Genomic DNA, 114596 nt, shown 5'->3' with positions numbered 1-114596 from the left:
AAGCGCTGCACGGACAAAGCAGAGGGAGAGAAAAGAGATGAACACTTCTTCCGGCGACCGGGATTACGCGTCACCGCCCTGCTTCATGCATGAGCTGGCAAGCGGCGCACAGGCGGCTGATGCAGACCACTGGCCGGATGTCCGGCGCTGGCGCAAGGCGGCCCGCGAGCGCCTCATCGCCGAGCGTCTTGCCGTCCCGGCGAAATCCCGAAGCGAACTTGCAGAAGACATTGCCAATCAGCTCGACCGTCTCATCGGCGATCCCGCCGGCCGGGTGATCGGCCTCTACTGGCCGTTCCGGGGCGAGCCGGATCTACGCCCATGGCTTGCCCGATGCGCAGCGCGGGGAGCAGAGACCGCGCTCCCCGTCGTCATCGAAAAGGGCGCACCGCTCGTCTTCCGGCCCTACCGGCCCGGCGACACACTTGAACGCGGCGTGTGGAACATTCCCGTTCCCGCAACGCAGGCGGAAATCGCGCCTGATATCGTGGTTTCACCGCTGGTCGGCTTCGACGCCGCGCGCTACCGGCTGGGCTATGGCGGCGGTTTCTACGACCGCACCCTCGCCGCACTGGCGAAGAAACCGCTGGTCGTGGGCATCGGCTATGCCTTCTCGCAATTGCCGACCATCTACCCGCAGCCCCATGACATTGCGATGGATCACATAGTGACTGCCGGCTGACTGCGGGCGAGAAGATTTTGCCGTCAGGCGTCCCCGCCTGACCCCGGATCAGGACATTTCAGGCTTCAGCCCCAGCGCTGTGCGGTCCACCACTTCGCGAAGCGCAAAGGCCGAGTTGATCTTGATGACATGCGGCATGCCCGTCAGCCATTCCTTGTGAACGCGCTCATAGTCCTGCAGATCCCGCGCAGCGACCCGCAGAATGTAGTCATATTCGCCCGCCATCAGATGGCATGACACCACATTCGGGCAGCGCTGCACCGCCGCCTCGAACTCGCTCAACGTGCGTTCGAACTGGCCCGACAAGGAGATATGGACTATCACCGTTACACCATGTCCAAGGGCTGCATTCGAAAGCCGGGCATGGTATCCCTTGACCACGCCGCTCTTCTCCAGATTGTCGAGACGGCGCGAGCAGGCCGATTGCGACAGTCCGACCTTCTCGGCAAGCGCGGAATTGGAGATCCGCCCGTCCTGCTGCAATGCATCCAGAATGGCGATATCAATCCTATCCAGGGCCATTTTTCGAATTTCCTTCTACGAACGCGATATTTCGCGCAAGGAATAGCGAAAATCGCCAGATACTGCAAACGAGTTCGCAAAGACGTTCGGTCTTTTTTGTGGTCTCATCGATTGAGCCAGAAAATTCGCACACATGTTGGAGGAGACAAGGATGCGTGTCGGCTGTCCGAAAGAAATAAAGAATCACGAATATCGCGTCGGCCTTACGCCGGGGTCCGTACGCGAATATGTGGCGCATGGGCACGATGTGCTCGTGGAAACCGGCGCAGGCGCAGGCATCGGCGCCGATGACAACGCCTATCGCGCCGCTGGCGCAACCATCGCCAAAACCGCTGAAGACGTCTTCGCCAAATCCGACATGATCGTGAAGGTCAAGGAACCGCAGCCCCCGGAATGGGTCCAGCTGCGCGAAGACCAGATCCTCTACACCTATCTCCACCTTGCGCCCGATCCGGAGCAGACACGCGGCCTGATCGCATCCGGCGTCACCGCCATCGCCTATGAAACCGTGACCGACGCGCGCGGCGGCCTGCCCCTGCTTGCCCCCATGTCCGAGGTTGCCGGGCGTCTCGCCATTCAGGCCGGCGCAACCGCGCTTCAGAAGGCCAATGGCGGCCGCGGCGTGCTGCTTGGCGGTGTGCCCGGCGTGCTGCCCGGAAAGGTCGCCATCATCGGCGGCGGCGTGGTCGGCCTCAACGCCGCCAAGATGGCCGTCGGCCTCGGCGCGGATGTCACCATCATCGACCGCTCGCTCCCGCGTCTGCGCGAGCTGGACGACATCTTCAATGGCCGCGTCCATACGCGCTACTCCACCGTCGAGGCGCTCGAGGAAGAATGCTTCTCGTCCGACGTCGTGGTCGGCGCAGTGCTCATCCCCGGCGCAGCCGCGCCCAAGCTCGTCAGCCGTGAAATGCTGTCGGGCATGAAACAGGGCGCCGTGCTTGTCGACGTTGCCATCGATCAGGGCGGCTGTTTCGAGACCTCGCACGCCACCACCCATTCCGACCCCACCTATGAGGTGGACGGCATCATTCATTACTGCGTGGCGAACATGCCGGGCGCGGTTCCCGTCACCTCCGCCCATGCACTGAACAATGCCACGCTGCATTACGGGCTCCAGCTTGCCGACAAGGGCCTCAAGGCGCTCGTCGACGATCAGAACCTGCGCAACGGTCTCAACGTCCACAAGGGGCGGATCACCAATCAGGCTGTCGCCGACGCACTGGGCTACGAGATGGCCGAAGCCCGCTCCGTGCTCGCGGCCTGAGCCCGGCAAGACTTTAGCTCGGCAAGACTTTCCTCCTAAACTTGCCCGCCGGAAACGGCGGGCATTTTTTCGTCTGATCCCCAGAACCACACTTCAGGCGCGTTCAATGCGCGCCTGATAACAATTGTACTTTGCCGAGCGCACATGCAGATAAGCGATGTCATCGCGCTGCAGAAGTTCATGCGCCCGGGTGCAGATATGCTGCTGCGGAACAACGTCACCCGTCCCGTAGACGATGCGGTCATCATCTCCGTAGCCGCGCAGAAGCCATTGCGTTCCAGCGCGCAGAAGGTCGGGCATCACATCGCATTCCTGCGCCCGCTCACAGGCTTCCGCACACAGAAAGACCGGTCCCGTCTCGGCATAGGGTTGCAGATCGGGAAACGGCCTGTAGGCGAGGATAAGATAGGGTTTCCCTTCAGGAACGGTGCGCAGGCAATGGCGGCAGGGAACCCCGCGGCCCGTGGAGATTCGCCGTTCCGGCCTCCGCCCATAGGCATCGGGCACACCATTGCGATACGCCCGCGCAACATCGCTGTCCATGGCGACAAATCTGATCAAGCCCATCATTGCTCTCCTTCAAAGGTGTTGGAGAGCAATGTGCCGGGCGAGACCGGGGCTTCCCACCCGATTCCCGCCCAATGCGCCTGTCAGCGCAGGAAATCGTCGATGCGCCGCAGGGTCACACGCCGGTTGCGCCAGTTCTCCTGGCGTGTCGGCACCAGCAGGAACTCCTCGCCATAGCCCACCGTTTCCAGCATGCGCGAGGGCACGCGGAACTCACGCACCAGAACCCGCCTCAGCGAATTGGCCCGGCGCTCCGAAAGCTGCTGATTGTAGGCGAATGACCCGACCGCATCCGTGTGGCCTTCAAGCAGCACAACCGTTCCCGGCCTGCGACGACGCAGGCGATGCAGGGCGTCTGCAATCTCTTCCACCTTCCGGAACTGCGAATAGGGTATCTCGGCTGAATCGAAGCCGAAATTGATGGCCTGAATGTCGATGGATGGCGCGCGCCGGCGCAGCTCCGGTCGCCGCTTCAGCTCCCGCACCGTCACACGGTCCTGCGGGCGCACGCGCTGCGCGGGCGCGGCTTCCAGACTGCGCTGGATGCGAGAGGCCGAAGGCATCTGGGATTGCGCCATGGCAGCGCCCGGCATCAATGCGGCGGCAATGGCCGCTCCCAGCATCTGGCGACGGTTCAGCATGGAGGATTCCTTTCAAAGACATGCGTCATCATTGCGCACATCTTCATCGAACCCCGCTGAATTTGCGATGAACGCCCCGTTGCGAAACGTTCAGCCGCTTCACATCCCGGATCGTCAGGCCTCTCCGGTCTCCACAGGCGTGTCTGCGCGTCCGCCCCACTCGCTCCACGAACCATCATAGAGCCGGTGGTCGGAATGGCCGACCGTTTCGAGCGCCAGCGAGATAACAGCCGCCGTCACACCCGATCCGCAGGAAGTCACCACGGGCCGCGAAAGATCGACGCCCGCCCCTTCGAAAAGCGCGCGCAGCTCGTCCGGCGGCAACAGGCGTCCATCCCGCGAAAGTGCGGAGGCGGGCACATTGCGCGCGCCGGGCATGTGGCCCGAACGCATGCCTGCACGCGGTTCCGGCTCGGCACCGGTAAAGCGGCCTGCCGGACGCGCATCGGCGATCTGCGCCGTCGCATCCTCCACCAGTTGAAGCATCGCCTCAAGGCTCGCCACCCGCTCTTCGTCCAGCTTGGCGTTGAACACCGCCGGAGCCGTCTGGACCGGTTTGTCCGTCAGGGGCCGTCCCTCGGCGCGCCAGCCATCGAGCCCGCCATCCAGCAAAAGCACATTCTTTGCGCCCATCACGCGGAACATCCACCAGACGCGCGGCGCGGAGAAAAGACCAGGCCCGTCATACACGACAATGGTGTCGTCTTCGGAAATCCCCATCGCGCTCACATGGCGCTGGAAGGTCGCGGCATCCGGCAGCGCATGCGGCAGGTCCGTTTCGGGATGCACCACAGCGTCCTGATCGAAGAACACAGCGCCGGGAATGCGCCCCGCCTCATGCTCGACGCGCCCATCCCTGCCATGCGCCGGCAAATACCAGGACGCATCGACGATTGAGAGGCCCGGCGTCTCCAGTCGTTCTTCCAGCCATGACGGCGATACCGTGAAGCGGCTTTTCTCGCTCATTTTCTTCTCTCAGTCTCAGTTTGCTGGAAGTGGTCCGAAGCGCAGGCGGAAACGACGGTTTTCGCGCCCTTTCTTCTCGATCTTGCCGATATGGATTTCGCCCACTTCCGACGTGCGGGCCACATGCGTGCCGCCACAGGGCTGGCTGTCGACCGACGCCTCGTCGCCAATGCACACGAGCCGGATGCGCCCTGCCCCCTGCGGCGGACGCACATTCTTCGACTTCACCAGCTCCGGATTGGCTGCAAGCTCCTCCTCGCTGATCCAGCGGGTGAAAACCGGATGATCTCCGTTCACCAGCTCCATCAGGCGGGCGGTCACGTCTTCCTTGGTGACGCTCGCATCGGGTAAATCGAAATCGACGCGCGAATCCGTCTCGCTCACCGATGCCCCGGTGATCGGGAAAGGGCAGACCACACTCAGAAGATGACAGGCCGTGTGCATGCGCATCAGCCGGAACCGCCGGTCCCAGTCAATGGCGAGCTGCAGCGTCTCGCCCACTTCCGGCAGGGCCTGTTCGGCGGCCGGCACGTGAATGATCTCGTCCTTGGTCTCGCCCGTCACCGTCGCCGCCACATGAATCAGCGATCCATCCTCGCGCGTGAACCTGCCGGTGTCGCCCGGCTGCCCGCCGGACGTGGCGTAAAACATCGTCCGGTCGAGCAGAATGCCCCCACGGTCATTGATGCCCACCACCCGCGCTGCGCCATCGCGCAGATAGGCGTCTTCGCGGAAAAGCGTCTCGGTCGGCGCCATCACGCGACCTCCTCGAAAGGAATGTCGATTTCCGGCGCGCCTTCCATCCAGCCGGGCGCAGGCAGTCCCTTTTCACGCAGGAACGCGGGATTGAAGAGCTTCGACTGGTAGCGCGTGCCATGGTCGCAGAGCACCGTCACGATGCGGTGTCCCGGCCCCAGTTCGCGCGCCAGACGCATTGCGCCCGCAATGTTGATGCCGGTCGAGCCGCCAAGGCAAAGCCCCTCCTCCTGCACCAGATCGAAGACGATGGGCAGCGCCTCTTCATCGGGAACCTGAAACGAGAAATCGGGCGTGAACCCTTCAAGATTGGCGGTGATGCGTCCCTGCCCGATGCCCTCCGTGATGGAGGTGCCTTCGGACTTCAGCTCACCCTGCGTGTAATAGCTGTAGAGCGCGGCCCCCATCGGGTCGGCAAGCGCCACTTTCACGTCCCGGTTCCGGCCGCGCAGGCCATCGGCCACGCCGGCCAGCGTCCCGCCGGTTCCAACGGCAGAGACAAAGCCATCCACCTTGCCGCCGGTCTGCTCCCAGATCTCGGCAGCCGTCGTGTGGATGTGGCCATCGCGGTTCGCCACATTGTCGAACTGGTTCGCCCAGATCGCGCCGTTCGGCTCGGTCCTGGCAAGCTGCGCTGCAAGCCGGCCCGAAACCTTCACATAGTTGTTCGGGTTCTTGTAGGGCACCGCCGGAACCTCGATCAGTTCCGCGCCAAGCACCCGCAGCGCATCCTTCTTTTCCTGGCTCTGCGTGTCGGGGATCACGATCACGGTGCGATAGCCAAGCGCCTTGGCAACCAGCGTCAGCCCGATGCCGGTGTTGCCGGCCGTGCCCTCCACGATCACGCCGCCCGGCTTCAGAAGCCCGCGCTTTTCCGCGTCGCGAATGATGAACAGTCCGGCCCGGTCCTTCACCGACTGGCCCGGGTTCATGAACTCGGCCTTGCCGTAAATCTCGCAGCCCGTCTCCTCCGAGGCCCGCTTAAGGCGGATCAGCGGCGTGTTTCCGATGGCGTCCACAACCGAGTGCTTCATGTCGTCCTCTTTGAATTTTTGCGGAGGTTAAGAAGCCCGTTCCTGCCTTGCAAGGAGGGATTTTTTACAAGACGCCGAAAGCACGCAAAGCTATCGCGTTTTGTAATTGCTTCACGAACGAACAAATTCCGACAATAAGTTGAGGTTTTTCAGCGATTTCTAGCCCTGATACGCTTTTCAATCCATCACCCGCCCGTTAAGTCTTGCCTGCGAGAAAGAGGGGATGGGATGGCGCTTTATCGGGCCAGTCCAAATGATGGCATTGCGTGGGTCACCGGTGCGAGCACCGGGATCGGCCGTGCGCTTGCGATTCATCTTGCCCGCAATGGCTACACGGTCGCCGCCACGGCGCGCGCCGAAGACGGCCTCGCTTCCATCACCGACGAGGTGGAAAACCTGAAAGGCCGCATCTTCGTCTTTCCGTGCGATGTGATGGACGAAGCCGGCATGGAGCGCACCGTCGCCAATATCGAGAAGTCTCTCGGCCCCATCGTGCTCGCCGTCTTCAACGCCGGCACCTATCTGCCGGTTCGCGGCGACCGGCTGGAGACGACCAATTTCGTCCGCAGCTACCAGATCAATGTTTTTGGCACGCTGAACGGGCTCGTTCCCCTGTCGGACCGCATGCGCGACCGTGGTTTCGGGCAGATCGTGGTGATGGGATCGGTCACGTCCTTCTTCGGCATGCCGTCTGCCTCGGCCTATGGCTCCACCAAGGCCGCCCTCAACAATCTCATTGAGGGGCTGCGCTTCGATTTCGAGAAGCTGAACATCCGCACGCAGATCATCAATCCGGGCTTTGTCGCCACGCCACTCACCGACAAGACCAGCTTTTCGATGCCGGCGCTTCTCACCGCGCCGGATGCCGCGCGCCGCATCGCCAATGGCATCAGCCGGGGCGGCTACGAAATCACCTTCCCCAAGCGGCTTGTCTGGCCGCTGAAATTTCTGCGCATGTTCCCCAAGCCCGTGGTCTTCTTCGTCATGTACCGCCTGACAGGCTGGAACAAGCGCCCGCTCGGCCCCCGCAAAAAGCGCAGCAGGGCCGCCGGCTGATCCGGGTCAGGTCCGCGCCCGCTCCACTTCCGGCGGCGCATCCCTGCATGCCAGATAGATCGCCAGCGAAAGCGCAATCAGCACCGCATAAAAGATGAACAGCGTCTGGTAGGCCGCCACCGGGTCACCCGGCACGACCGATGCCGCCACAACGCCACCGGTCAAAAACTGCATCACGCCCGCGCCGCCGACGGAGAAGAAGTTGAGCAGCGTCACGCCGCGCCCCGTCAGATGGGCCGGCACAAAGGCCCGCCCATGCGCCATCAGAAGGCCATAGCTCGCGCCACACACGCCGATCACCACGAACACGACCGTCGTGATGAAGATCGTCGAAACCGGCATGAAGGCAAGCAGCACGATTGCCATGAGCCCGATCAGATTACCCCCGACCGCAACCCATTTCCGGGTTTTGAAGAACACATCCAGCGGCCCGTAGACGAAACTGCCCGCCGACATGGCAAGCGCCATGAACAGCGTCACCTGACCGATCAAGAGCGCATCGGCGTTGTAGACATCGGCCAGATAGGGCCCGGCCCAGAGCCCGCGTATGCCGGCCGCCGGCGCATAGTTGAGCGCAGTCAGCGGCAGGATCGGCCACAGGACGCGCAGCTTCAAAAGCTCCGCATAACCACGAAATCCAAAGCCCGCTTCACGCGCAGCCTGTGTGTCGGTCTCCGGATCGCGCACCAGAAACTGGATGGCGATGCCGGTCAGAATGGTGAAGCCCCCCAGCCCCGCCATCACACCGCGCCAGCCAAAGGCTTCAGCGGCAGCGGCCATCGGCGCAGACCCCACCACATTGCCCATCGTGCCAAATGCGATCAGCCAGGAGATCAGAATGGTCAGGCGCGCCGGCGAGAAGGTTTTTGCGAAAATGAAAACGGAGGCCATCAGCACGGCGGAGCAGCCAGCGCCGTTGAGCACCATGGCGAAAATGATTGCCCACGGCCCCGGCGCCATTGCGAAGAGCAGCGCGCCACCGCCGCCGCAAACCGCCAGCAAAAACGCCGCCGTGCGGCGCGGGCCGTAACGGTCGAGCGAAACGCCGACCACGAATTGCATGAGCGCGAAAGACACAAACCATGCGCCCGACGCCATGGAAAGCTGGGCTTTGGTGGCGCCCAGCTCGCTGGTCAGTGCAGGTGTGAGAACGGCCAGAAACGACCGGTAGAATTGCGACAGGACGTATCCTATCGCCAATGCCGCAAGACCGGCCATGCTTTCGCTGCTCCCTCCTCCGTCTGGCTAAACCGCCAGATGTTTCTGGCCTAGCCGAACGATGCCGGAGGGACAATTGGGCCAGACCGGCCTATCGGCCGATCAGCCCTTTTGAAGAAGCCCGAATGCCGGGCTTATGCCGCGTGCGCGCCGGGGCGTTTGCCGCGGGTGCGGCGACGGCGACGGACCGGCTTGTCGCCTTCGGACTGACGCTGCTCGCCCTGCTGCGCCTGCGGCTTCGCACCGTGACGCGGCTTTGGCTTCCGGTTGTCGCCGGCCTTGGCAGGCTTCTGCGCATTGCGGCGCTCACCGCCATTGTTGGCAGGCGCGGGGCGCGGTGCGGGGTCGGGCTCCGACGTGTGGTCCGCCACCAGCGGAAGGCGCATGCGGATGATCTTCTCCACGGCCTTCAGCTTGTCAGCCTCAGCCGGATCACACAGCGTGACCGCCTCGCCGGATGCGCCGTTGCGGCCGGTGCGGCCAATGCGGTGCACATAGCTTTCCGGCTGGTCGGGAAGGTCGAAATTCACCACATGGCTGATGCCCGGAACGTCGATGCCGCGCGCGGCAATGTCGGTCGCCACGAGAATGCGCACCGATCCGTCACGGAAACCGTTCAGCGCACGCTGGCGCGCATTCTGCGACTTGTTGCCGTGGATCACCGCCGCCTCGAAGCCGTCACGGCCGAGATCGCGGGTCACGCGGTCCGCGCCATGCTTGGTGCGGGCGAAGATGATCACCGAGCGCATGGCTTCGTCGGCCAGCATGTCGGAGAGGATTTTGCGCTTTTGCTTGGTGCGCGCCATCACCAGCCGCTGGGTGATCTCGCCTGCCGTGGTGGATTCCTTGGCGATCTCCACCCGCAGCGGATTGTTGAGCAGGCTTTCGGAGAGCTTTTCCACTTCCTTGGGCATGGTGGCGGAGAAAAGCGCCGTCTGCCGTTCGGAATGCGTGGCGCGCGCAATGCGGCGCACATCGTTGATGAAGCCCATATCCAGCATGCGGTCGGCTTCGTCCAGAACCAGCCAGCGCGTTTCCGACAGCGAAAGCTCGCCCGAACGCACGATGTCGGTCAGACGGCCCGGCGTCGCCACCAGAACGTCGACACCCTGTGCGAGACGACGAACCTGGCTGTTGCGCGAAACACCGCCCAGCACCAGCGCCGTGGAGAGATGGGCGTGGCGGGAGAGTTCACGCACCACATCATCGATCTGAACGGCCAGTTCGCGCGTCGGGCACAGGATCAGCGCCCGCGCCGTCTTCGGCTTGCGCTTGGTGCCAAGCGCGATGATCTGCGAGAGGATCGGCAGCGAAAAGGCTGCCGTCTTGCCCGAGCCCGTCTGGGCAATGCCCAAAACGTCGCGTTTCTCGAGCATGGCCGGAATGGCCTTTTCCTGAATTGGCTTGGGCGTTACGAACCCCACCCCTTCGGCCGCCTTCAACAGGTTGCCGGAAATTCCAAGATCAGCGAAACCGATCTGTTTCGCATTGTTGTCATTGGTCACTATGCAATCTTTCCTATGCCGGCGTCCGATGACGCCGCAATGATACGTGGCAGGGCGCAACCTGCCGAATAAATGTTTGAATGAACGACGTGACGAGGGGTGTCTCACCCACACGGCTGCGCTGTCGCGCCGGCTTTGCCGGCTTGAGCCTCACCCTTGGGTAAAGGCTTCAGACGCAACCAGTCTTTGAAGAAAGCCAGCATAACCAGCCCATGCGTCTGCGCGTCATATGGGGCATTGGCGGCAAAAGTGCAAACGCTATTTTGTGCACCGCAGTATCTCACTCGTCTCTGGCAAGTTTCGCCAGCGCCAGCATACTCCGCCAGTTGCGCCCCGTCATCGACAGTTTCAGCGTCGGCTCCATTTTCGGCACGAAGCGCGACTGCCCCATGCCGTCGGGCGTGTGGAGATAGAGCGTGCGCCCGCTGACGCGAACCTCTTCCGTGCCGGTGATCTTCGCCTGAAGCGTTGCCACATCCGCTGCCGCCGGCTCCCGCTCCAATGCATAGACATGCACCCTGGTCGGCTCGTCAGCAGCCTGCGGAAACGGATTTCCGGCAATCATCGCATCCCAGTCGTTTAGACTGCGCACCATGATCGCCTTGTCGAATCCCATCTTCGCACGCACCAGATCGGCCACCTTTGCCCGCACCGCCTCTTCCCCGGACGGGGCGGTCAAAACCGCATTGCCGCTATTGATGTAGGTCGCCACATCCTGAAAGCCGCCCTCGCCCAGCACCGCGCGCAGCTCCTTCACGGGAAGCTGCGTCGCGCCGCCAACGCCGCGAAAGAGAACGATGTATCGGGTTGCGGCCATGTTGCGTCCTCAGATGATCAGCCCGGCAATCGTGTCATTGTTGGTGATGTCCTGATAGGCCCAGCCTGCCCCGTCGAAACGTTCGGTCAGAACGTCGAAATTATCCCGGTTCTTGGTCTCGATCCCGATCAGGACAGAGCCGAAATTGCGCGCCGACTTCTTCAGATACTCAAAGCGCGTGATGTCATCCTCCGGCCCCAGAAGGTCGAGGAAGTCACGCAGCGCGCCCGGGCGCTGCGGAAAGCGGAAGATGAAATACTTCTTCAGTTCCTCGTAACGCAGCGCCCGCTCCTTCACATCCGGAAGGCGCTCGAAATCGAAGTTGCCACCCGACACAACGGCGATCACCGTGCGCCCTTTGAGAACCTCCGGCGAGAAGTCCTTCAGCGTGTCAATCGCCAGCGCGCCCGCCGGCTCCAGCACCACACCCTCGATGTTCAGCATCTCGATCATGGTCGCGCAGAGCCGGTTCTCCGGCACCAGATGCACGGCCTCCGCATCGAATGTCTTCAGATGCGAGAACGGGGTTGCGCCGATCTCGGCCACCGCCGCGCCATCGACGAAATTGTCCACCCGGTCGAGCCGCACCGGCCGGTCCTGAACCAGCGCCTGCTGCAGGCTGGCCGCCCCTTCGGGCTCCGCAAAGGCGAAAGCGCCCGCCTGTCCCGCAGTCCTCAGATAACGCGTCACACCGGACGCAAGTCCGCCACCGCCCACGGGCAGAATGACGAGGCTGTCATCCATCCGCACGCCGTCAAACGCCTTGATCTGCTCGGCGATCTCGCGGCCAACCGTCGCCTGCCCCTCGATGATGTCGGGATGATCGAAAGGCGGCACCATCGCGCCGCCGCTCTCCTCGGCAAAATCCAGCGCCGCGCGAAGGCAGTCGTCAAAGAAATCGCCGATCAGGCGGATTTCCACGAACTCGCCGCCGAAGATGCGGGTCTTGTCGATCTTCTGCTGCGGCGTCGTCACCGGCATGAAGACCACGCCCTTGCAGCCAAAATGCCGGCAGACATAGGCAAAGCCCTGCGCGTGATTGCCTGCCGATGCGCAAACGAAGGTGCGCTCCGGCCCGCCCTCGGCCATCGCCTTGCGGAAGAAGTTGAAAGCACCGCGGATCTTGTAGGAACGGACCGGCGTCAGATCCTCGCGCTTCAAGAAAACCCGCGCCCCGGTCTTCTTCGACAGATAGTCGTTCTCCTGAAGCGGCGTTGCAGCAAACAGTGACCGCAGGGCCTCTTCAGCCTCCGCGACAGCCTCAACGAAGTCGGTCTCGTTCGTTCCTGCACTCATGCGTCTCTTGCCTATCCAGTCCGTGTGTCCTACGGGCTATTGCATATCAGGGCGCGTGACGCCACTCTCGCGCCAGGGAGGGGACCGTTTCCCGGATACAGACGCTTATACCGAGCAGCCTGAGGTTCACCACTTGCAGTATCTCGCCGTCCGCGCCGCGCTCCACATTGCGGCGGTTTTTGCCATCTATCTCGCGGCTGCCATGCTCATACCGGCGGCGGTCGATCTTTATTACGGCAATGACGACTGGCGTGTCTTCGCCTTCTCCGCGCTGTTCACCGGCGGGCTCGCCATCGGCGTTTCGCTCGCCACCCAGGGCCGCCCGCCCGTCATTTCCTCCCGTTTCGGCTTTCTGGTCGTCAACCTTCTGTGGATGACCGCCTGCATCGTGGGCGCCGTACCCCTGCTCGCCTCTTCGGTGGAATTCAGCGTCACCGACGCCTTCTTCGAATCCGTCTCGGGCGTCACCGCAACCGGCGCAACCGTCATTGTCGGCCTGGATGGCATGCCGCCGGGCCTTCTCCTGTGGCGCTCCATCCTGCAGTGGATCGGCGGCCTCGGCGTGATCGCGCTCGGCCTGTTCGTCCTGCCCTTCCTGAATGTCGGTGGCGTTTCCTATTTCCGCATCGAATCCTCGGACATCGCAGACCGCCCCTTCGACCGGTTCTCCACTTTCGGGCTCGGCCTGGTCAGCATCTATGCGCTTTTGACGCTCGCCTGCACCATCGCCTATGCGGCAGCCGGCATGCGCGCCTTCGACGCCGTCAATCACGCGCTCACCACCATCGCCACTGCCGGCTTCTCCACCCATGACTCCTCCATGGGCTTCTATGCCGACAACCCAGCCATCCTGTGGATCAGCACCTTCTTCATGTTCGTGGCGGCGCTGCCCTTCTCCATCCTCATTCTGTTTGCCCTGCGCGGCAGGCTCGATGCGCTTCGTGATCCGCAGATCCGTGTCTTTGCCGGATATGTGGTCGTGTTCGTGCTGGCGGTGGCCATCTATCTGCGCATCGTCCACGACCACACTTTCTTCGCCGCACTCACCCATTCGGCGTTCAACTTCGTGTCGATCATCACGACCACCGGCTATGCCAGCTCGGATTATTCACAGTGGGGCGCGTTCGCAGTCGCGGCCGCCTTCGTCGCCATGTTTCTCGGCGGCTGTTCCGGCTCCACGACAGGCGGCATCAAGGCCTATCGCTTCCTGATCCTGTTCAAGCTGATGGCCAATGGTCTGCGCCGCTTCGTCTATCCAAACACCGTCGTCACCGTGCGCTATGGCGACCGCACAGTGGATGACGACCTGCAGCGCGCGGTTGTTCTCTATATTTCGGCCTTCTTCGTCATCTGGGCCGTCATCATTCTCATTCTCGCGGCCACCGGGCTCGATTTCGTCACCGCCATCTCCGCCGCCCTCACCGGCCTCACCAATGTCGGCCCCGGTCTCGGCCAGGTGGTCGGCCCCGCCGGAAGCTTTGCGCCCCTGCCGGATCTGGCCAAATGGGTCGTCGCTTTCGCAATGCTCATGGGACGGCTCGAGATTCTCGCCGTGCTCGTCATCTTTGCACCGGTTTTCTGGGAAAAGTGACCTCCACAAGACGTCGCTTTCCCGCTAAGGATGAGCGACGTCGAACCTTCCGATCCTCAGGGCAAGCAAAGACTGTATCCAATGCCGTTTCGAAAGCTTCAACGCCCGTTCGCGTTTTTGTTCATCCTGATGGTGGTCATGGGCTGCGCCAACCAGAAGCCCTCCCGACTGATCGCGCAGACCATGGCGCCAGCACGCACCGATCAGATCGAAGCCACGCACGAGATTTTCATCGCCACCAACCGCGCTGCCGCCGAGGAACCGGGTGAACTCTTCTCCGGTCGCCGCCTTGCGCACCAGGGCGCGCCCAAGGCAGCCTTCGCGCATGTCGACGTGTCCATCCCCAAGGTGCACGAAACCGGCAAGCTGGAGCTTTCGCCCAATCCCGATGTGGCCGATCCGGCGCGTTATTTCACGGCGCAAAAGGCGGTCCTCTATCCGGATGCCAGCGATTTCGAGGCGGCCCTGAAGAAAAGTATCGCCACCCATGACGGTCGCGCTCTCGTCTTCATCCACGGCTACAACACCGGCTTCGACGACGCGGTCTATCGCGCAGCCCAGATCTTCAACGATGCCGATTACAGCGGCACGCCGATCATGTTTTCCTGGCCATCCGCAGGCCGCATGCTCGATTATGTCTACGATCAGAACAGCGCCACCACCGCCCGCGATGCGCTGGAAGAAACGCTCCGCCTGGTGGTTCGCGCCGGCGCAAAACGCATCGATATCGTTGCCCATTCCATGGGTAGCTGGGTCACGATGGAAGCCCTGCGCCAGCTCGCCATTTCCGGTGACCGGGATCTGGGCGGACGTCTCGCCGACGTGGTTCTCGCCTCTCCCGATCTCGACATCGATGTCTTCAAATCTCAGATGCGTCGCTATGGCGTGCCGAAAAAGACCTTCCTCATCCTGACATCGCAGAACGACCGCGCTCTTACACTGTCCGGTTTCATCGCCGGCAATCAGCCCCGGCTAGGCGACTACAGCGACGCCAAGGAGCTGACCAATCTCGGCGTAGTCGTGGTCGATGTGACCAAAGTGTCTTCAGGCGACTGGCTCAACCACACCAAATTTGCCGAAAACCCGATCCTTGTCCGCCTTCTGGGCGAGCGCCTTTCCAGCGAAGGCAATCTGAACGCCAGAGATCACGACGCCGTTGCCGGCAAACTGGAAACGCTGGTGCGCGGTCTCGGCCAGACGGTCGGCACTGCCGCCGATATCGTCATCACCACACCGCTCACGGTCATCGATCTGGCCACAGGTCCGGCCCGGCGTTAAGAACGAACACGGAAGCGCGTAAAATCAAGAGATTAGACGCGCTTCCAGACTCAAGACGAGAAGCATTTGAAGGGCATTCATCGAGAAATGACGCGCCCTTTAAAGGAACAGATCGACCTTCTGGAAGCTCGTCACGTCGATGATGCCGGTATCGGAGATCCTGAGTTCCGGGATCACCACCAGCGCCAGAAGCGAGTGCTGCATATAGGCGTTGTTCAACGTGCAGCCCATGTCGCGCATGGCGTCGGTCAGCTTCGCCGCCTTCTGCGCCACCACTTCCGCCCGCTCATCCGACATCAGCCCGGCAATCGGCATCTCCACCAGCGCCAGCTCGCGCCCCTTCGAGAACAGCACGACGCCGCCGCCCACTTCGCCAAGACGGTTGGCCGCTTTGGCCATGTCATCCTTGTTGGTGCCGACCACGATCATGTGGTGTGAATCATGCGCCACCGTCGAGGCCATGGCGCAGTCCTGCATGTAGCCGAAGCCCGAAACGAAACCGTTCGTCACATTGCCCGTGCCGCGATGCCGCTCAACCAGCGCGATCTGACAGACATCATTGCGCCGGTCCATGGCGACGATGCCATCCTCGACGCCAAGCTCTGCCTCCAGCGCCCGCGTCGGCGCCTGGTTCTCGATCACGCCGATCACCCGCGCCCGCACATGGTTTGCGCCCTCGGGCGCAGCAATGTCGAAATCCTGCGCCGCAAGGCTTTTGCCAAGCCGCACCGTGTTCTTGGCCTTTGCCGGATAATCATAGGCCGGAATGTCCGCTTCCAGCCGCCCTCCCCGCGCCAGCCTCACGCCCCGCGCGAAGACGTCATCGATCACGAGTTCCGCCAGATCCGAAACGATCAGGAAATCCGCCCGCCGTCCGGGCGCGATGGAACCCAGCTCCCGCTCCAGCCGGAAATGCTCTGCCGTGTTGATCGTCGCCATCTGGATCGCCGTCACCGGCTTCAGCCCCTGCGCGATGGCGTGGCGCACCACGCGGTCCATATGGCCGTCATTCACCAGCGTTCCCGAATGGCTGTCATCGGTGCACAGAATGAAATTGCGCGGATCGAGCCCCTGCTCCGTCACCGCCTTGATCTGGCTTGCCACGTCATACCAGGCAGAGCCCAGCCGCAGCATGGCCTTCATGCCCTGACGCACCCGCGCAATCGCGTCCTCGGCGCGCGTGCCCTCATGGTCGTCTTCCGGCCCGCCGGCCACATAGCCATGGAACGGCAGTCCCAGATCGGGCGAGGCATAATGTCCGCCCACGGTCTTGCCCGCCGCCACGGTGGCCGCAATCGCGCCCGTCATGGTGGCGTCATTGGCCGCAACGCCCGGAAAATTCATCACCTCGCCAAGCCCGATAATGTTCGGCCAGCCCATCGCCTCGGCCACGTCTTCGGCGGAAAGTTCGGCCCCGGCATTCTCCAGACCCGGCGCGGAAGGCACGCAGGAGGGCATCTGCACGAACACGTTGATCGCCTGCGCCATCGCCTCGTCATGCATCAGCCGCACGCCATCAAGGCCCAGCACATTGGCGATCTCATGGGGATCGATGAACATGGAAGTGGTGCCATGCGGGATCACGGCGCGGCAGAATTCAGTCACAGTCACCATGCCGCTTTCCACATGCATGTGCGCGTCGCACAGGCCCGGCACCAGATAGCGCCCCATCGCGTCGACCACCTTGGTCTTCTCACCGATGGCGTGGCTCGCGTCCGGCCCGCAATAGGCAAAGCGGCCTGCAACAATGGCAATGTCGGTCGCGGGGATCACCTCGCCCGAATGCACATTCACCCAGCGGCCATTGCGCACCACAAGATCCGCCTTCTGGCGCCCCATGGCCACATCCACCAGCTGCGGCGCGACCGCCTGCCAGGGTTTGAGATCGGTGGAAGGCACAGGCTTGGTGTCGGGCATGGATATCCTCCTGATGGAGAGCGCACTTTCGCAAACCCGCGCCGCGCGCGCCAGCCCTCACGTCAAACAGTCAGCGGAAAGAATGGGAATTGCGTCACCGGGACCGTCATATGCCCATGGGGACGGTCTCGCACTCGCCGAGCCCCTAACGCGCAATGGCGTCCCAGGCGGCAATGGCGCTGTCCACCACCCGCTCCAGCGCGGCGCATGAGGCCCCGTCGCGCGCCTGGATCGAAAGCCCGTGCAGGACCGTCACATAGAAAGCCGCAACCCGCGCCGGATCGGCGCTCTCGGGCACGTCGCCATCGCTGATCCCGCGCTCCACACGGCGGCGAAAACAGGCCTCGTTTTCACGGCGGTTTTCGGTCAGAAAGCGGCACACGGGGCTGTTTTCCGGTGCGCCGGCCAGCGCCGCCGTCACCACCATGCAGCCGCGGGGATTGTCAGGGGCGGTGTAGCAGCGGGCATTCACACGCAGCGCCCGTTCGATCGATCCGCGCGCCGTATCGCCTTTCTCCAGCGCCTCGCTCACCGGTGCGCTCTGTTCGCGCCCATACAGCTCGATCGCTTCACGAAACAGCGTTTCCTTGCAACCGAACGCCGCATAAAGGCTGGGCTTGTTGATGCCCATGGCCTGCGACAGCTCGTTCATCGAAGCGCCCTCATAGCCGCACGACCAGAACACCCGCATCGCCTGATGCAGTGCTTCGTTCCTGTCAAATGCTCTGGGCCTGCCGCGTCCCGCCATCTCGAATACCTTTTGTACCAAGCCGTAAATAATTACGTCCGCTCGATATCTCAAGGCATGAGTCTGTTTCGACAGCCCGGCGCCTTGCATCTCGTCGGCGCACGGGGCCGGATCATGACGCAGAAAACAGGCGCATTGCATGCAATCCCAGCGCTGAAGCGCAGGTGGTCATCTGCGCTTTCGAACAAGGCTCACAATTGCCTTTGCCAGCAGCATTGAAGAGAAAAACAGCACGAGCTGAGACGCGTTCATCCCGAGGACGTAATCATTTCCCGTAATCGTTGCTACAGCTGAAGTTATCACAATAAGCGCAACCAAAATGATGTCGTGCACAGATCGGACTCCGGGTTTTCATGAAGCGCACATGCCCCGACCGAAGCCTTTCCATCTACGTTCACGAAAGTGATTTCGTATAATTTATTAAATAAAAACAACACCATAAATGGATTTTGACCTCTGCTCCGCAGGATTGTCAATGATCCATCCGGGTTCCATCCGGTCCCCGCGCATTTCGCGTTGATGGCAAGGCGAGACCACCGCACGCCATCACCCCGCCTGCCCGGCGGCAGCTCGCCCCGCAGCGCCGGCGCCCCGCCGCAACAGGATCACAATGGCGGCAATCACCATCACGCTGCCCGGCAGCCAGTGCCAGCCGATCAGGCCGGGCCGGGTCACGAACAGAACCAGCATGGAAACGAATGGCACCAGATAGCTGTAGGCGGTCACCGCGCCCGGCGTCAGAACACCCGTGCCACGCTGCATGAGCCAGAAGGTCACGCCGCTCGAAAACACGCCCAGATAGGCAACCAGCAGGAAATCGCCGATCTGCATCCGCGTGAGCCCGTCAACCGGCTCCAGAACGAGCCCCGCCGCCGCAATCAGAACCCCGCCGCCGGCAAGGCTCCAGAAGGTGCGCGCCGCCGCATCGCTCGACAGCATGTTGCGCGCCATCCCCCATTTGGAAAGCACGGGATAAAGCGCAGACGCGATGCAGCCGACGAAGAACAGCGCCTCGTTCCAGCCGAACTGCAACTGCGCGAGATCGCCACCCGTCTGCGCCATGGCAAGCGCCAGCGCCCCGAACGCGCCAAGTGCGAGAATGGCCAGAAGCCCGCCTGCCCTCGGCTCCACGCCAAGCACGCGCCCCAGCCCGTAGGCGATGAGCGGCATGGTCACGAACAGCGCCGACATGGAAAGCGCCGTCACCCGGTGCGCAGCCCAGAACATGATGCCGAAGAACCCCGCCAGACAAAGCCCCATCACCGCATAGAGCAGAAGGGCTGAAAGCCCCGGCCGCCAGTCCTCGCGCGCCCGCACCATCGGAGCCATGGCCAGCGCCGCAATGGCAAAGCGCAGCGCCGTCAGAAGCAGCGGCGGAAGACCATCGGACAAAAGCCCCACCGCCGGAAAGGAAGCCCCCACGATCAGCGCCCATAAAAGCATGCCCAGATGGGCCTGCACCGCGCTCTTTTCCCCGTCAGCCCTGTCAGCCCTGTCAACCATGCCAGCCATCGGTGATCCGCCTTCCACATTTCCTGCAAGCCCTGAACATGAAACCAAAGCTAGTTCATTGCGAATCGATTGATAATGTGCGACTTCGCTCAATAACCATTCACTCAGAGCGTTGAATAATGGACCGTTTCACCGCCCTGAACGTGTTCCGCACGGTCGTTGAGCTGGGCAGTTTCGCCGGGGCAGCCCGGCGGCTTCGCCTTTCGCCCGCCGCCGTCAGCAAGAACATCCGCGAGCTCGAAGCGCATCTCGCCGTCCGCCTCATCAACCGCACCACGCGCCGCATGAGCCTGACAGAAGCGGGCGCGCTCTACCACAGGCGCATCGCCGGCATTCTCGATGATCTGGAAGACGCCGACGCCACGCTCGGGCCGCTTCAGCAGGAGCCGCGCGGCCTGCTGCGCGTCAGCGCTCCCATGGCCACCAGCCTCGTCGCCCTTTCCCCGGCAATCCCGCAGTTTCTGGAACGCTACCCGGAAATCACGCTCGACCTCAGGCTGGATGACCGCCGCGTCAACATCGTCGAAGACGGGTTCGACCTCGCCATACGCGGCAGCGACCGGCTGGAAAACTCCAGCCTGATTGCCAAAAAGCTGCTGGTTCTCGATCACGTCCTGTGCTGCGCGCCGGCCTATCTCGAGCGCGCCGGGCCGCTTGAAACGCCCGAAGACCTGCGCCGCCACGAATGCGTGCAGTTCAGCCTGTCCGGCCATGCCGACGAATGGACCTTTCACAGGGCGGGCCGCAGTGTCACCGTGCCGGTCAACGGGCGCTACAAGGTCACGTCCAGCCTCGCCGTACGCGATGCGCTGCTTTCGGGCTTTGGCGTCAGCATGACCCCGCGTCTCTATGTACGCGAGCATCTTGCCACCGGCGCGCTTGTCCCCCTTATCCCGGACTGGACGCCCATGGACACCACGCTTTACGCGATTTACCCCTCCGCCCGGCATGTGCAGGCCAAGGTGCGCGTCTTTCTGGATTTCCTCGTCGAAACGCTCAGTCCACAGGCGCATTGACGCGCACCGGGCCACAAGCCCGCCATCCTCTGCACCCGGCCCGCAAACCTGTTAAGAGGAAACAACCTTCCGATTCCCCTGACAGGCCTGCCGTGACCGCCGATCCCACGCATATCCTCAAGACCGTCTATGGATACGAGGCCTTTCGCGGCCGCCAGGCCGAGATCGTCGAACACGTCATTGCCGGCAACAATGCCTTCGTGCTCATGCCCACCGGCGGCGGCAAGTCGCTGTGCTACCAGATCCCCGCGCTCTGCCGGCCAGGCCTCGGCCTCATCATTTCGCCGCTCATCGCCCTCATGGCCGATCAGGTGGCGGCGCTGAAACAGGCTGGTGTCCGCGCAGCCGCGCTCAACTCCAACCTGCCGCTCGAAGCCCGTCAGGCCATCTGGCGCGCCATGGGCGACGGCTCGCTCGACATGCTCTATGTGTCGCCGGAAACCCTGCTGCGCCCCGCCGTGCTCGACCGGCTGAAGCAGGTAAACCTCTCGCTCATCGCCATTGACGAGGCACACTGTCTCTCGCAATGGGGACACGATTTCCGCCCCCATTACCGCCAGCTCGACGCGCTGGTCGAAGAGTTTCCCAACACGCCGCGCATGGCGCTGACCGCCACCGCCGACGCCCCCACCCGCGCCGAGATCATCGCGCATCTGGGCATTGATGAGCGCGACAGCTTCGTTGCCGGGTTCGACCGCCCGAACATCCGCTACGCCATCGAAGAAAAGGACAGCCCGCGCCGCCAGCTCGCGCGCTTTCTGGAAAAGCACAGGGATGAGAGCGGCATCGTCTATTGCCTCTCCAAGCGCAAGACCGACGAGACCGCCGAATGGCTCCGGTCGGAAGGCTACAACGCGCTTGCCTATCATGCTGGCATGGACCGCGAGGCGCGCGAGGCAAACCAGACCCGCTTCCAGCGCGAGGAAGCGGTGGTCATGGTCGCCACCATCGCCTTCGGTATGGGCATCGACAAGCCGGATGTGCGCTTTGTCGCGCATCTGGATCTGCCCGGCAGCATCGAGGCCTATTATCAGGAGACCGGCCGCGCCGGCCGCGACGGCCTGCCGTCGGAAGCCATGATGCTCTACGGTTTCGATGACATTGCGCTGCGCCGCCGTTTCATCGAGGAATCGGACGCATCCGACCAGCGCAAACGCATGGAGATGCAGAAGCTCGACGCGCTTCTCGGCCTTGCCGAAACCGCCCAGTGCCGCCGTCAGGTCCTGCTCAACTATTTCGGCGACCATTGCGAGCCCTGCGGCAATTGCGACACCTGCGCAAATCCGCCCGAACGTTTCGATGGCTCCATCGCAGTGCAGAAGGCGCTTTCCTGCATCTACCGCACGGGCGAGCGTTTTGGTCAGGCCTACATCGTCTCCGTGCTTCTGGGGGCCGAAGACGAGCGCATCGCCCGCTTTGGCCACGACCAGATTTCCACCTATGGCATCGGCAAGGAATACGATCAGCGCGTCTGGCGCTCGGTCCTGCGCCAGATGGTGGCGCACGGCCTCGTGGATGTGGATTTCAGCGGCCATGGCGGCCTGTCCATCTCCGAGCGCGGCGCACAGTTCCTGCGTGAAAAGCCCACGCTCATGCTGCGCGTTCCGCGCCCGGCGGCAAAGGGCAAGAGCCGGCGCTCTTCCGGCAGCGAGGCCGCCAGTGCGCTTGATCCCGAAGCCGCAGCCCTGTTCAAGGCGCTGCGCGAAAAGCGCATCGAGATCGCGCGCGAGCAGAACGTGCCGCCCTATGTCATCTTCCACGACCGCACGCTGATCGAGATGGCCTCCGCCCGCCCCGGTTCACGCCAGGCCATGGCCGGCATTTCCGGCATCGGCGAAGCCAAGCTCGACCGCTACGGCGAAGCCTTTCTGGATGTCATCGCAAATCACGACTGACAGAGCGGATCAATCCGGCGCGAAACCGTTGCGGGAAACAGGCCCGCTCAGTCGAGTTCCTGAACACCGCCACCGGAAACGGTCAAAATCTGCCCGCTGACCCAGCTTGCCGCAGGTGAGCTCAGAAACAGCGCGGCATTCGCCATGTCGACCGGCTCGCCCAGCCGGTTGATCGGCGTGTGCGCCAGCATCTTCTTCTCAATCTCGTCGTTGAGGACAGACTCCAGCGCTTCCGTGCGGGTTGCGCCGGGCGCGATGCCATTCACCCGAATGCCCCTTGGGCCGAGGTCGAAGGCGATGTTCCGGATCAGATGGTTCGTCGCGGCCTTGGACGCACCATAGGACGCCATGCGCCTGTTCTTGTTCTCGCCGGCCATGGAGGTGATGGCGAGAATGGATCCACCGCCCGCCTTCTCCATTTCAGGCGCGGCAAGCTGCGCCAGCCGAAACAGCGAGAAGACGTTGAGATCGAACGCCCGGCGGAAATCCGACATCGGCATGTCGAATGGCTTGGGACCGCCACCACCGGCATTTGAGACCAGAAGCGTCAGCTTTCCAAGCTGGTTCACCGTTTCGCTCACTGCGCGGGCAAGGTCATCTTCGCTGGTCACATCACAGGCGACACTCGCGGCCCTTGCCCCCGTCTTTCCGATGTCATCCGCAACCTGCCCGGCGCGCTCCGCATCAAGATCGGTCACCATCACCGAAGCGCCGGCGCCGGCAAATGCCTCGGCAATTGCGCGCCCTATCCCTGCGCCAGCGCCCGTAATCAGCGCGACCTGACCGTCCAGCCTGAAATTCTGCGGATCATACATTCAAAGCACTCCTTTTGAACAAACCACGCCAGAGAACCTGGCCCTAAGCATGGCATTGCCCGGTACAATCTCATCACTGAAGTCTGTCGGATCGGAGTTTCCATCGCCCCCGGCTCGTCAAAGCTCTTTCGTCAAAAGCACCCAGTTCTGAATTTCGGTCTGCCAGCCATCGCTGACACAGCGCCGCCGCGCCTTTTCGGCGTATCCCACGCGCTCATAGAGCCTCCGGGCTCCGTGATTGTCATCGGAGACGATCACGCTCATGCGGGAGATGCCGCGATCCGCCGCAATCTTCTCTGCAAGGGTGAGCAAATGGGTTCCAATTCCCCGCCCCTGCGTTTCGGGAAAGCAGGCCAGCACATTGACGTACCAGCTGTTCAGGGCGAGGTTTTCGAGTTCCTGAAGCGGGTGAAAGAGCGCCGGCAATTCCGCGCCGATTGGCTCGGGCGTCGGACCAATCGCATATCCCGTCAGGCTTGCGACCGCGCCCTCTCCAAAATCCACGACATAAATCTGGCCATCTCGCGCCTTTTCGGCCTGCCGCCTGCGCCCCACCTCCCAAGGGTCCTGATCCGGCGCTGCCATCGTTGACCAGATGTGAAGCGGAAGCCCCTCGCCGGCAAGGTTTACAAGCCGAGCGAGCGGCAGGGCATCTCCCGCCTCGGCAATACGGGTAAAACGCTCAAGCTCCATGAAACGCCTCCCCCTCAAAAACCACGCATAAGGGTTGAGAGCCAATATAGCACTGCCTTGGAAACCTGTCTGTAAGGGCGCTCACGGGCATACAGAAGGCGGTGTACCCTCTCGCGCCAGAAACCGATGTGGCAATCCTTCTTGGCCATGACAGGCATCGGGCGCGAATGCATCCCCGCCAGTGAAGACGGCAACCGCATTCTCGTCGGTAGAGAATCGCAAAGCTTCCCAAACGGAAAAGCTGCTGCTTGGTGTTGTTCAGAAACTCTGGTGCGGACGGCGGGAATCGAACCCGCAAGCCCCAGGGGCGGCAAATTTTAAGTCTGCTGCGTCTACCAGTTTCGCCACGTCCGCATCGCAACAACGACTAGCGGTAGAAATCCCGGCAATCAAGCGGGATACGCATGTTCTTCAGAAAATACGCATGTTCAACGCCTGCGAAACAGGCCACCGCTCCGCTCCGTCCGCCGCCAACCCGCCGCCCGCCACGTTCCACCGCCCGCCACGTTCCACCATTGCCCTCCCAGGGGCGCGGGTCTATCTCTCCACACATCAACAGGGATCACACTGAGATGAGCGAACTCGTAACGGCCGCAATGGTTGTCATCGGCGACGAAATTCTTTCCGGCCGCACCAAGGACAGGAATATCGGCCATCTGGCCGACATGCTCACGGCCGTGGGCATTGATCTGAAGGAAGTGCGCATCGTCTCCGACGACGAGGCGGCAATCGTCGAGGCGGTGAATGCGCTGCGCGCGCGCAACACCTATGTGTTCACCACTGGCGGCATCGGCCCCACGCATGACGACATCACCGCCGATTCCATCGCCCGCGCCTTCGCTCGCCCCTGCAACTATGACGACAGGGCCTATTCCCTGCTCGAAAAGCACTATGCCAGCCGCGACATCGAATTCTCGGACGCCCGCAAGCGCATGGCCCGCATGCCCGAGGGAGCCGAGCATATCGACAACCCCATTTCCATCGCCCCCGGCTTCCGCGTCGAAAACGTCTATGTGATGGCCGGCGTGCCGGCGATTTTCCAGGCGATGCTCGACAATGTGATCCCCACGCTCAAAACCGGCGCGAAACTCATCTCCGAAACCGTCCCCTCCAGCCTTCCCGAAGGCGCAATCGGCGGCCCGCTCGGCGAAATTCAGGCAGCCCATCCCGAAACCATCATCGGCTCCTATCCAAAGTATCAGGATGGTTCCTTCTGGACCGAAATTGTGGTTCGATCCCGTTCGAAAGCGGCGCTTAAGGAGGCGGTTGTGGCCATCCGGTCCATGCTCGAAGATATCCCGCCCAGGCAGGTCGCAAAGGGTTGATCTGGCGCAAAACGGTTTGGCCGCAGATGGGCTAGAAAAGAAAAAGCGCACTGCATCGCAGCTCAAGGAGGCTGACATGAGCTACAAGACCATTCTCGCAATTCTGCAAAGCGAGGCTGACGCCCCGCGTGTCCTCGATCTGGCGCTGCCGCTTGCAGCCCGCCACGACAGTCATGTGATCGGCCTGCACGCCGAAGCGCTTCCCATGGTCATGGCCTCGCCCATGGGCGGCCCCGTGGTCGATCTCAGCATCGACATGCAGGAAGAGACGACCCGCCGTCACAAGGTCATCCGCCACCTGTTCGACGAACGCGCCCGCGTTGAGGGCGTCGCCAGTGAGTGGCGCGGCTTCGACAGCGTGTCGGGCGATTCGGCCGTCTCCGGCATCGAAAGCGCGCGCAGCGCAGATCTGGTGATCGCCCAGCAGACAGACCCGGACGCAACCGCCAGCATGGACGCCAATATCGAGGCCCTGCTTTTCGAGACCGGACGCCCCGTCCTCCTCGTTCCCTATATCCGCAAGGCCCGCGAGGCCGAGTTCAAGAAGATCCTGCTCGCCTGGAACGGCAGCCGGCAAGCAGCGCGTGCAGCCTTCGACGCCCTGCCCTTCATGAAGGAAGCCGACAGCGTGGAAGTGTTCTGTATCGACCCGCAGGATACGCCCCGCCGTGACGCATCCATGGCCGGCACGGCCATCGCCGCAGCCCTTGCACGCCACGGCATCGACGTCACGGTCAAGGTGGAGCAGTCGGGCGGCGTCTCCCATGGCGAGGTGCTCGACAATCGCATTTCCGACACCGGCGCGGATCTTCTCGTCATGGGCGCGTTCGGTCGCTCGCGCCTGCGTGAATTCGTGTTCGGCGGAGCCACGCGCACCATCCTGCAAAGCATGACGGTGCCCACCTTCCTCGCCCACTGAGGCGGGCCACGCCCACAGCCCGCATCCAAACTGTTGGGAAAATGCGGGATGAACCGGATGCCGGGCTTGCGCTCGGCATCCCTTTCCGGCTAATTCACCGCGCATTCCAATCAGCAGCCGCGATGCGCCCATGGAGTGCGAAGCCGATGTCTCTTCCTGAAAAAGCCTTTCCCGTTTCCTGGGATCAGTTCCACCGTGACGCGCGCGCGCTCGCCTGGCGTCTGTCCGGCGTCAACGGCGAATGGAAAGCCATCGTCTGCATCACGCGCGGCGGCCTCGTGCCCGCAGCCGTCATTTCGCGCGAACTCGGCATCCGCCTCATCGAAACCGTGTGCGTTGCCTCCTATCACGACTACACGTCGCAGGGCGAACTGCGGGTGCTCAAGGAAATCAATCCCGAGCTCCTCAAGGATGAAGGCGAGAACGTCCTCATCGTCGACGACCTGACCGACACCGGCAAGACGGCAGCCATCGTGCGCGCCATGATGCCCAAGGCACATTTCGCCACCGTCTATGCAAAGCCCAAGGGCCGTCCGCTTGTCGACACCTTCGTCACGGAAGTCTCGCAGGACACCTGGATCTACTTCCCCTGGGACATGGGCTTCTCCTACCAGAAGCCCATCGCCGAAGGTCAGCCCGACTGATCGCAACGCGCCGCGCGCCCCCTTCCCGGCCGCAGCACGCCCAGGAGCAACTTCATGTCGCGCAGCGACGACAGGCCCGAACCGACGGACGGTCTCACGTCCGGCGCGCCCTTTGACGTTGCCGGGCGTGACGCCGTCTATCGGGCGATCGCCACCCGCCGCGACGTGCGCGGCGAGTTTCTGCCCGACCCGATAGACGAGGCCGCGCTCGCCCGCATTCTGGACGCCGCCCATCGCGCACCCTCGGTCGGCCTGTCGCAGCCCTGGGACTTCATTCTCATCCGCAGGCCGGAGACCCGCCAGCGGATCGCCGACATCTTCGCCGATGCCAACGCGCAGGCCGCAGAGCGCTTTCCTGCCGGGAAGCGGGATCAGTACCGCGCCCTGAAACTCGCCGGCATCACCTCGGCTCCCCTCAATATCTGCATCACCAGCGACCGCGAGCGTGGCGGGCCGGTCATTCTGGGCGCAACCCACATGGCCGACACCGACCTGTTCAGCACGGTCTGCGCCATCCAGAACCTGTGGCTTGCCGCCCGCGCCGAAGGCATTGGCGTCGGCTGGGTCAGCATCCTGCATGAAGACCGCGTCAAGGCGGTGCTCGGCATCCCCGAGCGCCTGCGCCTCGTCGGCTATCTGTGTGTCGGCCACGTCAAGGGCTTCTTCGACAGTCCCGAGCTTGAAAAGCGGGGCTGGAAGCGCCGTTCGCCACTCGCCTCCCATATCCATGAAGAAGGCTGGCGCGAAGAAGACTGAAGCGTGCAACGCTCGCCTTCATATCCGACAAGCGACGCATGATCATTGCGCCAACCTCTTGATTCTCTGCGTAAATTGATTATGTCTGCGATCAGGCTTTCCGCGCGCCCTGATTCGAGTCCGAAAGCTTGAGTGGCAATTGTTCCGCCACCCGGCGCGCAAATAAGCGTAGAAACAGTAACTTACAGGAAAAACATGAATCTGGGCGCGATGTGCCCGGTTGAGGAGAAGTACGATTTTCACGCACGGCACACGTTTGCGGCTGACCGAAACGGTTCGGCGTCTGTTCGGTGGCAATCCCCGCCGCGTTCAGGCAGCAGCGCTGCCGTGGCGCAACGCGGCGAACGGCAGTGGCATCGAGATCATGCTCGTGACCAGCCGGGGAACCGGTCGCTGGGTGCTGCCCAAGGGCTGGCCCGAAGGGCTCGAAACCCTCGCCATGGCCGCACAGCGCGAAGCGCGTGAAGAGGCCGGCGTGCGCGGCAGGCCCGCAGCCGGCGAAATCGGCCGTTTCTACTACCACAAGGAAGACGGCACCGGGGTCGAGTGGCCCTGCGAGGTTGCGGTCGTCCCGCTGGAAGTGACCGAGGAGCGCGCCAAGTGGCCGGAGCGCAAGCAGCGCACCCGCCAGTGGTTCTCGCCCCAGGAGGCGGCAGCCGCCGTGAAGGAGCGCGATCTCGGTGAGCTTCTGATCGCATTCAGCCACAATCCACGAGAAATCGCCGCCTGATCGGTCTTTTTTGCCGTCGGCGCTTGCCGCGCGCGGGTTTGTTTCCTAACCCGGTGCGGAGTTTTTTCCGCACACTTTCACCATCGTAAAGCCAGGGCACGAGATGGATATCGCATGAGCGAAACCAGCAATCCACGCAAACAGACGCTCGACAAGGATCTAGACAAGCTCGTCTATGTCGAGGAAGCCACCACCACCGTGGCGCGCGGCCTGGTTGCTCCCGGTCTTGCCCTGTTGTTCCTAGCGCTCACCGCCATCTTCGCCGCCACCTACACGTTCGGCGAGCCGCGCGCGGTGATCATCGTCGCCGCCGCCGCCATCGGCGCCTATATGGCGCTCAACATCGGCGCGAATGACGTGGCCAACAATGTCGGCCCGGCTGTCGGCGCAAAGGCCATGACGCTCGGTGGTGCGCTCCTGATCGCAGCCGTCTTTGAAAGCGCCGGCGCGCTGATCGCCGGTGGCGATGTGGTTTCCACCATTTCCAAGGGCATCATCGATCCCGCCGCCGTGGGAACGCCCGAGGCCTTCGTGCGCGCCATGATGGCCGCGCTCATCTCCTCCGCCCTCTGGATCAACCTGGCGACCTGGATCGGCGCCCCCGTCTCCACCACCCACTCGGTCGTCGGTGGTGTCATGGGTGCGGGTATAGCGGCTGCCGGCTTCTCCTCCGTGGACTGGGCCACCATGTCGCAGATCGCGGCAAGCTGGGTCATTTCGCCGGTTGTCGGCGGTGTCATCGCCGCCCTCTTCCTGGCCTTCATCAAGACCGCCATCATCTATCAGGATGACAAGATCGCCGCCGCGCGCCGCTGGCTGCCGCTGCTGATCGCCATCATGGCCGGCACATTCTCCGCCTATCTCACCCTCAAGGGTCTGAAAAAGGTTTTCCCGGTCACCGGCGGGGGCGCAGCCATCATCGGTCTCGCCTTCTTCGCAGTCACCTGGTTCCTCGCCCATCTCTTCGTGCATGCGCAGTCGGAAGGGCTCGAAAACCGCAATCAGTCGCTGCGCAGCCTGTTCAAGGTGCCGCTGGTCATTTCGGCCGCCCTCCTCTCTTTTGCCCATGGTGCAAATGACGTGGCGAACGCCGTCGGCCCGCTGGCCGCCATCGTCTTCACCGTGCATGAGAGCACCGTCAACACGACCGTCGCCATCCCGCTCTGGGTCATGGTCATCGGCGCGGCCGGCATTTCCATCGGCCTCGTGCTGTTCGGCCCCAAGCTCATCCGCATGGTCGGCGAGCAGATCACCAAGCTCAACCCGATGCGCGCCTTCTGCGTTGCGCTTTCGGCAGCCATCACCGTCATCATCGCCTCCGGTTTCGGCCTTCCCATCAGCTCGACCCACACCGCCGTCGGCGCCATTTTCGGCGTCGGCTTCTTCCGCGAGTGGTACACCGCCCATTCCAAGCGCCGCCGCGCCTATCTGGAGCGCAAGGGCGTGCGCCTCAAGGCAGACAATGGCATCCAGTCGAGCGACGATGACGATCTCGAAGTCGAACAGCAAAAGACCTCGCGCGAGGAAGTCGCCCGTCGCAAACTGGTGCGCCGCGCCCATGTGCGCACCATCGTTGCCGCATGGGTCACCACGGTTCCCGCCGCCGCCATCCTTTCAGCCGTCATCTTTCTGGTGCTCGACCTGATCGCCTGACCCGGAAACTGCACAGGCCCTCATCGATCAAAGCGCACAGCCCCTCCGGCCTGTGCGCTTTTTTCTGCACGCCCCTCCTCCCGAGACGCCGGGAAAGATGGGTTTTGCAAACCGCAACAGCTGGCGTGCGACTTCCCCATAATTCACACACCCCACACACTACATGTAGTGATTGCCCGTCATAATCCGCCGACTTCTTGACGCCACGGTACGAGTCGCATTTTATGGTCCGGCACTCGCGTTCGTACGGTGCGGTTGGTCGGCGCAAAGCCGGTCGATTTTCCAATTCGTTTGAGTTTCCAGCATCTGCCCGGACATCTGTTTCGGGCGGAACGGCATCGTTTGCGCCGTGGAAAAAGCAGGCGGGGGCGTCGGCTGCCGTGAGGCATCAAGAATCTGTTAACACTATATTTAGTGATTTCGGAAATCCTGCGCACCATATAATGTATCAGTTCTGTGACATTGACGTCGCAGTCGCATCAGGTTGGGGGCGGTTTCGCACCTGCGAAACAAGACCTAGCGGTTTCCGGATTCCGGGCCGCATAAAGGAACCAACCTTCGGTATCTAGGAGTCGCGCGCTTCAAGCGCCCGGCATGGCGGACACGGTGTCCGCGCAGTGAAGATGTGATGAGCCATTCGCTGCGCAAGACGCTATATTTGGATTAGGGGCAAAGAGGACAAAATGCGCATCGAACGCCGGTTCACAAAGCAAGGCCAAAGCCCATATGCGGAAATCGCGTTCCGCAAGGCCACGAGCGAAATCAAGAACCCGGACGGCTCCATCGTCTTCCGGCTGGAGAACATCGACGTTCCGGCGCAGTTCTCCCAGGTCGCCAGCGACATTCTCGCGCAGAAATATTTTCGCAAGGCCGGCGTGCCCGCGCACCTGAAGAAGGTCGAGGAGAATGATGTCCCCTCCTTCCTGTGGCGTTCGGTTGCCGATGAAGAAGCGCTGAAGGATCTGCCCGAAGACGAGCGCTATGGCTCCGAGACCAGCGCCGCGCAGGTCTTCAACCGTCTCGCCGGCACCTGGACCTACTGGGGCTGGAAGGGCGGCTATTTCGATGGCGAGGAAGACGCCCGGACCTTCATGGACGAGCTGTGCTACATGCTCGCCACCCAGCGCGTTGCCCCCAATTCGCCGCAGTGGTTCAACACCGGCCTGCACTGGGCCTATGGCATCGACGGCCCCGGCCAGGGCCACTATTACGTCGACCCGTTCACCGGCAAGCTGACCAAGTCCAAATCGTCCTATGAGCACCCACAGCCCCATGCGTGCTTCATCCAGTCGGTCGGCGACGATCTGGTCAATGAAGGCGGCATCATGGACCTGTGGGTCCGCGAGGCGCGCCTGTTCAAATACGGTTCCGGCACCGGCTCCAACTTCTCCCATCTGCGCGGCGAAGGCGAAAAGCTCTCCGGCGGCGGCAAGTCTTCGGGCCTCATGTCCTTCCTGAAGATCGGCGACCGCGCTGCCGGCGCCATCAAGTCGGGCGGCACCACCCGCCGCGCGGCCAAGATGGTCGTTGTCGATGCGGACCATCCCGATATCGAGGCTTACATCGACTGGAAGGTGAAGGAGGAGCAGAAAGTCGCCGCCCTCGTCACCGGTTCCAAGATCGCCAAGAAGCACCTCGAAGCCATCATGAAGGCCTGCATCAACTGCGAGGCCGACAATGATGAATGCTTCGACCCGTCCCAGAACCCGGCGCTCAAGCGCGAGATCCGTGCTGCAAAGCGCAATGCCGTGCCTGAGAACTACATCAAGCGCGTCATCCAGTTTGCCCGCCAGGGCTACACCGACATCCAGTTCAAGACCTACGACACGGACTGGGATTCGGAAGCCTACCTCACCGTTTCGGGCCAGAACTCGAACAACTCCGTTTCGCTCAAGGACGACTTCCTGCGCGCCGTAGAGACCGACGGCACCTGGGATCTGATCAACCGCATTGACGGCAAGGTCGCAAAGACCCTCAAGGCGCGCGACCTGTGGGACAAGATCGGTTACGCCGCATGGGCGTCCGCCGATCCGGGCCTGCACTACAATACCACCATGAACGACTGGCACACCTCGCCGGCAGCGGGCCCGATCCGCGCCTCGAACCCGTGCTCGGAATACATGTTCCTGGACGACACGGCCTGTAACCTCGCCTCGATGAACCTCCTGCAGTACCGCAATCAGGACGGCACCATCGACATCGCGGCCTACGAGCACACGGTGCGCCTGTGGACCATGGTGCTGGAAATCTCCGTGATGATGGCCCAGTTCCCGTCCAAGGAGATCGCAAAGCTCTCTTACGAGTACCGCACGCTGGGTCTCGGCTACGCCAATATTGGCGGTCTGCTGATGACCTCGGGCATCCCCTATGATTCAGCGGAAGGCCGCGCCATTGGCGGCGCGCTGACGGCGATCATGACCGGTGTCGCTTACGCAACCTCGGCAGAGATGGCCGGCGAGCTCGGCGCGTTCCCCGATTATGAGCGCAATGCCGAGAACATGCTGCGCGTCATCCGCAACCACCGCCGCGCCGCCCATGGCCAGAGCGACGGTTATGAGGGCCTGTCGGTCAATCCGGTGCCGCTCAAGGCGGACGAGTGCCCGCATGCCGATCTGATCGAGCATGCCCGCGCCGCCTGGGACCGCGCGCTTGAGCTGGGCGAAAAGCACGGCTACCGCAATGCGCAGGCCACCGTCATCGCGCCCACCGGCACGATCGGCCTCGTCATGGACTGCGACACGACCGGCATCGAGCCCGACTTCGCACTGGTGAAGTTCAAGAAGCTGGCCGGCGGCGGCTACTTCAAGATCATCAACCGCGCCGTGCCGGAAGCCCTGCGCACGCTCGGCTATTCCGAAGCCCAGATCGCCGAGATCGAGGCCTATGCGGTCGGTCATGGCAATTTCGATCAGGCTCCGGCCATCAACCCGACCAGCCTCAAGGGCAAGGGTTTCGACGACGAGAAGATCGTCGCCGTCAACGGTGCGCTCAAATCGGCCTTCGACATCAAGTTCGCCTTCAACAAGTGGACGCTCGGCGAGGATTTCTGCAAGGAAACGCTAGGCCTCACCGACGAGCAGCTCGACGATTTCTCCTTCGACATGCTGGCCGCCCTCGGCTTCACCAAGAAGGAAATCGAGGCCGCCAACATCCACATTTGCGGCGCCATGACGCTTGAAGGCGCACCGCATCTGAAGGAAGAGCACCTGCCCGTCTTCGATTGCGCCAATCCGTGCGGCAAGGTCGGCAAGCGCTACCTTTCGGTCGAAAGCCACATCCGCATGATGGCTGCCGCGCAGCCCTTCATCTCGGGCGCCATCTCCAAGACCATCAACATGCCCAACGAGGCGACGGTCGAGGACTGCAAGGCGGCCTACCTCCTCTCCTGGAAGCTGGCGCTCAAGGCCAACGCGCTCTACCGCGATGGTTCCAAGCTCTCGCAGCCGCTGAACTCCGCGCTCCTGTCCGACGATGAGGACGATGCCGACGATCTGGCCGAAGAGCTGGTCGCCGCACCGGCTGCCGCGCAGGCCGCCGTCGTCTCCGAGAAGATCGTCGAACGCATCGTGGAAAAGGTTGTCCGCGACGAGCGCGAGAAGCTCCCCAACCGCCGCAAGGGCTACACCCAGAAAGCGGTGATCGGTGGCCACAAGGTCTATCTGCGCACCGGCGAGTTCGACGATGGCCGCCTCGGCGAGATCTTCATCGACATGCACAAGGAAGGCGCTGCTTTCCGTGCGATGATGAACAACTTCGCCATCGCCATCTCGCTTGGCCTGCAATACGGCGTGCCGCTCGAGGAATATGTGGAGGCCTTCACCTTCACCAAATTCGAGCCGGCCGGCATGGTCATCGGCAATGATGCGATCAAGAACGCCACGTCGATCCTCGACTATGTGTTCCGCGAGTTGGCCGTGTCCTATCTCGGTCGTTCGGATCTCGCCCATGTGGACACGTCCGACTTCACCAACACCGCGCTCGGCCGCGGCATCAATGAAGGCAAGGCGATCCCCTTCTCCAAGGGCCTGACCCGCGGCGCGACCCCGTTCAAGCTGGTTTCCGGCAAAAGCGGTGAGCCCAAGGGCGAAGCCGGCGGTCCGTCCGTCCGCGCCATCGCTTCGGGTGCAACCGTCCACGCGCTGAAGCCTGCCGTTTCGGAACTGCAGGAAGAAGCCACCGCCTTCCGCCGCGACTATGAGGAGCGTGCGAAGGAGCTGGCAGAGGAAGCCGCGCAGGAAGGCGAAACCGACGCCCTCTTCACCGAGGCGGCCGCTCAGGAAGCCGCCGAAGCGAAGAAGGTCGAGAGCCACCGCCGCCAGCAGGCGATCATGCAGGGCTATACGGGCAATATGTGCTCGGAGTGCCAGAACTTCACCATGGTGCGCAACGGCACCTGCGAGAAGTGCGACACCTGCGGCGCAACGAGCGGCTGTAGCTGAGGCAAGGGCTGCAAGAGGAGGGCAACATGGTCTGTCCTCCTGCACCCTGAAATGTCCGCAATGGCAGTTTGGTAATTTGCCGGTGCCATGCGACGACAGAACCAGAGAAAATCCGGGTCATCGGCCCGGATTTTTTCGTTTCAGGCGCTATCGGAAGCCTTCATTCGACCGGCCCCGCAGAGAACTCAGCGAGCGCCGATTGAAGGTGCTCCAGGAACGCCTTCACCCTGACCTGCGGATATTTTCTGCCTGAGTAAAACCCATAAAGCACCAGATCCTCTGGCGCGGGCTCGAGATCAATTTTGATGAGGGAGCCGGCATCGATGTCTGACTGACAGGCATGAAGGGGCAAAACGGCAAAACCCAGTCCTTTCAGCGCCGCCGCCCGCGCCATCTGGCCGCTGTTCACCCTGTAGCTGGATCGCACCTGAACGGTCTGCTCCTGTTTGAAACGCCAGGGCATTCCCTGAAGCACCGACATGCTCGTGATACACGGGGCCCTGCTCAACGCCTCCAGCGATTGCGGCGCCGGGTATCGCTCCAGAAGCTCTGGCGCAGCCACCACACAGCTCGGCCAGCGCAGGATCTCCCTTGCAACCCAGCCGGAATTCTCCAGCGGCCCGCGTCCAAAGCGCAACACCAGATCGAACCCTTCCAGCAATCCATCCGTCGGGTCCAGCCGGGTGTCACAGCTGAGCTGTATCTGCGGATGCCGAACGCAGAAATCCGCGAGAATTTCGGCCATGAACGGGAGGTCCGGCGTGATGATCCGCAGGTGACCGGACAGGGAATCCCCGAACAGGGACACCTCTTCCAGCGCATCATCCATCGCTTGCGTGAGCGGTGTCATGGACCGGTAAAGCTGCTTGCCTGCCGCCGTCGGGATCATCTTCCGCGTCGTGCGTTCCAGCAAACGAACATTGAGCTGCCGCTCCAGCAAGGCGACATGCCGGCTGACATTGGATGTCGGCAACTGAAGCTGCTCCGCCGCCAGCTTGAAGCTCAGCTTGTCATAGACCGCCTGGAAGCAGAGCAACCACTGAAGTTCGATTTTTTCCAGCATCCATTCGCCCAAATAACGGGATTAACAAAGCAACAAAGCCAGATTTATCGCCAATCAGGAGCTCGATACAAGCTGCATCAGATTTCTTGATCAGGAGAGAGCGGATGACCAGTGCAAAGCGAATTGCCATCGTGGGCGCCGGTGTCGCCGGTATGGCGCTCGCCATTTTCGCCACCAGACAAGGCCATCAGGTAAGCCTTTTTGAGCGTGGCAGCGCGGTTTCCTCAATGGGAGCCGGGGTCACCCTGTGGCCGAATGCCGTCTTCGTTATGGAGCAGATGGAGCTGGCAGACGCCATCAAACGCAAGGGCGGCACACCCCGCTTCATGCGCCAGTTCGATCAGCACGGCATCCAGAAGGCCGAATTCGATATCCTGGAAGTGAACAGGCTGTGCGGCTTCCCAAGCGTGACCATATTGCGTCGTGATCTCATGCGCATTCTGGCCGGGGCGTTGCATGCACTGGGCGTCGACATCAAGTTCAATCGCACAATTGCCGCGCAGGATATCGAGGGGCTCAGGACGCAGTATGATCTCGTCGTCGGCGCAGATGGCCGCATAAACTCGGCGGTGCGTCAGGCGATCCATGCAGAAGACGTGCTCCCCCGTTATCAGGGTTTCATCAACATTATCGGCATCAGCCAGCCGGAGCGTGGCGTCATCGATGCCGCCATTCACGATTTCTGCGGGGCGGGAGAACGTTTCGGCATCGTCCCTGTTGGTGATGGTCTGTGTTTCTGGGCAGCCGCGTGGCGCACCCCGATCGACAGGACGCGGCCGTTGCCCGTCTGGTACGATGAGATGGACCAGCGTTTTCGGGACTGGCCCGGCCCGGTCCGGAATGTGCTGCAATCGCGTGACGAAACATCGCTCAATCGCATCTTCGTCCATGACCTCGATCCCCTGCCCCATTGGCATCGGGACAATGTCCTGATCATCGGGGATGCAGCCCACGCTCCCCTGCCCACTTCCGGCCAGGGCGCCTGTCAGGCGCTGGAAGACGCGTGGCATCTTTCCAGAATGCTGGAAGAACATGATCGTCTGGAGACAGCGCTTTCGCGTTTTTATGAGACGCGCATCGTGAAGACGTCTGCGGCGCAGTCTGCAGGGCGACAGGTCGCACAGCGAATTTTTGGAGACCAGTCGAAGTCCAGTCCCCCTGCCCCCGGGTTCTCCGCCGGGCAGTTAAGCCGTCTCTGGATGCAGGGTCTCGAAAAGGGATCAGGGTAATCGCAAATGGGCAATCAGCCTCATCGCCCTGATCGTAATTCCGGGGCTTCTGCTCGATTGCATATTCGCAGGCCATCCGAAGCCCGGCCATGTGTCAGCTTATCTTCTGGGCGCGGCTTTCGCCATGGCGTTTGCTGTCCATGGACACAGGGCACCGCGCCCGCGCCCCAGAGAAAACAGGCGGGAAACCCCGCCTCTTTCAGCCTAAAGCAGCCCCTGCCCGCCCTCACCGCCCCGCCGAAACCAGCAGCATCATCGGCCGCTCCAGCTCCTCGGCCAGATCCGGCATTTCCGCGATCTGCGCCCTGGTCGGGGCGAATTCCCTGATCTCACGCAGCGCAAACCCTGCGCCGACAAGCGTGTTCAGCGTCGTCGCCATGGTGCGGTGATATTTGAGCACGCCGCTTGCGAACCAGTCCGTTCGCCGCTCCCCCTCCAGCGCGTAGCAATTGACCGGCCAGGTCTTGTGCCCGTCCTCTTCCGGCAGCCAGCGCGGCTGTGTGGCGGCCATGAAGATCGGATGCTCGATGGTGAACACGAATTGCGCACCCGGCGTCAGCGCCGCATGGATCATCCGGACCAGCCGGTCAAAATCCCGGATATAGTGGAAGGTCAGCGCGCTGAAGGCGAAGTCGAACGCGCCCTGCGGCAGTTCCAGCGTTTCCAGATCGGCAATGCGGTATTCGATGGCCGCATCATTCGTGTCGGCGCGCGCGCGCTCGATCATGTTCTGCGAGACATCGAGGCCAAGAACGCTCCGCGCCCCGGCCTCGCGCAGATAGCGGGACGCCCAGCCAAACCCGCATCCCAGATCAACCACCCGCCGATCCGTCATATCCGGCAGCATGGCCTTGATGGCCGGCCATTCCGGCGCGCCCGCCAGACCATGCACCTGCCTGGGCAGCTGGCTGTAGCCTTCGAAGAACTCCGGGTTGTCGTAGATGTTCTGTGCCATTGAAAGTCTCCATTCCTTGAAAAAGAACGGGGCGCAGCTTCACGCACAAAACCCCGTCCGCACTGCGGCGAGGTTGCAGGATCATGGACCGCGTCTGGTTGTCAGCGTGTCTTAAACCCCGGCATCTCGCCTGAAGAGATGCCGGCCATCCGGGAAACGATGTGGGTGTCCTGTTCGATCATGACGCCATATTCTCCGCCATGGCGGATCTGTCAAGCTGCGGCCTCAGCGCCCGGAGCGCGCCAGCGCCACCGCTTCCACGATCTCGTCCGCGCTCATCGGCCGGCGATAGAGCCGGTTGCCGATCAGGAAACTCGGCGTTCCGGCAAGCTTGAGCGCCTTTGCATGGGCCTCGTTTCGGCCAATCAGCGCATCGATTGCCTTCAGATGCACATCCAGCATGTCACGCACCGCGCCCGCGTCCGCCCCCACGCTGCGCAGCGCATCGTCCACCTTGCCATGCGTCAGCCCGCCCTCAATGGCGATCACTTCATTATGCGCCGCCTCATAGACGCCCAGCGCCGCCGATGCATGCACCATGCGCGAGGCATACCACGCCACATCGCCATTGATCGGCCAGTCTTTCATCACCAGCCGCAGATTGCCGTCAGAGCGCACGATCTCCTTCAGCGCCGGGTGGATCGCCTTGCAGGAGGGGCAGAGATAATCGAAGAACTCCGCAATGGTCACATCGCCCGCCGGATTGCCCAGCGCCTGAAGCGCCGGGTCGCGCACCATGTCATTCAGGCTGGGCGCGGCGCGTGCCGCCAGCGGCGCAACCGCCAGCGCGCCGGAGGCTCCAGCCAGAAAGAAACGTCGGGAAATCATGCAGCCGCCTCCGCCTTTCGCACGGTCAGAATGGCGCGCAGACCACCACCGTCGCGGTTTTCGAGCGCCAGCGTTCCGCCCATGCGCGCCATCGCCGCCTGTGCAATGGCAAGCCCCAGCCCGCTGCCGGTTGCCGAGCGGTTTCGCCCGCGCACGAATTTCTCCACCACCTGCGAAAGCTCTGCCTCGGGAATGCCCGGACCGCGATCTTCCACCACAACGCGTACGCCATCATTCGCCTCGTCCACCCGGCACACCACGCCCGTGGTCTCCGGCGCATGGTTCAGCGCGTTCTCGATCAGGTTGCGCAGCGCCAGCGAGAGGAAATGCGGCTCGACAAGCACCCTGTCCGCGCCTTCGCCATCCGCCTCCACGCTCAGCCGCGCCGCGCCCTGCGGCAACGGCAGCTCCGCCGCCACACTGCGCATCAGCGCCCGCGCGCTCACGGGTTGCAGGGTCGGCTCACTGTCATTCGCCTCAAGTGCGGTCAGGTCGAGAAGCTGCTTCACAAGCCGGCTCGTTCGATCCACGCCCATGGTGATCTGCCGCAACGCATTGGCGTGCACGGTCGGGTCATCGCTCGCCAGCGCAATCTGCGCCTGCGTTTTCACGCCGGCCAGCGGCGTTTTCAGTTCATGAGCGGCAAAAGCCGTAAAGCTGCGTTCGCGGTCGCGCGCATCTTCCACCCGCTTGAAAAGTCCGTTCAGCGCGTTCACCGCCGGCGCAATCTCCTTCGGCAGACTGGCCGCCTCCAGCGGGCGCAGATCATTGGCCGCGCGCGTCGAAAGCGTTTCGGCCATGTCGCTCAGGGGCGAAAGGCCGCGGCGCACCGAAACGAGAATGACCCCGGCCAGAAACGGCAGGATCAGAAGCGCCGGCACCACCAGCCCCTTGATCACATCGCTCACCAGGCTGTCGCGGATCTGGAGGCTGTCGCCAACCATCACCCGCACGCCCAGAACCTCGTTTTCCACGGTGAACACGCGCCAGCGCTCGCCACCCACTTCGGTCTCTGAAAACCCGTCCTGAATTTCCGTCAGCTGGGCTTCCGGCGCATTTTCCGAGCGCCCCACAAGGCTGCCTTCCAGCGTCCAGATCTGGCAGGAGAGCTGGCGTTCATAGGGGCGATTGCTGAGTTCGAACTCCCCCATCGCCTTGCGGGCGGCATTTTCCTCCAGCCCCACCTCGATACGGTGGTCGGAAAGGAGCGAATTGACCATCCGCGCCGCTTCCATCAGCCGCGCATCCAGCACCCGCTCCACCTCGGCCTGCGTGCTGAGATAGATCCAGCCGACCGCGAGCAGCCACACGAGCCCGGTCGAGCCCATGAGGATCAGGATCAGCCGTGCGCGGATGGATCTCATGCGCCCGTCTCCCGGAGCCGGTAGCCAACCCCGCGCACGGTTTTGATGAAATCGGAGCCAAGCTTGGAGCGCAGCTTGTGGATGTGCACCTCCACGGCGTTGCTCTCCACCTCTTCCTGCCAGCCATAGATCGTTTCTTCGAGCGCCGGCTTGGAAAGGATGCTTTCCGGCCGCTCCATCAGCGCCGCCAGAAGCGCGAATTCGCGCCGCGTCAGGATCACCGGATCACCGTCGCGGGTCACCGACTGGTTTGCCGGATCGAGCGTCACCCCGCCCCATGCAAGCGTTGCGCTGGAGCGCCCCTTGCCCCGGCGCACCGCCGCGCGCACACGCGCCGACAATTCGTCCAGATCAAAGGGCTTTCCCACATAGTCGTCTGCACCGGCGTCCAGCCCGGCAATCCGGTCGGGAACCTGATCGCGCGCCGTCAGAAGAACCACCGGCGTGGCGTCACCCCGCCGGCGCAGATCCGAAAGCACGTCGAGGCCAGAGCCATCCGGCAGCATCAGATCGAGTACGACCCCTTCATAGGCCTGTGCGCTGAGCGCGGCGAAAGCATCCTCGCAGGTGGCCACGGCATCGACCGCAAAGCCGGCAAGCCCCAGCCCCACGGTCAGCCCGTCCAGAAGCAGCGGATCGTCTTCAACCACCAAAAGTCGCATCGCACGCGTCTCATTCGATCAAGCATTCAGACCCGAAGGCCCGCATCAGGTCACCAGAAGATGTTCCATCTTCGGATCGGGAATGACAACAATCGGGCTGCCGTCCCTTACATTATCGTGCAGGTGAATCACATCCTGGTTGATCAGACGGATACAGCCGGACGAAACCGCCTTGCCGATGCTCCACGGCTCCGGCGTGCCATGAATGCGGTAAAGCGTGTCCTTGCCGTTCAGATGGATATAGTGCGAGCGTGCGCCAAGAGGATTGCGCAGGCCCGGCGGCATGCCGCCATTGGCGATGCTGTAGGGCTCCAGTTCCGGCCGCCGCGCCACCATCTCGTTCGGCGGCGTCCAGCGCGGCCATTCACGGCGATAGGCCATGATCGCACGCCCCGCCCAGGAGAAGCCGTCGCGTCCGACGCCAATGCCATAGCGCGTCGCGCGGTTCGGTCCCGTCACGTGGTAAAGATACCTGTTCGGCGTATCCACGATCAGCGTGCCCTTGCGCTCGCTGGTGGGATAATCCACATCCTTGCGCCACCAGCGCTCTTCCAGATGGCTGACATCCACTTCGGGAATGGGAAAACGCTCATTCGGCATGGCGTAATACATCGGTGGAACGACGCGCCTGGGCTTGGGCGGCTCAACCACTTTGGGAGCCTCGGGCCTTGGCGTCGCAACGCAGCCCGAAACCGCCAGCGCGCTTAACCCGGCCAGAAAGCCACGCCGCCCCAACCGTCCTGAACCGACAGAGTGTCCATCGTCGATATGTTCCTCGTCCGGTCGGTCGGACGCCCGCATCCGGGCGCTCATGCCCGTGCGAAAATGCGCCATGCTGAAAACTCCTTGCTGCATTGAGCTGTTTGCCGTCTGCCCAAACAACACCCACCTTAAGGCTGCCTTAAGTTGAGGCATTCAATTCGCTCTCCAGCATCCCGCCATGAGGGTACGAACCCGGCGGTCCACACAATTTGAAGTGACAGAATGAAGACGATCCTGATCGCGCTTGTGGCTTTCCTGTCCGTCAGCCTTGCGCCCGCCCCCGCCTCGGCCCAGACCGCAAAACCGCTGCCGGTCGAAGACGCCTTCACCCTTGAGGTCACCCGCACCCAGGACGGCACGCTTGCCCTCAACTGGCAGATCGCCGAAGGCTATTATCTTTATCGCGATCACATCGGCGCTTCGCAAAACGGCGCGGAACTGCCACTGGAAACCAGCCCCGGCATCCGCAAGGACGATCCCACATTCGGCCTCTCCGAAGTCTATTACGATGCGGCGAGCGCACACTTAGCCGAACAGGTCTTCGGCACATTCGACGTCACGTTTCAGGGCTGTCAGGATGGCGGCATCTGCTATGCACCGGAAAACCGGCAGGTAAACGCCCTGTCGCTTGCCGTCACCACGCCGGCGGCCCCGCAGGCCGCAGCGCCCGTGGAATGGGTCACGGAAGAAGCGCCGGCCACCGCATCACCCGCCGCCCCCGCAACCAGTGAAGACACCGGCTTCGCGCTTGCCGAAGATGACGGGCTCATCCAGTCGCTGCTCGGTCGCGGCGGCGTTCTGCTCGTTCTGGTCAGCTTCCCGCTCTTTGGCCTGCTTCTCGCCTTCACCCCTTGCGTCTTCCCCATGTATCCCATCATGGCCGGCGCACTGGCGCGCGAGGGCGACCGGCTCACCGCCTGGCGCGGCTTCGAGCTTTCCTCGATCTATGTGATCGCGCTCGCCTCGGCCTTCGCGCTTCTGGGCGCTGCCGCCGGCTGGTCCGGGCAGAACCTGCAGCTCGTTCTGCAGTCGCCTGTCACGATCGGCATTCTGTCCGCGCTCTTCGCGGTTCTGGCGCTTTCCATGTTCGGCCTGTTTGAGCTGCAATTGCCCACCGCATGGACAAGCTGGGTGGCAAACCGCACGGGCGGCGTCGGCGGCTCACGCCGCTCGGCGGCCATTCTCGGCTTCTCGTCCGCCCTCATCGTCGGCCCCTGCGTCACCGTTCCGCTTGCCGGCGCACTCCTCTACATCGCCCAGACCGCCGATGTGGCGCTGGGGGCGGCAGCCCTTTTCGGCCTTGGCATCGGCAAGGGCATCCCGCTCATCATCATGGGCACGCTTGGCGGCAAGGCCCTGCCGCGCGCCGGCGCATGGATGGAAAGCGTCAAGCGCGTGTTCGGCTTCGGCTTCCTGGCCACCGCCATCTGGACGGCGACACCCCTCCTGCCCGCCGGCCTCGATCTCGCGCTCTGGTCAGCCCTTCTCATCGCCATCGCAAGCTTCGCCTTCAGCGCGAAGATCGCCGAAACGACGCCGCTCGCCGCCGTCCGCTCGGTTGGCGCGCTGTCGCTCATCTACGGCATCATCCTGATGCTGGGCGCGGCGTCCGGCGGCACCGATCCGCTCAAGCCGCTGGCCCAGATCGCCCAGCGCAGCGAGGCATCCGCCCCCGCCCGCGAACTCACCTTTGGACAAACCGGCTCGATCCCCGAGCTCAAAGCGCAGCTCGCCAGCGCCGGCGATGCGCCCACCCTCGTCTATTTCACCGCCGACTGGTGCGTCACCTGCCGCGTCATCGAGCGCTCGGTCCTGCCGGATGCCGGCGTGATCGAGGGTCTCGACGGTTTCCAGCTCATCAAGGCCGACCTGTCTGACTTCAACGACGAGAACGCAGCTCTCATGAAAGCCCTTGAAGTGGCAGGCCCGCCCACCATGCTCTTCTTCGATCCCGCAGGCCGCGAGGTCGCCGGCACCCGCCTCGTCGGCTCCGTCACGGTGGAAAACCTGACCGGCTCGGCCAAAACCGCAGAGGCGCTCTGATCATGAATGCCGTATCTCTCGGGCCGCTCGTGCTTGCGGCAGACCGCTTCGCGGTCGTACTCGCCATCTTCGTCTTCCTCATCGTCACCGGCATCATGGCCCGCAAGGTAGACGAACGCTTCAACGCCTGGTCCTGGTGGGCGTTTCTCGGCGGCATCATCGGCGCGCGCCTCGGCCATGTGCTCATCAACATGGAAAGTTTTGTGGCCGATCCGCTGCGCATTTTCGCGGTTTGGCAGGGCGGCTTCTACTGGCCAACGGGTGCAGCCGCCGTCATCGTCAGCCTGCTCGTCATGCTGCCCACAGGCCGCCAGCGCCTCTGGGCGGTCCTGCCGCTCGCCCTCTCCCTCATCGTCTGGAACACGACATGGCAGCTCACCGGCGGCACCGACCCGCTCGCCGTCCCGGATCAGGCCTTTGAAACGCTGGAGGGCAATGGCTACCGCCTCGAAGAGCACAAGGGCACGCCGCAGGTGGTCAATCTGTGGGCGACGTGGTGCCCGCCCTGCCGGCGTGAAATGCCCATGATGGCCGACATCGCCGCCTCGACGGACGACGTCACCTTCGTCTTCGCCAATCAGGGCGAAGGCCGCACCGCCATCCAGCGCTATCTCGCCGCCTCCGGCCTCTCGCTCGACACGATACTTGTCGACCAGTTCAGCGATCTGTCGCGCTTCTACAGCGCCCCCGGACTGCCCGCCACGCTGTTCATCGACGCCGACGGCGTCCTGCAACACGCACATCTGGGCGAAATCTCACGCGAGGTGCTCGTCGAAAAGATCGAGGACCTCAAAACCAGCATCAGCCCATCAGGAGACACAAGGCCATGATGAACCGCCGTACCCTGCTCGTCGCCGGCGCAGCGACGCTCGTCACCGCCGCCGGTCCGGCCCGCGCCCAGCTTTACCCGACCGTCGAAGAGGTTCTGTTCGACCCCGAAATCCCGGTCATCGGCAATCCGGATGGCGACGTAACCATCGCCGAGTTCTTCGATTACCAGTGCCCCTATTGCAAACGCGGCCACCCCGACCTGCTCGACGTGGTGCGTGAAGACGGCAATGTCCGGCTGGTGATGAAGGACTGGCCCATTTTCGGCGGCCCGTCCGTCCATGCGGCAAGCCTCGTCCTCGCCGCCGGCCCGGATTATGAAGCCGTCCACAACGCGCTGATGGCCACGCCCGGACGACTGACGCAGGACGAGGTCGACGAGACGCTTGCCGCCGCCGGCCATGACCCGGAAAAACTCCTGTCGAACTTCAAGAAGGACCGCCAACGCATTGAAGGGATTCTCTCCCGCAACATGGAGCAGGCCAATGCGTTCGGCTTCAACGGAACGCCGGCATTCCTCTTCAACACCAAGATCCAGTATGGCGCGATGCGCCGCAACGACATTGTTGCCGCCATTGCCGAGGCCCGTGGCTAAAGCAATTCCGCCAAAAACGGGAACCGGTTTTGCGTCCAAAATTGCGCAAAACAAAACACCGCAAAAGAAAGGGGGGCGTAAAGCCCCCCGAACAAGCGGTCATTTCCGTACAGGCGGTCAGCCCGCCACCTTCCCGACCCAGCGCCACCAGGCGCTTTCATTGCCGTGGAAGACGTTCAGGTCGATCTTGCCGTCAACGCCCTGGCTCAGGCCCGATCCCGAATACTGCCAGAACACCCAGTCACGGCCCGGATAGACCTTCGAGGGATGTTCGGCCACGGCGCGCAGCCAGAACGGATGGTTCGGGAACGCGCCCTTCAGATTGTCCTCATAGAAATCCGGAGCGGTGTAGATGACAGGCCGCTGGCCGTAATGGCGCTCCAGCCGGTCGAGGAAGACCTTCATCTTCTCCAGAACTTCGGCACGCGAGGGCTTCCATTTGCAGCTCGACTGGTGGTTCCACTCCACATCTAGAACCGGCGGCAGCGCGCCCTTCACCTTGGGCACATTGCGAATGAACCACTCGGCCTGGTCAGACGCCTTCCGGCACCAGAAGAAGAAGTGATAGGCGCCCCGGCGAATGCCCGCCTTCGCGGCCCCGTTCCAGTTCGTCTTGAACATCGGGTCGATATGATCGATGCCGTCGGTCGCCTTGATGTAAGCGAAATTCGCGCCACGCGAGCGCAGCTTCACCCAGTCGATGTCGCCCTGCCAGCGCGAAACATCGACGCCATGCACCGCATGATGCTTGGGCGTCACCTTGCCGAAATTGATCGGATGCGCATCCCCGAACCGGCTGCGATACACCTTGCCGGAAGAAGAGCTTTTGGGCCGCACGGAGGGTGCCGGCATCGGCGTGATCATCGCCACCTGCTGCAGTGCAGGCGCGGAAACCCGGTCCGGCTCGGCAATCGCCATCATGCCCGCTTCGCTCGCAGGCTCGGCCATCACATCGGCGCTCCCCGCCCCGGGGACACCGACGCCGGGCCGCACAATGGAGCTCGTCACCTCGTTCGAGGGCGGGTCAATCTTGAGCGCTGTATCGATACTGGGGCCACCGGTGCAACCGGCAAGGCCAAGGGTCAGAACGACAGGTCGAAGGAACGCGGGAAGACGCATATACGATCTGCATGGGTTCGAGGGATCTGGTTCCCCGACGTCTTTCGCCGGGGGAATAGCCAGTATTAGCTTCAACTTACCAATAAAGTTTGAATCAAGCCGTTAACCACGCTGCAAGGATGTCGGCCCACCTCCGTCCCCATGCGCCGCCCTATCCACAAGCTGGCAAATAAAAACCGCAGATTGAAACCTGCCGTTAGGCTGCGAGACGTTACACCGCCCGCTGCACAGGAAAACGGGCGCGCGGTTTTGAACAATTTCACGCTATTTGCGGCAAACGCGATTGTCGTTCTGGTCATGGCTTCGGTGTTCTTCATCGCCGGTCGGGCGCGGCGCGAGCCCTATTGGGACACATGGGGCGTCGCCAATCTCGTGATCTGTCTCGCGCTTCTTTGCTATATGGCCGGCGCCCATCTGCCCGACGCGCTGCGCGGCGCACTGCCCAACGGGCTTCTCGTGCTGGGCATCAGCCTGCGCTGGCGCGCCGCGCGCCAGTTTGAAAACAGGCACGCCCCGCTGGCGCTCTTCTTCCTGCCGCTTGCGCTCTTCCTTGTCTTGAGCGCGGCGCCCCTTGCCGCAGGCTCCTACCCCGCCTTCCATATGGTCACGAACGTCATTCAGACAGCCATCGCCCTGGCTTGCGCCTATGAGTTCTGGCGCGACAACGATGACAAAAGCCTGTCGCGCAAGGGGCTGATCCTCGCCTACGGCATTCTCGCAGCCACATTCATCATCCGCTTCGCACAGGCGTTGCTCGTCGGCGATGGGTTCGTGCGCCAGATGTCCCTCGACACGATCCTGACCATCCAGCTTTACGTCGCCCTCTTCCACTTTCTGGCTTCAAGCGCCTTTGCGCTTACCCTCGCCTATGAACGCGATGCGCAGAAGCTGCATCACCTCGCTTCGCATGACGGCCTGACCGGCCTCCTGAACCGCCGCGCCTTCGAAGCCGAGGCCCGCAGCTTTCTGGAGCGCAATCCCGAGCAGCCCTTCGCGCTTGCGATCTTCGACCTCGACCATTTCAAGCAGATCAACGATCAGCACGGCCATGCCACGGGTGACCGAACTCTTGAGGCCTGCGCAGAGGCGTTTCGTCAAACCTTCGAGCAGTCCGCGATCATCGCGCGCTGGGGTGGCGAGGAGTTTGTCGCCCTCCTGCCCGACCTCTCACCCGTGGAGGCCGCACTCGCCGTCGACAGGCTCCGCGCCAATGTGGCAGCCATAGCGGTGCCCACCCAAAACGGCGTCATGCACCCATCCCTGAGCGCCGGTCTTTGCTACAGCAACGCGAAGCGCACGCGCGATCTGGAAACGCTTCTCTCCGTCGCCGACAGTGGCCTTTACGCCGCCAAGAAGCGTGGCCGCAACCGGGTCGAACAGGTGGCCGTCACGGCCGCCTGACCCACAGAACGGGGATAGATTCCGCGCATCATCCCCGCACATCCCATAAAGACCGGTCATCGCTTCCCGTTTCGGGGCGCGTTTTCTCCCCTCCCGTTCAAACAGGCTTATCCTTCTCCCTGCCCATCTCGTGGGAAAGCAGGTCGCGACGGTGATCTCGCGGAGATGGGACGGTGCCCGGGCCGGTCGCATAACGTGTGTGGTCGCTGCTAGCGGGCGGCTGGTCCGGCAAAGGGTCGTGCGCAAGCACGGTCTGGTGCGATGGCCCGCCCCAGGGCGAAGCCTGAACACCCGGTTCCAGGGCGATCCCTGTCGGAAGTTGTCAAGAGCCGGGCGGGTGGCTGAAGGGTCGCACGTTTTACAATAAAGATGAGCGTCGCTTCAGCCGCCCGTCTTCCCCTTCTCCAGCCAAACCCCGGCGCAGGCGCGGGAGCGTTTCCGCACGCCTGCACTCCACCTGGAAACTGGCAACCGGCAAAGGTTCTAGCTGCTGATATGCGCCCTTGGCATTCCATACATCAACTGCTCGAACCCCTGCCGCGTCACATGCACCAGCGTGCGATGATCGCCGCCCTCGAAATAGACGTCGTCATCGGCATCGAGCGCTTCATCAATCATGCATGCGATGCGGTATGGCGCACCAAACACGGGAACCGCACCCTCATCGCAATCGGGAAACAGCGCCGCCGTTTCCTCCTCGCTTGCGAGCACGACCTTCTCACCCAGAATGTCGGCCACCTTGCCGAGATCGACCTGCCTGGAGGCCGGCACCACGGCCAGCAGATAGCTGTCATCCCATTTGAGCACCACGCCCTTGGCCATTTCGCGGCCCGGAATGTGGCTCACCCGCGCCGTCATGGCAGAGCTTGCCGTGCGGTTGTGTCTGGCCACGTCATAGGGCACGTGGCTGTCTTCCAGAAATTCATGCATCGTCATGGCGATACCCATGGTCCCGTTCCTTTCCTGCCTTCGGGCCGGCAGCGGATGCAGACATGGATTGCGCATCGGCCCTGCCCGGTTTCTGACCCATCGGTCAGCCGGCGCGTCGGGCGCGGTTCTGGATATGCGGACAAGGGCGGCGTCATACCGCCGCTTGCGAAAGCCAGCGCCGCGCCAAACCGTCGTCCGGTCGCCTGCTGGTCTCTCATGCTTCAAGAATACACCCGTCATGCCCGTTGGAAAAGCGCCATGGCCCGGCACACCGCTTTTCGGGCGGGCGCAACCTTACGCAGCGTCACTGTGGGAAAAATGCCTCACCCCGCAATCAGAATGGCCAGTCCCACTACGATTCACGCGACATTCGGGCACGATCGCCGGGATTTGCCACAATTTATCAAGAACCGGGTGGCAAGTGCCCCGCAACGCCTCCGCGCAGCCGCGCCTTCGGGGCGAAAGACATCAAAAACCGACCGGTATTTTACACTTAAGGAGAGTTTCCTTGTTCCACACCACTGTTGCACGCGCAGCCAATCGCGGCGCGCGGGTGTTCCTGCTGTTGCTTCTGCCCGCCTTCGCGGCGGCATGCACCACCACCGGCAGCGGGCCCGGCACCTCTGCAAACGCCCCATGGCCAATGCTCTCCTATTATCAGGACATGTATGGCGAGATCGAAGACAACGGCATCGTCATCCCTGCGGTGGACGTGACCAAGATCGACCGCCAGTATCTGCGCCAGATGGTCGACTACCCGACCAGCGAGCCCGTGGGCACGATTGTCATCGATCCGGGCAACCGCTTCCTCTACCTGGTCATGGAAAACGGCAAGGCCATGCGCTACGGCATCGGCGTTGCCAAGGCCGGCCTCGAATACGAAGGCGATGGCGTGATCGGCCGCAAGGCCGAATGGCCGAACTGGGCCCCCACCCTCGCCATGATCGAGCGCGAGCCGGAGCGCTATCGTCCGCTGGCAGCCGGCATGCTGGGCGGCCTCACCAACCCGCTCGGTTCGCGCGCCCTCTACCTCTACAAGGATGGCAAGGACACGCTCTACCGCATCCACGGCACCACCGAGCCGTGGTCCATCGGCAAGTCGGTGTCCTCGGGCTGTATCCGCCTGCTGAACCACGACATCATGGATCTCTACAAGCGCGTTCCACGCGGCGCCCGCATGGTTGTGCTGGGCGCAGGCCAGCCGCAGCCCGGCACGGTCTGAACCTTACGGCGCGACAGACAGACAAAAACCCCTGCCATGTTGCCACACGGCAGGGGTTTTTCGTTGTTTCACATCAACTGCGGCAACACCGCAACCGACATTATCTAAAGCAATTCCAGGAAAAGTGGAAACCGGTTTTCCGTCCGGAATTGTGCAAAATCAGTACATTAGAGCGTTTTCGTGATTCAACGAAAAGCGGAAACGCTCTAGGGGCTGGGATTGCCGATTTTCTGATGCAGATCATCAACGGCAGTCTGCATTTCCTCGGTCCAGCGCACATCGAGCGCATCAAGCGCCTCTTCGAGCTGCTCCATCTTGGTCGCGCCGATGATGTTCGACGTCATGAAGGGGCGCGAATTGACGAAGGCATGCGCAAAAGCGGCCGGCGTCAACCCGAACGCGCGCGCCATGGTGTTGTAAGCCTTGACCGCATCCTGTGCGCCAAGCTTCTCATAGCGTTTGAGACGGTCAAACAGCGCCTTGCGCGACCCTTCCGGCAGCGCGCCATCGTCGTATTTCCCGGTCAGATAGCCCTGCGCCAGCGGCGAATAGGCAAGCAGGCCCACTTCTTCGCGCTGGCAGGTTTCGGCAAGGTTCACCTCATAGGTGCGGTTGACCAGGCTATAGGCGTTCTGGAGCGAAACCACACGCGGACCAACGCCCTTGTCGGCTTCGGCGACGTAGCGCATCACGCCCCAGGAGCTTTCGTTCGACAGACCGAAATGGCGGATCTTGCCAGCCTTCACCAGATCGTCGAACACGGCCAGCGTCTCTGCAATCGGCGTCTCGTCGGCCAACGGCTCGTTCAACGCGGTCACCCGTGTGGGGTTGGAACCGAAAGGGTTTTCCCGGTCCGGCCAGTGGATCTGATAGAGGTCGATATAGTCCGTCTGAAGCCGCGCAAGCGACTTGTCGATGGCGTCCATGATATCGGCGCGAACGAGCTTCGACGGACGGTCGCCGCGAAACCATTCATTGTCGGTGCGGCCGATCACCTTGGAGGCGATGATGAGCTGATCGCGGTTGCCCCGCTCTTTCATCCATGTGCCCACATAGCGCTCGGTGCGCCCCTGCGTCTCGGCTTTGGGCGGGATGGGATAGAGTTCCGCCATGTCGAGGAAATTCACACCACGCTCGACGGCGCGGTCCATCTGTTCGTGGCCTTCTGCCTCGGTGTTCTGTTCGCCAAAGGTCATCGTGCCCAGGCAAATCTGCGAAACAAGGAGGTCGCTGCGTCCAAGACGGCGCTTTTCCATCAAAAGTCTCCGGATGCTGAAATCTGGCGCGAACGCGCCAATGCCGGCATCATAAGGCCGTTCAGTGGGCGCGCAAGCATCCGCGCGCAAAGCAGGACGCATTCGCGCCGCTATCAACGCAATCACGTCACAATACAGTGCAAAACAATTGCTCATCCGGAATGTCGGCTAGAGTACCCCGTCGACAACACGTTCAAATTCGAGGTTTCCATGTCCTTTCAACGCCGTTCGGTTCTTCTTGGCCTTGCTCTTCTGTCCACCACGATCTGGAGCGCACCGTCCTTCGCACAGGAGGAGAGCATGCTGAAAATCACCGGTGAGCTGACCTATTTCGCGCGGATCGCGCTGCCGGAAGACGCCCTCGCTATCGTCGAGCTGCGCGAGGCTGATGCAGACGCTTCGCAGTCGGTCGCAGCGGAGACGCGCATTGCAACGGAAGGCCGGCAGGTGCCGATCCCCTTCGCGCTTTCGGTCGACCGGGAAACGCTCGACAAGGACGGAACCTATCAGCTGCGCGGCGGCATTCTTGATGGCCTCCAGCCCGGCTGGATCTCCGAGCCCGTCACCATCGACATTGCCCAGACCGAGATCGATCTGGGCACGCTGATCATGAAGCCCTACGAGGCCCCGGCCCCGTTCGGCGTTATCGGCATGGACAAGATCACGGGCACCGAATGGGTGGTCGAAGACATTGATGGCGGCGGCATCATCGACAGTTCAAATGTCACGGTGACCTTCGGCGAAGATGGCCGGGTCGCCGGCAACGCCTCGTGCAATCGCTACACGGCCGGATGGGAAGAAGACAATGGCAGGCTGACCATCAGCCAGGCCGCGTCGACCCGCATGGCCTGCGCGGAAGCGCTGATGAATCAGGAACAGAAATTCCTGGAGATTCTCGCAGACGTCACCTTCTTCACCATGACGCCTGAGGGCGCACTCGTCCTCCAGACTGTCGACGGGCGCACGCTCAAGGCCTTCCCGGCCGGCTGATTTCCGATGCCCGGTGCGCTCAGGTGAAGGCGTCGGGCATCGATTCCTTGCGCCGGGCGATGAAGTCCAGAAGCCCCTCCTCGATGCCCGCATCGAGCGGGGGCGCTTCATAGGCTTCCAGCCAGCTGCGGGCGAGCTGGTTCGCCCGCTGATGCGCTGCTTTCTCGCCTTCCGCCGCCCACTGTTCATAGGAATTGTTGTCGGCGATGGAAGAGCGGTAGAAAGCGGTCTGGAAATTGGCCTGGGTGTGGGCGCATCCAAGATAATGGCTGCCCGGCCCCACTTCGCGAATGGCGTCCATGGCCTGCCCGTTTTCCGAAACATCCAGCGGTTCGCAAAAGCGTTGCTGCATGCCCAGCTGGTCGATGTCCATCATGAATTTCTCATAGGACGACACCAGCCCGCCCTCCAGCCAGCCAGCGGCGTGGAGCACGAAATTGGTGCCCGACATAACGGTCGAGTTCAGCGTATTCGCGCTCTCATAGGCAGCCTGCGCGTCGGGGATCTTGGACCCCGTCAGCGAACCACCCGTACGGAACGGCAATCCCAGCCGGCGGGCGAGCTGTGCTGCGCCATAGGAAACAAGTGAGGGTTCCGGCGTGCCAAAGGTCGGCGCGCCCGACTGCATGGAAATGGACGAGGCGAAGGTGCCGAACAGAACCGGCGCGCCGGGGCGCACCAGCTGCGTGAAGGCTGCGCCGGCCATGACCTCGGCCAGAACCTGCGTCAGCGTGCCGATCACGGTTACCGGGCTCATGGCGCCGGCCAGAATGAAGGGCGTGACGATGCAGGCCTGATTGGCCCGCGCATAAACCTTGGCCGCGCCCAGCATGGTCTCGTCAAACACCATGGGCGAATTGGCGTTGATCAGGTTGATCACCACCGCATTCTCATCGACGAACTTCTCGCCGAACAGGATGCGGGCCATGGACACCGTGTCCTCGGCGCGATCCGGCGCTGTTACCGAGCCCATGAAGGGCTTGTCGGAGTAGCGCATATGCGCAAACACCATGTCGAGATGCCGCTTGTTGACCGGCACATCGACCGGTTCGCAGACAGTGCCGCCCGAATGATGAATGGACGGCGCCATATAGGCGAGCTTCACGAAATTGCGGAAATCCTCAATCGTCGCATAACGGCGCGCGCCATCGAGATCGCGCACGAAAGGCGGGCCATAGACCGGCGCGAATACGGTGGTGTTGCCGCCAATCTCGACCGAGCGCTCGGGATTGCGTGCATGCTGGGTGAAGGTGGAAGGCGCGGTTTTCAGGAGCGCGCGGCAGAGCCCTTTGGGGAAATGCACCCGGTCGCCACGCACATCCGCACCTGCCTCCTTCCACATGGAGAGCGCCTCGGGATCGTCGCGAAACTCGATGCCAATCTCTTCGAGAACCGTATCGGCATTGGCCTCGATCAAGGCCAGCGCTTCTTCGTCCAGAACCTCGAAGGGCCTGAGCGTGCGGCGAATATAGGTCAGCTGCGGCCCGGGCCCTGCACCGGCTCTCGCCGCCCTGCGGGCCGCCGCACCACCGCGCTCGCCACGCCCTGCCCGTCCACGACGTGGCCGATCCTGTGCTTCGTCGTCTCCAGCCATCACCGTCATCCCACAAGCTCCCTGTCAGGGGTCCTCAAGCAATCGTGCTAACACAAGCCTAGCGTTTGCAGCATGGACTTCCATTCCGCAAGCGGCACGCGGTGTCGCAACTGGTCTGCCGGTCGCAGGGCATGGCTTGTGGACGTCAGGGCGCATCATCTTTGCCCGGCATCGGTCCAGCCCCCGCTTTCCGACCAGTCTGCCCGGTCTGCGGGCTGGTGACCGATCATCCGCGGATCAAGCCCCTGTTCCAGAAGCTTGACCTCAAGCTGCAATCGCCGCAGTTCGAGTTGATAGAGCCGGTCGCAATTGAGACGCTTCGGCCGTTCGCCCAGGGGAATGACCAACCGGCCATAAGCCGACAGCGATTTGTCGGGCGAGTTCAGGGAATCGCTGATGACGCCCGTATCGAAATAGCTTCCGCCACTGGATATCGATGAGTGACACGTCGTGCCGTCGGCCGCGCGAACTTCGTCATATCCATTGGGTGAGACGACCCCCGGCAGGGCGAAACCACTGTGGTTCTGCCTGACGGCATAGACCTGCTCGCTTGCTCTGGCTCCACCCGCTAGAGAGGCCATGCAGACGGCCAAACCGATCACAGCCGGTGTGCAATGAACTTTCCGCATATCTGTGCCTTCATACCAAGATGAGCTTCGGGAAACGGGATGCTTTCCGTGCATATCCGCACGCGACGTTCGCGCTCGCCTTCGAAATTGACCACAACAACAACCGGACGCGACTGTTTTGCTCCGAGCGTAAAAGTCTGAGGCGTCACGCGTGCTTTCACGGGCCGGAATTCGGCATCGTAAACGCGCACGGCGACGTCGATCCGGTGGCTGTAAGGGTTTTGCGGATAAACGCGGACGGCAAAGCTGTCCGTATAGCTACGGACCACACCGCGCATGGGAGACATTGACTGCGAAAATGCAGGTGGCGTCGATGCGGCGAGAGCGGCACCGAACATCATGACAAACCGGAGCATGGCCGTGCCTACTCGCAAACGACCGTGACAAAGGTTTCGTATTTTCCCTTGTGAAAGATCGACTTCTGAGAGACTGCGCGCAGGTTTACAACGACATTTGTCACGCCCATTTCCAGCGGGGTCTTCGTCGCCCCTGAAACACTGGAAGTCGTTGTTCCACCGCTGGTTTTATAGCTGGAAGTGAATGTCGCAGACGCATCACCAGCGGGCGCGGTGGTGAAGTTCTTCGGGTTGCGCAGATTGACCTTGAAACCAGACGAGGTGGTGTAAATGGCGGCAACACCGGCGCGACCGCCAGACGCTGCAGAATCGAGCGCATAGAAGCCATCGCGCGCCAGTTTGCCTGGGGTCTGAAACTCCACGCTGCATGTATCATCGATCACTGCTTTGAACGGAATATTGGCCTCCAATGCAGAGGCAGATGTTGAATAGGATAATAATAACAATAATGAAAATAAATACTTCACTTTAAACCTCATTTGAAAAATAAATATAGAATTACTCAAACAAAAGAGATCGTCAAATGAAATAAAGGAACATTGCATATCTGCTTTAAAGTAGGCAGGCGCTTTTCAGCGCCTGCCCTTGTTGGTCCAGGAGGCGTCGCTCGCCCAACTGCCCGATGACCGGGAACTCATGCGCGGGTCCAGCCCCTGCCGCATGAGCTGAACCTCAAGCTCCAGCCGCTCAATCTCCAGCTGATAAAGCCGGTCGCAGTTAAGGCGCGTCGGCCTTTCTCCCAAGGGCACAACGAGACGGCCATAGGCCGATACGTTGTCATTCGCGCCGCCAATGACGCCGGAATCGAGATACGCACCGGAACCGGACATGGAAGCGCGACAGGTGGTGCCATCTGCGGCACGCACTTCGTCAAACCCGTTTGGCATCGTGACGCCCGGCAGGGTCACGCCTGTCTGGTTCTGATTGATGATGTACTGATCCTCTGCATGGCTGGCGGCCGCACCAGCCAGCAGGAAACACAGGGCCACGCTCAATTGGCGCGGTAAGCGATGAAGCGTCCACATATCTGGGCTCTAATCCTCGTTTTCTGATCGGGAAAGGGAATGCTCTCCGTGCAAATCCGCACGCGTCTGGTTCTGCTCTCGCCGAAATCGACGGAGACCAGAACAGGACGCGACACATCGCTCCCCAGCATCATTTTCGAGGGTACGACCTTCGCCGCAATCGGTCGGAAATCCTCGTCATAGACCCGCACCGCCACCTCAATGCGATGGCGGTACGGATTGTGCGGGCGAACCCGCACGGCGAAGCTGTCGGAGAAGCTTCTGATCTCCCCGCGCATCGGTGTCATGGATTGTGCTGCGGCAGGCGTGACCGTCGCCAGAACGACGATCGCCGCGACAAACTTCGCCATCATGGCTGCCTCCTACTCGCAGGTGATCGTGACGTCGGCGATGTAGGTGCCGACGGCAAAGATCCCCGTGGACTTCGTCGCCGTGAGGTCGACGCTAGCCATCGTGAGGCCCGTTGAAAGTGGGGTCAAAGTTGGACCAGGAATATCCGTCACGCTGGTCGCGCCCGTCGTCGTATACTTGGATGCAAAAGTTACATGAGCATTGCCGGTCGGCGGCGCCGAGGAAAATGCGGTCGGCGCCGTGGTCGACAAGGAGTATCCCGCGCCCGTCGCCAGAACGGATGCGCGACCGGCTATGCCGCCGCTCAAATCGGAACTCAAGACGGTAAAATCACCGCTGATACCCAGGGTTCCCGGAGAATCCACCGTAATGACACAGGTGGAATTAACCTCTCCACGGAACGGGATAATGCCACTGGCGGCAAAGGCGATGGATGGTGAAGCAAGCACCGTGAGAACGGCACCCGCCACAAGGGACATACGCATATGCGACTCCTACTTGATACGCGTGGGCCGCCCCTTGAAGAAACACTACCATGGGAAGCATTTTAGAAAAGAAGAATGTAATCTAAAGTTGCATTTATTCCTGATCATGGTTAACAGTTTTATCGCCTTCCGAACCCGCGAACGCGCGCCATCCGAAGCGGGGGAAAGATACCAGCCGCCCCTCCCCCGTCGCTTTCCCTGCGCTGCAGGTCGCAAATCAGCCATGGGAACCGGCAGATCGCGCCCTATTCTCCTTTGAGACGCATGTTTGCGAGCAATCCGGAGCGCGGAACGGGAAGCCCTGCCCGCGCAATGTGAGCAGCGGGAGCCAGAGAATGTCCGACGACGAGATCATCCTGTCCGAGCTTGCGGACGACGAACTCGTGCAGCAGATGCATGACGACCTCTATGACGGGCTCAGGGAGGAGATCGAAGAAGGCACGCGCATTCTTCTGGACCGGGGCTGGAAGCCCTATGAGGTTCTGACCGAGGCGCTGGTCGAAGGCATGCGGATCGTCGGCGAGGATTTCCGCGACGGCATTCTGTTCGTTCCCGAAGTGCTTTTGTCAGCCAATGCCATGAAAGCTGGCATGGCGATCCTGAGGCCCCTTCTGGCCGAAACCGGCGCACCCAAACAGGGCAAGATGGTGATCGGCACCGTGAAGGGCGACATTCACGACATCGGCAAGAACCTCGTCAGCATGATGATGGAGGGCGCGGGCTTCGACGTGATCGACATCGGCATCAACAACCCGGTCGAGAACTATCTGGCGGCAATCGAAGAGCACCAGCCCGACATTGTCGGCATGTCGGCGCTGCTGACGACGACCATGCCCTATATGAAGGTCGTGATCGACACGATGAAGGAAAAGGGCATCCGCGACAATTACATCGTTCTGGTGGGCGGAGCGCCGCTCAACGAGGAATTTGGCCAGGCCGTGGGCGCGGACGCCTATTGCCGCGATGCGGCGGTGACGGTGGAAACCGCCAAGGAACTGATCAGGCGCAAGCACAATCTGACGGCCGGCGCCTGACCTTCTTCAGGGCCGGGCGGTGCCCGAAATGTCAGTTGGCGGCGCGCACGACATTGCGACCGGCATTCTGGGTCGCATCGACCGCATTCGCCGTATCCTGACCGACGCCGCGGATCGTGTTGGCGCAGCCGGCTGCAGAGCCTGCGACCAGAACGAGGATCGCCAGACGGGAAAGAGTGGAAAGTTTCATGGTTTATCTCCCTCACGGATAGACCGCCCGAACAGACTGGGCCGCCACGATGAATGAACGCGCAAAACCGGAAAAAGTTCTCAGCCCCGCGAAAGTTCCCGTCCCGGAGCGCGTTCTTGTCATCGCCTGCGGAATGATTGCGCGCGAAATCCTTGCGGTGCGCGACCGCTACGGCTTCGACCATCTGGAACTCACCTGCCTGCCGGCGGAATTTCACTACCGTCCCGAGCGCATCGCGCCTGCCATGGACAAAGCCATCCGGGAGGCGCGTGCGCAGGGCTATCGCCACATTTTCGCGGGCTATGCCGATTGCGGCACGGGCGGCGGGCTCGACCGGGTTTGCGAAAAGCATGGGGTGGAACGCATAGAAGGCCCGCACTGCTTCGCCTTCTACCAGGGGCTTTCCCGCTTTGAAGCGGTTGCCGAGGCGGACATGCTCTCCTTCTACATGACGGATTTTCTCTGCCGCCAGTTCGACGCGTTCTTCATGAAGCCGATGGGGCTCGACCGGCACCCGGAGCTCATTCAGGACTTTTTCGGCAATTATCAAAAGCTTGTCTACCTGGCGCAAACGGAAGATCCTGCGCTTGAGGCCGTGGCGCAGAAGGCGGCGCGCCTGCTTGGCCTCGCCTATGAAAAGCGGCAAACCGGGTATGGCGACCTGCCGGCAGCCCTGGCAGGAGCGCTGAAAAACCACTGACGCTTCGGAAACCGCCATGAAATGGTTACATTGGCGGTGCTTTGCTGACCTGCGTTCCGGAGAAACTCATGCACCGTCTCATCACCATTTCACTGGCGCTCGGCCTCATGGCCGGCGCGGCCAATGCCCAGTCGCTGGTTCAGGAGAAACTCGACATGGAGCGGGCCGGTTTTGAGAAAGACTCGGTCGTACAGAAGATCACCTATCGTGATGCGGCGCGGCTTGATGCCTACGAGCGGATGCGCGGCGAGGCTTTCAAACAGGCCAGAGCCGGCGGCGCGGCAGAAGACATCGCGCTACTCGACGAGATCGACGGGCGGCAGAAGCGCTCCTTTCAGGGGCTCGACCTCTCCGGCGCGTGGCAATGCCGCACCATCAAGACCGGGGGGCTTGCGCCACTCATCGTCTATGGCTGGTTCGGGTGCGAGGTCAGCGATGACGGATCGGGCTGGTTCTTTGAGAAGCTGACCGGATCACAGCTGACGGACGGACATTTTTTCGACGATGGCGATTCGCGCATGATCTATCTCGGCGTCTTTTCGGTGAGTGGCGACCAACCGCCCGCCTATGGCGCAGGGCGCGACACCGATCAGGTGGGCTATGTTTTCCGCGACGGCGAAGCGCAATGGCGCATTGAATTTCCAGCGCCGGAGCGAGAATCCATCCTCGACATCATGGAAATTCGACGGGCGCAATAACATATCGGATGGGGGCGGAAGCTTGCAGCCATTGTCATGAAGGCTTAACGGCATTCGAACAAGACTGTTTGACGTCCCCTTTGGGATTCGCAGGGCGGGCAAGACGAGTACGATGAAAGCTGAGGGAACGGACTTGGACACGGTGTTGGGCGCACCGCCCGCTGAGCTGCCGCCGCGCCGGCTGTCGCGCATTTTCCGCGACCTGGCAAAACGTGCAGAAGACAAGGTTTCCATCGGCGAAATCCGCCAGGCGCTCGGCGATCGCAGCTTTGCGACGCTTTTCGTGTTCTTCGCCTGCCTCAATCTCCTGCCCTTTCCGCCCGGCAGCACGGTGATCCTGGGACCGCCGCTGGTGCTGATTGCGATCCAGATGGTGATGGGCAACCGTACCGTCTGGCTGCCCAACTTCCTGCTCAACAAATCCATCGGGGCCGACAAGTTTCGCCATATGAGCGAGCGCTTCATTCCCCGGCTGATCCTCGTCGAACGGCTGATCAAGCCGCGTTACTGGCCGTTTGCACGGGACCATGCAGACCGGGTCATAGGCCTCATTGCGCTGGTTCTCTCGATTGCGGTGACGCTGCCGATCCCGCTCGGCAACTGGTTCCCGGCCTTTTCCTGCGTGCTGGTGGGCCTCGCGCTTTCGGAGCGTGACGGCATCCTTCTCAGCATCGCCATCACATGCGGCGTGCTTTCGCTTCTGGTGATTGCCGGCGTCGTGGTCGGCGCCAGCATGATGGCCGGCGCCGTGATGCACTAGATCGCCCTTGTGCGTCCCACAGGACGCACAAGGGACGATCCGGACTATTGCCGTTCCACCTTCTTCCACGTCGCATTTGAATGCGCGCGCGTCGCCCGCCAGCAAGCGGGCGCGCAATGCATTCGGCAATGCTGAAAACGGAGGAAGGAACAAGCGCTTATGGCCAATCTGATCGTGGTATACTGGCGTGATATCCCCGCGCAGGTGATCGTCCGGAAAGGACGGCAGAACGCCAGGCGCGAACTGCCGCTGCGTTTTACCGAGGCGATAGACATGTGCGCCATGCGGGTGGGCGCGCGCGACAGCGACGCCTATCTGGCCGAGTGGCGGCGCGGCGATCCGGTTTCCGTCAGCGACGATCTGGAGGCGGAAGCCGACAGAGCACTCGAAACCATCGAGCGTGATTATGACAGGGCGCGCCTCGTGGCGCTCGTCAAGGCAGGCGGTCATGACGGGAAATGACAGCACAAAAACGACCACGGTAACCCAGGCGACGCTGGTGAAGAAAACCCGCGAGCGGCTTGCCTACCGGCCGGCTGACGTGTCGCCGCTGCGGCGCGTGCAACGACGCTACACGATGCGGCGCTGGTCGGTTCGGCATGCGCGGTTTCTCGAATGGGTCTATGCGCGCTTCTCCAGCCTGTTTCTGGCGCTGCATCCGTTCTGGAACGCCGTCGGCTATGCACGGGCTGAAAAGCCGGTGAAATTTGTTGAACGGCAGGTGAAGGGCCTGATGTTCGACTGCCGCATGTGCGGCCAGTGCATCCTTTCCTCCACCGGCATGTCGTGCCCGATGAACTGCCCGAAACAGTTGCGCAACGGCCCCTGCGGGGGCGTGCGGGCCAATGGGCACTGCGAGGTGGAGCCGGACATGCCCTGCGTGTGGGTGAAGGCCTGGGAAGGCGCGCAGGCAATGCGGAATGGCGATGCGATCCTCGACGTACAGAAGCCTGTGGATCAGTCACTGCGGGAGAGCTCGGCCTGGCTGCGGGTGACGGCGCGGGCCGCACAGGAACGCGAAAATGCAGCCGGGAGCAGTGCCGCATGAGCCCGCGCCCGCCGCAGATCGATGAGAACCCCGAAGGCGTCGACCTGCCGCTGGAGCCCCTGCCCGGCCACGCCTCGCGCGGGCGGCTGGAACGCGTTCTGCGGCGCGGCGAATTTGCGGTGACAGCAGAGCTGAACCCGCCCGACAGCGCCAATGCGCAGGATGTCTATGAGCGGGCGGCGATCTTCGACGGCTGGGTGGACGGCATCAACGCAGTGGATGCATCGGGCGCGAACTGCCACATGTCGTCCATGGGCATCTGCGCGCTGCTGACGCGCATGGGCTACGCCACCATCATGCAGATCGCCTGCCGCGACCGGAACCGCATCGCCATTCAGGGCGACGTGCTGGGGGCCGCGGCCATGGGCGTGAGCAACATCATGTGCCTTACGGGCGATGGCGTGCAGGCCGGCGATCAGCCGGGCGCAAAACCCGTGTTCGACCTCGACTGCATGTCGCTTCTGGAGACCGTTCGGACCATGCGCGACGAGGAGAAATTCCTGTCGGGCCGCAGGCTCACCACGCCGCCGGCGGTGTTTCTCGGCGCGGCGATCAATCCGTTCGCCCCGCCCTGTGACTTTCGCCCCCAGCGGCTCGCCAAGAAGATCGCCGCCGGCGCGCAGTTTGTGCAGAGCCAGTATTGCTACGATGTGCCGATGCTGAGGGAATACATGAAGCGCGTGCGCGACATGGGGCTTGATGAAAAATGCTTCATCCTTGTGGGTGTCGGCCCGCTCGCATCGGCAAAGACGGCACGCTGGATCCGCACCAATGTGCCGGGCGTGCACATTCCCGACGCCGTGATCGCGCGGCTTGAAGGGGCCGAAAACCAAAAAGAGGAAGGCAAGCGCCTGTGCATCGACATCATCAATGAGGTGAAGGAGATCGAAGGCGTTTCCGGCGTTCATGTCATGGCCTACCGGCAGGAGGAGTTCGTGGCCGAGATCGTGCATGATTCAGGCGTTCTGAAGGGCCGCAGGCCATGGAAGCGCGAACCCGGTCTGGACGATGCGCTGGTCGCCGAAAGGCTCGACCATATTCTGCATGACAACCCAAGCGAACGACCCGTGGAGATGGTGAAAGACGCCAGCGAAACGAGTGTCGATACGAATTGAGATCATCGATCAGCGACATGAAGCGCGTTTCATGTCTCCCAGGAGGACAGTGAATGACCCGAACCATCGTCGCCTCTGCCACAAAGGAAGTCGTGATCGGCTTCGACCAGCCCTTTTGCGTGATCGGCGAGCGCATCAACCCGACCGGGCGCAAGAAGCTCGCCGCAGAGATGGTCGCAGGCAATTTCGAGACGGTGAAGAATGATGCGCTGGCGCAAGTTGCGGCCGGTGCAACCATGCTGGACGTGAATGCCGGTGTGACGGCGGTCGATCCCAACGCCACCGAACCCGGCCTTCTGGTGCAAACCCTGGAGATCGTGCAGGAGCTGGTGGACGTGCCGCTCTCCATCGACTCTTCCGTTTCCGCCGCCATCGAGGCCGGGTTGAAGGCTGCCAGGGGGCGTCCGCTGGTGAATTCGGTGACCGGCGAAGAAGAGAAGCTGGAAGCCATCCTGCCGCTGATCAAGAAGTACGATGTGCCGGTGGTCGCCATTTCCAATGACGAAACCGGCATTTCGGAAGATCCCGATGTGCGCTTCGAAGTGGCGAAGAAGATCGTCCAGCGCGCCGCCGATTTCGGCATTCCCGCGCATGACATCGTGGTCGATCCGCTGGTGATGCCGATCGGCGCCATGGGCACGGCCGGCCAGCAGGTGTTCCGGCTGCTCAGGCGGCTGCGCGAGGAATTGAAGGTGAACACCACCTGCGGGCTTTCCAACATCTCGTTCGGACTGCCGCACAGGCACGGCATCAATGCCGGTTTCATTCCGATGGTGATCGGGGCCGGCATGACGAGCGCCATCATGAACCCCTGCCGCCCGCAGGAAATGGAGATGGTGCGCGCGGCCAATGTGCTGAACGGCACGGACCCCAACTGCTCCCGCTGGATCATGACCTATCGCGACCATCAGCCAGCCGCGGCTGGAGCAGCGCCCCCCGCTGCAGCACCTGCCTCGGGCAGCGGGCGGCGGCGCGGCGGACGCGATGCGCGCCGCGCGCGGGAGTAAGATAACCTTGGACATACCGACATGCATAAGGGCATCGGACATGATACAGGCTCCCGGCATGCGGGGATGGCCATGAGCGACGACCCGCTCGTGCTCTTCATGCCGTCGGGCAAGCGCGGGCGCTTTCCCAAAGGCACGACAATTCTGGACGCGGCGCGACAGCTTGGCGTCTATGTGGAGAGCGTGTGCGGCGGGCGGGCGACCTGCGGGCGATGCCAGATCGAGGTTCAGGAAGGCCAATTCGCAAAGCACAGGATCACGTCCTCCGAGGAGCACATCTCGAAGGTTGGCCCGCGCGAGGCGCGCTATGCGGAGAAACGCGCCATGCCGGCGGGACGCCGCCTCTCCTGTTCGGCAACAGTCGAGGGCGATCTCGTCATCGACGTGCCGCAGGATGCCGTCATCAATGCGCAGGTGGTGCGCAAGGACGCCGACACCCGCATCATCGAGCGTCGCCCGGCGATGCACCTTTGTTATGTCGAGGTGGAAGAACCCGACATGCACCGACCGCTCGGAGACCTCGACCGGCTGAAGGCAGCGCTCCAGAAGGACTGGGGCTTTGGGCGCATGGAAGTGGATGCACACCTGCTGGCGCAGGTTCAGGGCATACTGCGCGCCGGCCAGTGGGCGGTCACCGCAGCCGTGCATCAGGATGCCGAAGACGACATTCCAAGGCTGGTGGCTCTGTGGCCGGGACTGAAGAACGAAGCCTATGGGCTTGCCTGCGACATCGGCTCCACGACCATCGCCATGCATCTCGTCTCGCTTCTGTCGGGCCGCGTGGTGGCGTCTGCCGGAGCGTCGAACCCGCAGATCCGGTTTGGCGAAGACCTGATGAGCCGGGTTTCCTATGTGATGATGAACCCGGACGGGCGCGAGGCCATGACGCGCGCCGTGCGGCAGGAAATCTCGAAACTGGTGCAGAAAGTGGCGGACGATGGCGGCATCGAACGGCATGACATTCTCGATGCGGTGTTCGTCGCCAACCCCATCATGCACCACCTGTTTCTGGGGATCGACCCGACGGAGCTGGGCGGCGCGCCCTTCGCGCTGGCCGTGTCGGGCGCGGTGAAGCTCAAGGCCGACGATCTCAGGCTGAAGCTCAACCCCGGTGCGCGAACCTATCTCCTGCCCTGCATCGCCGGCCATGTGGGCGCGGACGCTTCTGCCGTGACGCTGGCAGAAGGTCCGCACCGGCAGGACGAGATGATGCTGATTGTCGATGTGGGCACCAATGCGGAGATCGTGCTTGGCAACCGGGCGCGCGTGGTGGCTGCCTCCTCGCCGACAGGCCCTGCCTTCGAGGGCGCCGAGATTTCCGCCGGCCAGCGCGCCGCCCCCGGCGCCATCGAGCGGGTGCGCATCGACCGCGAAACACTCGCTCCGCGCTATCGCGTGATCGGCTGCGATCTCTGGTCGGACGAGCCCGGCTTTGCCGAAGCGCTGGGCGAAACCGGCGTGACCGGCATTTGCGGTTCGGGCATCATCGAGGTGATTGCGGAGATGTATCTGAGCGGCATCATCTCGGAAGATGGCGTGGTGAACGGAGCACTGGCAGAGACGAACCCGCGCATCATCGCCGAGGGACGCACCTTCTCCTACGTTCTGAAGGAGAGCGGCCCGCGCCTGACCGTGACCCAGAACGATGTGCGGGCGATCCAGCTCGCCAAGGCCGCACTCTATGCAGGCATCAGGCTTTTGATGGAAAAGCAGGCGGTGGCGACGGTGGACACGATCCGTTTCGCCGGCGCATTCGGCTCCTTCATCGATCCGCTTTACGCCATGGTGCTGGGGCTCATTCCCGATTGCGATCCCGACCGGGTTTCAGCGGTGGGCAATGCTGCGGGCACCGGCGCGCGCATGGCGCTTTTGAACCGCGACCACCGGCGCGAAATCGAGGAGACGGTGCAGCGCATCGAAAAGATCGAGACGGCGCTGGAGCCGAAGTTCCAGGAGCATTTCGTGCACGCCATGGCGCTGCCCAACAAGATCGACGCCTTTCCCAGGCTGGCCGAACGGGTGACTCTGCCGCCACGACAGCTGGCGGATGCGCAAAACGGCGATGGCGAAGCGCGCCCGCGCAGACGCTCACGCGAAGAACGCGCGGCGCGGCGGCGGCGCGACTGAGTATCAGCCGGCGTCAACCGCGCTGAGCATGTCCGCAGTGATGGACTGACGCCAGCGGGCGCTTTCAGCCCAGGGATCAGGCCCGGAGAGGCGTTCTGCCATGTCGGCAAGCGTAAAGGCGTTTGCGGCTTCGATGCTTTTCAGTTCCGCCCATGAAACGGGCGTCGCCACCGGCGCGCCGGGTCTGGCCCTTGTCGAATAGGGTGCGATGGCGGTTGCGGCGCGCTCATTGCGCAGCCAGTCGACAAAGACCCGCCCTGTCCGTTTCTCTTTGGAGGCTTCCGCCAGAAAGCGATCCGGCTCGTCCTTTGACAGTTTGCGCGCGACGCCACGTGCAAAGGCCTTCACATCGGGCCATTCGCGCCGGCGCTCCAGCGGCGCGACCACGTGAATGCCCTTGCCGCCGGTCAGGAGCGGCTGACTTTCAAGGCCGAGATCGGAAAGCCGCGTGCGCACGGCGAAGGCGGCGCTGCGAACGGCAGCGAAATCCAGTTCCTCATCCGGGTCGAGATCGAAAACCAGCCGGTCCGGCGCGTCGAGACGGTCGATGCGCGATCCCCAGATATGGAACTCCAGCGTGTTCATCTGCACGGCGGCGATGATTCCGGCGAGATCGTCAATGTGGAGATAGTCGTCGCGCTCGCCGCTCTTCTCGGTGATCTCCATGCGCCCGACCGCTTCGGGAAAGCCCTTGCCGCCATGGCGCTGGAAAAAACAGGGGCTGCCCTGCCCGTCCGGGCAGCGCACGAGGCTGACGAGGCGCTTTTCAACATGCGGGAGCATGCGTCCTGCGACACGTTCATAATGGCGCGCCAGATCCAGCTTGCTGATGCCGGCCTCACCAAACAGCGCCTTGTCGGGGCTGGAGAGCGCAATGCCGGCAAGCTGCGGCCGATCATCCGAACGCATCGTATATGGCCTCCCCGTGTTCAGGCCCGATTGTCCTCCACGAAGGCATCGAAGGTGGAGCGGATGTGGTCGGCTGCGGCCTTTACCGGCGCGGAAGCGTCGGGCGCGACGACCATGCCGATGTGATAATTGCCAAGTTTCGGCAGCCCGTCCTTGACGCCCAGTTCCACCAGATCTCCGTGCAGGAAGGATTTGGGAAGCGGCGCGATGGCGAGATCGGAAAGGATGGCGGCGCGCTGGCCTGCCGTATGGGCGCTCATATAGGCGATGCGATAATCGCGGCCGTCTTTTTCCATGGCCTTCAGCGCGCCGGCGCGCCAGGCGCAACCCTCTTCCCAGATGGAGAGCGGCAAGGGTTCGCGCAGATGGGCGCTTCCGCCCTTTGCGCCGGCCCAGACGATGGGCTCGGTGTAGACGATCTGCACGCCGTTTTCAGCGGAGTCGTCCGTGCATGTGAGAAGGGTGAGATCAAGTTGCCGGTTGGCCATGCGCTTGCGCAGATTGAAGCTCTGGTCGATGACCACGTCGACGGCAATGGCAGGATGGGTTTCTGCAAAACGTTTCAGAACGTTTGGCAGGATGCGTTCGCCGTAATCGTCCGGCGATCCTAATCGTACGATGCCGCTGATGTCGGGCATGACGAATTTCGAGACGGCTTCACGGTTTAACGCCAGGAGCCTTCTGGCGTAGCTTAATAATAACTCGCCGTCGGAGGTGAGCGATACCGAACGCGCGTCACGCACGAAGACCGAGCGCCCGAGCATCTCCTCAAGCTTCTTGATCTGCATCGAAACCGCCGATGGCGTGCGGAAGACGGCGTTGGACGCCGCAGTGAAACTGCCCGTTTCCGCAATCGCGACGAAGGTTCGCAGAACGTCCAGCTCCAATAAGGGAACGGGATGATTGACGGGAGCGTTCATGGCGTTCTCCATTCAATAACTTTGAACGAAAGCATCATTCGATTGTGTTTGATTGAACATCAACCTTGCGGCATAGTCAACAGCGTCAGGCAACGACGAGAGGCGAAAGCCAACCAAAGGAGAAGACGATGTCTGTTTTCACACGCGTCAATCATTTTGTCCGTCACTACCGCACAGCCCTCAACCGCCGCCGCACCGAGCGTCTGATCGGCACATTGCCGGCAGAGATCCGCAAGGATATCGGCTGGCCCAGCCAGTATACGGGCCTTCAATCGGATGGTCAGGACAACCGCGGCATCTCGCGGCTCTGAACAACGGGGCATCAAACAGGAGTGCGTTCAATGATATCGCTGGGAAAAGCCCTCAAAGCGGTGCGTGATTTCGCGATTGAATTCGACGCAATGACGCATCATGCAAAATACGGCCTCCGTCCAACGGAGAAGAAGAACGCGTCGTCGACCAGACACGCGGACTGAGATGGCCAAATCCGCCACGCGCTTAGTTGCACCCGCAGCCAGACCATCCCTGCATTGAAAGACCCCGGCCAAACCACCGGGGTCTTTTTTGTCTCCGGTGGCGCTGAAAACACCACGATTTCGCCGGAAATGTCGTTTTCCCGGCGGAGCGCTTCGCATTTCCCATGCAACAGCGCCCGCGCAGCGGTTAGTTTTCCGCCATCCAACGAGCGACCCCATTCCATCACGCATGGAAGGCGCCCGGTGAGAGCCGACTGTCCTTTCGATATTGCTGTTTCCATGGAGCGCAGGATGAAGCTTTTCGCACGCATTTTCCGCCGCAGGCGGGTTTCCAATCCGAACACGGTTTTCGCACGCCAGCGGCTTGGCAGGACCATGCCCGGCGAAACCGGCGCGCTGGCCGGCGCGCGTTTCGGATTTCTGGTGAACTGAGTTCTCCGGCCCGGTTACCCCATCCGTCTCAGAGCCACCGTCCGACACGCGGAACGGTGGCTTTTTCGTTCTACCGTTTAAGAATTCGCCACGAAACAGTTGGGTTGGGCGTACATAAAGCTGGGACTGCCCGCGCCTGCCGCATTGACAGAAAACCCTTTTCCTGATGACGCTTTGACGACAGCAGCATGATGAGGAGAGAGCATCATGCGCGATCGGGAGGCAATATGGCGGAAGAGCATAGCTGCAAGCGGTCCATCGTTTTCTTTCTGATCCCCGACTTCACCATGATGGCGTTTGCCGCGGCGCTTGAGCCGTTGCGCGCCGCCAACCGCATGGCCGGCTATGAGGCCTATCAATGGCGGCTGGCGAGTGCAGATGGCCTGCCGGTGCGCGCATCGAACGGTGTTGAAGTGGCCGTCAGCTCATCATTGGCCGATGAACGGCGGATGATGACCGGCCATGAACGCCCCTCGATGGTGATCGTGTGCAGCGGCCTCAATGTCGAGGATTACAGCGACAAGACCGTGTTTGCCTGGCTGCGCGAGGAATACAATCGCGGTGTGACCCTAGGCGGGCTTTGCACGGCCGCCCATGTGCTCGCCAGCGCCGGCCTTCTGACCGACAGGCGCTGCGCGATCCATTGGGAAAACCTGCCGGGCTTTGCAGAAAAGTTCCCGCGCGCCAATGTCTATGCGGATCTGTTCGAGACCGAAGCGAACATCTACACCTGCGCCGGCGGCACCGCCGCCATGGACATGATGCTCAAGCTGATCGGCGAGGATTTTGACGAAAACCTGATCAACCGCGTCTGCGAGCAGTTACTTACCGACCGGGTGCGCAGCCCCTCCGACCGCCAGCGCCTGCCGCTGAGAGCCCGGCTCGGCGTTCAGAACTCGAAGGTTCTGACCATTATCGAACTGATGGAGGCCAATCTCTCCGAGCCGCTTTCGCTGGTGCAGGTGGCGGAGACTGTCGGGCTTTCCCGCCGCCAGATCGAGCGGCTTTTCCGGCAGGAGATGGGACGCTCCCCGGCGCGCTATTATCTCGAAATCCGGCTCGACCGCGCGCGGCATCTCCTCATCCAGTCTTCCCTGCCGGTGGTGGAGGTGGCGGTCGCCTGCGGCTTCGTCTCGGCATCGCATTTCTCCAAATGCTACCGCGAACTCTACGCGCGCTCGCCGCAGCAGGAGCGCGCCGACCGAAAGCAGCTTCTGGTCGCCTGAGCGAAAAAATCCGCCGGGCGTGTCGGATCGGGCCGCTCTCATTCGTTTCTCGAACATCAGAAGCAGGAGACACAGCGATGACCGAGACAATCGACGTAAAGCCCGAAACCGAACATGAACTGGTGCTGGCGCGCATCATCGCAGCGCCGCGCGAAAAGATTTTCCGCGCCTGGACCGATCCGGAAATCCTGAAACAATGGTTCGTGCCGAAACCATGGACCATTGCCAGGGCCGAGCTCGATGTGCGCCCCGGCGGCAAATCGCTGATCGTGATGCGCGATCCGGAGGGAAACGAATATCCCAATCCCGGCGTCTTTCTTGAGGTGGTGGAGAGCGAGAAGATCGTAACCACCGACGCCTACACCGATGCGTGGATGCCTGCGGCCAAACCCTTCATGACCATGATCCTGACGCTTGAAGATGCGGGCGAAGGAAAGACCCGCTACATTGCCCGCGCCCTCCACTGGTCTGCCGAAGACGTCGCAGCGCATGAGAAGATGGGGTTTCACGAAGGCTGGGGCCAATGTGCAGAACAGCTGGAAGAGGTCGCCGCAAGACTCTGAATCGACTCACGGATCGGTCCACATCCAGGAGCGGTCCTGCCACATCTTTTCGCCGATCAGGCAATCATAGATGTCGTGATAGCGGGCGCGGATCACCGGTGGGCGCTCGCCGGGCGCACCGGCCAGCTCCAGAACCAGCTTTCGCCTGATCGCCTCTGGAAACTGCGCCCATTCATTGACCGGCACCACAAAAGCACCCGGCCCGCCAATCACGCATTCGCGGTAATAGGTGTCCAGATCCTCGACATCGAAACGGGTGGTGAGCCCGCCATTTGTCATGAGCGGCAGGCCATTGATGGTTATGCCGAGCGCCACCAGCCGGTCGCGGGCCGGAACGACCGGGCCGCCCTGATTGTTGGGGCCGTCGCCGGAAATGTCGACCACGCGCCGCAGGCTGCGAAAACCGCTTTCGGCCAGAAGATCGCCGGCGAAATCGAGCGCACCTGAAATCGAGGTGCGCCGCGCGCTGCCGGGCGGATTGGACGAGAGACGGGCAGCGAAGCCGGCCGCGTCTTCGACGGAAGCGATGCGGGTCCAGGGCACGACAACCCGCTGCGAGTAGTTGCCCGCCCATTCGAAATAGGTGACGGCGATCTTGCCGTGCAGACCGCTCAAAATGGCCTTGATGACGTCTTCATGGGTCATGGCCTCGGCATAGCCGCGCCGCTGGATCTCCAGCTCGCCCGCCGACATGGAAAGGGAGACATCCACGGCGAGGACGAGCTGGACATCGACGGCCTCCTGCGCATCTGCGGGCCGGTTGCCCGCAAGAAGAGCACAAGAGAGCGCCAGGAGAGCGGCCAGAAAACCGCCATTCGTGAAGCGCCGGGGCTTTGACGAAATGGACATGCCCCAGTTTAAACCATGCACAGGGCATCAAAAATCAGGCAATTGGGCGTAGTCGCCTAACAACTCGGCTGGATCGCCGTGCGTCCATTTGGACGCACAAGGAATGATCTACATCATTGAAGGAGCATCCGTGTAACCGAAAACCGGATTCCACTTTTCGGTCTGACGGCCCGAAACCGGCGCGTAGAAGAAAGCGCGCTGATGACGCGCTTTCTTCCAGATTTATTCAACCATCGGTTCGCAAGGCTGCATTCTCCGGGTCGAACGGACTTTCGCTGATCACCCGGGCGGGATGCAGATCACCGAGGATTTTGATCTCCAGTTCCGTGCCCTCGGCCGCATGCTCGGGGCGCACCATGGCGAGCGCCAGGCTTTTTCCCACACGCCAGCCATAGCCGCCATGGGTGGCGCGGCCCACCAGTTCACCGGCCCTGTAGATCGCCTCATTGCCGCGCGCATCGGCATCGCGCACGCCGCCGATTTCCAGCGTGACATAGTTCCAGCCAAGCCCCGCATCGCGCTGCTTGAGCAGAGCCTCACGGCCAATGAATTCGCCCTTGTCCGGGTGGACGAAACGGTCGAGCCCGCTTTCCCACGCCGTGTATTCGATGGAGAGTTCGCGCGGGATCAGGCGATAACTCTTCTCGATGGCCATGGAGGTCATGGCGCGGATGCCGAAGGGGCGAATGCCGAACTCCGCACCGGCCTCCATGATGAGATCGAAGATAAGGTTCTGCTGCTCGATGGGATGGTGCAGTTCCCAGCCGAGCTCGCCGACGAAATTCACGCGCAGCGCATGGGCGCTCGCCCGGCCAATGGAGACCGGCTTTCCCGAAAGCCACGGGAAGTCCGCATTGGAAAGCCCGGTGCGGGTGAGCTTTGCCAGAACATCGCGGCTTCTCGGGCCGGCAAGAACGAAGACGCCATATTGCTGCGTGATGGGTTGCAGGACGACCGAGCCATCGTCAGGCAGAAGCCTGAACAGCACGTCGTGGTCATGCGCCTCGTAAGCACCGGCGGAGACCAGATAGAAACGGCCGGGCTTCCACTCATAAACGGTGAACTCGGACCGCACGCCGCCATTCTTCGTCAAGAGATGGCAGAGCGCCACACGGCCACGCTTCTTTGGAATACGGTTGGCAAAAATACTGTCGAGCCAGGCCCTTGCGCCCGATCCCGAAACCTCGATCTTGGCGAAGGCCGACATATCGAGCAGGCCGACATTCTCGTGAACGTTTTTCACTTCACTGCCGACATGCTCGAAATAGTTGGAGCGGCGGAAGGACCATTTCTCCACCACGCGGCCATCTTCAAGCGCCGGCGCATGATTGTGTTTGAGAAGCACATCCGCACCGACGCCAAGGTCGTTTTCGGGCACTTCATAGCCCTCGGGCGCGAACCAGTTGGGCCGCTCCCAGCCATAGACGGAACCGAACACGGCTCCCAGCGCCTTCATCCGGTCATAGCTCGGCGTGGTCTTGAGCGGACGCGCCGCCGAACGCTCCTCGTCGGGATAGTGAACGGTGAAGACATTGGCATAGGCCTCCTCGTTTTTCTCGCGCAGATAGCCCTCGGTGGCATAGGGGCCGAAACGGCGCGGGTCGACGCCCATCATGTCGATGGAGGGTTCGCCCTCGACGATCCATTCGGCAAGCTGCCAGCCTGCACCGCCAGCCGCCGTGACGCCGAAGGAATGGCCCTCATTCAGCCAGAAATTCTTGAGCCCCGGCGCGGGGCCGATGATGGGGGAGCCGTCGGGCGTATAGGCGATGGCGCCATTGTAGATCTTCTTGATGCCCACCTCGCCGAAGGCCGGAACACGCTCGATCGCCGTTTCCACATAGGGCATGAGGCGTTCGAGATCTTCCTGAAACAGCTCGTATTCGCTGTCGTCGGTCGGGCCGTCCACATAGCAGCAGGGCGCACCGACTTCGTAAGGCCCAAGCAGGAGGCCGCCATTCTCCTCGCGCATGTACCAGGAGGAATCGCTCTCGCGCAGGACGCCCATTTCCGGCAGGCCTTCCTTTTTGCGCGCGACAATGGCCGGATGCGGTTCGGTGACGATGTATTGGTGCTCGACCGGGATCACCGGCACGTCTAGCCCGACCATGGCCCCGGTCCTGCGGGCAAAATTGCCGGTGCAGGAGATAACGTGTTCGCAGGCAATCTCGCCCTTGTCGGTGGTCACGGTCCATGTCCCGTCATCGCCCTGCGCAATCGCCGTGACGGCGGTGTTGCGATAGATGGTTGCGCCGAGATCCCGCGCGCCCTTGGCGAGCGCCTGCGTCAGATCGGCAGGCTGGATATAGCCATCGTCAGGATGCTGGATCGCGCCAAGGAGCCCGTCGGTCTCGCAAAGCGGCCAGATCTCCTTCACCTGTTCGGGCGTCAGAATGTTGACCGGAATGCCGATGGTCTCGGCAATGCCGGCATAATACATGTACTCGTCCCAGCGATCCTTCGTGCGCGCCAGACGAATGTTGGAGCATTGGGTGAAACCGACATTCATGCCGGTTTCCTCCTGAAGCTCCTGATAGAATTTCACCGAGTATTTGTGGATCTGGCCAACCGAATAGCTCATGTTGAACAGCGGCAGCAGACCGGCGGCATGCCAGGTGGAACCGGAAGTGAGCTCCTTGCGCTCGACCAGAACGACATCCGACCAGCCCTTTTTGGCAAGATGATAGAGCGTGGACACGCCCACCACGCCACCGCCGATGACAACCGCCCGCGCCTTCGTCTTCATGGTCTCTCACTCCCTCGATCGCACTCCGGCCAACCGCGCAGGCAGGCTGGATGACACCCATGATCCGAAACGATCCTAGTCCGCCAAAGTCTTTGCCTCTTTGCCTGAATGCGACATTGCCGAAACGGCGCGCGCCATTAAGCAAAAGCGCCAATCAGACTGCCTGATTAACTTCTTCTGACCACCTCTTCTGTAGAAACGAATGCGACGACAGGCAGAAGGCACCCCGGGGGCACGACATGGCAACGGCAGTGGAACGCGGCACGGCGGCAGGGCGGCGCATGCGCCTTACAAGCCCGATCGCCATCCTCGGCATGACGGCCATCGCCATGGCAGTCGTTTTGATGCTGCCGCTCAACGTGCCCATCGGGCCGATGTACTGGGATCTCTTCATCTATTTCGATGCGGCAAACCGGATCTTTTCCGGGCAGGTTCCGGCAACCGATTTCTTCGCGCCCGTGGGACCGCTTGGCTATTATCTGTTCGCCGGCGGCGTGAAACTCTTCTCGAACGCCCAGCCGCTGCTTCTGGTGCACTGGTCGCTCTTCGTTGTGACCGCGCCGCTGATGGCGCTGGCGCTGTGGCAGGTCGACAGGACGTCACGCGGTGTTTCTCTGGCGCTGCTCCTGCCCTTCCTCGCCTTTGCCGTTCTGCCCTTCAACACACGCGAGTTCTATCCGTTTCCGGGTTCGGACGGGTTCGCCGTCTACAACCGGCAGATCTGTCAGCTTCTCTATGTACTGACGGTGGCGCTCGTTTATCTGCGCGACCAGCGCCTGCTGCTCATCTCCATCGTGGCAGGCATGACGGCGCTGTTCCTGACCAAGATCACCGGCTTTGCCTCAGGCGGCATTCTGTGCGCCTTCGCCTTTGCGGCAGGGCGCGTGCAGCTGCGCACGGCCATCGCCTCGGCGCTGATCTTCTTCGCCATTCTGGGCGTTCTGCAACTGTGGAACGGGATCACCCTCGCCTATATCAACGATATTCTGGCGCTCGTGGTGATGAACGAGGGCAGCCTCCTGCCCCGCTTCCTGCAAGCGGCATCGCACACATTCGGCATCGTGGTGCCGGCGGGGCTTCTGGCGCTGTTCATGCTCTACCGGGACCGCGCGACACTCACAGAAACCCTGCGCAGCAAGCCACGTCTTCGGGCCATCGCGCGCTTCCTCGATCATGACGCTTTCTGGATCATGGTGGTGCTTTTTGCTGGCATCTTCTTCGAGACGCAGAACACCGGCAGCCAGGCGCTGATCTTCATTTGGCCGGTGCTTCTGCCGGTCCTGATGCGGCTCTGGCAGAGCGATGCACCGCGCAGCGCCTTCATCGCCGCCGGCCTGCTTGCCGCCGCTGCAGCACTTCCGCCGCTGGTGAACACCGCCGAGCGGGCCGCACGCACATATGTCGGCGCGATCAAGAACGTGACGATGCCAAGCGAAAACCTGAAGACGCTTGGCCGCCTCAACATGCGTCCGGAAATCCTCGCACGGGCGGAGAAGATGATGGGCTTTTACGCGAAGCATCGCGAGACCTATGCGGACTTCATCCGCATTCAGGAACTGCCCTCCTATGTGTTCTACTCGGAATTCGATTTCCAGATCGCGCATCTGATGGCCATCGACGAGGCCATCACCGCGATCCGCGAACTGGAGGCGGAACAGGGCGTCACCTTCGACACGGTGATGAACCTCAATTTCGTGAACCCCTTCCCCTGGCTGATGGACAGGGAAGCGCCACGGCACGTCTCCATCGGCGCGGACCCGACCCGAACCGTGCCCCCGCCGGACGCCGAGGCGCTGGAGGCGGTGCGTGAGGCCGATCTCATTCTGCACCCCACCTGCCCGCTGACGACCGCGAATGCAGACCTTCTGGCGCTCTACGCGCCCGCCATCGAGGACCATGAGCAGATCACGCTCAATGAGTGTTTCGACGCCTATCTGAGCCCGCTTATGGCGGACCGGATCGAATAGGCTCGGCAGTTTTCTTCGAGGCTGGGTGCACGCCCCTCATCCGCCTGCCGGCACCTTCTCCCCGCTCGCGGGGAGAAGGAAGCGTTGCTGTTGTTCAGCGCCAAGCGCCCCCGTCCTTCGACAAGCTCAGGATGAGGGCTGTTGAGTTGATGACGCCCGTAAATACAACGGTTCGGAATGAACCACACCGCAAGCCCAGTAGTCCTCATCCTGAACTTGTCGAAGGACGGGGCGCCTGGCGCTGCCCTCCCAACCGCCGCGCTTCTGCAACGTCTCACTGCCGGGTTTGAGCGCTGGCGCACGCCCCTCATCCGCCTGCCGGCACCTTCTCCCCGTGCACGGGGAGAAGGAGGCTTTCATCAGCGTTGCGGACATCGTCCTTCTCCCCGCAGGCGGGGAGAAGGTGCCGGCAGGCGGATGAGGGGCCAGCGGCATTGCAAACAAAAAGAAGGCCGGGACAAGCCCGGCCAGTTGTCGCGCGAGAGGCGCTTTTTCCTGAATCTTTCAGAGCCTTGAGAGGCAGCCCTGAATCATCCTGTCAGAAGCCGGACCTTACTTCACCTGGCTTTTGACGAAATCCTTCACGATGGAAACGACACCGCGCCCGAGCAGCGCGTCGAGCGAATCCACCAGCTTGTCCACGTGCTCCTTCTGCATGATGAGCGGCGGCAGGAGACGGATGACATTGCGGTTGTATTCGGTGAAGGCGACCAGAACATCGTAATCGCGCAGAAGAAGCGCGCCCACAAAGCCCGACAGCGAGCCCTTGAGCTTCTCGTCCAAAACGCCGACCACCGGGCGCAGAACCGCCGGCAGGGTCTGCGAGAAATCGTGGAACTCGAGCCCGACCATGCAGCCACGGCCGCGAATGTCCTTGATGATGCGCGGATATTTGTCCTTCAGCGCGTTGAGGCGCTCGACCAGATAGGCGCCGGTGCTTTCGGCGTTCTCCATCAGCGCTTCGTCATAAAGCACATTGGTGCCCTCGATGGCCGTGGCGCAGGCCTCGCCGATGCCGCCAAAGGTGGCCATGGCGTGGATCATCGCGTTCTTCGGAGAGCCATAGGCCTTCATGTAGATGTCGCGCTTGGCGATCATCGCGGCCATGGCGGCCTTGCCCGCACCCAGCGACTTGGCGAGCGCGGTGATGTCCGGCACCACGTCGTAATGCTCGAAGGCATAGAAACGGCCGGTGCGCCCGTAGCCGCACTGAACCTCGTCCGCCACCCAGATGACGCCGTACTGATCGCAGAGCTGGCGCAGCTTCTGCCAGAATTCGCGCGGGGCCTCGTTGATGCCGCCGCCGCCCTGAACGGTTTCAAGCACGATTGCTCCAATCTCGGGATCGGTGCGGAAGGCGTGTTCGATGGCGTCGATATCGCCAAAGGGAACGCGCACCGTGTTGTCCGTCAGGCGGAACTCTGCTCGGTAGAGATTGCCATCGGTGATGGTGAGAACGCCCTTGGTCTTGCCGTGGAAGGAGTTCTCCGCATAGACGACCTTCGGACGCTTGGGACCGGCGGCGCGCTCGGCAAGCTTCACGGCCGATTCCATGGCCTCGGAACCCGAGGAGCCGAGGAACACCATGTCGAGGTCGCCCGGCGAACAGGCTGCGAGATTGGCAGCCAGCGCCGTCGAATATTGCGACATGAAGGCGATGGCGATCTCGTGGCGCTTCTCGTCCTGGAACTTTTTGCGGGCTTCGAGAATGCGCGGATGGTTGTGGCCGAAGGCCAGCGAGCCGAAGCCGCCGAAGAAATCGAGGATTTTTCGACCGTTCTGGTCGATGTAATACATCCCCTCCGCACTCTCGATCTTGATCTTGTGGAAGCCCAGAAGCTTCATGAAGTGAAGCTGGCCGGGGTTCAGATGCGCCTTGAACAGATCGGTCATCCGCTCGACGCTCAGAGCCTTGGCGTCTTCCACGGTGAGAAGATCGGGCTTCACGATTGCCCTGGGTGCAAGGTCAGGTGCGTCCATCACGGGCCTCGCCCCTTTCGTATCGGTCTTTGTCACGACGGTCATGGCGACCTCCCCTATTCGGCCGGAACCTGGCTGGCGCCAACGGCCTGGCCAGATTTCTTGGCGCGATATTCGTCATAGGCGGCGATCAGCATGTCGCCGTCATTGTATTGCGGCACCCAGTTCAGGTCGCGCTCGCCCTTGGAGACGTCGAGCACGCACATCTCGTCGGCGATCAGATACTGCTCCGGGTCCATGAGCGGCATGTTCATCCAGTCGAGCATGTCGAGCGTGCGCTTCACGGCCCAGCCCGGCGTGGGCAGAAGCAGGGATTTCGAGCCCGCATGCTTCACCAGATCGCCAAGCAGCTTGCGCACCGGCGGCGGATTGATCGAGCCGAGATTGTAGGCCTCGTTCGGCACGCCGGCCTTCCACGCAAGACGCGCGGCTTCCGCGCAGTCGAACACGGAGATGAACTGATAGGGGTTCTTGCCTGCGCCAATCATCGGCACCGGCAGGTTCATGTCGATCAGCTTGAACAGCTTTTCGAGAATGCCCAGACGTCCCGGCCCGATGATGAGACGCGGGCGGAACAGCGAAATGTTCATGCCGCGCTTGCGCCACTCGGCTGCCAGCACTTCCGTGTCGAGCTTGGACTGGCCGTATTCGCCAAGCGGCGAAACGGGATGATCCTCCGTCATCGGATAGGTGACGGTGTGGCCGTAGATCATGTCGGTGGTGAAGTGAACGAGGTTTTTTGCCCCCGCCTTATCCATCGCCTCGATGATGTTGACCGTGCCGTGATAGTTCACCGGGTAGAAGAAGTCGTGCCGCTTGGCGCGCACCTGGATCGGCGACAGCATCTTGGCCGACAGGTTGTAGACCATGTCGTCGGCCTTCATGCCCAGCGCCTCGACAGCGGCCGGATCGGTCACGTCGCAATGGACGAACTCCACCTGGCGGTAGTGTGGCAGGTCGCTCTTCACGATGTCGGCAACGATGACCTCTTCGCCATCGGCCACGAGCTTGGGGGCCAGGTGCCGGCCGACGAAGCCGTCACCGCCAAAAATGATATGTCTCATTGGATCATCGACCTTTCGGACTGAAGTTTGTCTTTTGCGAGCGCCGCCTGTTCTTCAGGCATTTCGCGGCCGCTCTGCGCGATCAGCACGGTGCCGACGCAGATCAGCGCGATGCCGGCAATGCGGTAGGCGTTCAGGTCTTCCTTGAAGAGGAAGTAGGCGAACACCGCCACCGCCACATAGGCAAGGCTCAGAAACGGATAGGCGAAGGACAGCTCGACCTTGGAAAGCACGTAGAGATGCGACGCCATGGAGATGACGAAGACGCACAGGCCGGCAAAAATCCACGGGCTGAAGACAATCTGAAGAATTTTCAGGATCGGGTTCGCACCCGCAAAGCTCAGATCGCCCAGCGTCATCATGCCGTGTTTCAGCATGAGCTGCGCAGCCGCGTTGGTCATCACCGTGAAGAGTATGAAGGGTATGTATTTCATCTTGTCCCGCCCGTCCCTGTCATAGCGCCTTCTTGCAAACAAAGCGTGAAGCGCTGGATATAAATTGCATCTTTTGCGTGAGTTTCCGGTGTCTGGCCGGGTTGAAAGAAGTCATTCGGCGGCATGCCGGCCTCCCGCCTCGCTGGCCGGCAGCTTCTGCGCCGTGCGCCGCCAGAAATCGGAAAGGAAAGCCGGGTCGCGCAGCGCCTCCAGATCGCGCCAGTGCGGGAACGAGGCTTCGAAAAGTGCCGGTCCCATGCGCGCATCCTTGTAGGGATTGACCGCGCCACCGGCCTCGACCGTCATCCGGTCAAGCCGTTCGAAAAGCGCATCCGTGGCAGCGCCCGCATTGGAGAAATCGAGCGTCAGCGTGTAGCCCGGCCGCGGAAAGGAAAGCATGCCCGGCGAGGCGACATCGCCAAACCGCTTCAAAACGGTGAGGAACGACGCCTGACCGGCCTCGCGCGCAGCCGCCAGCATTGCCGGGATGGTTTCGCGTGCGGCCTCGAACGGCACCACGCTTTGATGTTGCAGGAGACCGCGCGGGCCATAGAGCCGGTTCCAGTGGCGCACGGCGTCGAGCGGAAAGAAATAGCTTTCGTAAGAGGAGCGCCGAACGCCTTCGGCGCGCGCCTTGCTCCAGGCAAAGGCCCGGTTGAACAGGGTCAGCGACCAGCGGTTCAAAAGATTGAGCGGCGGCCGGAAGGGAACGGTGAGACGGCGCGGGGACGCGGCGCGAAACACCGCGCCATCTTCGGCGTGATTGGCGGTGAGCAGAAAGCCCCTGCCCGCCTTTGGGCCAGACGCAAGCTGGTCGAGCCAGGCAACGGCATATTCGTTCCGGGCGTCGGCGTCTTCGGCCAGATCGAAATATTCATCCAGACCGGAGAAGCCGCGCACGCATTCGTTCACATCGACGGAGGCGACCTTCATCAGGCGAATGGTGGCGTCCAGGATGAGGCCCGTCAGCCCCATGCCGCCGATGGTGGCGCGGAAAAGCTCTGCATTCTCATCGGCGCTGCAACGGCGGACCTCTCCATCGGACCGCAGAAGCGTGAAGGACACCACGTGGCAGCCAAACGTGCCGCGCCGGTGGTGGTTCTTGCCATGCACGTCATTGGCGATGGCCCCGCCCAGCGTGACAAACCGGGTGCCCGGCACGACGGCCGGAAACCAGCCCTTCGGCCCCACATGGGCGATCACATCCGAGAGCATGAGACCGGCCTGCGCCGTCAAAAGCCCGCTCTGTTCATCGAAAGCGACGATGCGGTTCATGGGGCGCATGTCGATCAGCGCGCCGGCATCGTTCAGACAGGTATCGCCATAGGAACGGCCATTGCCATAGGGCAGGACGGAGGACGGAAGCCCCCTGCCCGCGCGCAGGCGCTCAATGGCGTCTTCAGCGCCAATCGCCACAGGCGCTCGACGGCGCACCAGCCCGAAAGCGGAGTAATCGGCCATGCCTCAGAGCCCCGCCGTGAAGAGAAGGACAGCGCCGAGCAGACCGAAAAGCTGGCTGCGCCAGTCGCCAATGATGAAGACGATGGGATCGTCATGCATCTCGTCGCGCCGCGCCAGGATCCACATGCGAATGGTGATGTAGAGCACGATCGGGCAAAGCGGCCAGATCAGCCAGGGCATCTCGTAGAGCTCACGTACGGCGCTGCTCTCGATGTAGAGCGCCAGAACCATGGCGGAGGAGAAGGCCGAGGCCATGCCTGCCTGGGCGATCACTTCCTGATCCTCGGTGCGATAGCCACGCCCGGCAATCCGCTCTCCTGCGGGCAGAACGGTTGAGCGCAGCTCCACATAGCGCTTCACCAGCGCCAGCGAGAGGAAGAAGAAGACCGAGAACGCCAGAAGCCAGAAGGAAACGCCGATGGTCGTGGCCGCGCTGCCGGCAAGAATGCGCATCGTATAGAGACCGGCAAGGGTCAGCACATCGATCAGAAGCATTCGCTTGAGCGACAGGGAATAAGCGGTGGTGGCGATCAGATAGCCGACAAGCACAATGCCGAAGAGCGGCGGCAGGAACAGCGCCGTGAAACCGCTAATCGCCAGAAGACCGATCATCGCCGCAAACCCGAACGGAATCGAGAGCATGCCGCTCGCAAAGGGCCTGTTGCGCTTGGTGGGATGACGCCTGTCCAGACCGAGGTCGAAGAAGTCGTTCAGGATGTAGATGGCCGATGCGGCGGTGCTGAACGAGATGAAGGCCAGAACGCACAGCGTCAGCAGGGGCATGTTCAGATATTCATGGCTCAGGATGAGCGGCACGAAAATCAGGCTATTCTTCAGCCATTGGTGCACCCTGAGCATCTTCACATAGGTCTTGATGGTCGGCCTGGGCGCTTCCAGAAGCTCGGCGTCATTTGCCGCCTGCCAGCGCGCTGCGGCGCGATCCGGCGCAACGACGATGCCATTGCGCGCGGCATCAAAGACAGCGACATCGGCGCGGCTGTTGCCGGCATAATCGAAACCGCCATCGCCAAATGCCGCAACCAGCGCATCGCGCTTCATTCCCGAGGCCATGTTGCGTCCGGGTTCGGTGGAGATCACCTCATCGAAAACGCCCAGATGCCCGGCAATCGCATCGGCGAACTTCTTGGGCGAAGCCGTGGCAAGAACGATGTGGCGGCCAGCGGCCCTGTCTTCGCGAAGCCGGGCGAGAAGATCCTGCCGATACGGAAGACCGCCTGCATCGAGTTCGACGCGCGAGGCGATTTCGCATTTCAGCCGCGCCTTCCCTCCCAGAAGCCAGAACGGCAGAAGAAAGACGCACAGGGGCTTGCGACGCAGGAGAAGAAAAAGACTCTCCCATAAAAGATCGGTCGCAATCAGTGTGCCGTCGAGATCGACGGCCAGCGGCACCGCATTGCGTTCAGATCGCGCGTCCATAAAAGCCCCCAGACAAAACCCGTACTGGAGACGGCCTTACGTGAAAGGAACTTCTGAATTCTGAACTTGCTAACGCAGGGGCAAGTCAAGCGATGGAAAATGCCGTTCAGGCTTAACAGGCTCATAACAAAACAAACAAAAGGCCGCGCAATGGCGCAGCCTTTCTTTGCTTTCCCGTGAAATGCGGAACAGATTTCGAGATCTATTCTTGGGTCCTGGCCCTAGCGCACGCGGCCCTTGCCGCCGGAAATCTCGATGGTTTCCGAGCCGCTCAGAACCTCGCGGTCGCCATTCGGCATGGTCACGAAGCACCCGGCAGCGCAAAACTCGATGGTTTCGCCCGCGCCGACAACCAGCTCCGTCTGGGAGCCGCCTTCGGTCACGACAAGCGTGTGGGCCTCACTGTCGAGATTGACGGCGCTCGCCGCGAAAGCCGCGCCACCGGTGACGAGCAGCGCTGCGGCTGCATAAACGAATTTCTTCATTGTCTTCATCAGTGTGTCTCTGCCCCTTGAATGTCAGAGCCTTCCAGCTGCGTTCTTGTGTTCGGTTATATAGCTTCCAACGTGAACGGCAACTGAACGCCATATTCATGCCGCACATTACTCCGGATCAGTTTTGCGGCGGCGACGGCGACGCACCACCTTCTCCGCGCCGGGCTCTGCAGGCGTTTCCTCTTCAAGATCGTCCGTTTCCCCGTCTTCAGGCAGCTCCGGCTCTTCCGGTTTCAGGAAACCGGAGCGCACATGAATGTCGCGCTGCGGGAACGGAATCTCGATGCCCTCGGCCTCGAACGCATCGACGATGGCGAAGCGGATGCCGTTCTGCACTTCGAGCTGCGTCAGGATGTCGGAGAGATAGACGCGGATTTCGAAATCGAGCGATGAGTCACCGAACCCGGCGAAGAGCACGAAAGGTTCCGGGTTTTTCAGAACCATCGGATGCGATTTGGCGATTTCCAGAAGGATCTCGTGCACACGCCGCACATCCGATCCATAGGCCACGCCCACGGCGATTTCCATCCGGCCCAGCTTGTTGCGATGCGTCCAGTTGCCGACCGCCGCGTTGATCAGCTCGGAGTTCGGCAGGATCACAGACTGACGCTGGAACGTCTCGATCTCGGTGGCGCGCACGGAAATCTTCTTCACCGTGCCGGACACTGCGCCAGCCACGATCCAGTCGCCGGCCTTGAAGGGCCGCTCGGCCAGAAGGATGAGACCCGAAACGAAGTTCGACACGATGTTCTGCAGGCCAAAACCAATGCCCAGGGAAAGCGCACCGGCAACGAGCGCCAGATTGGAAAGATTGATGCCCGCTGCCGAAACGCCGATCAGGCCGGCGATCACGAGGCCCACATAGCCAACACCGGTGCGAATGGAGTTGCGCACGCCTGAATCCATGCGGCTGCGCGCCATCACCTTGCCGTCGAGCCAGCCCTGGAACCATCGGGTGACAAAGTAGCCGACAACGAAAACGACAATGCCCGTTACAATGCCCATGATTGAGAAGGAGAGCGAGCCGATCTGAATGTTGCCGGCAATCCGGTAGCTCCAGGCCGTTAGGTCGGCCCAGCGGAAGCCCCATTGCAGAAGAATGAGCGGCACACCGATCAGAACGACGATGACATTGATGATCATGCCCGAGATCAGGCCGAGCTGATCGAGCGCGGTTTCGTCAAAGGCCGTGTGACGCTCCAGACGCCGGGCGAACCACGAATGCGCGAACGCGCCTTCCGAAGTGATCGCACCGGCCGTCAGGAAACCGATATACATGGTCGCAATGATCGCGCCGGTCACGACCACCTGTTGCGACAGGAAGCGGGCGAAACCGATATAGCCAAGCAGTGCGGCGATGATGATCGCAGCGCCGATGAAGAACAGAAGGTAGCGGAATTTGAGCGGCCACTGCCGGGGCTTGCCCTCTTCGTCTTCAAGCGGCCGGACTGCGCCAATGGCCATGATGAGAAGCCCGACGACAACCGTGGCAACCAGACTTGTGGCGACGGTCAGCGAAAGCTGCGAGCTGAGCACCGAATAGACCTGGTCCATGAAATGGTCGAAGCCGGTCGCAACCGCCGTGACAACCGCAAGAACGAGAAGCCACTGCGCCGCCTGGGACCGCACCGGCAAAAGCCGCCAGTTGGGACGCCGTGGCGCAAGGATTGCGCGCGCCAGCCGGTAGACGAAATAGACCAGTATGATGACCGAGAAGAGCGACCAGAGAAGCGGCGCGATGTCACTGCGCAGCAGGTTGAAATAATCCAGAAAGAGATAGCTGAGCACGAGGAACGTGCCATAGGAAACCGACGGGATCAGCGTCGAGAAGAGCGCTGTCGCCAGACGGCTGAGATAGGTGGGGTTCTGCTCACTGCGGTCCGGCTCGACAAAGTCATCAAAGAGGCGGCGTCCACCGAACAAGAGGGCAAGTGCAGCAATGGAGGCAAGCGCCGTCGCCAGAAGCAGCGGCTTCAGGCGGTATTTGACCGTGAAGCTGAGCCAGGCGGACACGCGCGTGTAGACACGGCCCAGTTCCTGCGTAAATTCACCCAGGACATCGGTGCTGACCGCCGCCGAAATGTCGTAGCGGCGCGACAGGGTGCGGGTGAACAGATCGCGGCGCAGTTCCGCGATCTCTTCGATCACCGTCTTGATGCGCACGGAAAGGCGCTCCGCATCGCCGATCAGGACGTTGAAGCTCGCCTTTTCATCAAGAAGGCGCGTGCGCTCGCGCGTTACCTCTTCCGGTTCGGGCGGCTCGCCTTCCTTGCGCGGCTCGCCCAGTTGCTCAAGGCGCGTGTTGATTTCCGAAAGCCGGGGGCGGAACGCCAGGCTGGCGTCGAACACCTCACGCCCCAGCCTCTCCAGTTCGACGCGAATGTCGACGAGCTCGGCATCATCCGTCGACTGGTGGCCGATCTCCGTCTCCAGCCCCGCGACGCTGTTTTCGATGCCCGAAAGCATCTCGCGCTGGCCTTCCAGAAAGCTTTCCGTGTCCTGCGCTGCGGCGAGCGAACCGAAAGCGAGCAGGAAAACAAGGCACAGGAAAGCTGGCAGGGTGCGGAGCTTCAACAACATTTCTGTCAGTCTTCTCAAAGAATCAGGATCGTTCAGGGGGCGATTTTGGTGCGCCGACATTGCCCGAGGCATGCGTCAGCAGCAAGCATTGCCGGCGTCTGCGTGGCAATGAAAGGCAAGCCTGTGAAAAGACATACGCCTTATTTGCCACCATCGGCCGGGGTGTCCTATAGGTTTAGCCCTGAACCTAGACTTCGTTCTGGCAAAAGAATGGCGGCGCATGGCGGAATATTCAGCACTTTCGCTTCTGAAGAATGCCCTTTCAGGCAATCGTGACTGGAAACCGGCCTGGCGCAAGCCCGATCCCAAACCGAATTATGATGTCATCATCATCGGTGGTGGCGGGCACGGTCTGGCGACGGCCTATTATCTCGCCGCCATGCATGGCATCACGAATGTGGCCGTTCTGGAGAAGGGCTGGCTCGGATCGGGCAATATTGGCCGCAACACGACCATCGTGCGCTCCAACTATCTGCTGCCCGAATCCATTCGCTTCTACGAACATTCGATGAAGCTCTGGGAGAACCTCTCCCACGAACTCAACTACAATGTGATGTTCTCGCAGCGCGGCGTCTTGAACCTTGCCCACAGCCCGGGCCAGGCGGATGATTACATCCGCCGGGGCAACGCCATGCGCCATGACGGCGTGGACGCCGAATGGCTGACGCCGCAGGAGATTTCGCGCAGGGTGCCGGGGCTCGACGTTTCCGGTTCGGCGCGCTTTCCCATCGCCGGTGGCCTGTTGCAGCCGCGCGCCGGCACCGCGCGTCATGATGCGGTCGCCTGGGGGTATGCGCGCGCCGCCGACCGGCGCGGCGTCGACATGATCGAGAATTGCGAAGTGACGGGTTTCCTGCGCGACGGCGACCGGATCATCGGCGTCACCACCACACGCGGCGACATCCGCGCGAAGAAGGTGGCGATGGCGGTGGCCGGCAGCACGGGCCAGGTGCTGAAGCGCGCCGGCGTCGACACGTTTCCCATCGAAAGCCATGTTCTGCAGGCTTTCGTGTCTGAAGCCATAAAGCCGTTCGTGAACTGCGTCGTGACCTTCGGGGCCGGCCATCTCTATGTCTCGCAATCGGACAAGGGCGGCCTGGTGTTCGGCGGCAGTCTGGATTTCTACAATTCCTATGCCCAGCGCGGAAACCTGCCCGTTGCGGAAGACGTGATGAGCGAGATCTGCGCCATGTTCCCATCGGTCGCGCGGCTTCGCCTCCTGCGCTCCTGGGGCGGCATCATGGACATGTCGATGGACGGTTCTCCGATCATCACGAAAGGGCCCCTGCCCGGTCTCTACCTGAATTGCGGCTGGTGCTATGGCGGCTTCAAGGCGACGCCGGCTTCGGGCTATTCCTTTGCCTGGACCATTGCCAAGGACGAGCCTCACGCCATCAACGCGCCGTTCACGCTGAGCCGCTTCGAGCGCGGCGCGGTGATCAACGAAGCGGGCCAGGGCCCGACCCCGAAACTGCATTGAGGGAACCGCCATGCTGATCGACTGCCCGCATTGCGGCCCCCGCGACCTCGCCGAATTCTCCTATCAGGGCGACGCGACGCGCACCCGGCCCGATCCCGCCTCGACCGACACGCAGGCGTGGCTCGACTATGTCTATAACCGGCCCAATCCGGCGGGGCGCCACCGGGAATACTGGCAGCATACCGGAGGGTGCCGCGCGCATCTGGTGGTGGAGCGGGACACGCTGACCCATGAAATTCACGCGGTCGCTCCCGTTCGCGGCAACGCCAAAAGCGGAGACGCCGCATGAGCCCGCGCCGTACATCCGCCGGCGGATCGATCGACCGCACGCGCACCATCCGCTTCACCTTCGATGGCGAGGCCCATACCGGCCATGCCGGCGACACGCTGGCCTCCGCGCTTCTCGCCAACGGCGTTTCACTGGTGGGCCGCTCGTTCAAATATCACCGTCCGCGCGGCGTCTTCAGCGCCGGGGTGGACGAGCCGAACGCACTCGTGACCATTCTGCGCGAAGGCGTGCGCGAGCCAAACATTCCCGCCACGCAGATCGAACTGCATGACGGGCTCAGGGCGGAAAGCCAGAACCGCTTCCCTTCACTCGCCTGGGATTTCGGGGCGCTGAACCAGCTCGGCGGCCGGCTTTTGGGCGCTGGCTTCTACTACAAGACCTTCATGGGGCCGGTGGCCGGACCACTGAAGGGCACGCGCTTCTGGATGATGTGCGAGCATGTCATCCGCCGGGCCGCAGGCCTCGGCCGCGCCGATTACGAAGCCGATCCCTCGCGCTATGAGCACATGAACGCCTTTTGCGACGTGCTCGTGGTGGGCGGCGGCATTGCGGGCCTGATGGCGGCGGAGGCAGCCGCAAAGGCCGGCAAGCGCGTGATCCTCGCCGAACAGGAGAAGCAGACCGGCGGCTTTGCACGCTGGTCGGGCGAAACCATCGACGCAAAACCGGCCGATGCATGGGCAGCGGAAATCACCGCGCGGCTCTCCGCGCTCGACAATGTGCGCCTTCTCACCCGCACGGCGGTCTGGGGCTATTATGACGGCAACACGCTGGCAGCGCTCGAGCGCGTCAACGATCATGTGGCGCGCACGCCGAAAGGGCATCCCCGTCAGCGCCACTGGACGATCCGCGCCGGCACGGTCGTGCTTGCGACGGGTGCGCTTGAGCGCCCCATCGTCTTTCCCGGAAATGACTGTCCAGGCGTGATGCTGGCGGGCGCGGTGCGCCGCTATGCGGGCGAGTTCGGCGTCTTGCCGGGCGAAAAGACGGTTCTTTTCACCAACAATGACAGCGCCTATCAGGCAGCAGCCGCCATCAGGCGCGCCGGCGGGCATGTGGCGGCCATCGTGGATGTGCGCAAGCAGATCGGCGATGAAGCGACAGCGCTTGCAACCGAGGCCGGCGTCGTGCCGCTGACCGGTCACGCCATTGTCGGAACCAAGGGTGGCAAGGCGCTTTCAGGCGCTGTGGTGCAGGCATTCGACGCCGATACGGGCAGGCTCTCCGGCGAGGCAAGGCCGATAGACTGCGACAGTCTCGCGGTTTCCGGCGGCTGGCAGCCGGTCATCCATCTGGCGAGCCAGGCTGGCGGGAAGCCTGTCTGGGATGCCGAAAAACAGGCGTTTCTGCCGCCTGAACCGACGCAGCGCTGGATTGGCGCAGGCGCGTTTCTCGGCGAAACGGGGTCGGTGGAAGCTCTGGCGAGTGGCCGCAATGCGGGGTTAAAAAGCGCCGACAAGCGCCCTTCGCGGGCCAAACTGCCGGAAACGGCTCCGTCAGCACTTGATCTCACCCCCGCCCCGGTTCTGGAAATCCGGGGCAAGGGCAAGGCCTTCGTCGACTTCCAGCACGATGTGACCGCCGATGATGTGCGGCTTGCGCACCGTGAGGGCTTCGTCAGCGTCGAGCACCTGAAGCGCTATACGACGCTCGGCATGGCGACCGATCAGGGCAAGACCTCGAATGTGCCGGGGCTGGCCATCATGGCCGCCGCGCGCGGCATCGAGATTCCGCAGGCCGGCACAACGCGGTTCCGCCCGCCCTTTTCGCCGGTCGCCATCGGCGCGCTGGCGGCAGAGCGTTATGGCGATCTGAAGCCGGAGCGGCTGACGCCCCTGCACGACTGGCATGAAGAGCATGGCGCAGAGATGACGCCGGCGGGCCTTTGGCATCGCCCCCTCGCCTATGCCGGTGCGGGCGAGACGGTGGAGCAGGCCTATATCCGCGAGGCGTCGGCGGTGCGCCGTTCGGTCGGCCTTGTCGATGTGTCGACGCTCGGCAAGATTGCCGTGAAGGGACCGGATGCCGCCACATTCCTCGACCGGGTCTACACCAACACCTTCTCCACGCTGAAAGTGGGCAAAGCGCGCTATGGGCTGATGCTGCGCGAAGACGGGCTGGTCTTCGATGACGGCACCACCTGGCGGCTTGGCGAAACCGATTTCCTGATGACCACCACCACCGCCAATGCAGGCCCGGTGATGCAGCATCTGGAATATTGCCTCGACATTCTGTGGCCGGACCTGAAGGTGCACCTCACCTCCGTCACCGACCAGTGGGCGGGGGCTGCGATTGCCGGTCCGAAGGCCCGCGCGGTTCTCGAACGCTGCGTGACGGGAACGGCTGTCGACAATGACGCGCTCCCCTTCATGGGCATCGTGCATGGCGAGATCGACGGCGCGCCCGTCATGATCTGCCGCCTCTCCTTTTCCGGCGAGCTTGCCTATGAGGTCTATTGCGGGGCCGGCCATGGCGTTCATGTCTGGGAAGCGCTGCTGGAAGCCGGCGAACCCTTCGGCATCACGCCCTATGGCATGGAAGCGCTCGGCGCGCTGCGCATCGAGAAGGGCCATGTGACGGGCGCGGAGATCGACGGCCGCACCACGGCGCGCGATCTTTATCTCGACGGGATGCTGTCGAAGAAGAAGTCCTTCATCGGTTCGGGCCTGATGGACCGCCCTGCCCTGATCGACAGGAACAGGCTGCGGCTCGTGGGCGTCGTCTCGCTTGACGGGCAGCCGCTTGGCGGCGGCGCGCATCTGGTGGAAAGCGGGAACCGCGACGAACCGGGCGATAGCATCGGCCATGTGACCGGATACTGCTATTCGCCGGCGCTCGAAAAATACATCGGCCTGGCGCTGGTCAAGGGCGGTAAGACACGACACGGCACACGGGCCTTCCTGTCCGATCCGCTGCGCAAGCGCTTCGGACAGGTGGAAATCGTCAGCCACCATTTCTTCGATCCGGATGGGGAGCGCATGCATGGTTGAGCGCGCATCACCGCTGGGCAGCGATTTTCGCCCCGGCTCCTATGGTGATTTCGCCAATGGGGCGGAAGTCACGATCCTTGAACTCGACAGGGCGGGCATTGTCGAGGCGACAGCCTGGCCGGGCCAGGAGAAGGCGCTTTGCGAAGCGCTGGCGGGTGCCTGCAATCTCAGGCTCTCGGCAGGTTCGGGCAATGGTGCGGCCAATCGCGAAGGCGTGTGCGCCTTCAATATCGGCCCCGGCCGGTTTCTGGTGAGCGGCCCGCGCGAGACGCTTGCGGGCCAGCTGGAAAGCGCGGTGCCGGACACGATCGGCACGGTGACCGACCTTTCGCATGGGAGAACGGTGCTTGGCATTGAAGGGCCGAAAGCGGAATGGGTTCTGGCCAAGCTGTTCGCGCTCGATTTCGCAAGTGCGGCCTTCCCCGTCCATTCGGGATGCGCGACGGCGCATCATGAGATCGCCGTTCAGATCCAGCGCCGGGGCGAAAAACGCTTCGAACTCTACGTCTCGCGCTCTTTTGCACGGTCCTTCGCAAACACGCTGCGCCGGGCCGCAGAAGATGTGGGTTACACAATCAAATAGGTCCGGCGCGGCGACACCGGACCTATTCACCGGTTCGCAGAAACGCGAAGCGAACCGGCCCCACCGCCGGGGAAGTGATCCAGCACTTCCCCACCGATGCCTTTGTAGCTACTTACGTATTGTCAGCCATTGTCAGAGGGAGCTGCGCCGCGGCGCATTTCGCCCTTGCCGCCGCCCTTGTGCTCACCACCCTTGTGGTCGTGCCTGCGCTCCATCTTGCCGCGACCTTCGCCGCGTTCACCACCACCGCGCTTGCCATGCTCCGCCGCCATCTGGCGACCGCCACGGCGCATCTCGCGCTGGTCGAGCTGACCGTCATTGTTGGCGTCCATCAGCGTAAAACGCTTGGCGTGCTGGCTTTCGATCTCGGCGATGGTCACCTTGCCGTCGCCATCCGCATCGAGATGCTGTGCGGCGCGCTTGGCGCGGCGTTCTGCCATGCGCTGGGTTGCGAGATCCTGCAGTTCGGCATCGGAGAGCGTGCCGTCGCCATCGGCATCGGCTGCCTTGAGGCGATCAAGCTGAATGCTGGTGAACTCTTCAGCGGTGATGACACCATCGCCATCGGCATCGAAGCGGGCGAAACCGCGCATCTGCTTGCCGCCCTTCATCTGCTGCCCGGCAGCCTGGGGGTTGCCCTGACCATTCTGCGCAGCTTCCTGGGCGATGGCGGCGGAACCGGCAACCAGGCTGAGAGCCAGAGCCGACAACAGGATCTTGTTTTTCATGTCTTCATCCTCGTAAAGGGGCGCCGCTTGGGAGGCGCGGCAGGGAACGAGGTGAAATTGACCGATCCCACATTACGGCAACCTTGCCGGGGAATTACAAATTCGTAAGCAAGGGCCGTAGGTGGAAAAACATGATCCAGTGTCCTGCCCCTAGCGCACGAAGGAAACGAATTCCTCAAGCGGCTCGCGCTCGCTGCGCAGGCCGTTTTCCGGTGCAGAAGCGTCTTCATAGCCAAGCGCCATGCCGCAGACCACGATTTCCTCATCCGGAATGTCGAGGATCGGGCGGATCTGCTTGTGATAGGGCGCGAAAGCCGCCTGCGGGCAGGTGTGCAGGTCACGACCGCGCGCGGCGATCATCACCGACTGCACGAACATGCCAAGATCGATCCACGAGCCCTTGTTGAGGCGGCGGTCGATGGTGAAGATCAGCCCGACCGGCGCGTCGAAAAAGGTAAAGTTGCGGTCATGCTGGGCGCGCATACGGTCCACTTCGCGCCGCCCGATGCCCAGAAGGCTGTAGAGCGCAAAGCCAACGGCGCGGCGGCGGGTCAGATAGGGCTCGAAGAATTTGTCGGGGTAGTATTTGTACTCGTCCCACTCGATCTTCTCGGGGCGGACGCCCGAAGAGAGGATCGCATCCGACAGTTCCTGCTTGCGCTCGCCAGAAACGACATAGACCTTCCAGGGCTGCATGTTCGTGCCCGAAGGCGCGCGTGCGGCAACACGCAGAATATCCCGGATCGTGTCGTCATCGACCGGCTGGGGTAAAAACGCGCGCACGGAGCGGCGCGACAGCATCGCCTCGTCGACGATTTCCGAAACAGACAGTTCGTTCTTCTTTTCAGGGGCCAACATGCCGCCATCCTTCTGCAAAAATGCGGTGCGAACCGACGGATGCCCCTCACATCCATACCGCAACCCGTTCAGGATCGGATCGCCGGGCGTCCATCAGGACGTACAAAAACCGATCCAGACCATTGATGGAGCGCCGCGATAAACGGAAAACCGGTTTCCACTTTTCGATCCGGTGCTCTGGGAACACATGCCCCCGGGTGCGCTATTTGGTTGCGCTGTTCTCATGACTGCCACTCTGTTAAAAGAGCGGCCAGTGCGCGGTCCTCGTAGTCGAAGGGCCTTCCTTTTTCAAGTCGAATGCCAAGAGCCTCACCCATGCCAAAGCCTTCATCACGCATTTCCGGCATCGTTCCTTCCGGCAAAAACGGTTGGGAAATCCATTTCGCAGCCATGGCCCGCAAACAGGCCGGCGACAAAGTCATCATGCTCTCGGTCGGAGACCATGATTTCGACACGCCGGCCGAAACGGTCGAGGCCTGCGTCGAAGCCGTGCGCGGTGGTCACCACCATTATACGCAGCTTCCGGGCCAGCCCCGACTGCGCGCCGCACTCGCCAAGCTCTCCGAAGAATGCACCGGTATCGAGACCAGCGCAGACGAGATCATGGTCACCATTGGTGGTCAGGGTGCGCTTTACGCAGCGTTTCAGGCAGTGCTCGATCCGGGCGCGCATGCGGTGATCGTGTCGCCCTATTACGCGACCTATCCCGGCACGGTGCGCGCCGCAGGCGGCCGTTTCACCGAGATCGAGACGCATGCGGAAAACAATTTCGAGCCGAGCCTTGAGGAAATCGAGGCCGCGCTTGAGGCCGACACGCGCGCCATTCTCATCAACTCGCCGAACAATCCGACGGGCGCGGTCTATTCGCGCGCCACGATTGAGCGCATTGCCGAAATCTGCCGCGAGCGTGATATCTGGCTTCTGTCCGACGAGGTCTACTGGACCATCCGGTCCGACAAGGAGCATGTCTCGCCGCGCGCCCTGCCCGGCATGAAGGAGCGCACGCTGGTCATCAATTCACTGTCGAAGAGCCACGGCATGACCGGCTGGCGCGTCGGCTGGCTGACCGGCCCCGCCGACATGATTGCGGTGATGACCAATCTCAACCTCGTCGCCACTTATGGCCTGCCCGACTTCACCTCGCATGCGGCCACCGCCGCCGCCGAGAACGGTTTCGGTGTGGTTGAGATCGCCGAACTCTACACGAAACGGCGCGAGGCGTTTCTCGATGCCGTGCGCGGCATGAGTGGTGTCGTCGTTCGCGGTTCGGAAGGCGGCATGTATGTCATGCTCGACATTCGGGCCATCGAGCAGGATTGCGAAAAGTTCGCCTGGGACTTCCTAAACGCGGAAGATGTGGCGGTTCTGCCGGGCGCCAGCTTCGGTGACGCCGCAAAAGGCCATATCCGCATTTCCATGTGTCAGGATGAGGAAACGCTGCGGGAGGCTGCAAAGCGGCTGGAGCGTTTCATTTCCGGCCGTCTCGATGCGGGCAAGTCAGCCACAGCCGCAGGCTGACCCTGAGGCCATGAGGCGCGCGCTGGCGCGCCTCAGTCCTTCTTCTCGGGCAGATCGTCGTGGCTGGTTTCCGCCAGTTCTTCGAGTTCCGCCTCGCTCATCGTCTCGAACATGTCCAGCGAAGCGCCCTTCAGATCCGATTTCGGCGTGTCACCACGCCTCGCAGACAAGGCAGCCCCGGCGGCTTTTTGCTGAGCCTTTGACTTTGCTGGCATCGGCATCTCCTTTCGTCTTGGATCCGAAAGGGAAATTCCGCGAATGCGCTCAGGGTTCCCACAATCACACGATTGCGGCTCTCACGACATGGCGCGGGGTGACGCTGCAATTTTCAGCCAGTAAGGATCGGGGGTGAAACGCTCACCATATTTTTCCTGCAGGCGTTCGAGTGTCGAGACGATCTCTGCACACCCCCGCCGACGGGCATAGGTCAGCGGGCCGCCCCGGAACGGAGCGAAGCCCGCCGCGAACACCATCGCGGCTTCAAGCGTTTCCTCATCGGCCACGACACCTTCGCGCAGACAGGCCGCACAGCTGTTGAGCATTGGCAGGATCAGCCGGTCCGTAATCATCGGATGTGGCGTGAGACGATTGCTCTTCTTCTTCGGGCGACCCGACTTGTCATATTCGTAGAGGCCGCTTCCCGTTTTTATGCCGGTACGCCCTTCGGCAACCAGGGTTTCCAGCCATTTTGGGCCTGTCTGCTGCGCTTTGCCGCGCTTGGGATTGAGCGCCCGCGCAACCTCAAGACAGATGTCCAGCCCTATCCGGTCAGCAAGTTCTACGGGACCGACGGCCATGCCGAAATCCTCTGCCGCCTCGTCGAGGCTCTCCTTGCGAACCCCTTCCTCCAGCATCACAAAGGCTTCACCAAGATAGGCGGAAAGTGCCCGGTTGACGAGAAAGCCCGGCGAACTGCGGACGGGCGCCGGCAGACGATCGATTGAGCCGCAGAAGGCCATGAGCCGTTCCTTCACCGTGCGTGACACCCGGCTGTGCGAGACAACCTCCACCAGTTCCACTTGAGATACCGGATTGAAGAAATGCAGCCCGGCGACACGCTCGGGAGAGGAAACGACGCCAAGCAGTGTATCGAGCGAGAGGCTCGTCGTGCTGGAAACCAGAACCGCGTCTTTCTTCATGCCGGAAGAGACCGCTTTTAGAAGCTTGCGTTTGACGTCCAGTTTCTCTGCGGCCGCCTCGATGACCAGATCCGCGTGACGCAGGCCGTCGTCAGCGAAATCCGGGATCAGCCGGTCGAATGCCGCACGCTGCTCCGTGCCTGAGTGGAGCCATTCCCCAAACTGTCTGGCCGCGCGTTCAATGGCCGCTGTCAGCGCCTTCTCGTCAGTGTCCGACAGCGTGACACGCAGCCCCCGCGACGCGCACCACGCGGCAATGTTTGCCCCCATCGCTCCCGCGCCGATGACGTGAACATGCGCGATACCGCTTTCTCCCCCGCCACTCGCCTTCAAATGCTCGCGCAAAAAGGACACATGGATCAGATTTTGCGCCGTGGCTCCGGAAAGAAGCCTGGCGAAAGACCGTATCTCGCCGGCTTGCATGGCTGATTTGCGACCGCCATTTCGCAACCATAGATCGATCAGGCGATAGGGCGCCGGATAGTCCTTCTCCCGCACCTGCCGCGCCACAGAAGACCGCATCTTGCGGACCGCCAGATGCCGGAAGGGCGAAACGGCGCTGAGGCGCGAGAGGCCGGACCCCGGCCTGGCCGGCTTCAGCCTGCGCGAGACAAGCGCCTCTATGGAACTGGCCACGTGGCGCTCTTCAACCACGGTATCGACAAGACCCAGTTCACGGGCCTTCCCTGCATCGACCGGCTTGCCATCCAGCATCATCTTCATGGCTTCGCCCGGCGCAATCAGCGCGGGAAGACGGAAGCTGCCGCCGAGCCCCGGATGAAGCCCCAGAGATATTTCGGGAAAGCCGAACGTCGCTCCCTCAATGGCGATGCGGTGTTTGCAGGCAAGCGCGAGCTCCAGCCCGCCGCCAAGACAGTGGCCATGAACCACGGCGATGGTCGGGATCCGCAAAGCGGCCAGACGGTCGATGATCGCATGCGCACGCTTCATGCGCGCTTCCGCTTCAACCGCCTCCGTCATCCCCTGCAACTCGCGGATGTCGGTCCCGGCAATGAAGCCACCGGTCTTCGCTGACCGGATGACAAGCGCAGCGAGCGCAGTGGCTTCGATCTTCTCCAGAAGCGCGTCGAGCTCCACCAGCACATCTTCGCAGAGCGTGTTGGTGTTTTCGTCCTCCCGATCAAGGACCAGCCACGCGATGTCACCGGCATCCTTCGACAAGGACCAGTGTTTCTTCTTCTGGATTTTCTTCAGACCATGTCCGAGCGTCAACTGACGACGGATCATGTTTTCGCTCGCGGGCATGTTCTTTTCAGCCATTATCCGACCTCCACAAGCATGGCCCCGGAAAGTCCGCCGCCGATGCACTCTGTCGCGATGCCCCGCTTCTGCCCCTTCTTCCGCATGGCGTTGACAAGATGGAGAACGATCCGGTTGCCGCTGGCGCCGACGGGGTGACCGAGGCTGATGGCCCCGCCATCCACATTCAGCCGGTTGCGGTCGATGCGTCCGAATGCCCGTTCAAGCCCCAGAACGTTGCGGCAGTAGTCCACATCCTCCCAGGCGGCCTGGCAGGCAAGCACCTGCGCGGCAAAGGCCTCGTTCAACTCCCACAAATGGATATCGCTGCGCGTCAGCTTCTGACGCTGCAGGAGTGCGGTTGTGCTCAGCGTCGGCCCAAGCCCCATGATGGAGGGATCGAGCCCCGACCATTCGCTGTCGACGATGCGCGCGAGCGGCGTCAGACCGTGCTTTTTGACGGCGGCCTCCGATGCGAGGATCAGCCAGGATGCGCCATCGGTAATCTGGGATGCGTTGCCGGCTGTGACCCGCCCATGGGGCTTTTCAAACGCCGGACCAAGCCGGGCCAGATCCTCGACGGAGGTTTCGGGCCGGACACCATCATCCGCGGTAAACATCTCGCCATCGCCGGCAACCAGCGGCACGATCTCACGCGCCAGCGCCCCGCCTGTCTGCGCCTTGGCCAGCCGCTGATGGCTTTCAGCCGCATAGGCATCCGCTGCCTCTCGGGAGATGTTGAACAAATGTCCGACCTTCTCGGCTGTCTGCCCCATGGTGAGCAGAGTGACGGGATCTGTCAGCCCACGCTCCAGCCCGACAACCGGCTTCAGCAGGCGCATTTCGAAAGCCTTCAGAGCCCTTAGCTTCCCCAGAAAAGAGGTCGCGCGGGAGTATCGGCTGAACCACGCAGCCCCTTCCCGAGACCAGACCAGAGGCGCGTGCGACATTGCTTCCGCCCCGCCAGCCAGAACAAGATTCGCGCTGCCGGACTGTATGGTGCGGAAAGCGGTGTCGATGGACTGCATGCCCGACCCGCAATTGACCTGTACGGTAAAGGCGGGCATGGCGTCGCCCATGCCAAGCCGCAGCGCTGCGACACGCGCAGGATTCATTTCGTCGACCGGCACGTTGACACAACCCAGGATCACCCGTTCGAGACTGTCCGCAGCAAAGGGCTGGCGCGCAAGAAGCGCACGTCCGCACTGAACCGCCAGGTCCACGGGGGAGAAGGGGCCGGGCTTGCCGCGCGCCTTCAAAAAAGGCGTGCGCGCGCCATCCACAATGTAGACCGCCTCCCTCGAAGCCGAACTGCTTCGCGAAGCCGAGCCTTTGCGTGATGCCGTCACCTTTTTGCGGGAACCCGAGCGTGATGCTGCAGCGGATTTCACGGGCCGGGCACTCCTTGAAGCGGGCTCTGCGGAAGCAGAGGTCTCGGAAGCACTGTGAAAGGGGGCGGCTTTCGGCGGGGAGGATTTGGCGGGAATGGCGCGCCGGGGCTTTCTGTTTCGGGGGATGGCTCGCGTCAGATCAGGCTCTCTGATGTCTGGCTCCATCAGCGCAGCAGGGCTTCCGAGCGCTTCTGCTTCTTCCGGCGACAACGATTCGCCCTGGGTATTCCGGGGTTCCGGCCTGCGTGGTTTTTGTGCCATTCGACACGTGCCTCTCCTTGAAAACAAACGTATTGCGATTGCCTGAACCGCCCCCGGCAACCCTGAATTGGCCACGGACAGACAACCACCTTCTCATTTCGTAGGTCTCAATTCGGCTTCACTTCAAATAACGCCGGCTTTAAGCCACATTTTCTCGAGACAGCCGACTAGCTGCATTGGCCGTGATCGTTGTTTGTGATTTAACCTCGATATTCTGCACAGTGAGAGCGTGAGACGTTAACGTCACGGCAAGACCGATGGCCGACACTCGGCTCGAGAATGGGAGACGGGTTTGAGTAGGATCGACGTCAAGTCGTCGATGGGTCGGCGTTTGCAGGGGCCTCTTGCGCTCTCGCTCATGCTCGCCTTCACGACCGCTCCCGCCGACGCTTTCGAGCTGTTCGGCATCAAGCTCTTTGGCAAGGACAAGGTCGCCGAGGAAAGCGAGACCATTGGCGAACCGTGGAATTACACGGTCGACTTCGTCGTTCCCTATGGTTTCGAGGATGTCGAAAAGTCGCTCAAGGGTTCTTCAACTCTATGGACCGACCGCGAAAGACCGGCCTCCGGCGCTGCCGGCCTCATCGTCAGGGCGCGCGGCGATTACCGCCGCATCCTGAACACGCTCTATGGATCAGCGCTCTATGGCGGTTCGATCACGATCACGATCGACGGCAGGGAAGTCTCCGAACTCCCCATCGACGCAAACATTGCCAATCCGGCCAATGTGCGGGTCGAGGTGGACCCCGGCCCTGTCTTCCGCTTCGGACAGGCACAGATCATCAATCAGGCCCCGCCTGCCAAAAGGCGCAGGGACCGCGTCGAAGACCCGGCCAGGGAAGGCTTCCTCACCGGCGAAATTGCCCGTTCGGGAACGATCCTCCAAGCCGGACGCCTGGCGGTCGAAGCCTGGCGCTATCAGGGGCACCCAAAGGCGAAAATCGGCAACCAGCAGGTGACGGCAGAGCACAGGACCAGCACGGTGGATGCGGTTCTGACCATGGAGCCCGGCCGCAGCGCCGTCTATGGAGAGGTATCGGTCAGCGGGACCGAGCGCATGGACCCGGAGTTCGTGGCGCGCCAGACAGGCATCGTTCCCGGACGCGAGTACAATCCAAACGATCTGGAACGCGCCAAAAAGCGCCTTGCAAGGCTTGATGTGTTCCGTTCCGCCCGCATCGAGGAAGCAGAAGAGATCAAGCAGGATGGTTCCCTGCCTCTTTCGGTCAGCGTTCAGGAACGTCTGCCGCGCCGCTTTGGCGTGGGCGGCACCTATTCCACGCTCGACGGTCTCGGCGTGGAAGCCTACTGGATGCACCGCAATCTGTTCGGCCGTGCCGAGCGCCTGCGCTTCGAAGGCAAGGTGCTGGGCATCGGCAACACGTTCAAGCCGGAAGACCTGACCTATCGGGTTGGCGCATCGTTCACCAAACCCGGCGTCTACACGCCCGACACGGACTTTCAGGCGTCCGTCTTCGGCGACCGCGAGGTTCTGGAGCGCTACACCCGCACCAGCGTGACCGCGCAGGCCGGTTTCCACCATGAATTCAACGAAGAGCTTTCGGGCAGCCTCTTTGCGAATGTGGACCGGGCGCGCTTCGACGACGATTTCGGCACACGCGATTTCCTGACGGTGGGGCTTTCGGGCACGGTCACCTATGACAGCCGCGACAATCCTGCCGACGCGACGGAAGGCTTCTTCGCTGAAGCCTCGCTCGACCCGTTCTACGAGATGGAATACGGCAATCTGGCGGCACGCATGATGCTGGAAGGCCGGGCCTATTACGATTTCGGCAGCGACGGGCGCTTTGTGGCGGCCGGCCGCGCCAAGCTCGGTTCACTCGTGGGCGCCCCCATTTCCGAAACCCCGCCCGACAAGCTGTTCTTCGCAGGCGGCGGCGGTTCGGTGCGCGGCTATGCCTATCGCAATATCGGTGTCGACACGCCCAATGGCGTGGCTGGCGGACGCTCTCTGATGGAGGCATCGGCCGAACTGCGCGCCCGCGTGACCGACAGTATCGGCCTTGTCGGCTTTGTCGATGCCGGTCTGGTCGGCGCTGAATCGTTCCCGGACTTCAATCAGGATGTCAGGATCGGCGTCGGCGCCGGCCTGCGTTACCTCACACCTCTTGGCCCCGTGCGCCTGGATGTCGCCGTGCCGCTTGACCGGCGCAACGACGATCCGAGCGTCGCCTTCTATGTCGGGATAGGACAAGCATTTTGATCCGCCTCCTCGCCGCCCTCAGCCTCCTTCTCCTCCTGCTGCCGGCCATGGCGCAGGACACGCCGAGCGAAAGCACGCCCGAAGAGGAGCGCTCTTTCCTGACGCGGCTGCTTGAAAACCAGCTCTCAACACCGAACCGGCAGATCCGCATTTCGGGCATTCGCGGGGCGCTCTCCTCGCAGGCGACCATTGGCGAGATCACCATCGCCGACCGCGAAGGCGTCTGGCTTCGCCTTCAGAATGCGTCGATCAACTGGAGCCGCTCGACCCTGATTCTGCGGCAGCGCCTTGAGGTACAGAGGCTCGCCGCAGAGAGCATCGAGGTGACGCGCCGGCCACTGCCGGATGAAACGGCCCTGCCCTCCCCTGAATCGCGCTCGTTCCAGGTTCCCGAACTGCCGCTGGCGATCAATCTGGAACAGCTGGAAATCCCGAAGGCAACCTTCGGCCACGATGTGTTCGGCCTCGCCGCCGAACTGTCGCTCACCGGTGCGCTCAGAATTGCCAGCGGAACGCTGGACACGAATTTCGACGTCAAGCGCCTAGATGGCCCCGGCGGGCAGTTCGCCCTGAAGGCGGCTTTCTCAAACGAAACGGAAGTTCTCGACCTCGACCTCGTGCTCGACGAGCCCGCAGACGGCGTTGTCGCCAACCTGCTTAACGTGCAGGGACGCCCGCCGCTGAAACTGACCATTGCCGGCAACGGCCCGCTCAGCGATCTGGACATCAAGCTGGCGCTGGAAGCCGATGGCGTGCCCGCCTTTGGCGGCACGGCGCGTCTCCGCGAGCGTGACGAGGGCCTTGGCTTCTCGGCCAGGCTCGCCGGCGCCATCGGCCGGCTGGTTCCGGCCCAGTTCCGTGACTTCTTCGGCGCAGGCACACATATCAATGTGAGCGGCGTGTCCAAGACGGGCGGCGGCGTTCTGCTTGAGAACCTTCAGATCTCCAGCGCCTCCATGCGCATCGAGGCAGCAGCCGAAACCGGCAGCGACCACTTCCTGACCGCTCTTTCGCTGAGCGCCAGCGTGGCCGACCCCAATGGCAAGCGCGTCCTCCTGCCCGTTTCGGGCGGCGAAACCTCGTTGCAGACGGCAAACCTCAATGTGACCTTTGGCGAAGCCGGCTCCGAGCGCTGGCGCGGCAATCTGGCGATTGACGGTCTTCAGACCTCGGAATTCGCTGCCGGCCGCACGGAGCTCACCATGGGCGGGCTTGCCCAGAACCTGAACAATGCAGAAAACCGCCGCATCAGCTTTGACGTCGATGGCGGCCTTTCCGGCATCACCGCAAAGCAGGCCAAGATCGCCAAAGCGCTGGGCGATGCGCTGGATATCGCGGTCAAGGGGGACTGGCGGGCCGGCAATCCGGTCATGCTGGAGAATGCCAGCATTTCGGGCAACGGGCTGGAAACCGCCCTGCGCGGACAGATCGATGAGTTCGCCTTTACCGGCGACATCCTGCTCAGCGCCGAGGACATCGCGCCCTTCTCCGGCCTTGCCGATCAGGAACTTGCAGGCGCGGTCGACCTCAAGGCAAGCGGCACGGTGCGCCCGATCAGCGGCGCATTCGATCTCGACCTTGATGGCACGGCGACCGATCTGCGCATCGAAAACGAGATGGCGGGCAATCTTCTGGCCGGCACGACCCGCATTGATGGCGGCGTGGCGCGCGGCGCCGACGGGCTGACGGCGCGCAAGCTGCGCCTGGCCAACGACCAGCTGACGCTGAACGCCGACGGCAATTTCGCCACCGGCAAGGCCAATTTCACCTTCGACGCCGCTCTGGAAGACATGGCGCTCCTCTCGAAGGAGGCTTCGGGACGCCTGACGGCCACCGGCCGCGCCCAGGGCGCGGAAGGACGCATCAACCTGACCTTCAAGGCCGACGCCCCGAGCGGCAGCCTCGCGGGCCGCGCACTGACCGAAGCCGCGCTTGGCTTCACCGGGCAGCTGGAAAAGCAGGTGCTCACCGGTCAGGTGGACGGCACGGCCTTCCTCGCCGGCGAACGCGTTGAACTGGCGAGCCACATCGTGATTGACGACACGCAGCGCCAGCTGACGGAACTGAGCTTCCGCGCCGGCGGCGCAAGCGCAACGGGCAATGTCATTCAGGATGTTCAGAAGAACCTGATCGACGGTCGGCTGAACATTGACGCCGCTGACATCTCCACCGCCGCAGCACTGCTGCTGCGCGAGGCGAGCGGCAGCGTGAACGCCGAAATTTCGCTCTCACCGGTGAATGACAGCCAGACGGCCGACATCAATGCGACGGTCCGCAATCTTGAGATCGATCAGACGCGCGTCTCGAACGCGGAGATCGCCGCCACGATCGAAGATCTGTTCGGCGTGCCCGCAGCGGTGGGCGAGATCTCTGCCGACGACATCACCGCCGGTGGCATCGGCATCACGCGGCTGGACGCCAGTGCACGGCAGGAAGGCGACGCCACGCAGTTTGAAGGCTCCGCCCTTCTCGATCAGGGCACGAAGCTCGCCACAAAGGGAGCGCTCGCGCCCGAGGGCGAAGGTTTTCGGGTGAGCCTCGACCGTCTCACACTCAATCAGGGAGCTATTAGCGCGCGTCTCGTCAACGCCACCTCCCTGCTGGTTCAGGGCTCAAGCTACACGCTCGACCCGCTGGAAATAGACGTTGCGGGCGGTCGCATCAGGGCCAGCGGCAAGGTTGCCAATAGCCTCGACCTGGCCGTCGACCTCGCCAATGTGCCGCTCTCCATCGCGAACACGATCCAGCCGGATCTCGGTCTCGGCGGTACGCTGAACGGCAAAGCCGACATCAAGGGCACACGCGCGAAGCCGATGGTCACATTCGATGTTGCTGGCCGCAGCATCACCTCCTCCATGCTTCAGCAGGCCGGCCTGAGCATGCTGACCGTGGACGCCTCCGGCACGACGGACGGCAACCGCCTCAATGTGAACACCAGCATCACCAGTCCCGAAGGTCTCAACGCTTCCGCCAGGGGCGTCGTGCCCTTCGATGACAGCCAGCTTGCCATGGATGTGGCGTTGAACGCCTTCCCGCTGGCCGCGCTCAACCGCGTTGTGAAGGGACAGAACCTGGCCGGCCAGGTGACGGGCAATGCCCGCGTGACCGGCAGGCTCAATGCGCCTGAAGCGCGCTTCGATGTCCGCGCCTCCGGCCTGAATGCAGCGCCGCTGGCAAGCGCCGGCCTCGGCCCGCTGCAGCTTGCCGCCAATGGCAGCTTCGCCCGCAACACGGTGCGGCTTGCAAGCCTCACCGCCAATGACCCCAATGGCCTCGCCATTCAGGCCAGCGGCAGCGTGCCCCTTTCCGGCTCGGGCCTCGGCATCAATGTGTCGGGCACCGCGCCGCTGTCCATCGCCAACCGCATGCTTGCGACGCGCGGGACGCAGCTTTCCGGTACAGCGACGGCAGATGTGCGTGTTTCGGGCGCTCTCTCCAATCCGGTGATCAACGGCACGATCTCCACCGCCAATGCAGCAGCCGTCGATCCGCTCACCAATCTGCGCGTCAATGATGTGCGGCTTGCCGCCACGCTGACGGGCGACCGCGTGTCGATCACCGAAGGCTCGGCAGCACTTGCCGCCGGCGGCCGGGTTTCCGTCTCGGGATCGGTCTCGACCAATGCCCAGGCCGGCTTCCCCGCCGATCTGCGGATCAGCCTCGACAATGCCCGCCACACGGATGGCGAGATGGTTACCGCCACGGTGGATGGCGCGCTGTCGCTGACCGGCGCCCTCACCCGCGACCCGCTTCTGGCCGGCGAGGTCAATATCGAGCGCGCCGAGATCATCGTCCCGGAAAATCTGGGCGGCGGCGCTGCCGCCATCAATGTGCGCCATGTCGATCCGCCCCGCGAGGTGGCGCTCACGCTTGAACGCGCCCGCGCCGATGACGGCACGCCGATGCCGACCGCGCGACCGAGCGTCATGCGGCTGAACGTCAATGTCACGGCCCCTGCCCGCATCTTCGTGCGCGGCCGCGGCCTCGACGCCGAGCTTGGCGGTTCGGTCCGCCTCACCGGCCCGGTCACCAACATCCAGCCGGTCGGCGGCTTCAAGCTCATTCGCGGCCGTCTCTCCATCATCGGCCAGCGTATCACCTTCGATGAAGGCGAAGTCACGCTGGTTGGCGATCTCGACCCGCAGCTCAACTTCGTCGCCCGCTCGCGCGGCAATGACATCATCGTCTTCATCAATGTTCGTGGCCGTGTTTCGGATCTCAACATCTCGTTCTCCTCACAGCCGGAGCTGCCGGAAGACGAAGTGCTCGCCCGATTGATCTTCAATCGCGGCGTGAACGAGCTTTCGGCTGTGCAGATCGCACAGCTGGCCGCAGCGGCGGCGGAGCTTGCCGGCGGCGCCAACACGTCGCTTCTCGGCTCGCTGCGCAACGCCACCGGGCTTGATGATCTGGATGTGATCACCGACAGCGAAGGCAACGCGGCGGTGCGCGCCGGGCGCTACATCCAGGACAACATCTATCTGGGCGTGGAGGCCGGTGCGAAGGGCACGACGCGCGGTACGGTCAATCTGGACATCACCGAAGACCTGAAAGCGCGCGGTTCGCTCGGCTCCGATGGCGATTCAAGCGTCGGCATCTTCTTCGAGAAGGACTACTAGGGTCAGGACGCCAAGTCGTCGACAGAGCAAAAAGAAAGCCGGCCAGAAAACTGGCCGGCAATCGGCGCGCATGGTTCGGGTCGGGGGGGATGGTGGGGCGCGCGCCTGGAGCAAGAACACACACGCCCCGCAAAGGTTCCACACCGTTTCAATTTTATCGAACGCGTACGAATACACGCGCGTGAGACCGCCTCAGCGCTGCCAGCCCTGTGCGCCGATGAGCGGCACGAAGGACACCGGCGCGAGATCCTCGGTGCGGAAGTTCTCCTCCCCGTCCCGCGTAACGCATGTCAGCTTCTGGGGACCGGAGGCGGAGCCGACGGGCATGATCAGCCGCCCGCCCCTGGCAAGCTGCGCGCGCAGCGCCTCCGGCACACGTGGCCCGGCCGCAGCGATGATGATCGCATCAAACGGCGCTTTCTCGGGAAGCCCGAGCGTTCCATCGCCCACGGAAAGCGTGACATTGTCGAGATAACCGCCCGTCTCCAGCCGCTCGCGGGCGGCTGTGGCAAGCGTGTCATGTCGCTCGACCGAAAAGACGTGGCCGGCGAGCAGAGAGAGGATTGCGGTGGAGTAGCCAGACCCCGTGCCCACTTCGAGAACCCGGCTTTCAGGCCCGAGCTCCGCCGCTTCCGTCATCAGGGCAACGATATAGGGTTGGGAAATGGTCTGCCCGTCGCCAATGGGCAGGGCCCCGTCTTCATAGGCGAGTTCGGCGAGATGATCGGGAACGAAGCGTTCGCGCGGCACCTGCGCCATGGCGTCCAGAACCGCTTCGGAGGCAATACCGCGCCGCCTGAGCACCGCCAGCATCTCTGCGCGGCGCACTGTCTGCATGTCTGTGTCGTCGTCTCTGCTCACGCCTGCCCGGCTCGATCAAGGATTGGTTCCACAATCTCTATAATGTCGCCAAAGGGGCTGCAACGTCCATAGTTGGATGTGATCGGAGCTTGGCCACAAACATGCGGCGAAGACCCAAAAAGCGGTGCTTTTTCAACTTCGAAGGAAAATATGGTGGGTGATACAGGGCTCGAACCTGTGACCCGCTGATTAAGAGTCAGCTGCTCTACCAACTGAGCTAATCACCCGACCGATCCGTGCGGCGAAGAAGTTGCTGTCAACCGAATGACCGGCTCCTTAAAGGGTTTTTCTCAAGCTGGCAAGACACTCTGACACGGGTTTGTCACTTTTCTCAAATGAACAGCCTTCCCTCCGCCACGCGAACCGCTTGGCCACCGATCCGGGCAGCCTCTATACGGCCCGCAAACGCTTCAATTTCAAGGCGTATGCTCGATGGACGGCCCATTTCCAGCCCCTGCTCGATCAGAAAGCCGTGCGCGCCGTCCACAAGCGCGTCATGGCGCATTATTGCGCCGGCAAAGGCTGCTGCGGCCGATCCCGTGGCCGGGTCTTCACTGATTCCCAGATCATTGCCGAACATGCGGGCATGAAAGGCGTGATCGTGATTCACCGTCTCGCGGCAATAGACATAGGGATTGGCCACGCGCCCGTTCAGCTCCGGCACCATAGAGGACCAGAGCGCCGGATCGAACCTGGCGCGCGCGGCCACATCGAGATTGGCGACCGGCACGCAGACATAGGGAACGCCAGCGCTCCACACGCCAACAACGTGGTTCTCAAAACCGATCTCGTGATGGCCGAGCCCAAGTGCGGCCGCCACCGCCTCCGGCTCAAAAGAACCTGCCACGGGTTCGGGAAGCTTCGGCAGGTCGAACTCGGCATAAGCGGCCTGCGCGCCAAGCGACACCGCACAGCGCACCGGCCCGACCGTCTCTTCCAGCATCAGGATCGAAGTCTGCGCGCTCTCCTGCCCTTCGCCCGCCCGTTCTGCCAGGGCAATGGCCGTGCCCACCGTGGGATGGCCGGCGAAGGGCAGTTCACACCCCGGCGTGAAGATGCGCAGTCTGGCGGCGTGGTTCTTTTCGTCAGGCGGAAAGACGAACACGGTCTCGGACAGATTGAACTCGCCGGCGATCCGCTGCATGGCCGCATCGTCCAGTCCTTCGCTGTCAAGAACGATGGCCAGCGGGTTTCCCGTGAGGGCCTCGGCGGAAAAAACGTCATAAATATAATAGTTTCGCCCGTTCATCCTGCCTCCAGATAAAAATGCACTGCCCGGAGCGAAAGAGTGCTCTCGTCCAGTTTCCTGCCATCTTTTGTCCACTTTCCTGTTACCACGTTAACGTCATAGGCGCGCGCTCAATGCTGCGATGGGTCCATGAAAAAGACAGGCAGCGATCCACAGGGGATCGCATCGACGCATGTTCGAGGCACTAGCCAAAAAGCCAAGCCTTCCCAGAGAAAAAAACGCCGATGGCCGCTAGCGCTGCCAGTCGCCGGGCTTGTTGCGACCGGCGCATGGTTTTTCGCCGGCGCGCAATCCGGCCAGACCATGGCAGGCTATATGAGCCAGCCGGTGGAACGCGGCGATCTGGTGGCGCGCGTGGCAACGACCGCCGTCTTGCGGCCGCGCACGCAGATCCAGATCTCCAGTGAGCTGAAAGGAACGGTGCAGTCCGTCCCCGTGATGCAGAACCAGCGCGTGAAACGCGGCGATATCCTCATCCAGCTTGATTCCACCATATTCGAGTATGAGCTGGAGCGCTCGGCCGCACTGGTCGAAGCCGCCGAGGCGGGCCTTTCCGATGCGCTGATCGCCCTTGAAGAAACCGACCAGAAGCTCACCCGCGCAAAGGCGCTGCGCCATCGCAATGCGCTCAGCGAGCAGAAGCTGGAAGACGTGCAGGCCGAGCGAAACCGCGCCGCCAACCGCGTCGAGACAGCCAAGGCCGATCTTGCGGTCAAGCAGGTGGATCTGAAACTCCGGCGCTTCGACCTGAGCCGCAGCAGGATCCGCTCGCCCATTGATGGCATCGTGCTGGCGAGAAAGGCCGAACCCGGCCGCACCGTCTATGCATCTTCGGAAGACAGCGTTCTGTTCATCCTCGCCGAGGATCTGGAAAGGATGGAACTCATCGCCAAGGTGAACGAAGCCGATATCGGATCGATTGCCGAGGGACAGGAAGCAACCTTCCTGGTGGACGCCTATCCCGACCGCACCTTCAGGGCGACGATCCGCGACGTGTCGTTCGCACACCGGCGCGAAAACAATCTCGTGACCTATGAAGCCAATCTGGATGTGCGCAATGACGATCTGAAGCTCAGGCCGGGGATGACCGCATCCGTTTCGATCACCACCGACGAAACGACAAATGCGCTTCTGATCCCCACCAGCGCGCTGCGCTATCGGCCGCAGACGGTTGAGCCCGAAAGCTCCGAGGAAACGAACGCCGAAGACGCACCGGGCAAGGCGCTCGTTCATGTGCTCGGAGACGATGGAGAGCCGCAGCCCGTGCGCGTGGAGCTCGGGGTGCGCAACTGGGAGAAAGCGGAGGTTCTTTCCGGCCTGACTGAGGGGCAGCGCGTCATCACCGGCGATGCGCTGCACACGCAATAGCGATGGACGCCGAAAGCGCTCGCACGCCGCTCATCGCCTTCGAGGCCGTCTGGCGCAGCTATGGGGCAGGCGACACGCAGGTGCATGCGCTGGCCGGCGCGAGCTTTGACATTGCCCGTGGCTCCTTCGTGGCGGTGACCGGCCCCTCGGGCTCGGGAAAATCGACCGCGATGAACATTCTGGGCGCGCTCGACGTGCCGACGGGTGGCGCGTACCACTTCATGGGCGAAGATGCCGGCACGTTCGACAAGCCCCGCCGCGCCGACCTGCGCAACCGGCATATCGGCTTCGTCTTCCAGGGCTACAATCTCCTGCCCCGCACCACGGCGCTGGAAAACATCGAGCTCCCCCTTATCTATCGGGGCCTGCCAGGGCGCACCCGGCAGGAACTCGCGGAAGAAGCGCTCCTGCAAGTGGGGCTTGAAGGCCGTGGCCACCACACACCAAACGAGCTTTCCGGCGGACAGCAGCAGCGCGTGGCGATTGCGCGCGCACTGGTTTCTGAACCCACACTCCTTCTGGCGGACGAGCCGACCGGCAATCTCGACACCGAACGCAGCCATGAGATCATGGAGCTTCTGACCGCGCTCAACCGCGAACACGGGCTCACAATCGTGATGGTGACGCATGAGCCGGACATCGCGGCATTCGCCGGTCGGCGGATCGGGTTTCGCGACGGGCGCATCGCCTTCGACAGCGCCACGGGGGATGCGGCGTCATGCTGATGCAGTCGATTCTGCTTGCGCTGCGCTCCATCGCTCGCAACAAGCTGCGCTCGCTGCTCACGCTTCTTGGTGTGATCATCGGCGTTGCCGCAGTGATCGCGCTTCTCACCATCGGCGGAGGCGCACGCGAACACATAAATGCGGGAATGGCGAATATGGGCAGCCGCCTCATCTTCGTGTTCGCAGGCGAACGGCCAGATCCCTCGGCTCCGGTGATAAACGAGGCCAAACCACTCACCAGTGCGCATTTCAACGGCCTTGAAAAGGCCATTGGCAGTCAGGCCATTGTCGCGGCCGTCGCCACGACCAGTATGCGCGCCTCTTTTGGTGCGCGAAGCGTTTCTGCGCAGGTCACGGGCGCCAGCGAAAACCACTTCCTGCAACGCGAATGGAAGCTTGGACGTGGTCGCCTCTTTTCACCAGTGGAAGCCGAGAGCAGCGCCAGCGTCTGCGTTATCGGCAGCCAGGTTTCAAAAGCGCTGTTCGGCCAGGAGAGTGCGCTAAGCGCGCGCATCAGGATCGGCCCGGCGCATTGCAGGGTGGTCGGCGAGTTGAGCGCGAGAGGCTCTTCCTTCTCCGGCCAGCAGGACATGCAGGTCTATGTCCCGCTCGGCCTGTTCCAGACCCGGCTCAGCGGCAAGTCGCAAATCGATGAAATACTGATCAATGCGCCAAACCAGGCCGCAATCGAACCGCTGAAAGCCCAGATCACGCAGGAAATGCGCAATCTGCGCCGCATAGGCCCCGGCCGCAATGACGATTTTCAGGTCGAAGACATGGCGGAATACATCCAGCAGACGAATGAATTCATCGGCGGCATCACGGCCTTTCTGAGCGCTATCGCCGCCATCAGCCTTCTGGTGGGCGGCATCGGCATCATGAACATCATGCTGGTCTCGGTCACCGAGCGCACACGGGAGATTGGCATCCGCATGGCGATAGGCGCGCGTCAGCGGGACATTCTGGTGCAGTTTCTGACCGAGGCTTGCGTGCTGTCGCTGCTGGGCGGGCTGACCGGCATAGCGCTTGGGCTCGCCATCGCATGGGGCGTGACCACACTCATGGGGGTGCACTTCGCGCCCGGCCTTGCCGACATTGCCGCTATCACGGCCATCTCCATCGCCATCGGCATCGTTTTCGGCTTTTTCCCGGCGCTGCGCGGCGCGCGGCTCGAACCGATCGAGGCCCTGCGGCACGAATAGAGCAATTTTGGGAAAAGTGGACACCGGATTTCCGTCCGGAATTGCGCAAAAACGCTCTCGATCAGGCGATGTCGAGCTGAACCACGACCGGGCAATGATCGGATGCCTTGGGGCGGTCCCAGCCGACGCGCGGGAAACGCGGCACATCCTGCTCGGGCGGAAAGATGGTGCGCCAGGGCTGGCCGGCGCGGATGATCTCCGGCACGGCCCGCGTGTTGTGGCGGGCGAGCGCCCGCGACGCCAGAAGATAGTCGAGCTGGCACAGATGCCGCTCTTCCGGCCCGCGCGTGTGATAGAGCGTCCAGCGGTCCATTTCCGGGCGACGCTCCACGAGGTTTTCGCAGAAATCGCCCGCGGTCAGCGCATTGACGCTCGATTGTTCTTCCGTCGCCGGCTCGAACCGATAGCCCAGATGCGCCTCACCGGTGATGATGACGCGCTCGCGATAATCGTTGAGATCGCCGCAAATGACCCAGCGCTTTTCCGCCGCCCGTTCAGCACCGCCAAAACGCTGCTCGATGATGTGCCGCACCGCCGCCGCTTCGGCCATGCGCACCGGCATGGAAGCCGTGCGCCCGTCCATGCCATTGCGCGGCGGGCTCATCGCCTTGAAATGCACCACATAAAGCGTGAGCGGCCGGCCACCGACCTTGATGTCCAGCTCCAGACAATCGCGCCGGAAAATGCGCTCATGCGGCTCAATGCCAAGTTCGGCCAGTTCCTCATTGTGCAGATCGAGATCGGCGAAGGTCAGATGCGCATGGCTGGTCATGCGCACGAACTCGATGGGCTGGCCATGCGCCGTTTCCGGCCGCATCATCACCGCCACATCAATGCCGCGGGAATCATTGCCGGAAGCGGAATATTTCTCCCGGTAGCCATTGCCGATCATCTTGAACAGATAGCCATATTCGAACGCCTTGAGCGCCGCGAGATTGTCGACCTCCTGAAGGCACAGAATGTCCGCGCGCGTTGCGGCAATGGCCAGCGCCGTCAGCTGGCGCGCATCATCCGTCAGCGCAATGGCGCGGGCCTGTTCAAGCGCACGGTAATGCGCCTCGTCCTCAATCTCATAGAGCGCGAGGGCGCGATCCCTGCGCAGATCATTGCGGAAACCGGAGAAATCGAACCGGTTCATCAGGTTTTCGACGTTGAATGTGGCAAGGCGGAGGGACATGCAAGCACGTTTAACCGGCATGGCGATGAATACAAGCCCGCGTTTTTACGAACCCGTCTCGCAACCGTCTCATTCATCACGCGTTCATGGTGGATATGATTGGTTATGATACCATCAGCACATGCAACAATTCTTGAAAAATGGGGTTGAAGGGCATCTTGGGGGCGCCTGAAAACAGGAGACCATCATGAAACGCAATCTCGTCAACATCGCCTGTTCAGGGCTGCTTGCGTTAGGCTTCGCCGTCATCGGCGCACCGGCCAACGCCAATGCACTGGGCATTGCCGGCAGCGCGACGACAAACGCGGTCGAGCGCTCTGCAACGCAGGCGCCCGTCGTGCAGGTTGACCGCCGCGACCGCCGGAACTGGCGCAGGCACAATGACCGTCGCAAATGGCGGCACCGCCACAATCGCCGCGACTGGCACAGACGGGGCCCAAGCGCCGGCTTCTATTTCGAGTTCGGCCGCCCTGCCCCGTATTACTACCGTCCGCGCTATGTGCGCCCGCCGCAGTATCGCCGGCCGGTAAGGCTTTCGCGCGCACATGTGAACTGGTGCTATGACCGCTACCGCTCCTATCGCGCGTCGGACAACACGTTCCAGCCCTATCACGGCCCGCGCAAGCGCTGCATCTCGCCCTATTACCGCTAGGGCACCGGTCTGACGGAACACGAAATGGCGCGGCGAAAGCTGCGCCATTTTTCGTTCACCCGGGCAATCTGAATTTTCAAAAAGTCTGAATACAATCAGACTTTTAAATCGAAACGGCACGCATAGGCTTCAGGACGTCACCCTGGAGTTGCGCCTCATGTTTCATCTGAGACTTATCCTGATTGCCCTGTTTTGCCTGCTCGGTGTGGAGGCGACTTCTGCCGGCAGCCTCGTCGGCTGGGCGGATGCGGACCGCGCCTGCGCCGATGACTGGGTCGATGACTGGGCCGATGGCTGGAACGAGCGCCGCGCCATGCGCCGGCTGTTTCCGGGCCGCATGCAGCTCACGCTTGGCGAAGCACACCGCCGGCACTGGCGCGAGCGCTGCCCCCACGAACGCCGCTGGCGCGACCGCGCGGCGCCCTTCTGGTCACGCTGGCACGATCCCCATGGCCGCTTCGCCGGCGAATTCTACGGCTTCAACGATGTCTACGGACCCGGCCGGCCGATCCTGCGCCCGCGCCATGGCGCGCGCAGCTTTCACTGGCGGTATGAACGGCAGCCGGAACAGCGCAGCACCGCAAGGCGGGCCTATCCCGGCCACGACGCCCGCGCGACGCATCTTGCCTGGTGTCACGACCGCTATCGCTCCTACCGCGCGCACGACAACACGTTCCAGCCTTATAAAGGGGCGCGCAGAGCGTGTGTTTCGCCTTATGGGCGTTAGGGCGCGATTGGCCCGGTCGGGTGCCACGACTTGGGATCTATGGGGATTTCCAGGCGTGTTGGATTAGCGGCAGCAGCGTTGTGCGTGGTTCGACAAGCTCACCATGAGGGCTGGGTTAATCACTGCAGTCCCGGAGCCAGACTCTTCTGCAAAGCCCCACCCTTCCCTCATGGTGAGCTTGTCGAACCACGCACGACATTAATGCAACGCGCCATCATGCACAGTGCATCACTGATGGCGTATCAGACCTTTCACAGTGCTCGCCTTCCCCGAAAGCCCACAGCCCCCCCCCACCCATCAGCCGCGAAAGAGTGCGCGATAGGCGCGTGGCGTCATGCCGCGCAGCGCCTTGAACTGGCGGTTGAAATTGGCCAAAGCGCGATAGCCAACGGCCTCGGCCACATGGCCGATGGGCTGATCGCCGGATGAAAGCCGGGCGCACGCCTCGCCGATGCGTAGCCGCATCACATAGTCTGAAATGCTGGTGCGCATGTGGCGGCGAAAGAGCCGATGCAGGCCGGACGGGCTGAGCGCCGCGATCCCGGCCAGTTCCTCATTGGCGATGCCGGCGGCATAATGCCTATGAATGTGGAGCAGCACGCGGTCGATGCGCTCGCGGTCGGCGCTGTCGAGATCACGGGCGGCAACCGTGCCCGCCAGCGGCGCGGCCCCGTCATCGCCGGCCAGAACCAGAAGCACCCGCACCAGCGCCAGAAAGCGCTCGGCCAGCTCCGCCTCGAACAGCGCCTCGATCAGTGGCCGGGCGCGCGCCGCCGCCTGCGGCGAAAAGGCGAGCCCCGCCTCCGCCCGCGCCAGAAGCCCGGCAATGGGCCGCAACTCGGCAAACCCCTCGCCCAGCGCCTGCGCCCATTCATGGCGAAACCACATGACCAGCGCCACATGCGGGTGCGCGGGGTCCGGTCTGGTGCGCGAGGCCCAGGTGTGCGGCAGGTTCGCGCCCACCAGAACCAGATCGCCATCGCCATATTCGCCCACATGATCGCCGACAAAACGCTGCCCCTGAGAATTAAGCGTCAGCGTCAACTCATATTCGGGATGGTGGTGCCATTCGAAGGGAATGCCCTCCTCCAGCCGCCGGTTCAACAGGCTCCACGACGCGCCGGGAATGGCGGGCAGTTTTTCCAGAAACGGTCTCATAGAGCGCACTCACAGGCCATGACGCCAGAATAGTATCAATATCGGCCATGTGAGTACAACACCGCCCGCGCAAGCGCGCTAGGCTTGCAAGGCAGGATATCTGGGAGGAAGCCATGCAGGAAGCAGCCATCAAGCGCGATGCGCATCCCTCGTCGACCAAGGTCGGATCACAGCTAAAGGACATCGAGAAGACCCTGCCGCTGCGCGTTCTCTCGAAGGACGACTGGCAGCACTGGATCACCAAAGGCTATGTGATCGTTCGGCAGGCCGTGCCGCGTGAGAATGTCGAGCGGCTGACGGAACTCCTGTGGGCGTTCGACGAGAAAGACCCGAACGATCCCTCCACCTGGTATGCCCCGCAGCGCCGCGCGCACAAGATGAAGGAGCTCAACAACACCGGCATGCTGGAGATCTACAATCACCAGTATCTGTGGGACAACCGCATGGAGCCGCGCATCTATGACGCCTTCGTGGACATATGGGACCGCGAAGATCTGTGGGTGACCATCGACCGCGCCAATCTGAACGTGCCGAAGAAGATCCCCGGCAATCCTGACGGCTTCATCCACTGGGACGCCGACACCTCGCTCCGCCCGCTGCCCATCGGCGTTCAGGGCGTGCTGAGCCTGAAGAAGCAGGACGGCGATGTGGGCGGGTTCCAGTGCATTCCCGAACTGTTCGAGCATTTTGACGAATGGGTGAAGACCCAGCCCGCCGACCGCGACCCGATGCACCCGGACATAACGGGCCTTTCGATCACCAATATCGACATGGAAGCCGGCGACCTCCTGATCTTCAACTCGCTTCTGGCGCATGGCGTGCGGCCCAACCATTCGAAGGACCGGGTGCGGATGGCGCAATATGTGTCGATGCATCCGGCCGAGTTCGAGAACGAGGCAGAACGGCGCGAACGCATCCGCCTGTGGCGCGAACGCGACCACCCCAAACGCGACGCCTTCCCCGGCGACCCACGCGAATGGGAGAAGAAGAACGCGAAAACGGCGAAGCTTACGGAGCTGGGGGAGAAGCTCCTGGGGTTGAAGGGGTGGGATTGAGGGGAGCGATTGGCGCGGCTCGAAACCTGCCCTTCGCTGAAAAGCAGAGGCGGGGTGACCTGCTCCCCTGAATGTACCCGTTCACAGGCTAGCGCTGTTCACGTTGTGGTCCATTCGTGACCGGGTTGCAAACTCGTTCGGGGTGAGCCCGTCGAGGCTGGTGTGGGGTCGGTTCAGGTTGTAGTCGATCCTCCATTCTTCGATGATCTCGCGGGCATGCCGGTAGCTGCGGAACAGGTGCTCGTTGAGGCACTCGTCCCTCAGCCTGCCGTTGAAGCTCTCCACAAAACCGTTTTGCATGGGTTTGCCCGGCGCGATGTAGTGCCATTCGACGCTGCGATCCTGCTGCCAGGCGAGCATGGCGTTGGACGTCAGCTCCGTGCCGTTGTCGCTGACAACCATGCAGGGGTAGCCGCGCCGTTCGGCGATCGCATCCAGTTCGCGGGCCACACGTTCACCCGAGAGTGAGTTATCGACCACCGTTGCCAGGGATTCCCGGCTGAAGTCATCGATGACACACAGGATGCGGAAGCGGCGGCCGTCGACCAGCGTGTCCGATACGAAGTCGAGGCTCCATCTCTGGTTCGGATCCCGCGGGATCGCCATCGGCGCTCGCGTGCCCAAAGCTCGCTTGCGGCCGCCGCGTTTGCGCACTGTCAGCCGCTCTTCCTTGTAGATTCGATAGAGCTTCTTCCAGTTCACCGCGATGCCCTCCCGCTTCAAAAGCAGGTGCAGGCGACGATAACCGAACCGCCGTCGTTCCGACGATAGCTCACGCAATCGCTGTCGAAGGCCGGCATCGTCCGGCCGGCTCGACTGGTAACGGAAGACGCGCGGCGCAATGCCAACCAGGGCACAGGCCCGCCGCTGAGAATAGTCCTTCATCTCGATTGCCCAACTCACGGCTTTCCTCCTGGAGT

General features: G+C 62.5%; 101 protein-coding genes and 2 tRNA genes. 48 read left to right on the top strand and 55 right to left on the bottom strand.

Annotated features, from left to right (window positions below; all coding sequences use genetic code 11):
• Positions 1-37 precede the first annotated feature (37 nt).
• Positions 38-682: a 5-formyltetrahydrofolate cyclo-ligase gene (locus JYP46_RS17775; protein ID WP_206548862.1), complete on the top strand. Its 645-nt coding sequence runs from the start codon at positions 38-40 to the stop codon at positions 680-682.
• Positions 683-730: 48 nt separating this feature from the next.
• Here the strand turns inward: JYP46_RS17775 and JYP46_RS17770 are convergent, their stop codons facing one another.
• On the bottom strand, positions 731-1204 hold the full coding sequence (locus JYP46_RS17770; protein WP_113155499.1) for an Lrp/AsnC family transcriptional regulator: 474 nt from the start codon (positions 1202-1204) through the stop codon (positions 731-733).
• 151 nt (positions 1205-1355) lie between these two features.
• On the opposite strand from JYP46_RS17770, the gene ald reads away from it, so the two are divergent.
• Entirely contained in the window at positions 1356-2471 is a 1116-nt protein-coding gene (ald, locus tag JYP46_RS17765) for an alanine dehydrogenase (protein ID WP_206548861.1), read from the top strand.
• A gap of 93 nt (positions 2472-2564) precedes the next feature.
• Here the strand turns inward: ald and JYP46_RS17760 are convergent, their stop codons facing one another.
• The 5 genes from JYP46_RS17760 to JYP46_RS17740 form a co-directional block, all read right to left on the bottom strand.
• Positions 2565-3038 carry a DUF1203 domain-containing protein gene (locus JYP46_RS17760; protein WP_206548860.1) on the bottom strand — a complete coding sequence of 158 codons (474 nt, stop codon included), beginning with the start codon at positions 3036-3038 and terminating at the stop codon, positions 2565-2567.
• 83 nt (positions 3039-3121) lie between these two features.
• A complete protein-coding gene (locus JYP46_RS17755) occupies positions 3122-3679 on the bottom strand; it encodes an OmpA family protein (protein WP_206543788.1) in 558 nt (185 codons plus the stop codon).
• Positions 3680-3793: 114 nt separating this feature from the next.
• A complete protein-coding gene (gene sseA, locus JYP46_RS17750) occupies positions 3794-4645 on the bottom strand; it encodes a 3-mercaptopyruvate sulfurtransferase (protein ID WP_206548859.1) in 852 nt (283 codons plus the stop codon).
• Between the two features lie 15 nt (positions 4646-4660).
• Complete coding sequence (locus JYP46_RS17745) at positions 4661-5401, bottom strand: alanyl-tRNA editing protein (RefSeq protein ID WP_210346631.1); 741 nt, start codon at positions 5399-5401, stop codon at positions 4661-4663.
• Positions 5401-6435 carry a cysteine synthase A gene (locus JYP46_RS17740; RefSeq protein ID WP_206543790.1) on the bottom strand — a complete coding sequence of 345 codons (1035 nt, stop codon included), beginning with the start codon at positions 6433-6435 and terminating at the stop codon, positions 5401-5403. Before JYP46_RS17740 ends, JYP46_RS17745 begins: the two co-directional genes overlap by 1 nt.
• 228 nt (positions 6436-6663) lie before the next feature.
• Here JYP46_RS17740 and JYP46_RS17735 point away from each other — a divergent pair, with 228 nt between their 5' ends.
• Positions 6664-7491 (top strand): SDR family NAD(P)-dependent oxidoreductase, encoded by an 828-nt coding sequence (locus JYP46_RS17735; protein WP_206548857.1) that lies wholly within the window; start codon positions 6664-6666, stop codon positions 7489-7491.
• Between the two features lie 6 nt (positions 7492-7497).
• On the opposite strand, the gene JYP46_RS17730 is transcribed toward JYP46_RS17735, so the two are convergent.
• From JYP46_RS17730 to ilvA, 4 genes are all read right to left on the bottom strand, one after another.
• Positions 7498-8709, bottom strand: a complete 1212-nt coding sequence (locus JYP46_RS17730) for an MFS transporter (protein WP_206548856.1) — start codon at positions 8707-8709, stop codon at positions 7498-7500.
• 134 nt (positions 8710-8843) lie between these two features.
• Positions 8844-10214 carry a DEAD/DEAH box helicase gene (locus tag JYP46_RS17725; protein WP_206543793.1) on the bottom strand — a complete coding sequence of 457 codons (1371 nt, stop codon included), beginning with the start codon at positions 10212-10214 and terminating at the stop codon, positions 8844-8846.
• A 280-nt stretch (positions 10215-10494) separates the two neighbouring features.
• The gene (locus tag JYP46_RS17720; RefSeq protein ID WP_206548855.1) at positions 10495-11031 is read right to left on the bottom strand and encodes a DUF1697 domain-containing protein; all 537 of its coding nucleotides are present in this window, start codon (positions 11029-11031) and stop codon (positions 10495-10497) included.
• Between the two features lie 9 nt (positions 11032-11040).
• Complete coding sequence (gene ilvA / locus JYP46_RS17715) at positions 11041-12327, bottom strand: threonine ammonia-lyase IlvA (protein ID WP_206548854.1); 1287 nt, start codon at positions 12325-12327, stop codon at positions 11041-11043.
• 133 nt (positions 12328-12460) lie between these two features.
• Between ilvA and JYP46_RS17710 the strand changes: the two genes are divergently transcribed.
• Complete coding sequence (locus tag JYP46_RS17710; RefSeq protein WP_206543796.1) at positions 12461-13918, top strand: TrkH family potassium uptake protein; 1458 nt, start codon at positions 12461-12463, stop codon at positions 13916-13918.
• 81 nt (positions 13919-13999) lie between these two features.
• A complete protein-coding gene (locus tag JYP46_RS17705; protein ID WP_206548853.1) occupies positions 14000-15196 on the top strand; it encodes an alpha/beta hydrolase in 1197 nt (398 codons plus the stop codon).
• A gap of 99 nt (positions 15197-15295) precedes the next feature.
• On the opposite strand, the gene ade is transcribed toward JYP46_RS17705, so the two are convergent.
• The 3 genes from ade to JYP46_RS17690 form a co-directional block, all read right to left on the bottom strand.
• The gene (gene ade, locus JYP46_RS17700; protein WP_206543798.1) at positions 15296-17113 is read right to left on the bottom strand and encodes an adenine deaminase; all 1818 of its coding nucleotides are present in this window, start codon (positions 17111-17113) and stop codon (positions 15296-15298) included.
• 145 nt (positions 17114-17258) lie between these two features.
• Positions 17259-17861, bottom strand: a complete 603-nt coding sequence (locus JYP46_RS17695; RefSeq protein WP_113155513.1) for a TetR/AcrR family transcriptional regulator — start codon at positions 17859-17861, stop codon at positions 17259-17261.
• A 546-nt stretch (positions 17862-18407) separates the two neighbouring features.
• The gene (locus tag JYP46_RS17690; protein ID WP_222474229.1) at positions 18408-19373 is read right to left on the bottom strand and encodes a DMT family transporter; all 966 of its coding nucleotides are present in this window, start codon (positions 19371-19373) and stop codon (positions 18408-18410) included.
• 119 nt (positions 19374-19492) lie between these two features.
• On the opposite strand from JYP46_RS17690, the gene JYP46_RS17685 reads away from it, so the two are divergent.
• Positions 19493-20389: a LysR family transcriptional regulator gene (locus JYP46_RS17685; RefSeq protein WP_206548852.1), complete on the top strand. Its 897-nt coding sequence runs from the start codon at positions 19493-19495 to the stop codon at positions 20387-20389.
• 92 nt (positions 20390-20481) lie between these two features.
• A complete protein-coding gene (recQ, locus tag JYP46_RS17680) occupies positions 20482-22284 on the top strand; it encodes a DNA helicase RecQ (protein WP_206548851.1) in 1803 nt (600 codons plus the stop codon).
• Positions 22285-22331: 47 nt separating this feature from the next.
• Here recQ and hdhA read toward each other — a convergent pair whose 3' ends face one another.
• The 3 genes from hdhA to JYP46_RS17665 all read right to left on the bottom strand — a co-directional run bounded on the left by hdhA (position 22332) and on the right by JYP46_RS17665 (position 24146).
• Complete coding sequence (gene hdhA, locus JYP46_RS17675; protein ID WP_206548850.1) at positions 22332-23099, bottom strand: 7-alpha-hydroxysteroid dehydrogenase; 768 nt, start codon at positions 23097-23099, stop codon at positions 22332-22334.
• 117 nt (positions 23100-23216) lie between these two features.
• The gene (locus tag JYP46_RS17670; RefSeq protein WP_206548849.1) at positions 23217-23792 is read right to left on the bottom strand and encodes a GNAT family N-acetyltransferase; all 576 of its coding nucleotides are present in this window, start codon (positions 23790-23792) and stop codon (positions 23217-23219) included.
• Between the two features lie 268 nt (positions 23793-24060).
• Positions 24061-24146, bottom strand: a tRNA-Leu gene (locus tag JYP46_RS17665).
• A gap of 218 nt (positions 24147-24364) precedes the next feature.
• Between JYP46_RS17665 and JYP46_RS17660 the strand changes: the two genes are divergently transcribed.
• The 7 genes from JYP46_RS17660 to JYP46_RS17630 all read left to right on the top strand — a co-directional run bounded on the left by JYP46_RS17660 (position 24365) and on the right by JYP46_RS17630 (position 34258).
• Positions 24365-25117: a competence/damage-inducible protein A gene (locus tag JYP46_RS17660; RefSeq protein ID WP_206548848.1), complete on the top strand. Its 753-nt coding sequence runs from the start codon at positions 24365-24367 to the stop codon at positions 25115-25117.
• Positions 25118-25193: 76 nt separating this feature from the next.
• A complete protein-coding gene (locus tag JYP46_RS17655; protein WP_113156351.1) occupies positions 25194-26036 on the top strand; it encodes a universal stress protein in 843 nt (280 codons plus the stop codon).
• Positions 26037-26182: 146 nt separating this feature from the next.
• Complete coding sequence (gene gpt, locus JYP46_RS17650) at positions 26183-26680, top strand: xanthine phosphoribosyltransferase (RefSeq protein WP_113155520.1); 498 nt, start codon at positions 26183-26185, stop codon at positions 26678-26680.
• Between the two features lie 54 nt (positions 26681-26734).
• The gene (gene bluB, locus JYP46_RS17645) at positions 26735-27436 is read left to right on the top strand and encodes a 5,6-dimethylbenzimidazole synthase (protein ID WP_206548847.1); all 702 of its coding nucleotides are present in this window, start codon (positions 26735-26737) and stop codon (positions 27434-27436) included.
• Positions 27437-27698: 262 nt separating this feature from the next.
• Complete coding sequence (locus JYP46_RS17640) at positions 27699-28166, top strand: NUDIX hydrolase (protein WP_113156352.1); 468 nt, start codon at positions 27699-27701, stop codon at positions 28164-28166.
• Between the two features lie 114 nt (positions 28167-28280).
• Positions 28281-29819 carry an inorganic phosphate transporter gene (locus tag JYP46_RS17635; RefSeq protein WP_206548846.1) on the top strand — a complete coding sequence of 513 codons (1539 nt, stop codon included), beginning with the start codon at positions 28281-28283 and terminating at the stop codon, positions 29817-29819.
• 683 nt (positions 29820-30502) lie between these two features.
• Positions 30503-34258 carry a vitamin B12-dependent ribonucleotide reductase gene (locus JYP46_RS17630; RefSeq protein WP_206548845.1) on the top strand — a complete coding sequence of 1252 codons (3756 nt, stop codon included), beginning with the start codon at positions 30503-30505 and terminating at the stop codon, positions 34256-34258.
• 160 nt (positions 34259-34418) lie between these two features.
• Here the strand turns inward: JYP46_RS17630 and JYP46_RS17625 are convergent, their stop codons facing one another.
• Positions 34419-35321, bottom strand: coding sequence for a LysR family transcriptional regulator (locus tag JYP46_RS17625; RefSeq protein ID WP_206543807.1), 903 nt, complete (start codon positions 35319-35321; stop codon positions 34419-34421).
• Between the two features lie 104 nt (positions 35322-35425).
• Between JYP46_RS17625 and JYP46_RS17620 the strand changes: the two genes are divergently transcribed.
• The gene (locus JYP46_RS17620) at positions 35426-36550 is read left to right on the top strand and encodes an FAD-dependent monooxygenase (protein WP_206548844.1); all 1125 of its coding nucleotides are present in this window, start codon (positions 35426-35428) and stop codon (positions 36548-36550) included.
• Between the two features lie 226 nt (positions 36551-36776).
• Here the strand turns inward: JYP46_RS17620 and JYP46_RS17615 are convergent, their stop codons facing one another.
• The 5 genes from JYP46_RS17615 to JYP46_RS17595 form a co-directional block, all read right to left on the bottom strand.
• Positions 36777-37505 carry a class I SAM-dependent methyltransferase gene (locus JYP46_RS17615; RefSeq protein ID WP_206543809.1) on the bottom strand — a complete coding sequence of 243 codons (729 nt, stop codon included), beginning with the start codon at positions 37503-37505 and terminating at the stop codon, positions 36777-36779.
• A 225-nt stretch (positions 37506-37730) separates the two neighbouring features.
• Entirely contained in the window at positions 37731-38333 is a 603-nt protein-coding gene (locus tag JYP46_RS17610) for a thioredoxin domain-containing protein (protein ID WP_206543810.1), read from the bottom strand.
• Positions 38330-39697 carry an ATP-binding protein gene (locus JYP46_RS17605; RefSeq protein WP_206548843.1) on the bottom strand — a complete coding sequence of 456 codons (1368 nt, stop codon included), beginning with the start codon at positions 39695-39697 and terminating at the stop codon, positions 38330-38332. Before JYP46_RS17605 ends, JYP46_RS17610 begins: the two co-directional genes overlap by 4 nt.
• Positions 39694-40359 (bottom strand): response regulator, encoded by a 666-nt coding sequence (locus JYP46_RS17600; RefSeq protein ID WP_206548842.1) that lies wholly within the window; start codon positions 40357-40359, stop codon positions 39694-39696. Before JYP46_RS17600 ends, JYP46_RS17605 begins: the two co-directional genes overlap by 4 nt.
• Positions 40360-40404: 45 nt before the next feature.
• A complete protein-coding gene (locus JYP46_RS17595) occupies positions 40405-41193 on the bottom strand; it encodes a L,D-transpeptidase (protein WP_224873519.1) in 789 nt (262 codons plus the stop codon).
• Positions 41194-41343: 150 nt separating this feature from the next.
• On the opposite strand from JYP46_RS17595, the gene dsbD reads away from it, so the two are divergent.
• From dsbD to JYP46_RS17580, 3 genes are read left to right on the top strand one after another with little or no spacing between them, the layout of a single operon-like run.
• Entirely contained in the window at positions 41344-43164 is a 1821-nt protein-coding gene (dsbD, locus tag JYP46_RS17590) for a protein-disulfide reductase DsbD (protein WP_206548841.1), read from the top strand.
• Between the two features lie 2 nt (positions 43165-43166).
• Positions 43167-43994: a TlpA disulfide reductase family protein gene (locus JYP46_RS17585; RefSeq protein ID WP_206543814.1), complete on the top strand. Its 828-nt coding sequence runs from the start codon at positions 43167-43169 to the stop codon at positions 43992-43994.
• Positions 43991-44587, top strand: a complete 597-nt coding sequence (locus tag JYP46_RS17580) for a DsbA family protein (RefSeq protein ID WP_113155542.1) — start codon at positions 43991-43993, stop codon at positions 44585-44587. The genes JYP46_RS17585 and JYP46_RS17580 overlap by 4 nt, the downstream gene beginning before the upstream one ends.
• Before the next feature lie 117 nt (positions 44588-44704).
• Here JYP46_RS17580 and JYP46_RS17575 read toward each other — a convergent pair whose 3' ends face one another.
• Positions 44705-45706: a glycoside hydrolase family 25 protein gene (locus JYP46_RS17575; RefSeq protein ID WP_113155543.1), complete on the bottom strand. Its 1002-nt coding sequence runs from the start codon at positions 45704-45706 to the stop codon at positions 44705-44707.
• 249 nt (positions 45707-45955) lie between these two features.
• Here JYP46_RS17575 and JYP46_RS17570 point away from each other — a divergent pair, with 249 nt between their 5' ends.
• Positions 45956-47107 carry a GGDEF domain-containing protein gene (locus tag JYP46_RS17570; protein ID WP_206543816.1) on the top strand — a complete coding sequence of 384 codons (1152 nt, stop codon included), beginning with the start codon at positions 45956-45958 and terminating at the stop codon, positions 47105-47107.
• Between the two features lie 483 nt (positions 47108-47590).
• Here JYP46_RS17570 and JYP46_RS17565 read toward each other — a convergent pair whose 3' ends face one another.
• Complete coding sequence (locus JYP46_RS17565) at positions 47591-48055, bottom strand: aminoacyl-tRNA deacylase (RefSeq protein ID WP_113155545.1); 465 nt, start codon at positions 48053-48055, stop codon at positions 47591-47593.
• Between the two features lie 490 nt (positions 48056-48545).
• Here JYP46_RS17565 and JYP46_RS17560 point away from each other — a divergent pair, with 490 nt between their 5' ends.
• On the top strand, positions 48546-49259 hold the full coding sequence (locus JYP46_RS17560; protein WP_236042258.1) for a L,D-transpeptidase: 714 nt from the start codon (positions 48546-48548) through the stop codon (positions 49257-49259).
• Between the two features lie 206 nt (positions 49260-49465).
• On the opposite strand, the gene JYP46_RS17555 is transcribed toward JYP46_RS17560, so the two are convergent.
• A complete protein-coding gene (locus tag JYP46_RS17555; RefSeq protein WP_113155546.1) occupies positions 49466-50515 on the bottom strand; it encodes an aldo/keto reductase in 1050 nt (349 codons plus the stop codon).
• 210 nt (positions 50516-50725) lie between these two features.
• Between JYP46_RS17555 and JYP46_RS17550 the strand changes: the two genes are divergently transcribed.
• Positions 50726-51505, top strand: coding sequence for an META domain-containing protein (locus JYP46_RS17550; RefSeq protein WP_206548839.1), 780 nt, complete (start codon positions 50726-50728; stop codon positions 51503-51505).
• A gap of 19 nt (positions 51506-51524) precedes the next feature.
• Here JYP46_RS17550 and JYP46_RS17545 read toward each other — a convergent pair whose 3' ends face one another.
• From JYP46_RS17545 to JYP46_RS17515, 7 genes are all read right to left on the bottom strand, one after another.
• Positions 51525-53099 carry a trimethylamine methyltransferase family protein gene (locus tag JYP46_RS17545; RefSeq protein ID WP_206548838.1) on the bottom strand — a complete coding sequence of 525 codons (1575 nt, stop codon included), beginning with the start codon at positions 53097-53099 and terminating at the stop codon, positions 51525-51527.
• A 155-nt stretch (positions 53100-53254) separates the two neighbouring features.
• Entirely contained in the window at positions 53255-53680 is a 426-nt protein-coding gene (locus tag JYP46_RS17540) for a hypothetical protein (protein ID WP_113156357.1), read from the bottom strand.
• Between the two features lie 17 nt (positions 53681-53697).
• Complete coding sequence (locus JYP46_RS17535; protein WP_206543820.1) at positions 53698-54084, bottom strand: hypothetical protein; 387 nt, start codon at positions 54082-54084, stop codon at positions 53698-53700.
• An 8-nt stretch (positions 54085-54092) separates the two neighbouring features.
• Positions 54093-54551, bottom strand: a complete 459-nt coding sequence (locus JYP46_RS17530; protein ID WP_206548837.1) for a hypothetical protein — start codon at positions 54549-54551, stop codon at positions 54093-54095.
• A gap of 105 nt (positions 54552-54656) precedes the next feature.
• Positions 54657-55109, bottom strand: a complete 453-nt coding sequence (locus JYP46_RS17525; RefSeq protein ID WP_222474228.1) for a hypothetical protein — start codon at positions 55107-55109, stop codon at positions 54657-54659.
• On the bottom strand, positions 55076-55462 hold the full coding sequence (locus tag JYP46_RS17520) for a hypothetical protein (protein ID WP_206543821.1): 387 nt from the start codon (positions 55460-55462) through the stop codon (positions 55076-55078). Before JYP46_RS17520 ends, JYP46_RS17525 begins: the two co-directional genes overlap by 34 nt.
• Positions 55463-55471: 9 nt before the next feature.
• Positions 55472-55945 carry a hypothetical protein gene (locus tag JYP46_RS17515; protein ID WP_222474227.1) on the bottom strand — a complete coding sequence of 158 codons (474 nt, stop codon included), beginning with the start codon at positions 55943-55945 and terminating at the stop codon, positions 55472-55474.
• 335 nt (positions 55946-56280) lie between these two features.
• Between JYP46_RS17515 and JYP46_RS17510 the strand changes: the two genes are divergently transcribed.
• Positions 56281-56979, top strand: coding sequence for a corrinoid protein (locus JYP46_RS17510; protein WP_113155551.1), 699 nt, complete (start codon positions 56281-56283; stop codon positions 56977-56979).
• 31 nt (positions 56980-57010) lie between these two features.
• Here the strand turns inward: JYP46_RS17510 and JYP46_RS17505 are convergent, their stop codons facing one another.
• Positions 57011-57169, bottom strand: coding sequence for an entericidin domain-containing protein (locus tag JYP46_RS17505; RefSeq protein ID WP_113155552.1), 159 nt, complete (start codon positions 57167-57169; stop codon positions 57011-57013).
• Positions 57170-57218: 49 nt separating this feature from the next.
• On the opposite strand from JYP46_RS17505, the gene JYP46_RS17500 reads away from it, so the two are divergent.
• The 8 genes from JYP46_RS17500 (at position 57219) to JYP46_RS17465 (ending at position 64624) form a co-directional block, all read left to right on the top strand.
• On the top strand, positions 57219-57869 hold the full coding sequence (locus JYP46_RS17500; protein WP_206548836.1) for a DUF1638 domain-containing protein: 651 nt from the start codon (positions 57219-57221) through the stop codon (positions 57867-57869).
• 68 nt (positions 57870-57937) lie between these two features.
• On the top strand, positions 57938-58567 hold the full coding sequence (locus JYP46_RS17495) for a DUF4893 domain-containing protein (protein WP_206548835.1): 630 nt from the start codon (positions 57938-57940) through the stop codon (positions 58565-58567).
• A 142-nt stretch (positions 58568-58709) separates the two neighbouring features.
• On the top strand, positions 58710-59327 hold the full coding sequence (locus JYP46_RS17490; protein ID WP_224873593.1) for an exopolysaccharide biosynthesis protein: 618 nt from the start codon (positions 58710-58712) through the stop codon (positions 59325-59327).
• 159 nt (positions 59328-59486) lie between these two features.
• Complete coding sequence (locus tag JYP46_RS17485; protein WP_206543824.1) at positions 59487-59789, top strand: virulence factor; 303 nt, start codon at positions 59487-59489, stop codon at positions 59787-59789.
• Positions 59776-60375: a methylenetetrahydrofolate reductase C-terminal domain-containing protein gene (locus JYP46_RS17480; RefSeq protein WP_206548834.1), complete on the top strand. Its 600-nt coding sequence runs from the start codon at positions 59776-59778 to the stop codon at positions 60373-60375. The genes JYP46_RS17485 and JYP46_RS17480 overlap by 14 nt, the downstream gene beginning before the upstream one ends.
• On the top strand, positions 60372-61490 hold the full coding sequence (locus JYP46_RS17475; RefSeq protein WP_206548833.1) for a methylenetetrahydrofolate reductase: 1119 nt from the start codon (positions 60372-60374) through the stop codon (positions 61488-61490). Before JYP46_RS17480 ends, JYP46_RS17475 begins: the two co-directional genes overlap by 4 nt.
• A gap of 53 nt (positions 61491-61543) precedes the next feature.
• Positions 61544-62497 (top strand): methyltetrahydrofolate cobalamin methyltransferase, encoded by a 954-nt coding sequence (locus JYP46_RS17470; protein ID WP_206548832.1) that lies wholly within the window; start codon positions 61544-61546, stop codon positions 62495-62497.
• Positions 62498-62569: 72 nt separating this feature from the next.
• Positions 62570-64624 carry an ASKHA domain-containing protein gene (locus JYP46_RS17465; protein WP_206548831.1) on the top strand — a complete coding sequence of 685 codons (2055 nt, stop codon included), beginning with the start codon at positions 62570-62572 and terminating at the stop codon, positions 64622-64624.
• A 3-nt stretch (positions 64625-64627) separates the two neighbouring features.
• On the opposite strand, the gene ligD is transcribed toward JYP46_RS17465, so the two are convergent.
• Both ligD and JYP46_RS17455 read right to left on the bottom strand, forming a co-directional pair.
• A complete protein-coding gene (gene ligD, locus JYP46_RS17460) occupies positions 64628-65533 on the bottom strand; it encodes a non-homologous end-joining DNA ligase (protein WP_206548830.1) in 906 nt (301 codons plus the stop codon).
• 20 nt (positions 65534-65553) lie between these two features.
• A complete protein-coding gene (locus JYP46_RS17455; RefSeq protein WP_206543830.1) occupies positions 65554-66453 on the bottom strand; it encodes a LysR substrate-binding domain-containing protein in 900 nt (299 codons plus the stop codon).
• Between the two features lie 128 nt (positions 66454-66581).
• Between JYP46_RS17455 and JYP46_RS17450 the strand changes: the two genes are divergently transcribed.
• The 4 genes from JYP46_RS17450 to JYP46_RS17435 all read left to right on the top strand — a co-directional run bounded on the left by JYP46_RS17450 (position 66582) and on the right by JYP46_RS17435 (position 69150).
• Entirely contained in the window at positions 66582-66764 is a 183-nt protein-coding gene (locus tag JYP46_RS17450) for a hypothetical protein (RefSeq protein ID WP_206543831.1), read from the top strand.
• Between the two features lie 456 nt (positions 66765-67220).
• Positions 67221-67361, top strand: a complete 141-nt coding sequence (locus tag JYP46_RS17445) for a hypothetical protein (protein ID WP_206543832.1) — start codon at positions 67221-67223, stop codon at positions 67359-67361.
• Positions 67362-67588: 227 nt separating this feature from the next.
• On the top strand, positions 67589-68587 hold the full coding sequence (locus JYP46_RS17440) for a GlxA family transcriptional regulator (protein WP_206548829.1): 999 nt from the start codon (positions 67589-67591) through the stop codon (positions 68585-68587).
• Between the two features lie 77 nt (positions 68588-68664).
• Complete coding sequence (locus tag JYP46_RS17435) at positions 68665-69150, top strand: SRPBCC family protein (protein ID WP_206548828.1); 486 nt, start codon at positions 68665-68667, stop codon at positions 69148-69150.
• Between the two features lie 6 nt (positions 69151-69156).
• Here the strand turns inward: JYP46_RS17435 and JYP46_RS17430 are convergent, their stop codons facing one another.
• Complete coding sequence (locus JYP46_RS17430) at positions 69157-69999, bottom strand: DUF1194 domain-containing protein (protein ID WP_206548827.1); 843 nt, start codon at positions 69997-69999, stop codon at positions 69157-69159.
• A gap of 226 nt (positions 70000-70225) precedes the next feature.
• Complete coding sequence (locus tag JYP46_RS17425) at positions 70226-72745, bottom strand: GcvT family protein (RefSeq protein ID WP_206548826.1); 2520 nt, start codon at positions 72743-72745, stop codon at positions 70226-70228.
• Positions 72746-72984: 239 nt separating this feature from the next.
• On the opposite strand from JYP46_RS17425, the gene JYP46_RS17420 reads away from it, so the two are divergent.
• Positions 72985-74712: a hypothetical protein gene (locus JYP46_RS17420; protein WP_206548825.1), complete on the top strand. Its 1728-nt coding sequence runs from the start codon at positions 72985-72987 to the stop codon at positions 74710-74712.
• Between the two features lie 552 nt (positions 74713-75264).
• Here JYP46_RS17420 and JYP46_RS17415 read toward each other — a convergent pair.
• The 7 genes from JYP46_RS17415 to JYP46_RS17385 form a co-directional block, all read right to left on the bottom strand.
• The gene (locus JYP46_RS17415; protein WP_224873469.1) at positions 75265-76692 is read right to left on the bottom strand and encodes an aspartate aminotransferase family protein; all 1428 of its coding nucleotides are present in this window, start codon (positions 76690-76692) and stop codon (positions 75265-75267) included.
• Positions 76693-76748: 56 nt separating this feature from the next.
• The gene (locus JYP46_RS17410; protein ID WP_206548824.1) at positions 76749-77756 is read right to left on the bottom strand and encodes an NAD-dependent epimerase/dehydratase family protein; all 1008 of its coding nucleotides are present in this window, start codon (positions 77754-77756) and stop codon (positions 76749-76751) included.
• The gene (locus JYP46_RS17405; RefSeq protein WP_090326855.1) at positions 77753-78190 is read right to left on the bottom strand and encodes an EamA family transporter; all 438 of its coding nucleotides are present in this window, start codon (positions 78188-78190) and stop codon (positions 77753-77755) included. Before JYP46_RS17405 ends, JYP46_RS17410 begins: the two co-directional genes overlap by 4 nt.
• A gap of 111 nt (positions 78191-78301) precedes the next feature.
• Positions 78302-79651 (bottom strand): FAD-binding oxidoreductase, encoded by a 1350-nt coding sequence (locus JYP46_RS17400; protein WP_206548823.1) that lies wholly within the window; start codon positions 79649-79651, stop codon positions 78302-78304.
• A gap of 3 nt (positions 79652-79654) precedes the next feature.
• Positions 79655-81088, bottom strand: a complete 1434-nt coding sequence (locus JYP46_RS17395) for a UbiA family prenyltransferase (protein ID WP_206548822.1) — start codon at positions 81086-81088, stop codon at positions 79655-79657.
• Positions 81089-81309: 221 nt separating this feature from the next.
• The gene (locus JYP46_RS17390; RefSeq protein ID WP_162742385.1) at positions 81310-81573 is read right to left on the bottom strand and encodes a hypothetical protein; all 264 of its coding nucleotides are present in this window, start codon (positions 81571-81573) and stop codon (positions 81310-81312) included.
• A 117-nt stretch (positions 81574-81690) separates the two neighbouring features.
• On the bottom strand, positions 81691-84162 hold the full coding sequence (locus JYP46_RS17385) for a mechanosensitive ion channel domain-containing protein (protein ID WP_206548821.1): 2472 nt from the start codon (positions 84160-84162) through the stop codon (positions 81691-81693).
• Positions 84163-84382: 220 nt separating this feature from the next.
• On the opposite strand from JYP46_RS17385, the gene JYP46_RS17380 reads away from it, so the two are divergent.
• Genes JYP46_RS17380 through JYP46_RS17365 form a run of 4 tightly spaced genes read left to right on the top strand, consistent with a single transcriptional unit; the run spans position 84383 to position 89504 of the window.
• Positions 84383-85642, top strand: coding sequence for a sarcosine oxidase subunit beta family protein (locus tag JYP46_RS17380; protein ID WP_206543839.1), 1260 nt, complete (start codon positions 84383-84385; stop codon positions 85640-85642).
• 10 nt (positions 85643-85652) lie between these two features.
• Complete coding sequence (locus JYP46_RS17375) at positions 85653-85931, top strand: sarcosine oxidase subunit delta (protein WP_206543840.1); 279 nt, start codon at positions 85653-85655, stop codon at positions 85929-85931.
• Positions 85928-88921: a sarcosine oxidase subunit alpha family protein gene (locus JYP46_RS17370; RefSeq protein ID WP_206548820.1), complete on the top strand. Its 2994-nt coding sequence runs from the start codon at positions 85928-85930 to the stop codon at positions 88919-88921. Before JYP46_RS17375 ends, JYP46_RS17370 begins: the two co-directional genes overlap by 4 nt.
• Positions 88914-89504, top strand: coding sequence for a sarcosine oxidase subunit gamma (locus JYP46_RS17365; protein ID WP_206548819.1), 591 nt, complete (start codon positions 88914-88916; stop codon positions 89502-89504). The genes JYP46_RS17370 and JYP46_RS17365 overlap by 8 nt, the downstream gene beginning before the upstream one ends.
• A 122-nt stretch (positions 89505-89626) precedes the next feature.
• Here JYP46_RS17365 and JYP46_RS17360 read toward each other — a convergent pair whose 3' ends face one another.
• Both JYP46_RS17360 and JYP46_RS17355 read right to left on the bottom strand, forming a co-directional pair.
• A complete protein-coding gene (locus JYP46_RS17360; protein WP_206543843.1) occupies positions 89627-90232 on the bottom strand; it encodes an EF-hand domain-containing protein in 606 nt (201 codons plus the stop codon).
• A gap of 150 nt (positions 90233-90382) precedes the next feature.
• Complete coding sequence (locus JYP46_RS17355; RefSeq protein ID WP_206543844.1) at positions 90383-91090, bottom strand: nitroreductase; 708 nt, start codon at positions 91088-91090, stop codon at positions 90383-90385.
• A 315-nt stretch (positions 91091-91405) separates the two neighbouring features.
• On the opposite strand from JYP46_RS17355, the gene JYP46_RS17350 reads away from it, so the two are divergent.
• Positions 91406-92608 (top strand): pyridoxal phosphate-dependent aminotransferase, encoded by a 1203-nt coding sequence (locus JYP46_RS17350; protein WP_206548818.1) that lies wholly within the window; start codon positions 91406-91408, stop codon positions 92606-92608.
• A gap of 32 nt (positions 92609-92640) precedes the next feature.
• Here JYP46_RS17350 and JYP46_RS17345 read toward each other — a convergent pair whose 3' ends face one another.
• From JYP46_RS17345 to JYP46_RS17335, 3 genes are all read right to left on the bottom strand, one after another.
• The gene (locus JYP46_RS17345; RefSeq protein ID WP_206543846.1) at positions 92641-92823 is read right to left on the bottom strand and encodes a DUF3008 family protein; all 183 of its coding nucleotides are present in this window, start codon (positions 92821-92823) and stop codon (positions 92641-92643) included.
• A gap of 81 nt (positions 92824-92904) precedes the next feature.
• Positions 92905-95028, bottom strand: a complete 2124-nt coding sequence (locus tag JYP46_RS17340; RefSeq protein WP_206548817.1) for a 3-hydroxyacyl-CoA dehydrogenase NAD-binding domain-containing protein — start codon at positions 95026-95028, stop codon at positions 92905-92907.
• Positions 95028-96356, bottom strand: a complete 1329-nt coding sequence (locus JYP46_RS17335) for an acetyl-CoA C-acetyltransferase (RefSeq protein ID WP_412033243.1) — start codon at positions 96354-96356, stop codon at positions 95028-95030. The genes JYP46_RS17340 and JYP46_RS17335 overlap by 1 nt, the downstream gene beginning before the upstream one ends.
• Before the next feature lie 622 nt (positions 96357-96978).
• Here JYP46_RS17335 and JYP46_RS17330 point away from each other — a divergent pair.
• Both JYP46_RS17330 and JYP46_RS17325 read left to right on the top strand, forming a co-directional pair.
• The gene (locus JYP46_RS17330) at positions 96979-98883 is read left to right on the top strand and encodes an autotransporter assembly complex protein TamA (RefSeq protein WP_206544306.1); all 1905 of its coding nucleotides are present in this window, start codon (positions 96979-96981) and stop codon (positions 98881-98883) included.
• Positions 98880-103502 carry a translocation/assembly module TamB domain-containing protein gene (locus JYP46_RS17325; protein ID WP_222474224.1) on the top strand — a complete coding sequence of 1541 codons (4623 nt, stop codon included), beginning with the start codon at positions 98880-98882 and terminating at the stop codon, positions 103500-103502. The genes JYP46_RS17330 and JYP46_RS17325 overlap by 4 nt, the downstream gene beginning before the upstream one ends.
• Positions 103503-103694: 192 nt before the next feature.
• On the opposite strand, the gene JYP46_RS17320 is transcribed toward JYP46_RS17325, so the two are convergent.
• The 3 genes from JYP46_RS17320 to JYP46_RS17310 form a co-directional block, all read right to left on the bottom strand.
• A complete protein-coding gene (locus tag JYP46_RS17320) occupies positions 103695-104339 on the bottom strand; it encodes a protein-L-isoaspartate(D-aspartate) O-methyltransferase (protein ID WP_206548816.1) in 645 nt (214 codons plus the stop codon).
• A 175-nt stretch (positions 104340-104514) separates the two neighbouring features.
• Positions 104515-104590, bottom strand: a tRNA-Lys gene (locus JYP46_RS17315).
• 104 nt (positions 104591-104694) lie between these two features.
• Entirely contained in the window at positions 104695-105612 is a 918-nt protein-coding gene (locus tag JYP46_RS17310; RefSeq protein ID WP_206548815.1) for a PhzF family phenazine biosynthesis protein, read from the bottom strand.
• 303 nt (positions 105613-105915) lie between these two features.
• Here JYP46_RS17310 and JYP46_RS17305 point away from each other — a divergent pair, with 303 nt between their 5' ends.
• From JYP46_RS17305 to JYP46_RS17295, 3 genes are read left to right on the top strand one after another with little or no spacing between them, the layout of a single operon-like run.
• Entirely contained in the window at positions 105916-106980 is a 1065-nt protein-coding gene (locus JYP46_RS17305; protein WP_206548814.1) for an efflux RND transporter periplasmic adaptor subunit, read from the top strand.
• 2 nt (positions 106981-106982) lie between these two features.
• On the top strand, positions 106983-107705 hold the full coding sequence (locus tag JYP46_RS17300) for an ABC transporter ATP-binding protein (RefSeq protein ID WP_206548813.1): 723 nt from the start codon (positions 106983-106985) through the stop codon (positions 107703-107705).
• Positions 107699-108907 (top strand): ABC transporter permease, encoded by a 1209-nt coding sequence (locus JYP46_RS17295; protein ID WP_206548812.1) that lies wholly within the window; start codon positions 107699-107701, stop codon positions 108905-108907. Before JYP46_RS17300 ends, JYP46_RS17295 begins: the two co-directional genes overlap by 7 nt.
• 61 nt (positions 108908-108968) lie before the next feature.
• Here JYP46_RS17295 and JYP46_RS17290 read toward each other — a convergent pair whose 3' ends face one another.
• Positions 108969-110084, bottom strand: coding sequence for an endonuclease/exonuclease/phosphatase family protein (locus JYP46_RS17290; protein ID WP_113156364.1), 1116 nt, complete (start codon positions 110082-110084; stop codon positions 108969-108971).
• Positions 110085-110271: 187 nt separating this feature from the next.
• Here JYP46_RS17290 and JYP46_RS17285 point away from each other — a divergent pair, with 187 nt between their 5' ends.
• Together JYP46_RS17285 and JYP46_RS17280 are read left to right on the top strand one after the other, a co-directional pair.
• The gene (locus JYP46_RS17285) at positions 110272-110736 is read left to right on the top strand and encodes a BA14K family protein (RefSeq protein ID WP_206543852.1); all 465 of its coding nucleotides are present in this window, start codon (positions 110272-110274) and stop codon (positions 110734-110736) included.
• A 157-nt stretch (positions 110737-110893) separates the two neighbouring features.
• Positions 110894-111463 (top strand): BA14K family protein, encoded by a 570-nt coding sequence (locus JYP46_RS17280; protein WP_222474223.1) that lies wholly within the window; start codon positions 110894-110896, stop codon positions 111461-111463.
• Positions 111464-111760: 297 nt separating this feature from the next.
• On the opposite strand, the gene JYP46_RS17275 is transcribed toward JYP46_RS17280, so the two are convergent.
• Positions 111761-112621, bottom strand: coding sequence for a helix-turn-helix domain-containing protein (locus tag JYP46_RS17275; protein WP_206548811.1), 861 nt, complete (start codon positions 112619-112621; stop codon positions 111761-111763).
• Positions 112622-112734: 113 nt separating this feature from the next.
• Here JYP46_RS17275 and JYP46_RS17270 point away from each other — a divergent pair, with 113 nt between their 5' ends.
• Positions 112735-113676 carry a phytanoyl-CoA dioxygenase family protein gene (locus JYP46_RS17270; RefSeq protein ID WP_206548810.1) on the top strand — a complete coding sequence of 314 codons (942 nt, stop codon included), beginning with the start codon at positions 112735-112737 and terminating at the stop codon, positions 113674-113676.
• An 81-nt stretch (positions 113677-113757) separates the two neighbouring features.
• On the opposite strand, the gene JYP46_RS17265 is transcribed toward JYP46_RS17270, so the two are convergent.
• A partial coding sequence (locus JYP46_RS17265; protein ID WP_206548809.1) for an IS3 family transposase occupies positions 113758-114596 on the bottom strand: 839 nt, incomplete at its 5' end.

It is taken from the genome of Nitratireductor aquimarinus (genome assembly GCF_017255295.1).
GTDB classification, from domain to species: domain Bacteria; phylum Pseudomonadota; class Alphaproteobacteria; order Rhizobiales; family Rhizobiaceae; genus Nitratireductor; species Nitratireductor aquimarinus.
Note: the sequence above shows the minus strand (reverse complement) of the source record. Positions and strands in the feature narration are given on the sequence as shown.

Excerpts from the sequence above, each read along its gene's own strand:
- JYP46_RS17705 (WP_206548853.1), top strand. The coding sequence starts at position 14,000 with ATGCCGTTTCGAAAGCTTCAACGCCCGTTCGCGTTTTTGTTCATCCTG.
- hdhA (WP_206548850.1), bottom strand. The coding sequence starts at position 23,099 with ATGTATGATCCGCAGAATTTCAGGCTGGACGGTCAGGTCGCGCTGATT.
- JYP46_RS17375 (WP_206543840.1), top strand. The coding sequence starts at position 85,653 with ATGCTGATCGACTGCCCGCATTGCGGCCCCCGCGACCTCGCCGAATTC.
- JYP46_RS17720 (WP_206548855.1), bottom strand. The coding sequence starts at position 11,031 with ATGGCCGCAACCCGATACATCGTTCTCTTTCGCGGCGTTGGCGGCGCG.
- JYP46_RS17610 (WP_206543810.1), bottom strand. The coding sequence starts at position 38,333 with ATGATTTCCCGACGTTTCTTTCTGGCTGGAGCCTCCGGCGCGCTGGCG.
- JYP46_RS17465 (WP_206548831.1), top strand. The coding sequence starts at position 62,570 with ATGAGCGACGACCCGCTCGTGCTCTTCATGCCGTCGGGCAAGCGCGGG.
- JYP46_RS17410 (WP_206548824.1), bottom strand. The coding sequence starts at position 77,756 with ATGAGACATATCATTTTTGGCGGTGACGGCTTCGTCGGCCGGCACCTG.
- JYP46_RS17690 (WP_222474229.1), bottom strand. The coding sequence starts at position 19,373 with ATGGCTGGCATGGTTGACAGGGCTGACAGGGCTGACGGGGAAAAGAGC.
- JYP46_RS17360 (WP_206543843.1), bottom strand. The coding sequence starts at position 90,232 with ATGAAAAACAAGATCCTGTTGTCGGCTCTGGCTCTCAGCCTGGTTGCC.
- JYP46_RS17420 (WP_206548825.1), top strand. The coding sequence starts at position 72,985 with ATGGCAACGGCAGTGGAACGCGGCACGGCGGCAGGGCGGCGCATGCGC.
- JYP46_RS17580 (WP_113155542.1), top strand. The coding sequence starts at position 43,991 with ATGATGAACCGCCGTACCCTGCTCGTCGCCGGCGCAGCGACGCTCGTC.
- JYP46_RS17575 (WP_113155543.1), bottom strand. The coding sequence starts at position 45,706 with ATGCGTCTTCCCGCGTTCCTTCGACCTGTCGTTCTGACCCTTGGCCTT.
- JYP46_RS17295 (WP_206548812.1), top strand. The coding sequence starts at position 107,699 with ATGCTGATGCAGTCGATTCTGCTTGCGCTGCGCTCCATCGCTCGCAAC.
- JYP46_RS17615 (WP_206543809.1), bottom strand. The coding sequence starts at position 37,505 with ATGGCACAGAACATCTACGACAACCCGGAGTTCTTCGAAGGCTACAGC.
- JYP46_RS17445 (WP_206543832.1), top strand. The coding sequence starts at position 67,221 with ATGAAGCTTTTCGCACGCATTTTCCGCCGCAGGCGGGTTTCCAATCCG.
- JYP46_RS17695 (WP_113155513.1), bottom strand. The coding sequence starts at position 17,861 with ATGGCGGGACGCGGCAGGCCCAGAGCATTTGACAGGAACGAAGCACTG.
- JYP46_RS17520 (WP_206543821.1), bottom strand. The coding sequence starts at position 55,462 with ATGATGGCGAAGTTTGTCGCGGCGATCGTCGTTCTGGCGACGGTCACG.
- JYP46_RS17405 (WP_090326855.1), bottom strand. The coding sequence starts at position 78,190 with ATGAAATACATACCCTTCATACTCTTCACGGTGATGACCAACGCGGCT.
- JYP46_RS17285 (WP_206543852.1), top strand. The coding sequence starts at position 110,272 with ATGAAACGCAATCTCGTCAACATCGCCTGTTCAGGGCTGCTTGCGTTA.
- JYP46_RS17330 (WP_206544306.1), top strand. The coding sequence starts at position 96,979 with ATGGGTCGGCGTTTGCAGGGGCCTCTTGCGCTCTCGCTCATGCTCGCC.
- JYP46_RS17565 (WP_113155545.1), bottom strand. The coding sequence starts at position 48,055 with ATGGGTATCGCCATGACGATGCATGAATTTCTGGAAGACAGCCACGTG.
- JYP46_RS17305 (WP_206548814.1), top strand. The coding sequence starts at position 105,916 with ATGGCAGGCTATATGAGCCAGCCGGTGGAACGCGGCGATCTGGTGGCG.
- JYP46_RS17655 (WP_113156351.1), top strand. The coding sequence starts at position 25,194 with ATGAGCTACAAGACCATTCTCGCAATTCTGCAAAGCGAGGCTGACGCC.
- JYP46_RS17470 (WP_206548832.1), top strand. The coding sequence starts at position 61,544 with ATGACCCGAACCATCGTCGCCTCTGCCACAAAGGAAGTCGTGATCGGC.
- JYP46_RS17620 (WP_206548844.1), top strand. The coding sequence starts at position 35,426 with ATGACCAGTGCAAAGCGAATTGCCATCGTGGGCGCCGGTGTCGCCGGT.
- JYP46_RS17270 (WP_206548810.1), top strand. The coding sequence starts at position 112,735 with ATGCAGGAAGCAGCCATCAAGCGCGATGCGCATCCCTCGTCGACCAAG.
- ilvA (WP_206548854.1), bottom strand. The coding sequence starts at position 12,327 with ATGAGTGCAGGAACGAACGAGACCGACTTCGTTGAGGCTGTCGCGGAG.
- JYP46_RS17760 (WP_206548860.1), bottom strand. The coding sequence starts at position 3,038 with ATGGGCTTGATCAGATTTGTCGCCATGGACAGCGATGTTGCGCGGGCG.
- JYP46_RS17390 (WP_162742385.1), bottom strand. The coding sequence starts at position 81,573 with ATGAAGAAATTCGTTTATGCAGCCGCAGCGCTGCTCGTCACCGGTGGC.
- JYP46_RS17290 (WP_113156364.1), bottom strand. The coding sequence starts at position 110,084 with ATGTCCCTCCGCCTTGCCACATTCAACGTCGAAAACCTGATGAACCGG.
- JYP46_RS17775 (WP_206548862.1), top strand. The coding sequence starts at position 38 with ATGAACACTTCTTCCGGCGACCGGGATTACGCGTCACCGCCCTGCTTC.
- JYP46_RS17300 (WP_206548813.1), top strand. The coding sequence starts at position 106,983 with ATGGACGCCGAAAGCGCTCGCACGCCGCTCATCGCCTTCGAGGCCGTC.
- bluB (WP_206548847.1), top strand. The coding sequence starts at position 26,735 with ATGTCGCGCAGCGACGACAGGCCCGAACCGACGGACGGTCTCACGTCC.
- JYP46_RS17430 (WP_206548827.1), bottom strand. The coding sequence starts at position 69,999 with ATGTCCATTTCGTCAAAGCCCCGGCGCTTCACGAATGGCGGTTTTCTG.
- JYP46_RS17345 (WP_206543846.1), bottom strand. The coding sequence starts at position 92,823 with ATGCCAGCAAAGTCAAAGGCTCAGCAAAAAGCCGCCGGGGCTGCCTTG.
- JYP46_RS17735 (WP_206548857.1), top strand. The coding sequence starts at position 6,664 with ATGGCGCTTTATCGGGCCAGTCCAAATGATGGCATTGCGTGGGTCACC.
- JYP46_RS17525 (WP_222474228.1), bottom strand. The coding sequence starts at position 55,109 with ATGTGGACGCTTCATCGCTTACCGCGCCAATTGAGCGTGGCCCTGTGT.
- JYP46_RS17475 (WP_206548833.1), top strand. The coding sequence starts at position 60,372 with ATGAGCCCGCGCCCGCCGCAGATCGATGAGAACCCCGAAGGCGTCGAC.
- gpt (WP_113155520.1), top strand. The coding sequence starts at position 26,183 with ATGTCTCTTCCTGAAAAAGCCTTTCCCGTTTCCTGGGATCAGTTCCAC.
- JYP46_RS17365 (WP_206548819.1), top strand. The coding sequence starts at position 88,914 with ATGGTTGAGCGCGCATCACCGCTGGGCAGCGATTTTCGCCCCGGCTCC.
- JYP46_RS17740 (WP_206543790.1), bottom strand. The coding sequence starts at position 6,435 with ATGAAGCACTCGGTTGTGGACGCCATCGGAAACACGCCGCTGATCCGC.
- JYP46_RS17605 (WP_206548843.1), bottom strand. The coding sequence starts at position 39,697 with ATGAGATCCATCCGCGCACGGCTGATCCTGATCCTCATGGGCTCGACC.
- JYP46_RS17380 (WP_206543839.1), top strand. The coding sequence starts at position 84,383 with ATGGCGGAATATTCAGCACTTTCGCTTCTGAAGAATGCCCTTTCAGGC.
- JYP46_RS17435 (WP_206548828.1), top strand. The coding sequence starts at position 68,665 with ATGACCGAGACAATCGACGTAAAGCCCGAAACCGAACATGAACTGGTG.
- JYP46_RS17495 (WP_206548835.1), top strand. The coding sequence starts at position 57,938 with ATGCACCGTCTCATCACCATTTCACTGGCGCTCGGCCTCATGGCCGGC.
- JYP46_RS17340 (WP_206548817.1), bottom strand. The coding sequence starts at position 95,028 with ATGGCTGAAAAGAACATGCCCGCGAGCGAAAACATGATCCGTCGTCAG.
- JYP46_RS17555 (WP_113155546.1), bottom strand. The coding sequence starts at position 50,515 with ATGGAAAAGCGCCGTCTTGGACGCAGCGACCTCCTTGTTTCGCAGATT.
- JYP46_RS17660 (WP_206548848.1), top strand. The coding sequence starts at position 24,365 with ATGAGCGAACTCGTAACGGCCGCAATGGTTGTCATCGGCGACGAAATT.
- JYP46_RS17535 (WP_206543820.1), bottom strand. The coding sequence starts at position 54,084 with ATGCTCCGGTTTGTCATGATGTTCGGTGCCGCTCTCGCCGCATCGACG.
- JYP46_RS17440 (WP_206548829.1), top strand. The coding sequence starts at position 67,589 with ATGGCGGAAGAGCATAGCTGCAAGCGGTCCATCGTTTTCTTTCTGATC.
- sseA (WP_206548859.1), bottom strand. The coding sequence starts at position 4,645 with ATGAGCGAGAAAAGCCGCTTCACGGTATCGCCGTCATGGCTGGAAGAA.
- JYP46_RS17350 (WP_206548818.1), top strand. The coding sequence starts at position 91,406 with ATGCCAAAGCCTTCATCACGCATTTCCGGCATCGTTCCTTCCGGCAAA.
- JYP46_RS17485 (WP_206543824.1), top strand. The coding sequence starts at position 59,487 with ATGGCCAATCTGATCGTGGTATACTGGCGTGATATCCCCGCGCAGGTG.
- dsbD (WP_206548841.1), top strand. The coding sequence starts at position 41,344 with ATGAAGACGATCCTGATCGCGCTTGTGGCTTTCCTGTCCGTCAGCCTT.
- JYP46_RS17745 (WP_210346631.1), bottom strand. The coding sequence starts at position 5,401 with ATGGCGCCGACCGAGACGCTTTTCCGCGAAGACGCCTATCTGCGCGAT.
- JYP46_RS17500 (WP_206548836.1), top strand. The coding sequence starts at position 57,219 with ATGAATGAACGCGCAAAACCGGAAAAAGTTCTCAGCCCCGCGAAAGTT.
- JYP46_RS17400 (WP_206548823.1), bottom strand. The coding sequence starts at position 79,651 with ATGGCCGATTACTCCGCTTTCGGGCTGGTGCGCCGTCGAGCGCCTGTG.
- JYP46_RS17355 (WP_206543844.1), bottom strand. The coding sequence starts at position 91,090 with ATGTTGGCCCCTGAAAAGAAGAACGAACTGTCTGTTTCGGAAATCGTC.
- JYP46_RS17755 (WP_206543788.1), bottom strand. The coding sequence starts at position 3,679 with ATGCTGAACCGTCGCCAGATGCTGGGAGCGGCCATTGCCGCCGCATTG.
- JYP46_RS17515 (WP_222474227.1), bottom strand. The coding sequence starts at position 55,945 with ATGCGTATGTCCCTTGTGGCGGGTGCCGTTCTCACGGTGCTTGCTTCA.
- JYP46_RS17370 (WP_206548820.1), top strand. The coding sequence starts at position 85,928 with ATGAGCCCGCGCCGTACATCCGCCGGCGGATCGATCGACCGCACGCGC.
- JYP46_RS17585 (WP_206543814.1), top strand. The coding sequence starts at position 43,167 with ATGAATGCCGTATCTCTCGGGCCGCTCGTGCTTGCGGCAGACCGCTTC.
- JYP46_RS17320 (WP_206548816.1), bottom strand. The coding sequence starts at position 104,339 with ATGCAGACAGTGCGCCGCGCAGAGATGCTGGCGGTGCTCAGGCGGCGC.
- JYP46_RS17730 (WP_206548856.1), bottom strand. The coding sequence starts at position 8,709 with ATGGCCGGTCTTGCGGCATTGGCGATAGGATACGTCCTGTCGCAATTC.
- JYP46_RS17275 (WP_206548811.1), bottom strand. The coding sequence starts at position 112,621 with ATGAGACCGTTTCTGGAAAAACTGCCCGCCATTCCCGGCGCGTCGTGG.
- JYP46_RS17510 (WP_113155551.1), top strand. The coding sequence starts at position 56,281 with ATGTCCGACGACGAGATCATCCTGTCCGAGCTTGCGGACGACGAACTC.
- JYP46_RS17505 (WP_113155552.1), bottom strand. The coding sequence starts at position 57,169 with ATGAAACTTTCCACTCTTTCCCGTCTGGCGATCCTCGTTCTGGTCGCA.
- JYP46_RS17540 (WP_113156357.1), bottom strand. The coding sequence starts at position 53,680 with ATGGCCTCTCTAGCGGGTGGAGCCAGAGCAAGCGAGCAGGTCTATGCC.
- JYP46_RS17630 (WP_206548845.1), top strand. The coding sequence starts at position 30,503 with ATGCGCATCGAACGCCGGTTCACAAAGCAAGGCCAAAGCCCATATGCG.
- JYP46_RS17595 (WP_224873519.1), bottom strand. The coding sequence starts at position 41,193 with ATGGCGCATTTTCGCACGGGCATGAGCGCCCGGATGCGGGCGTCCGAC.
- JYP46_RS17280 (WP_222474223.1), top strand. The coding sequence starts at position 110,894 with ATGTTTCATCTGAGACTTATCCTGATTGCCCTGTTTTGCCTGCTCGGT.
- JYP46_RS17600 (WP_206548842.1), bottom strand. The coding sequence starts at position 40,359 with ATGCGACTTTTGGTGGTTGAAGACGATCCGCTGCTTCTGGACGGGCTG.
- JYP46_RS17635 (WP_206548846.1), top strand. The coding sequence starts at position 28,281 with ATGAGCGAAACCAGCAATCCACGCAAACAGACGCTCGACAAGGATCTA.
- JYP46_RS17625 (WP_206543807.1), bottom strand. The coding sequence starts at position 35,321 with ATGCTGGAAAAAATCGAACTTCAGTGGTTGCTCTGCTTCCAGGCGGTC.
- ald (WP_206548861.1), top strand. The coding sequence starts at position 1,356 with ATGCGTGTCGGCTGTCCGAAAGAAATAAAGAATCACGAATATCGCGTC.
- JYP46_RS17670 (WP_206548849.1), bottom strand. The coding sequence starts at position 23,792 with ATGGAGCTTGAGCGTTTTACCCGTATTGCCGAGGCGGGAGATGCCCTG.
- JYP46_RS17770 (WP_113155499.1), bottom strand. The coding sequence starts at position 1,204 with ATGGCCCTGGATAGGATTGATATCGCCATTCTGGATGCATTGCAGCAG.
- JYP46_RS17425 (WP_206548826.1), bottom strand. The coding sequence starts at position 72,745 with ATGAAGACGAAGGCGCGGGCGGTTGTCATCGGCGGTGGCGTGGTGGGC.
- JYP46_RS17545 (WP_206548838.1), bottom strand. The coding sequence starts at position 53,099 with ATGGCTGGAGACGACGAAGCACAGGATCGGCCACGTCGTGGACGGGCA.
- JYP46_RS17455 (WP_206543830.1), bottom strand. The coding sequence starts at position 66,453 with ATGAACGCTCCCGTCAATCATCCCGTTCCCTTATTGGAGCTGGACGTT.
- JYP46_RS17480 (WP_206548834.1), top strand. The coding sequence starts at position 59,776 with ATGACGGGAAATGACAGCACAAAAACGACCACGGTAACCCAGGCGACG.
- JYP46_RS17395 (WP_206548822.1), bottom strand. The coding sequence starts at position 81,088 with ATGGACGCGCGATCTGAACGCAATGCGGTGCCGCTGGCCGTCGATCTC.
- JYP46_RS17385 (WP_206548821.1), bottom strand. The coding sequence starts at position 84,162 with ATGTTGTTGAAGCTCCGCACCCTGCCAGCTTTCCTGTGCCTTGTTTTC.
- ade (WP_206543798.1), bottom strand. The coding sequence starts at position 17,113 with ATGCCCGACACCAAGCCTGTGCCTTCCACCGATCTCAAACCCTGGCAG.
- JYP46_RS17685 (WP_206548852.1), top strand. The coding sequence starts at position 19,493 with ATGGACCGTTTCACCGCCCTGAACGTGTTCCGCACGGTCGTTGAGCTG.
- JYP46_RS17450 (WP_206543831.1), top strand. The coding sequence starts at position 66,582 with ATGTCTGTTTTCACACGCGTCAATCATTTTGTCCGTCACTACCGCACA.
- ligD (WP_206548830.1), bottom strand. The coding sequence starts at position 65,533 with ATGCGTTCGGATGATCGGCCGCAGCTTGCCGGCATTGCGCTCTCCAGC.
- JYP46_RS17550 (WP_206548839.1), top strand. The coding sequence starts at position 50,726 with ATGTCCTTTCAACGCCGTTCGGTTCTTCTTGGCCTTGCTCTTCTGTCC.
- JYP46_RS17415 (WP_224873469.1), bottom strand. The coding sequence starts at position 76,692 with ATGGACGCACCTGACCTTGCACCCAGGGCAATCGTGAAGCCCGATCTT.
- JYP46_RS17310 (WP_206548815.1), bottom strand. The coding sequence starts at position 105,612 with ATGAACGGGCGAAACTATTATATTTATGACGTTTTTTCCGCCGAGGCC.